Below are 113,787 nucleotides of genomic sequence, written 5' to 3'. Positions count from 1 at the left end.
CTCCGCCACAAGTGCCGCGATCTCGCTCGGCTGCGGCTTCAAAACGTTCAGATCCAGCAGCACCGGCCGCCCGGCAAAATAGCCCGGCGAGTTGCCGATCCAGTGATCCAGCCCCTGCAGCCACTCCACCATGGGCGCTTCCGGGGTCAATGTGAAAGCGACGAAAGAACGGGCACGAAAGCGGATGGATTTGGCCTCGAGGGGGGCGGCAAAGGTCACGGCTGGCGAATCCTTACTGAGAGGTAAACGCTAGCGAGGGAATGGTTAATGAATGGTTAACGGAGGGGTGGGCAACTTGGCAGTCTTCGAGGAATTGGAAGGTCGGGCCAAACGCCAGTTGCGGCCGCTACCCCAACACCCTGAATGTCTTGATAGGGCCGTTTGCGGACTGACGGTTTTTTGGCGCACGAAGTGCAGAAGCGGACTTAAGCTTCGCATTTGGATAGCTCGACTGGTCGGAAGTGGTCCGCCTCAACGCCAACCTTTAAGTCAGTCGTTTGCCCGCGTCTCATTATTCAGGAGGACGGTTCGCTTCGGCTGATTCTCCAGGATCAGCCCCACCGACGGCTGTTGGTTGCCCAGCAAAAGCCGCGAATAATTTTCCGAATTGGGGATGCTCGCGGATCGGGTCGAAGTCGGGCTCGTTTTCAAACCAGCTCCGCTGATACCAGGTACTGTGCGGGAGGATTTTCCCAAGAAGACCCAGTGCTTTGTCGGGATCCCCCATGACGGAATACGCGCACGCGATGTTGAAGTGGGCGACAAGGTCATCCGGATCGATCGCCAGTGCGCGGGCGGCCCACTCCCTTGCCCGCTCGCGTTCGCCCAGATACGCCAGTAAAAGCGCTCCGCGGTGCGCAGGCCCGGCATTTTCCGGATGCAGTTCAAGCATACCTTCAGCCAACGCGATCCCCGCGCGCGCCCATTTCTCGGCATCCGCGAAGCGCCGGAGTCGGCGAAATATACCCGCCAGGAACATCGCCGAGACATAGTCATCGGGACGAATCTCCGCAGCGCGTTCGAAATATTTGGCTGACGCCTCGAAGTCGCCTTTCACGTAAAAATGCCTGGCGTAGAAGAAGTTCGCCTCATAGGAATTAGGGTCTAGGACGAGTGCACGCTGAAAGGCCACATTAGCCTCCTCGGGGCGCCTGTCATGCAGAAGTGCCAACCCGAGTGAGGCATGGGCCTCCGCTAGACCCGGATCGAGCGTGAGCGCCTTGGCACTCATTTCCATGATTGCTTCAGGTGATATCTGCTCGGAATGCCACACGAACAGTGCCGAGTCGCAATCAGCGATGCCGGCATATGCACGCGCATAATTGGGATCCAGTTCCACTGCCATGGCAAACATCCGGCGTGCCAGAAGCAGGTACGATTTAGTCCATTCGCGGAAAAACTCCCGCCCCCTGAGATAATAGGTGTAGGCTTCGACACTCACGGTTGGCGGCTGCTCGATCGCCTTCTTCTCCTCAGGCAAAAGCCTGACCCTGAGTTGCTCGACAATGGTGTGGGTTATCTCGTCCTGAATCGCAAAGATGTCGGTCAGGTCGCGGTCGTAGCGGTCCGCCCAGATGTGTGTGCCATCTTTCCCGTCAATGAGCTGACCAGTGACGCGCACGCGTTGGCCCACTTTGCGGACGCTGCCCTCAAGGACGTATCGGACGCCGAGTTCCCGCGCTGTCTGCTGAACCTTGATAGGCTTGCTCTTGTAGGTGAATACGGTATTGCGGGCGACGACGTGAAGTCCTGACACTTTAGACAGATCGGTGATGATGTCCTCGGTTATGCCATCGGAGAAATATTCCTGCTCCGGGTCGCCGCTCATGTTGTTGAAGGGCAGCACGGCAATCCGCGGCCTGTCCTTCTCGCGCCCGTCCTCGGAGGCGACCGCGCCACGGTCCACGCTTCCGGACGAAGCGCCAAGGGAGATGTTGTAGACGCGCACGGGCCGGTCGATGTTCTTCAGCAACTGCTCGCCCATGTCCTCGAATGTGAGGTCGAGCCGGGCTCCGACGTGATCCCGTACGGAACTAGAAACGGAAATCCCGCCCGGCTCGGCGAATGTCTCGAGCCGGGCGGCCAAATTGACACCGTCGCCGAAGATATCGCCATCCTCGACTATAATGTCGCCGAGGTTGATACCTATGCGGAAGTCAACGCGATTGGGGGCGGACACATTTGCATTTCTTTGTCGCATGCCGCGTTGGATCGCTACAGCGCAGGCGACCGCATTTACGACGCTTGGAAACTCGACAAGGAAGCCGTCGCCTGTCTGTTTGACGACGCGTCCCCGGTGGTCCGAGACGGTGGAATTGAACAACTCCTCGCGAATGCGGTTCAAAGCGGCCAGCGCACCTTCTTCATCCAGGCCCATAAGGCGGCTGTAGCCCACGACGTCAGCTGCGAGGATAGCGGTCAGTCTGCGTTCCAACTTTCCCTCTGAAGTTCAGCCGAAGCTGCGGGGCAATCTACCCTCTTGTTGACCGCAAGTCTCCTGTCTTCCGAGGGACTTGCCGATCGGGCGTGAAAATACGCCGGTCATTCCGATTCAGATACTTAGGCGCCGCATCTGGTCGGCAGCTGACATGCGAGCCCTCGCGTGAGCGTGCGGATAGCCTGCAGACGTGACTTAACCACATCCGCGATATCTGCTTTTGCGTAGAGGCAAACGCGCCCTCTACGGCCGATATCAGGCGCAAAGCTGCCGTGTGCTTAGCGGAATTAAGAGTAAACCGGTCACGCAAGCTTGCAGCGTATCGCCATCACGGTAGCCAGAGGTACGCACCGAACAGCCCTCCCTCAATGCCGCTTGAAATACTGCACCTCCCGCTCATGCTTCTCAGCCGCCTCACACGTCTCGAACGTCCCCCCGGTTCCGTCGCTTGCCGGTCTTCTCATCCTTCTTGCGTGAATAAAGCCGGTATTTGCCGTCCTTGAGTTTGCGGATCATCTCGCTCTCCCTGATCAGGATTTAGCGCCCGTCCTGGCCTTCAGTCCGAGCGCTGCCTGCTCCGTCGGGATCAACGCTGCGCCGGCCCGAACGTGGGAACGACAAAACCCCACGATCGGTTATCCCGCCGCGTGGAGTTCTTGAACGCAGCCATGCTAGCCTCCATCGAGCCGGCTGAAGCTCAGGGGCAAGTCATGTTGGATCAATGGACTGATTTCTTCGTCATGGTGGGCGGCGGCGCGGCGGGGCTTGCCGGGTTGATCTTCGTCGCGATCTCGATCAATCCCGAACGCATTGTCCGCAACGCGACGCATAAGAACCGGGCAATCAACATGCTGTCGGGCTTCAGCGCGATTTTCATGGCATGCAGCCTTGCGCTTCTGGGAGGTCAATATCTTCCGGCACTCGGCCTCGAATGGCTTTTGCTCTGGGGCATAGCAACATTCATCTTCGTCAGAGGATATGTCGTGGCCATCAAGGCGGGGATGAGTTCCATCGGGTTGACCGGGCCGCGGCTGGCGGGCGGCACGATGTGTTACCTGGCCGAGGTTGCAGGCGCGATTTTCCTCATTCTCGGGCGCGGCGTGGGCCTTTACATCGCGGCGCTTGGAACCATCGTCTTGTTGGCCTTCCTGATTTCAGGCGCATGGCTCCTCATCATCGGCATCTACGAAGAGCCGGCCAAGGGATGAGGTGGACGCCCGGCGCTGCAGACGCAAGCATCAATGCCGCTTGAAATACTGCACCTCCTTCTCATGCTTCTCCGCCGCCTCGCGCGTATCGAACGTCCCCAGGTTCCGCCGCTTCCCGGTCTTCTCGTCCTTCTTGCGCGAATAAAGCCGGTATCTGCCGTCCTTGAGTTTGCGGATCATCTCAGCTCTCCCTGATCAGGATTTGGCGCCCTTCCTGGCCTTGAGGCTGCGCGCTGCCTGCTCGATCGCGGCGCGGTCGGAGCCGAGTCGGTCGAGCAGCGCTTGTGCCTCATCGCCGGATATGCCGGTGCGCATGGCCAGTTCCTCGACCTCCAGCACGTCGGTGCTGGCGATCTCGCGCGGCAGCGCGTCGTCGGCCGTCAGCGGCAGGGCCGCTTCCCTGTCGATCTCGGCCTCGGCCCGGTGCCAATGATGCTCGGGATCGCCGCCGCCTTCACGCTCCCAGATCTGGTATGCGCGCTTCTGGATCTTCTCGTGCCGTTCGTCGCCCATTGTCGTTCTCCTTCGTGTCAGGGAGGAACGCCGCATCTATCCGAATGATCCAAAAAATTTGCGTGATCGCAGGTCCGAGCGGAATTGCCGGATGGGTGGGAGGGCGCGTGGCGCCTATTCGCACTGGCGCCTCGGCCCACCGGAATAGGGCTGGTAGCTGTTGTCCTCGGGACGGTAGGAGCGGTAGCGGCTGAAGCAGGATTGGACGTGGTCGTCCGAAAGGCCCGCTATCGCCACCAGCGGCGCGGCGCCGCCCTCGACATAGCTGACTTCGTCGGGCTGCTGCGCGGCCTGGCCGGCGTCGGGTTCGAGATAGGGCGAGACGCAGGGGCGCTGCTGTCCGCTGTAGGACATGTAGCTGTTGTCGTCTGGATTGTAGGAGCGGTAGCGGTCCGCGCACCAGCTGAGATGAGCAGCCGGCAGCCTGACCTGCTCCTCGCCCGCATCGGGCGCCACCGCGCTGGTAATGGTCGCGTCGACCGCCCTGGCGGCGACATCGGGCGCGGGAGGCTGCGCGGCGGCAACGCGCTCCAAGCCCGGCGCGGCCTTGTCCACGGGCTGTGCGTCCTTGGTCCACAGCTGCGAGACACTGTCGGCGGGCCTGGCCTGATGCACCGGCTTGGCCAGTATCAGCCAGGCGGCGAAAGCCAGCCCGCTGGCAAAGACCGCAAGGGTGAGGACGAAGCCTGCGACCAGTGCCAGAACCGCTTTCATCACACACTCCTTGAGCCTCAGCTAATAGAATGCGGGGGATCAGGACTGGTTCCAGCGAGCGCAATACTGACGGCCTTGCTGCCTCACACCGGCAGGTGCACATCCGCGGAGAACTGGTTCTCCACGGCCAGCAAGGCCCTGACCATTTCCTTGTCGCGCTGGCGCTTTTGCAGATACCCGGCCAGCAGCCAGTCCAGCGAGAACCGGCCGGCGCCGACGGCGGCCAGCACGAACATGCCGCCGGATATGGCCAGGTCCTTTTCGAAATGCAGCAGCTCGTTCTGGCTGGCGAAGTTGACGTGGAACAGCAAGGCCGTGGCCAGGCAGAACAGGCCGAGCCCGATGCCGCCCAGCCGCGTCAGCAGGCCTGAAGCCACCGAGAGCCCTGCCCCCAGTTGCAGCGCGATGGTGGCGACGAACAGCGGCAGCCCGACGCCAAGTGCTGCCATCGCCTTGGCGGCGCCGTCGAAATGGCTGGCCAGCGTCACGCCCTCATGCAGGAAGATGAAGGACATGAGCAGGCGGCCGGCAAGCAGGGTCACGTCCCTGATGTGGTATTTCGCGGCGGGGCCGGTGAGCTTCGCGGCGATTTCGTTCGGTGTCATGGTCAGCCTCCAATTTTTGAGCGCAGGCAAGCGCCGCCCGCCGTGGGACGCGCGCAAGCACGGCGCCTGACGGGTCTGATCTTCGAAAGGGCCGGAGCCGGCTCGAGGGAGAGGCGCCGGCTCCGGCAATGGGCGCCAGCCACGAGCGCCCAAACTGGTGGTGGGGGACTGGATCGGTCAGTACCAGTCCCCAACGCGGGCCGCTTGGCGGCCACCTCTGCCCCAGTCCGCGACTGACCAGCTCGAGGCTTGATTGCCACGTGGTTCCCCCAATCCGTCGCTGCTTCGCAGCGCCACCTTTCCCCCTCCGGAGGGAAAGGAAGGGAGCATTGCCGGACGAGCCTTGCCGGCAAAAAGCCTGCGCCTTTCCTCTACCCCGTCGATCGGGGGGTCCGAAGGACGGGCGAGACCCGTGGCTCGCCCCGGCAGTGGCTCGGCGAAGCCGAGACGGAGTGGGGGTCGACCGACGCAGCATAAGACAATGCATGGCCAAGCTCATGGCCACGTCCGTGGGGGAGTTGGAACGGGTCACCGCTTACTGCATCACCTTGGTGTCGATGGCCTTCTGCAGGTCGGAAAGCTCCTCGCAGCCGGCGGGGCAGAGTTTCTGCAGCGAGGCCAGCTGCTCCTTGGCCTTGTTCATGTCGCCGGTCTCGACATAGAGCTCGCCCAGATATTCTCGGGCGGCCTTGTGGTCGGGCTTCAGCTCCAGCGCCTTGTTGTAATAGGTCAGCGCGGTGGTGACGTCGCCGGTCTTGCGCAGCGTGAAGCCGAGCAGATTGTAGACGTCGGCCTGCTGGTTGTCCTGTGCGAGGTCGCGCAGATCGGCCAGCGCGCCCTTGTAGTCCTTGGCGGCGATCTTGGCCTGGACAGCGGTGAGATCGGGCGCATCGGCCCCCTCGATATCATCCACCGCATAGGCCGGCATGATGGTTGCAACGGGAACGATGGTCAGCACGGCGATGGCGCCGAGCAGGCCGAACAGGGCGTTTCTGCCCAAAAGAAGCTCTTTCATTGTCTTTCTCGCTTTGGTTTGTGCGTTAGCGTTGAGAGACCGTTTCGAAATTCGCTTTGGCGAGTCATATGATGGTGGTTTCGAGAACCGGAGCGGAGCGGACGTTCGGGTCCGTGAGCACCGGAAGCGCAGAAAACGCCTTCAGATGGCCGCCAGAGTAGAGTTTCCAAACGGTCTCAAATCTGAACGGCAGAGAAGCCATAGGCACTCCCGTCCTTGACGAAGACGCCGGTGCCGGGGAACGGGAAATGCGACCCGGAAATGCGGATATTGTCCGCGATCACCCGGTCGATGATCTTGTGGCGCGTGGCAATCGCGGTCGGCCCATCCTGGTCGTAGGCGCCCTGCCATTCCGGATGCGGCGCCAGCAGGGCCGGCACATACATGGTGTCGGCCGAGATCATCAGCTGCTCCTTGCCGGAATTGGCGAGGTACACCGAATGTCCCGGCGTGTGGCCGGGCGCGGCGACGATCTGGATGCCCGGCGCCACTTCCGCGCCGTCCTGAACCAGCTTCCAGTTCTTCCATTTCGGGAAGTTTTCGGCGATGCGCTTGCCCGCCGGCTTGCGGCCCTCCGGCAGCTTGGCCAGCCGGCTCGGGTCGGTCCACCAACTGTATTCGGTGGCGCTGACGATCAGCTCGGCATTGGGGAACACCGGCGTGTTGGTGCCCTTCTCCATCAGGCCCCAGACATGGTCGGGGTGGAAATGCGAGATCATGATGGTGTCGATCGCCTTGTAGTCGATGCCGGCGGCGGCCATGTTGGCCGGCAGGTGCGTGGCATTGGCCTGCCACTGGCCGACGCCCGAGCCCGCATCCATCATGATCAGCTTGCCGCCCATCTTGAGCACGACGACGGTGAGCGGGATGGGCATGAAGTCGGTGGTCAGCCCCGCCTTGGCGAGCGCCGCCTTGGTGTCTTCGACCGAGACATCCTTGATGAAGGCCGGGTCGTGCGGCTTCTTCCAGATGCCGTCGTACATGGCGGTGACCTCGATGTCGCCGACCGTGTATTTGTAGAAGCCGACGGTCGGCTCGACCGGCGTCTGCGCGAAAGCGGGGTGGGTGAATTCGAGCTTGCCGGCAAGGCCGAAAGCGGCAGCGGCGGCGGCGGATTGAAGCACTGTGCGGCGTGTCATGGTGAACATGGTGGTCTCCTGGGTTGTTGTGGCGGAAGGGCGACGGAGGGCCACGCCACATGGCCCTCCGTCCTGATCGCGGGCTGGGTCAGGACCCTCGAGAGCGGTCCGGACCCAGAACTCAGTTGCCCCAGATGCCCTGGCCTGGTTCGTCCGCGTCAGATTTCGTTGTCGCCTGGACACCGTGCCGGACCATGTCGGCCTTGCGGATCGAGGCGGTGTGGGTGTTATCGACCATGGCGGCCGTCTGGTTGGCGGTGCGGTCGCCAAAATGGTCGCTGCCGGCAAAGGCGCCGGTGGTGGCCACGAGGATGGCGGCGGCGGTGAGAGCGAGGGTTTTCATGTCGGTGCTTCCTGTTTGTGAGGTTTGAGAAGGAGTTCGAAGGTCGGGGGCGCTCAGCGGCCCCAGAGACCGTCGTCGTTGTGCCGGTTGATGATGTCCTGGACCGAACCTTGGCTCGGCCCGGTCGTCACCTTGGTGTCGACGCCGGCCGGGTGCGCGGTGTAGGGGATCGAGGCGGTGGCATTGGTGTCGACGGAAGCGACAGGCTGATTGACAGTGTCGGCGCCGAAATGGTCGCTGCCGGCAAAGGCGGCACTCGAGGCAAGCAACATCGCGGCCACGCTGAGAGCGAGCTTGGTCATGTTCGTAAATCCTTGTTTCGTTTCTTCGCGTCGCGGACCGGATTGGCCCCGCTGAAGGGAAGACCCGGCAAGGCGGTGCTTTATTCCCGGGGGTGGTGAGATTTTTTTGAGAGGCGGGGATTCAAGGGGCGCGGCCAGACAGGATCTGGGTGAAAGGCGGCGGCATCACCTCCGGAAAAGACCTTCAAGGGCAAGGCAGGAGGAGCGCTCAGACACAATTCAGAAACAAGTTTCAACAATTCGGAAAAACTGGCGAAAAGATCGGATGGCATAACCATCCTGCGGGGGACTGTGGGGACTTCCTTTTCGGAACTTTCGGTCCGCCATCGACAAGGGTCAAATTGCAGCAGCGGCACTGCCGAAAATGCCTGCTCGAACGGCGGCATGAACAGCCGGGCGATGCGCGGCCAGGACGAGAAAGTATGGAAATGGATTACGGTGTCGACTTTGCCAGCCTGGACAGGGACACGGCACGACCGGGCGCGGAGCCCGAAACCGGGCTGGCCCAAAATGGCCTGGCGGGCGTCGATACCGCGGGCGTCGATACCCTTGTAAGGGCCGCTCAGCGGGCCGCGCATGCCCAGATTCTGACCGGCGCCGATTTCGCCCGCGCAGGCCAGCCCGACGAGCGGCTCGACGCGTTCTTCGAAGAGCTCGCCGCAACATTCGCCACCTTGCCGGCGGTGATCTCGGACGGAAATGTCTGGACGTATCAGGAGCTGGACAGCCGCGCCAACCAGTTCGCCCGTGTGCTGATCAAGCGCGGCGTGCGGCCGGGCCACCGGGTCGGGCTCATTCTCGACCGGTCGGCGGAGACCTATGTCGCCTTGCTTGCCGTCGTGAAGGCGGGGGCCGCCTTCGTGCCGCTGGCCACCGCCTTTCCGCAAGAGCGCATGGCGCTCATCATCGAAGACGCCAGCGTCAGCCTGATCGTCACCATCGCCACCTATGCGTCGCGGGCCGACCAGCTGCCGGTTCCCCATGTGCTGATCGACAGCGCCGCCGCCGAGATCGCCAGACAGTCCAGCGCGCCGCTGAAGCCGCAAAAGGCGCCGGCGGAAGACATTTGCTACATCCTGTACACGTCGGGAACGACCGGCAGGCCGAAGGGCGTGGCCATCCGGCACCAGAGCTTCGTCAACTTCATCCGGGTCGCCGCCGCATCCTACGGCTACAGGCCGGGCGATCGCGTCTACCAGGGCATGACGATTGCCTTCGACTTTTCCTCCGAGGAGATCTGGGTGCCGTTCGTCGCCGGCGCGACCGTGGTGCCCGCGCCCGGCCAGATGCCGCTCGTCGGCGAGGAACTGGCGGATTTCCTGCGGTATCATGAAATCACCTGCATGGCCTGCAGCCCGACGCTGCTGTCGTCGATGACATCGGATGTGCCCAGCCTGCGCACACTGCTGGTCGGCGGCGAGGCCTGCCCGCACAATCTGGTGGTGCGCTGGTCGACGCCGGGCCGGCAGATCCTCAACACCTATGGCCCGACCGAGGCGACCGTCACGGCTACGATGGGCGCGCTGACGCCGGACAAGCCCGTCACCATCGGCGCGCCGCTGCCCACCTATTCCATCGTCATCCTCGACCCGTCGCTGCCGGAACTGGCCGAGCCTGGCGAACTGGGCGAGATCGGCATTGCCGGCATCGGGCTCGCGGTCGGCTACCTCAACAGGCAAGACCTGACGGAACAGAAGTTCATCGCCGATTTCATCGGCCTGCCGAACAACCCGTCGCAGCGCATCTACCGCACGGGCGACCTTGGCCGGATCAATGGCGATGGCGAGATCGAATATGCCGGGCGCATCGACACCCAGGTCAAGATCCGCGGCTATCGCATCGAGCTCGGCGAGATCGAGGCGGTGCTGCTGGACCAGCCGGAGATCGCGCAGGCGGCCGTCACCACCTGGGAGATCGAGCCCGGCCGCGTCGAACTCGTCGCCTACTACGCGCCCAAGGCCGGCCAGCCGGCGCTCTCGCGCGCGGATCTCGCCCAGACGATGAAGCGTCGCCTGCCGGACTACATGGTGCCTTCCTATCTCGAGGAACTGCCCGCGATCCCGATGACGGTCTCCAACAAGGTGGACCTTCGCCAGCTGCCGAAGCCGACAAGCGTGCGGCTTTCCGCCGACCGGGAGATGGTTGCCCCCGGCAATGACGACGAACGTTTCCTGGCTGACGCGCTGGCCGCGGTGCTGAAATTCGACGAAGTGTCGGTCGAGGACAATTTCTTCGACGATCTCGGCGCCAACTCTCTGCTGATGGCGCATTTCTGCGCCCGCGTGCGCACTCGCAAGGAATGGGCGACGACGTCCATGCGCGACATCTATCTCCATCCGACGGTGGCGCGCCTGGCCAAGCACCTGAGCGTCTCGGAAGAGGTGACGACCGCCGCCAACGAGCCTGTTCTCACCCGCCGGGCATCGAATCTTGCCTACTGGACCTGTGGAATGGCGCAGTTGCTGTTCTACGCGGTCTACAGCTATGCGGGCCTGTGGGCGCTCAACATCGGCCTCAACTGGATGTATGACACGCTCGACGATCCGCTGCAGCTCTATATCAGGTGCGTGGCGCTATCGGCCGGCGTGTTCTTCGGCATGACGGGCTTTGCCGTCCTGGCGAAATGGGTACTCGTCGGCCGCTGGAAGGCGGAAGCCTTCCCCATCTGGGGCCTGCGCTACTACCGCTTCTGGGTGGTCAAGACCTTGATCCGCACCGCCCCTGTCGTGCTGTTCCGCGGCAGCCCGCTCTACAGCTTCTATCTGCAGATGCTGGGAACCAGGATCGGGAAGAACGCCGTCATCGAATCCAAATCCGTGCCTGTCTGTACGGATCTGATCTCGATTGGCGCCAACACCATCCTGCGCAAGGAATCGCTGATCCTCGGCTTTCGCGCGCAGTCCGGCTACATCCACATGGGACCGCTGACCATCGGCCGCGATGCCTTCGTCGGCGTCGGCTCGACGCTCGACATCGACACATCCATCGGCGACGGCGCCCAGCTCGGCCATTCGTCCTCGCTGCAGCGCGGGCAAAGCATCCCCGATGGCGAACACTGGCATGGCTCGCCGGCCGTGCCGACCACGGCGGACTATTGCAAGGTACGCAACGAAAACCCTTCCGACATCCGGCGCTTCCTCTTCGAGGCGGTCCAGCTGATCGGGCTGTTTGCCATTGTCATCCCGCTGCCGCTGCTGTTCCACAGCTATTGGGAAAATGTCGGCGACGACTACCAGGAGACGATCGGCGTGGTCGCCGTCGGCACCACGGTCACGCTTTTCGGCTATATCGCCACGGCTTTTATCGCCGCGACGGTGCTGCCGCGCCTGCTCAGCGTGATCCTGAAACCCGGCCGCACCTACACGCTTTACGGCTTCCGCTACTGGCTGCAGGCCGCCACCGAGTTCACCAGCAATTCCCGCGTGCTGGGGCTGCTGTTCGGCGACAGTTCGGCAATCGTCTATTACATGCGCGCCATCGGCTGGAACCTCAACAAGGTGGTGCAGACCGGCTCCAATTTCGGCTCCAACCAGCAGCACGAAAACCCGCTTCTGTGCGAGATCGGCACCGAGACCATGGTGTCGGACGGCCTGTTCATGATCAACATGCACAAATCCGCCTCCGCGTTCCGGCTCGAGCGGACGCGCATCGGCGAACGCAACTATCTTGGCAACAACATCTACTACCCGCCGGATGGACGCACGGGCGACAACGTCCTGCTTGGCACCAAGGTGATGATCCCCATCGATGGGCCGGTGCGCGAGAATGTCGGGCTGCTGGGTTCGCCTGCCTTTGAAATCCCGCGCATGGTCAATCGCGACAAGGAACTCATCGCCGGCGTCGACGAGGCGGACCGACGCCAGCGCATCCCGCACAAGAACCTGCACAACGCGGTGACGATCCTCCTGTTCATGGCCACGCAATGGGTCATGCTGTTCGCCACGCTGGCGATCTGGGACCGGGCGCTGAACTACTACACCGAATGGGCTGAAGTCGCTCTCTTCGCCGCCGTGCTCTTGACCTCGGCGATCACCATTCCGTTCTACATCTTTGTCGAGCGGGCAAGCCTTGGCTTCGGCAGGCTGAAGCCGCAGATGACGACGATCTACGACGTTGCCTTCTGGCGCCACGAACGCCATTGGAAGCTTGCCGATTCTCCGATCGTGCGCCTGTTCTCCGGCACGCCTTTCCGGCCGATGATCCTGCGCATGCTGGGCGTCAAGGTCGGTAGCCGCGTCTATGATGGCGGAGCCAACCTCACCGAGCGCTCGCTGGTCGAGATCGGCGATGACGTCACGCTCAACGAGGGCTGCGTCATCCAGGCTCACTCGCTGGAGGAAGGCGCGTTCAAGTCCGACTATATCCGCATCGGCAAAGGCTGCACGCTCGGACCGTCCGCCTTTGTCCATTACGGCGTCGTGATGGGCGAAGGCTCGGTGGCCGACACCGATTCCTTCGTGATGAAGGGCGAGGAGCTTGAGCCCTACTCGATCTGGCGCGGCAACCCGGCCAAGCTGCATCGCTTCGTGATCCCGGTCGCGGACGACGGCGCCAAGGCGTCGGCTTGAAGGCCGGAGACATCCGTCTCGCCCCGGTGACTAAAGCCAATCGGGCCTTGGTCGCGTCGCTGGAACTGGCGCCGGAGCAGATGGATTTTGTCGCCGGCAACGCAGAGTCGCTGGAGGAGTCCCAATCCGACGAGGACGCGCGGCCCCGCGCAATCATGGCCGGGGATCGCCTCGTCGGTTTCCTGATGTACGACGCGCCGGAAGATGACGACGAGGCGCGCATCTACCGCTTCATGATCGACCGCGCCTGGCAGGGCAGAGGCTACGGCAAGGCCGCGTTGCGCGCGGTGCTGCACGAGATCGGCGGGCTCGGTCACGTCAGGCACGTCTCGATCTGCTACGAACCGGAGAATGAAGCGGCACGCCAGCTCTATCGCACCGCCGGTTTCGTGGAAGAAGGGCTCGACGAGGACGGAGAAATGATCGCCGACCTCGTGCTGGCGAAGGGATGACCATTGACGCGGCCGCCCTCCCCTGAAGCCGCGCTGGCCGAGGCGATGGCGGCAATCGCGCCCCGGAATGTCCTGACCGGATGCCGGGTGATAGGCCATGCGGACGAGACCCATCTGCTGCCCGAGGAAGCGCGCTCCATCCCCGCGCGCCGGCCGGCCATGCGGCGCGCCAGCGGCGCCGCCCGCTGGATCGCGCACCGGCTGCTGGCCGATGCCGGCATCAGCGACCTCGCCATCCCACGCGCGCCATCCGGTGCTCCGGTCTGGCCGGACGGGATAATTGGCTCGCTCGCCCATGACGACGACATGGCCGTCGCGGCGGTCGCGCCTGTCGGCGGTATCGTCTCTCTCGGCATTGACGTCGAGCCCGCCGAACCCTTGCCCGACGACATTTTCGCGATCGTTGCAACCGGCGCGGATCGCACCGGAGCGGCGGATCCGCGGCTTGCCGGCCGCATCCTGTTTGCCGCCAAGGAGGCGGTCTACAAGGCAGCCTTTCCGCTCGATCGCCAGGTGCTGGGCTACGAGGATATCGCCGTGGACCTCGATGCCGGCCGCGCGACGACGAAGACCGGCCGCATGGTCAGCCTCGCCTACTGCGTCGCCCCGCGCGTGGTGGTGTTGGCGTTTGCCGGGCAATAGCGCGGATCTATTCGCCCACGATCTCCCGATAGGTCCTCGCCGCGCCGTCCTGACCGCGTATCCGCCAGCTCTCCCCTTCGCGGCCCTCGATAGGACATGGCCCGAGCGGCACCTTGCCCCCGCCTTCCGGCAGGTCGAGCACATAGACGGGATTGCAGATGCCCGACAGGCGTGCCCTCAGCGCTTCCACCAGCGCCTGGCCCTGCGCGATCGTGGTGCGCCGGTGCGCCATGCCGCGCGCCAGGTCGCCATGGTGCAGGTAGTAGGGTTTTACGCCCAGCCGGTACATCAGCTCGCGGCAGAGCTCCTCCAGCACTTCGACACTGTCGTTGACGCCCTTGAGCAGAACGCTCTGGTTGAGCAGCACGAAGCCCGCCTGCCGCATGATCCGGCATGCCACCTCGGTCGCGGGCGTGATCTCCCGCGCGTGGTTGAAATGCGTGACGACCGTGACCATCAGCCGGCCCTGCAGCACAGCGACCAGCCCGGATGTGATGCGCGACGGCAGCGCCACCGGCACGCGCGTGTGGATGCGGAGCAGCCGCACATGCGGGATCGCCTCGATGCGCGCGAAGATTTCGGCCAGGGCCTTGTCGGGCAGCGACAGCGGGTCGCCGCCGGTCAGGATCACCTCGCGGATCTCGGGATGATCCGCGATATAGGCCAGCGCCGGCTCGAGCGCCTCGCGCGTATAGCCGCGGCCGATCGAGGTCAGCGATTCCTTGCGGAAGCAGAACCGGCAGTAGACCGCGCATTGATAGGTCGGGAACAGCAGCACCCGGTCGGCATGGCGGTGCGTCAATCGCGGCACCGGACTGAACTCATGGTCGGCGATCGGATCGCCAAGCTCGCCCTCCACCTCCTCCAGTTCGCCCAGTGACGGGATGACTTGCGCTCGGATCGGATCGGCCGGGTCATTCCAGTCGATCAGGTCGAGATAGGCTTTTGGCGCACGCACCTTGTGCAGCGCGGCCGCCGCCTGAGCGGCTGCGCGCTCGGCCGGCGACAGCGGCAGGCGGTCGAGGTCGCGCACATGGCGCACGCCCTGGCGGACATCGTCCTGCCAGTCGGGGGCGCGGGTTGCATCTTTGAGGTCGGTCATTGCAGGTCTCGGAGTGGTCGCGCGGACCTATCGGCCGGATGAGCGACGCGGTCAACCATCGTCGCAGAGCCAATTGTGCCCGCCGCGCCCCTGCGGCGCCCCCCTCTGTCGTGCCGGCCGTTCAGCGAGCCTTCACCCAGCCCTTTCACCCCTCTCGGCCAGCGCTACGAAAGCACTTTCGACCGTCTCGAACCTCAGCTCCGGATAAAGCGCACCCGCCTCCGGAGTGTCCGTTTCAAGCGCGGTCTCGCCACGGATCCAGAAGGCCCGCAGCAGACCGAGGCCGGGGACTGCGGCGATCAACGCCTCCAGCTCCTGCGCGCTCATCTTCACGACGCGCGGCGAGCGGCCGCTGACCCGATGCCACAGATCGATCATCGCGCCCTGCGTGATCCTGTTTCGCGCGATGCGGATCTCGCAGCGGACGGCATCGGGATCCTCCAGCGCGCGCATGGTGACGGCGGCGATGTCCTTCTCGCTGACGAAGGTCGCCGGCACATTGCCATCGCCATAGAGCGTCACCTCATCCGGCGGCAGCACGGCCGAACCGAAGCGCGTCAGGTCGCCCAGCGTCGCCACCCAGGTGGAGAAGAAGCCGTTGGTGTAGATCACCGTATAGGGCAGATCCGCCTCCCTGACCGCGTCGAACACGGCCCTCTTGATGTCGAGCGGCGCGATCGTGCCGGGGGCGGCGGCGGCAAAGTCGAGGCCGAAGCCGGCGGAGGGCACGAAGCGGGAGACGCCGACATCCCTGACGGCGCGCACCAGCGTCATCTCGCTGGCCGAACCGACATGCACCGAACTGATGACGCGGTCGACCTTGCCGACGGCTCGCACAAGGCTGTCATAATCGTCGAGATCGCCGACATGCACCGTCGCGCCCAATTCCCTGAGCGGCCGCATCCGCTCTTCATTGCCTGAAGTGGCTGGCCGAACCAGGACATGCAGGCTGTCGCCATTGCGCGCGCTGGCCTTGGCCATTTCGCCGCCCAGAAGCCCCGTCGCGCCGATGATCAGGGTGCTGGTCATATTCCCCTCCCATTGGGCAAGATCGAACCGTCCCAGTCGCGCTCCAGGCCGATGTCCTGCAGGCGGCGGTCGGAAAACCGGGAAATCCGGCGCAGCACGCGGCGGCGCTCGAATGCCGCCATGCTGCGCGTGGCAAGGCCGCTCATCGCGGAGCCGATGGGTCCAAGGGTCAAGGTCATTGTCTGTCTCCTATATTCGTCAGGGCGCAAGCGTGCCGGTGCCGCCCATCGGGCGAGCATGAAGATCGCTCACACATGTCGTTGGTCTTTCAACGCATCGAAGAACCGGAAAGGTTGATATAGATGCGCGGTACGCCCTGATATTGGGCATTTCCGGGCTGGACGACAAACGACTCTTTGTGCAGGATTTGTGAGCAACACTCACAGGTCGAGATCATGCCGCGACGATTGCCGCCCCTCACCGCCCTGCCCGCCTTCGACGCCGCCGCCCGGCATCTGAGCTTCTCCAGGGCGGCCGACGAGCTCAACCTCACCCATGGCGCGGTCAGCCGCGCCATCCGCAACATCGAGGACAGGCTCGGCATCCAGCTGTTCGATCGGGGAACGCGATCCGTGCGCCTGACCGCCGTGGGCGCGGCCTATGCGGTCGAGGTCGGCAAGGCGCTGGACCGGATCGCCGCCGCCACCATCGCCGCCACGCCCGACCGCTCGACGCGCATCCTGAGCGTCTCGACGTCGGACGGCTTCGCCGGCCGCTGGCTGGTGCCGAGGCTGCATCGCTTCCACCGCGCCAACGCCGATATCGACGTGCGGCTGGCGACCTCGGGCGTGCTGGCCGATTTCGTCAGCGACGGCATCGACATCGCCATCCGCTACGGCAAGGGCGGATACACCGGCGTGACGGCGGAATTTCTCGCTGACGAGGAGGTCTTCCCGGTCTGCAGCCCGGAACTGCTGCAAGGCGAACATCCGCTGCGCCGGCCCGGGGACCTCAGGCACTACAAATTGATCCATGACGCCTTTCGCATCGACTGGGCGACATGGCTGCAACTGGCCGGTGTCGATGGCATCGACCCCAAGCGCGGCGTGCGCTTCGATTCCGCCACCTTCGCCGTCGAGGCCGCCGTGCATGGCGAAGGCGTGCTGCTCGGCCGCAGCGCGCTGGTCTCGGCCGACCTCGCGGCAGGGCGGCTGGTGCGGCCCTTCGACCTCGCGCTGAAATCGGCGGCCAGCTACTATCTCGTCTATCCCGACGGCGCGCTGCGGCAGAAGAAGATCAGGGCGTTCCGCGACTGGCTGTTTGCCGAGGTGGCGGCTGACTGGGTCGGAATGTCCAGGAGGGATTGAGGATGATCTCGCCCCTTCTTGGGTGAGGAACCCAAGTCTTCCAAGGGTAGCGCCAGCACCCGGACCTTCGGTCCAGTGGGGCGAGCCGCGGGTCTCGCCCGTCCTTCGGCCCCCCACAAGGGGGAGGTAGAAAGCCCGCCTTTTGCCACATCTCCAGAAGAGCACTATCGCATGGGCGGACGAGGCGCTTCCTCACCCTCCCCCTTGTGGGGAGGGTCGCTGCGAAGCAGCGGGGTGGGGGCAGCGCGCGCGCCTACTCTTTGGCGCGATAGGCTTCCGGTATGACGAACACCTCGTCGGCCCGGCCATAGCCGCCGTCGGCGACCTCCTCGACCAGCACCATGGTGGTGGGCCGCACGCCTTCGCCGAAAAAGTCGACGAACATGGCCGTGGTCCGATGGATGAGGTCTTCCTTCTGCGCCTTGGAGAGTGCCGCCTGCGGCAGCTTGATATTGGCGAATGGCATGATCGTTTCCTTTCTGTAGGGATTGGGTTTTCAGGCTTTGGGATGGAGCAGGTCGGCAAGGCCGATCCGTTCCAGGAGTTGCGCGCACGCGGTGATCAGGATTGTCCGTTGCATGTCGGCCTCCTCAGATCGCGCCGCCATTGGCACGGATGATTTGTCCGTTGACCCAGCCACTGTCCGGCCCGGCCAGGAAGGAAACCACGCCGGCAATGTCATCGGGCTGGCCGAGCCGGCCGAGCGGGATCATCTTGGCCGTAGCCTCGATCTGCGCCGGGCTCTTGCCGTCCATGAACAGCGCCGTCTCGACCGGGCCGGGCGCCACGGCATTGACCGTGACGCGGCGCCCGCCAAGCTCCTTGGCCAGGATATGCGTCATCGCCTCGACGGCCGCCTTGGTGGCGGCGTAGACGCCGTAGCCCGGCTGCAGGAAGCCGACGACGCTGCTGGAGAAATTGACGATGCGGCCACCGTCGCGAAGGCGTTTCGCGCCCTCGCGCATGCCCCGGAACACGCCGCCGAGATTGACCGCGATCTGCGCGTCGAAGGACGCATCGTCGGTCTGCGCGATCGGCGACAGCTTCATGATGCCGGCATTGTTGACCAGCATGTCGACGCCGCCGAACGCCTTTTCGCCGGCATCGAAAAGGGTGGCGATGCCGGTGGGGTCGGCGATGTCGGCCTGCACGGCGATCGCCTTGCCGCCTTCGGCTTCGATCGCGCCGACGACCGCTTCGGCCTCGGTGCGGCCCCGTGCATAGTTGACGACGACGGCGAAGCCGTCGCGGGCGAGCCGCTGCGCGATCGCCGCACCGATGCCCTTGGAAGCGCCGGTCACGATCGCGGTTCTGATTGGGTCGCCCGTCTTTGTCTGCTGGTTTGTCATGGGAGTCTCTCCGTGTTGCTGGTGACACGGATATAGATGCAGCCATCTTTTGGATAATCAGCCGTCACTTGACATCACTATTCGGAAACTGCGAACAAAGGCCATGGATCGCCTGGACACGATGCGGCTCTTCGTTCGCGTGCTCGAGCGGCGCAGTTTCACCGCTGCCGCCGCCGATCTCGGCCTGCCGCGCTCAACCGCGACGGAAGCGATCCGCCGGCTCGAGGAACATCTCGGCGCACGTCTGCTGGAGCGGACGACGCGGCAGGTGAACGCCACGCAGGACGGCGAGGCCTATTACCGGCGCTGCCTGTCGATCCTGGCCGAGATCGAGGACGCGGAAGCCGCCTTCCGCAAGGCCGAGCCCTTCGGCCTGCTGCGCATCGACGCCAGCACGCTGCTCACCCGCACCTTCCTGCTGCCGCGCCTGCCGGAGTTTCTTGCGCGCTACCCCCGCATCGACCTGCAGATCGGCCAGAGCGACCGGCTGGTCGACCTCGTGCGTGAGGGCGTCGATTGCGTCATCCGCGTCGGCGAGCCGCCCGACAGCGGCATGATCATGCGCCGGCTGGGGATGATCCGCGAGATGACCTGCGCCAGCCCCGCCTACCTCGAACGTTACGGCGTGCCCGCCTCCCCCGACGCGCTCGACGGCCATCAGGCCGTGGGCTTCGTCTCGTCGCGCACCGGCGAGGTGCTGCCCTTCGAATTCACCGTCAACGGCAAGACCCGCGAGATCAGGCTGCCGGGCCGCGTCGCCGCCAACAATTCCGACACCGCCGCCGATCTGGCGCGGCTCGGCCTCGGCCTCATCCAGGCGCCGCGCTATCGCTTCGAGAAGGACCTTGCCCAGGGCACGCTGGTCGAAGTGCTGGCCGACTGCCCGCCCTCGCCGACGCCGCTATCGGCGCTCTACCCGCAGAACCGCCAGCTCTCGCCGCGCCTGCGCGTCTTCCTCGATTGGGCCGCGCACATCTTCGCCGAGGCCAATCTGTAGGGATGCGGCCATCGGTCCGTGCCCATCATGGGTCTCTCGCCGCCATCGACCCCATCTCCGACGAAACCATAGGTCTTGAAGCAAAATAGCGGTATTCTGCGCGGGGTCTTGGGATAAGCGGATGGATTTCAGCACGGGTCATGGCTACCTCCTCATTGGCGGCCTCATCCTGGTCGGCACCGGGCTGCTGATCCTGTCGCTGATCGTCAATCTTGGCGTCGCCCACAGCGTGCGCAACGACGTGCGCCATCGCGAAAAGCTGCTCGAATATTATCGCAACATCTTCTCACAGCTGGGCGTGATCCTGATCGGCATCGGCGTGTCGCTGTTCATCTTCTTCTTCCAGCAAAACTATCAGGACCAGCGCCGGCGCGAGACCGAGCTGCAGCAGGTTCTCGCCAAACTCGCCGCGCGCATTGCCCGCGGCGCGCCGGTGATGCAGTCGCTGGAAGAATTCGACGAGTTGCTGGATGAAGGCGGACCCTATCTCAGCCCCCAGCTCGGCGGCAAGAACACCGCCGTCAGCCTCCACGGGACAGAGCTCGGCAAACAGGCGGCCAGGATCCTGCTGGTCGAGCGCGACGTCGATCTCGCGGACTTCGAGGTGCTGAACCTGTCGCGCGATTTCGAATCCTCTTTCGTCGTCAACGAGCTGGATTCCAGGCTGTGGTTCGACATCGTGCGCGACGAGAGCGAGATCAAATACGCCACCACCCAGCTCGCCCTCGACTACAAGGACCTGCGGGACACGATCGGCGGCGATCCGCCGGAGGCAGCGGTCGCCGACCCGGAAAAGGAGAGCCGGGTCAAGCGGGAGGTGCTCGACATCTTCTACGATGCCGATCTGCTGCGCCAGCGCTCCAGGCAGCATCTGGCCCGCGCCTGCTGGCTGTTCAGCCAAGGGCGCGGCTTCGTCGGCGCGGCCCCGGTCAATGCGATCGAGGCCGATGCCAGGTCGCATCAGGAATGGCTCGACGGGTCAAAACCGGTGTTGTCGCAGGCGAAGTCGGGCAGCGGCGACTGCTTCAAACTGCTCCGGTACGGCCAGGGGTCATGAGCCGGGAACGAGCGGCAAGGCCCGCTGCTCTGGTGACAAAGCCAATCACTTTCAAAGACCGCGCCGGATGCGGACTGTCCGTTCCGACGCCGCCAGTTACCCCAGTTCGTCGCTGAGCGCGCGCTCGTTGGGATCGATCGAACCCAAATTCTTGACGACCCGGAACCGACCGCCCTGCGCCTGCGCAATGTACATGTTCATGCGAACATGGTGCTGGCCGGGGACCATTTCGGCCGGGCCACCCGGTCCCTCGCTGATGCGGGCGTGATCGAGCGCCCGGATGACGGCGTCCCGCTCGGCACTGCCCGCTTCCTTCACCGCCGCTTCCCACATCTTGATCGCCCGGTAGTGCCCGGTGCATCCGCTGCCCGCGGTCAGGGTAGCGCCACCGGGGAACCGTTCACCGTAGCGGCGCAACAGCGCGCGACCGAACGGTTCGTCGAGTTCCTGGTAGTAGTCGAGGCAGCTGTAGAGGCCCTCGATCTGATCGGACGGCACCAGATTGAAGAAGTTCTCGTCGAAGTAGGTGCAGACGATCTTGCCGCCGCGTTTGCCGAAACCCGCCTTGTGCAACTCTTCGAGGAACGGCGTCAGGCCCGGCGGGACGATGGTGTTGAAAACCACGTCGGTGCCGCTCGCCATGATCTGCTGCACCGTCCGCCGGAAATCGACGGTGTCCAGCGGAAAATACTCCTCGCCGACGATCTCGCCGCCATTGGCGCGCACCGCCCGGCTCGCCGCCTTGTTCAGCAGATGGGGCCAGATGTAATCGGCCGACGGCAAATAGAACCGCTTCGCGCCGGTGCTGTTCATGAGCCATGGTATCAGCGGCTCGACCTGCTGGGCGGGCACGGGCCCGGTGCAGAAGATCAGGGGATCGTTTTCCTGTCCCTCATACTGCTCGGTGTAGATGTAGAGCGTCCTGCCCCGGGTGACCGCCTCGCTCTTGATGGCCAGGCGGGTCGAACTGTAGATGCCGCCGACGACCACGTCGACCTTGTCGACGTCGACCAGTTTCGCGGCCCTTGCCTTGGCAACGCTGTCCGTGGTCTCGCCATCCTCGATGACGAGTTCCACCGGCCGGCCGAGCAAGCCGCCTTTGGCGTTGATGTCGTCGACAAGCATGGTGGTGAGGTTCGCATTTGCGACGCCCATGAAAGACAATGGGCCGGTGAGTTCGGCGACAAGGCCGATCTTGATGGGTTTCGGATCCATTTGATTTCTCCAAATCTTGGGGTTCGTCGGGGGCGCGCCGCCTGGCGGCAGGCGGCGCCCGGTGCGGGACATCAGGCCTCGTAGTGGCCGAGCAGCAGTGCCGCCTGCGGCTTGCCGACATGGCCGGCTTCCTGCAGGATCGCTGGCACCTCCGGATCGGACACGAAATTCTTCCAGCCCTCGGCGTCCCAGTCGAAGATCGCCCAGACGCGGTCGGGCTCGCTGGGGTCGCGGAAGACGGTCGCGCCGTTCGAGCCGTGCAGCCGGCGCTTGTCGGCGCCCTTGGTCGAAAAGATACGGATGAAGTGATCGATATCAGCCACTTTGGTCGTTGCGAGCAGCATCTGATTTCCTCCTGTCGGTTGCGGCCGTCATTGGCCTGTCGACGGGATCACGATGCGCGCCCTGGAGTGGGCGCGCATGGGGTGGATTCCCTATGCCTGCGTTTCGCCTGGCCGGACAAGGCCGTGCTCGACCGCGTAGAGCGCGGCCGCGGCACGGGTGGTCACGCCGATCTTGGCATAGACGCTCTGGATATGGTGGTCCGCGGTCTTGGGCGAGATGTCGAGCTTTCGGGCCACTTCCTTCGCCGTAAGTCCGGCGGCGATCACGCGCAGCACCTCGACCTCGCGCGGCGTCATTCCGGCCAGCGCTCGCGGCACGGCCCGCCGCGATGGCTGCCCGGCAAAGGACAATACGGCCTCGGCGGCGTCGGGGCAGATACAGCCGTCACGCACGGCGGCGCGCAGCTGCGCCGCCGCCGCCTCGCTGGACAGCGCCTTGCGGTGCGGACGTTCCTCTCGCGACGTCTGGAAGGCTTCGGCGGCGGCCAGGATCCTTGCCGCCGGGGACAGGTCCGAGCCGCCGACCTTGCGGTGATAGCCCGAGCCGTCCAGGCGCTCGTGATGGCAAAGCACCAGCGCGGCCATCGCCTCGCCCTCGCGACCGAACGAGGCCAGGGCCCGCTCGCCGTAATAGGCGTGCAGCTGTGCCGCGTCGCGTTCGCGCACCGACAGCGGACCGTTGCGCATCCAGGTCGCCACCGGCACCACCAGTTCGCCAATGTCATGGATGCAGCCCGACCAGCGCAGCGCGCGAACATCAGGGTCGGGCAGCCCGATCCGCTTACCCGCACCCGCGGCCAGTTCCGACACCATCCTCGAATGGCCCTGCGTAAACGGCATGCGCATGTCGATCATGTCGGCTATGGCCAGGAACGCCTCGTCGCAAGCCCCCTCATCCAGCGTCACCGGCGGATCCGGCTCGAGCGCCAGGATGGTCTCGCGGTCGACCGTCGCGCCGATGCCCGCCATCAGGACCGCCGCGTTGGCCGAGACGAGCCGAGCCAGATCCGCTTCGTACGGACCGTCGCCGCGGCTGGCGACGGTTTCGGCCATCCCGTCGATGCCGACGGCATCGCTGAGCGCAATCGCATCCTGCGCCAATGTGATCAGGCGCACGGCGGGCAGGACATCCTCGCCACTCAGCCCGCGCGGCAGGCCCTTGCCGTCCCAGCGTTCGTAGATCTGCCCGAGATTGCGCCGGATCTCGTCGGACAGGCCGAGCCGCTCGCCGATCCGCTGCGCGACCTCGCAATGCGCGGTGAGCACCGGGCGCGCCACCGCGAGCGCCTGCGACATCGCGGCCTCGATCGCCCTGCCCTGCGCGTCAGGCTCGAGATCGTAGTAGAATCGCTTGAAGGCCTGCACGAAGACCCTGCCCAGTTCCGCTCGATTGCCCATGTCGAGACCGACAAGATCCTGGCGGAGCGCGATCTCGTCGCCGAACGTGGCCGACAGAAGGTCCGTGTCGGCATTGCAGCCGACATAGCGCAGCATCGACTGATGGTAGGCGCTGCGCCGAACCTCATCGGAAACACCTGCAAGCTCGGCGATCCGCATTGCAAGCACGCAGGATTTCAGCGCGAAGTCGCGAGAATGGCCCGTGGCGAGGTCCGAGGCATAGGCCAGGACCATCATGAAGTCCGCCCGGCGTATCGAGACAGCTGTCATCGCACACCCCCAGTGATCCCCATGCTAGCCCCCTGCACCGTCGATACCTAGGGGAAAAATCTCGAGCCGGATGCAGATCCTGCGAGAAACAGGGCGTCCTGTTTTGGGGGCCGCAAGCTGAACGTCCGCTTTTGGCTGTCGCGCTGCCCTTAAAGCTCCGAATATACATGCTTTGCCCCTGCACATGCTGCAGGGCCAGTAAGAACAGCAATGCGGACGACCGAGCATGAGGTCGACAGATTCCCGAATCCGGCTAGCCACCGTGGTGAAACGCGCTAGGCTGCTCCGATTAACGAAGCCAGGCTTGTTCTATGGAGCGCCGCCTTACCGCTATCCTTGCCGCCGACGTGGTCGGCTATTCTAGGCTGATGGGCGTCGACGAGGTCGGCACCCTGGCGGCGCTTAACGCCCATCGCAAGGAATTCCTCGACGGCAGCATTGCCGAGCATCGGGGGCGCGTCGTCAAGCTGATGGGCGACGGGATGCTTGTAGAATTCCCCAGCGTAGTCAATGCGGTGGCCTGCTCGGCAGCGATCCAACGCGGCATGGCCAGCCGCAACGAGGGCGAGCCGGGCGATCGCCGGATCGACTTCCGGATCGGGATCAACCTCGGCGACGTGATCGTCGAGGACGACGATATCTTCGGCGATGGAGTTAACGTCGCCGCTCGGCTTGAGAGCATGGCGGAGCCCGGCGGAATCGTAGTCTCGTCTTCGGTGCGCCATGAAGTCGGTGACCGTTTGGGTCTTGCGTTCGAGGATCTCGGCGAGCGGAAATTGAAAAACATCAAGCACCCGGTACGCGTGTTTCAGGTTAGATTGGAAGGGTCACTTCGCATCGAGCCGCGGGCGCTTGCCAGCCAGCGCGACCAGGCATCAGTTGCGGTCTTGCCATTTCAGAACATGAGCGGCGATGCGGAGCAGGAATATTTTGCAGATGGTGTCGTTGAAGACATAGTCACAGCGCTCGCTCACTTTCGCCACTTGCTGGTCATCGCCCGCAATTCGAGCTTTGCGTACAAAGGCCGCGCCGTTGACGTGAAGAAGGTTGGGCGCGAGCTGGGTGTTCGGTATGTGGTTGAGGGCAGCGTGCGCCGATCTGGCGAACGGCTGCGCATTTCAGCCCAGCTCATCGATTCCTCGACAGGGGCACATTTGTGGGCCGACCGTTTCGATGGCGCGCTGGCGGAGGTGTTCGATCTGCAGGACCAGATCACATCGAGCATCGTCGGGGCAATCGCGCCGAAAATGGAGCAGGCCGAGATCGAGCGCGCCAGACGCAAGCCGACGGAGAGCCTTGAAGCCTATGACTACTATCTACGCGGGCTTGCTACCTTCGACCGGACGATCACCAAGGCCGCTGGCGAGGAGGCGCTGCGGCTTTTCAATCAAGCGATCGCCCGCGACCCAGAGTTCGCACTCGCCCACGCCAGAGCCGCGCGATGCTATTCCACTCGGAAGAGCAATGGCTGGATGGTCGATCGCACGCAGGAAGTCGAGGAGGCGCTTGGATTTGCTTCTAGAGCGATCGACCTCGGTCGCGACGATGCCATTGCGCTTTCGTTTGGCGGCTACGTGCTTGGCTATGTCGGTGGCGACATTGAAGAGGCCGCGGCCCGCCTCGACGAAGCGCTTGCGCTCAACCCAAACCTGGCTCTGGCGTGGGGCTACAGCAGCTGGGTCAAGACGTGTTTGGGCCAACCGGACAAGGGAATTGAGCACGCCGCGCGCGCAATGCGCCTCAGTCCGCTCGATCTGCGAATTTACTCTTGGCAGTTCTGCACCGCGCTGGCCCACTTCTGTGCCGGCCACTACGACGACGCGTTGCTGTGGGCGGAGCGGGCGCTTCGACAGCAACCCAACTACGCAAGCGCGTTACGCGTTGCTGCCGCCAGCCACGCCCTAGCCGGGCGATCAGGTCAAGCGAAGGAGACGATCGAGCGCCATGCGAAGGTCGCTCCTGCGCTGCGGCTTGTAAATATTGCTGACGTGCTGCCGCCGTTCCGACGACCCGAAGACCGGAAAAAGTATGTCGAGGCTCTGAAGATGGCGGGAATGCCGCACTAGTAACTTCGTGCATTGCGCCTTTGAAGCCGAGAGCAGACGGTTCGGTTCTGGAAGAACGAGCAAGGCACCACTCCCTTGGTGACGCCATCTTGGCCGCGACGGCTGCTCGTTCAAACTTTTGTCCAGGAGCCTACTGTCGGGGGGCATCAGCGATGTCTGCTCACGGGCACCGGCAGAGTAGTCCTCTGTGGCTGACATCAGGCCCAAAGCGGATGTCGTTTTCGTAAAGTTCACCTCAGTAATGCGTCGTGAGAAAAATCCGATCGCTTGTCAGGCTGCTTCCAGCGCCGGCACTATCGCCCATCGCGATCGCCTTGCGGCGCAGTGAACCATCGCATCGTCCTTTGCGGCGATCCGACATCGGGCATCTGGAGCTGCGGCACAAGATCTGCGTCCCGGCGCGGCTTGTTGCCCCGTCCGCCCCTAGTCGCCCACGCGCCGCAGCGTGCCGAGATGATTGTCGTCGAGGAAGCCCATGGTCATGGCCGACGCCTTGCCGTCGGGGCCGACGACGAAGCTCACGCCGGTTGGCCTGTCCGGTGTCTCGGCATCGGGGAAGGTCAGGAAAAGATCGCCGTCGTAATGCGCCAGGGAATAGGACCGGGCGCCGGCCGGGCCGACCTTGAGCACGAGGTCGTCTCCCGCACTCGCCACGACAGCATCGCCGAAGAAGTCGTTGGCGTAGCGGCCTTCATAGGCACTCGCCGGCCGGGCCGGCCTTGCCGGAGATGGCGGCGCGGCATAGGTGGCCTTGGCCGCCGCGACCGCCGGGCCGAACATTCCGGCATAGATGCCGTCCCATGCCTTGACCCAGTCCTTCTGCACCGAACCGTCGAAGACGAGGTCGGCGAAACTGTCGGACAGCCCTTCCGGCACGCCGGTCGGAAAGGCGTTGGCGATGATGACGATGCCAAGCTTCTCCCGCGGGAAGATCGTCACCAGCGTGCGTGCGCCGACGCTGAAGGCACCGGCATGGCCCCAGCTCAGGCCATGCCGGCCGAATTCGACATTCCAGCCGAGGCCGTAGAAGGACGCGCCGCCGGAGACAGGGTTCTTGCCCCGCGTCATCAGCGGCACATGCGTCTGGTCCAGCGCGTCTGCTTCTATCAGCGTCTTGCCGGCATAGACCCCGTTGCCGAGGACAAGACGCACCCATTGCGAGAGATCGCGTGCGGTGGAGCTGACGCCGCCCGCGGGCGCCTGCGCATCGGGATTGCGCTCTAGCTTGGCGGCCCAGGCGCCATCGACCTTGATGTGCAGCGCGGCACGATCGGCGTGCTTGACGAAGTCCGAATGACGGGAACTGGTCGAGGCCATGCCAAGCGGACGGTAGAGCTTCTCCTCGGCGACCTCCTCCCAGGGCTTGCCTGTCGGCAGGGCGACCGCGACGGCGCCCTCGGTCAGTCCGAAATTGCTGTAGGAGTAGCCGGCACGGAAGCTGGACGACGGCGGCACGAACCGCAGGCGATGCAGGATCTCGGCCCGGTCGTAGCCTATGTCCTCGAGGTCGTCTCCGGCGGTGCCGGGCAGTCCGCTGCGGTGCGAAAACAGGTCACGGACGGTGAGTTGGCTGGTCGGATAGGGATCGGCCAGCCGGAAGGCCGGATCGAGGTCGGCGATCTTCGAATCCCAGGACACGATCCCGTCGCTGACCAGCGCCGCCACGACGGTTGCGGAGACCGGCTTGGAGAGGAGGCGATCTGGAACACCGTGTCGGCGTCGACCGCCTCCGGCTTGCCGGCCTCGCGGTGGCCGAAACCCTTCAGGAAGATCACCTCATCGTCGTGCACCACGCCGATGGCGAGACCGGGCACCCCACCGTCCGCGACGGCGCCTTGGGCGAGCGCTTCGAGCTTCGACAGGGCGACAGCGATGCGCTCCGGCGCAATGGTGTCGGCCGACGCGGCACGCGGCCAAAGCGCCAGTACGGCGATGCAGACCCAGATTCGCCAGAGGTTCCGTCCCAGCCGCACGTCCGACCCTCCTCTCCTGCATTCACCTGGCTATGATACAGGCCGGTGCAAACGAGGCCAATGCCTGCCGCCCCACGGTCCGCCTTCGTCGCAATCGACCATCACCACGATTTCAGGCAATCTGACGGATGAAGGCGCCATGGGGAGATGGAGCGCCGCCAGGGAGGACTGACATGACCGGCTTGCCACGCTACGAGGACGCCGTTGCGGCCTTTCGCATCGAGGATGAAATCGCCAGGCTTGACGGCGACCCGGCGACCGGCATCAACGCCTATGTCGAATGCTGCGGCCGCCATGCCGGTGAGAACCGGCTGGCGCTGCGCGCCATCTCGGCCGGCGGCGAACTGCGGCAGTTCAGTTTCGACGACCTCGCGGACATGTCGGGCCGCGTCGCCAACCTGCTCAAGGATGCAGGCGTCGGCCCCGGCGATGTCGTCGCCGGCATGCTGCCGCGCATTCCCGAACTCATCGCGCTCATCCTCGGCACCTGGCGCATCGGCGCCGTCTACCAGCCATTGTTCACCGCCTTCGGCCCGAAGGCCATCGAGCACCGCCTCGGCTACAGCGGCGCCAAGCTGGTGGTGACCAATCCGGCCAATCGCGGCAAGCTCGACGAGATCGAGACCTGCCCGCCGATCGCCACCCTTCTTGGTCCCGGCGATGCCTTGCCTCAAGGCGACATCGATTTCCGCGCCGCCCTTGCCTCTGCCTCCCCCGATTGCGAACCCGTCATGCGCAAGGGCGACGACCTGTTCATGATGATGTCGACCTCGGGCACGACGGGCCTGCCCAAGGGCGTGCCGGTGCCGCTCAGCGCGCTGCTGGCCTTCGGCGCCTATATGCGCGACGCGATTGGACTGCGCCCCGATGACGTCTTCTGGAACATCGCCGATCCCGGCTGGGCCTATGGCCTCTATTACGCCATCACAGGCCCGCTGCTGCTCGGCATCGCCACCACCTTCAACGAGGGCGCGTTCAACGTCAGGAACACCTATGATGTCATCGAGCGGCTCGGCGTCACCAGCCTTGCCGGCTCGCCCACCGCCTTCCGCCTGCTGCTCGCCGAAGGCCCTGAAGCCGCCGCCCGCATCAAGGGCCGGCTGCGCGTGGTGAGCAGCGCCGGCGAGCCGCTGAACCCGGAAGTGATCCGCTGGTTCGACGCCCATCTCGCCGTGCCCATCCATGACCATTACGGCCAGACCGAAAACGGCATGATGGTCAACAACCACCATGGGCTTTCGCATTCCGTGCGCGCGGGCTCGGCCGGCTTTGCCATGCCGGGCTATTGCATGGTGGTGCTGGACGACGAAGGCAACGAGCTCGGCCCCAACCAGCCCGGCATCCTCGCCGTCGACATCGCCAACTCGCCGCTGCGCTGGTTCGACGGCTACCACCAGGCCGAGACGCCGGCGATCGCGGGCGGCTACTACCGCACCGGCGACACGGTGGAATATGAGCCGGACGGCTCGGTGTCCTTCATCGGCCGCGCCGACGATGTCATCACCTCGTCGGGCTACCGCATCGGCCCGTTCGATGTCGAAAGCGCGCTCATCGAACATCCCGCGGTCAACGAGGCGGCGGTGGTCGGCGTGCCCGACCCGCAGCGTACCGAGATCGTCAAGGCCTTCGTCATCCTGGCGCCCGCCTACCAGGCCAGCCCTGACTTGGCCGAGGAACTGGCGCAACACGTCCGCAAGCGGCTCTCGGCCCACGCCTATCCGCGCGAGATCGATTTCGTTGCCGAATTGCCGAAGACGCCGAGCGGCAAGATCCAGCGGTTCCTGCTGCGGAAGGCAGAGGTGGAGAAGCGGAAGGGGTGAAGGGCCGCCTATGCCGGCTCAACTCGGGCGACGCCGGCGCAGCGGCGCGTGCCCTGTTGCAGATCGGTTCTACATTATCGCTATGACCCTGCCCGCCGCATCGAGGCGACAACCGACTTGCGCTTGCCGGACTTCGATGCCACCGCGTCCCGCATAGTCTATTCGCACCTGGATCGGCGCCGTCAGTGCACTTCCACGTCGACGCAAGGCACCTGCGCTCACCGCGCGGACCCGCACGGCGCCAAGCGGCCTGGCGGCGGACAGGATCGCCGCGCGGCAGGCTTGCACGACCGCGACCGGCGTGCCGGGTTTCGCTTTCAGTGCTTCCAGGGGTGCAAAGGGATATCCCCTGGCGAGGTCGCCCTGACCGGCTTTGGAAGGCCTGAGGACGGGCGGCAGGGCGATCGATGGCCTGGCGGTCTTGGCAATGACGGCGTTGGCAGTGGCGGTCTTGGCAGTGGCGGCCTTGGCAGCGGCCGTCGCGGCGGACCCAGTGCCTGTCGCGGCAGAACCACTGGCTGCCGTGGCGGCCGAACCACTGGAAGCGGACGCCGATCCGTTTCCGGCTGACGGATCGGCGCCCAGGCCGACACCTGTCGAGAGGCCCCCGCCTGTGGAGCCAACGTTGCCGCCGGCACTGACGCCTGCGCTGACTGATCCGCCGCCTGTGCCGACCGAAGCGCCGACATTTGCTCCACCGACACCACCGACGCTCGCGCCCACCCCTGCGGATGCGCCTTGCGAACCGGCGCTCACTCCAGCACCGAGCCCGAGACCGCCGACCTGACCGCCTAAACCTGCATCGAGGGCCGAGGCAGGCCCGATCGCGATGCCGATCGTCAACGCGGCCGCGACATATTTTTTCACTGTCATCCTCCCTGCGCCGTGCATTTCGCTCACCTGTCTTTCACTGCGAGAGTGGGCGGGTTGGCAGCAATGCGGGGGGAAGAGCCATCGTTGCCAGCAGGACAGCTTGTGCTGACCTTCGACCCTTCACCTTCCATTTTTTCGGCAAGCCCGGTTGATGGGCTGCGACCGGAGGCGAACTCGCGAGCGCGCTCTTGGAAACACCTGCCTTGGGCGCGCGCACCACTGCCGCGGTCCGACGTTTCTCCCTGATACTGTCGATTTTGGCGCTGTCGATTTCGTCGCGCGCGGCACTGAGGCTGCGGGCCAGGCCGTTGGCTCTTTCGCGCTCCTGGTCCAGCGCCGCGCTCAAATCCATCGAGCTCTGCTTCAAGGCGTCGCTTTGCTTGCGAGCAATGTCGAGGGCACGCATGGCTGAATCTGCTCGTTGACGTTCCAGTTCGAGCGCTTTGCGAGCCTGCTTCGCGGCGTCGTCGGCCTGTTGCCGGTCCTTCACCGCCTTGGCCTGCTCCGCGGCGGCCAGATTTGCGCCTGTCTTGAGCGCATCGATGGTGTGACGGGCCGTGGCGAGTTCCTGCTCTAGCAGCCCGACCTTATGGCGCTCCTCATCCAGCGCCTGCTTCGCGGCGTCGTCGGCCTGTTGCCGGCCCTTCACCGCCTTGGCCTGCTCCGCTACAGACAGATTTTCGCCTGCCTTGAGCGCATCGATGGTCTGACGGGCCGTGGCGAGTTCCTGTTCCAGCAGCCCGACCTTATGGCGCTCCTCATCCAGCGCCTGCGTCGCGGCGACCTGGGAGCCATCCACGGAGGGCGGCGCTTCAGGCATCGCGGCTTTCTTGCTATCCCAGAGACTGGCTTCCGCCCTGAAATTTTCGATGGCACGCTGCGCCGTCTCCAGATTGAGCGTGAGCGCTTCGTCCGTCCGCTGCTGCGCTTTCAGGGCCTGCGCTTGCCTGGCCAATTCAGCCCGTGCCGCGGCCAGTTCGCGGCGCAAGGCCGCCTGCTCATCATCGCCTTTGGCGATATCGGTGCGCTCCGAAACCGCGACCGGCGACCCGCCATTGGCTGCGGCGGTCGCGGACGCATCGGGCGCCAGCTGGCTATTTGCCGGAGATGCCAACAGCAGGATGAGGATTGACGAAACGACCGGCAGCATGGCGTTGCACCCGCTGCCAAATATCCCGTGAAGCACGATCGAAGGCCATCGTTCGGTAAAGGTGAAGTCAAAGCGCAGACATTTGGACCTGGTACCCTGCAAATGATTCATCACTTGACCTCACCTGGCGCGACCCTCACCGCGATCGTATTCTCCACTTAATTCGAGCTACGGCTGGATGCCGCGTCACCTGGACGCTACCTCCTATTGCCTTGCTTGTTGTCATTCGAACGAACGAAACCTTTGCCCCGCTCCTTGCTGGGGACGGCTCCGCGGCGCCGAGCATGCGCCGGCAGGCGCGCGGCCAGATTTCCGCGGCAGTGCCAATCTCATCGTTGGCGAACAGTGTCAGATCTTCACAAACCGATAGGCGAAGCGATCGGTCTCGCCCTTGATCGAGGGATCGAACACCTTGATCGAATGCGCATCGTCCTTGTTCGCCAGTATGGTGCTTTCGGCGTCTAGTACGAACCCGGCTGCCTCCACCTCCTCGCGGACGGATGCAGGTTCAATCCGATGCAGCGACTGGGCGTCGCTCGTGCCCGCCCCTGCGGCGGCGGCGTGGTCGACGATAACGTATGACCCACCGGGCTTCAGCCGCTCGTGGACGGCTCGATTGAAGTCGGCCGCCGTCGCGCCCTTCTTCTGAATCAGCGCGGTGTGGAGATCGTGGTAGAACAGGTGCAGCCACAGGACATCCGCGGGTTGCGTGGCCTGCGGCATCGCGACGAGGTCCGCCGAGACGGCTTCGACGTTCTCTCGGCCCGGTTCCTTCGCAAGCGTCCGCATGCGGCCGACCGGATCGTCCTTGAAGTCGGCGACTTCGGCCGGCACGAAGCTGTAGACCCGTCCTTCGGGTCCCACGACGTCGGAGAACAAGCGCGTCCAGTCGCCGTCGCCTGGGTAAACGTCAATGACAGTGGAGCCCGCGTCTATACGTGCGAACCGGATCAATTCGGATAGCTTGGATTGGTCGTACATCGGAGTCTCCTTTAGGTTGAGCATTCGACGAGTGCGAGGGGGCGATCCATGGCTGAGCCACCGTCAAAGCCGATGGCTGCAGCGGGCTTCTCAAGGCTCATGGGAATTTCTCAATTCCGCACGGATCGGATCGTACCCGATCCGTGCATCGTGGCCCTGCCGGTTGGCAGGTCAGTGTTCATCAGTCGAACTTGACCAGGTCCTTGAAGATCAGTTGACCCCAGCTGTTTCCGCGCGCCTGGACGAGCAGCCCACCTTCCGACAGCCCGCCAAGCTTGATCGGCGAGAAACCGAGATTTTCCGCAAGCGCACCAATCTCCGCCGCGGCGTCGTCATGGTCGCTCGCCAGGAACACGACCCTCCTGCCACCATGCACGGCCGGATCCTGATCAAGGACGGCAGCGACCAGATGGTTGAAGCCCTTGACCAGTTTTGCACCGGTGAAGGCCTGTGCGATGAACCTGGAAGAAGGCTGTCCCCCCAGTTTTTCAGGAGGCACGCCGTAAGCATTGGTCACATCGACGATGGTCTTCCCCTGCCAGGTGGCGAGCGCCTTCGCGACCTCAGGGTGCGACTCGAAACGGACAGCCAGAAAGATGATGTCCGCCTTGACCGCGTCGGCCAGCTTCTTGGGAATGATCGTGGGTCCGATCGCGGCCGCATCGGCTGCAAAGCTTTCCGGGTCGCGCGTGGTAGCAACGGACACGTCGATGCCCTTGCGGGCAAACGCCTTGGCCAATGCCTGGCCGATATTGCCGAATCCTATAATTGAATAGCTCATAATGCTTCTCCGATCTTGTTTTAACGCGGGGTCAGACCTGCGCCATGCCTCCGTCGACGGCGAGATCCACGCCGGTGATGAAAGAACTTTCATCGGAGGCGAGGAACGTGACGGCAGCCGCGATTTCCTCTGGTTTGCCCCTGCGACCCATTGGGATCTGTGAGGCAAACTGGGCGGCCGCTTGCTCGGCTTGCTCAGGGGTAAGGCCTGTCGTTGTCTCCAGCGCGGGGGTCTCGATTGCTCCGGGGCTCATCGTATTCACCCGGATCTTGCGGTCTTTCAGCTCCAGTGTCCAAGCGCGCGAGAAGTTGCGCACGGCCGCCTTACTCGCGGCGTATGTGCTAAACCCCGGCAATCCCAACACGTTCGAAACCGAAGAATTCAGGATGATCGAACCGCCGTCTTTGAAGAGGGGAAGGGCCTTCTGCACCGTGAAGAACAGCCCCTTCACGTTCACATCGAAGGTCTGATCGAAGTGGGCCTCAGTAGCGACCGCGAGCGGTGCGATTGTCCCCGCGCCCGCGTTCGCGAAGAGAACGTCGATGTGACCATGTTTCTCTTTCACGGTGGCATAGAGCCGGTCCAGATCCTCCAAGCGAGCCACGTCGCCCGTGACCGTCGTAATGTTACTCTTGATGACGGCTGCGGCCTCCTTCAGCTCTTTCTCTCGTCGCCCGGTGATGACGACGTGTGCACCTTCTTCCACGAAGCGCTTGGCGGTCGCCAAGCCAATCCCGCTGCTTCCGCCTGTGACGACTGCAACCTTGCCTTCGAGTTTTTTCATGATCTTTCACCTTTGGTTGTGTGTTCCGGTTTTTCGTAAAGTTTGAGAAGCGTGGTCCCGCATCGGGTCAGAGTTGTGCCAGGCCGCCGTCGACGGCGACTTCGCTGGCAGTCATGAAGCTGCTGTCCGACGACGCGAGAAAGGCGGCCACGGCCCCGATCTCCGCCGGATCGGCCATGCGCTGGAGCGGAGTCATCGCGCCGTAGGCCTTCTGGCCTTCCTCGCCCAGCGCCTCTCTCGCGAGTTCGGTCGCCGTCGCCCCTGGCGACAGCACGTTGACCCGGATGCCGGTGCCCTTCAGGTCTTCCGCCCAGGTCCGCGCGAGGTTGCGCACTGCCGCCTTGCTCGCGCTGTAGGCGGTGAACCCCGGAGCGCCCGTGGTGCCGGCGCTCGATCCGGTCAGGATGATCGAGCCGCCCTGGCCCATCAGCGGCAACGCCTTCTGGACCGTGAAGATCGTACCCTTCACATTGGTGTCGAAGGTTTCGTCAATGTGCTCGGCGGTGATCTGGCCGAGCGGAAGCGGGCCGCCGGCCCCGGCATTGGCGAAGACGATGTCGAGGCTTCCGCGCTCGGCCTTCACCGCCGCGTAGAGCCGGTCGAGGTCGGCCTCATTCGAGACCGAGCCCTTCACCGCGCGGGCACTGGGCCCGAGGTCGGCCACGGCGGCATCGAGCGCTTCCTGCCGGCGGCCGAAGATGAAGACGAAGGCGCCCTCCTCGATGAATCGCTTTGCCGCGGCGCGACCGATGCCGGTGGCGCCGCCGGTGATGACGGCGGTCTTTCCATTCAGTCTGTTCATGTCATGTATCCTTTGTTTCGCCGTCTCGTGTCTTGGCTGTACGGGGAAGTCCCGCGAGAGCCTCAAGATGGGTTCGCCGAAGTCGGGCGGTGAGTGCGCAATCGCGCACATCGGTGGTGCGAAAACGATCCAGCTGGATGATTGAACGCCGCGACGACCGCGCGAACCACGGCTGAGCGTGTTAGAATGGGCTTTGCAAACCGCACTGCGCGGCGCAGGAATGCACCATGATCGACTGGGATGACGTTCGCTACTTTCTTGCCGCCGCGCGCGGAGGCTCGGTGCGGGCTGCCGCCGCGCACCTCGGAGTGAATCATTCAACCGTGCTGCGACGCATCGCCCAGCTCGAGGAACGTCTCGGGGCGCAGATGTTCGAAAAGCTGCCTTCGGGCTACCGCCTGACGGCTGCGGGCGAGGAGGTCCTCGAACTCGCGGAGCGGATGGAAGCGTCGTCGCACCAGCTGGAGACGCGCGTCTTCGGTCGCGACCAGAGCGCGCGCGGGCTTTTGCGGGTGACGCTTCCACCGTTTCTCGCCACACACCTGCTCATGCCAGATCTCGCCGACTTCGCGCGTAGGCATCGCGACATCGAGATGGAAATCTTGACCACTGGCGAGGTGGCGAATCTGACCAACCGAGAGGCCGACGTCGCGATCCGCATTGTCGCCGACCGCAAGACCCTGCCGCTCAATCTTCACGGACTGAAGGGGCCGGAGTTGTTCAGCGGCGTCTACATGTCTCGCGATCGACTAGCCGCGTTGCGTGCGGGCACGCCTGATCCCATCCGGTGGATCGTCATAGACAATCATGGAATTCCGGACTGGGCGCGCGAGGGAGAATTTCACACCGCGGGAGCTCCGTTCAGGACGCCGGATGCCGAGACGCAGATCATCGCGGCGCAGCAAGGAATCGGGATGACGAAACTGCCGTGCTTCGTCGGAGATACCGACCCCCTGCTGGTCAGGGTGCCGGGCATCAACCCGCCCATGCATGGGACACTCTGGCTTCTCACGCAGGGCGAGACACGCAAGACGAAGCGCGTGCGGCTCTTCACCGACTTCGTATCCCGCAGGCTCGCCGCGTACGCGCCGCTTCTCGCGGGCCTGTCCGTATCGCGCGAGGCGACGGTGCAGCCGTTGCCAGCCAGATGACCGAATGGCGGCTTTTAGCAGCAAAGAAACCTTGGCACGAATGACCGAATGGAGGCGCATTGCCGCCATTCGAAGCCCAGACAACCTGAGCCGATCAAGGACGATTGGCCGAAATCAGTGCGCCACGCCATCCGACGCGTGCAGCAGCCTCCAGGCCGAGCCTACGTGCCCATGGAACTGCGACGCAAACCTCTCAGCGGCGACATCCTCCAGGCCGTCATCGACCAGCGCCTCGATGCTTCGCCGCATCAGGGCGAGTTGCATCTGCCTTGCGTGTTCCTGGTCCGCCTCCCGCATGATTTCCGTCACGTGGTAGGCGACGACGGGTTGGCCGAGGCATGAGAGCAGCGCGTTGGCCTCGGCTGTTACAGCGGTCACTGCGTCTTCGATCTTCATTCTGGCGATCCTCATCAAGAATGATGCTGACGCCTCCCCGCAAAGGCGACGGTGGTCCGTCGCTTCTTCTTTGATTTCAGCCTGCTGCGCCACGGAAAGCGGCGCGCCAGGCTTGCAATTACTGTCTTCTCCGGCCCCTCGAGCTGCCTCGTTTGGCCTGGAAATAGTATCCGTCAAATTTGATTCAAAGGCGAACGGATAGTTAATCGATGGTTAATGGCAGCACTGGCCACGCCTCCCCGATCAGGATATTTCGCCTCGGCGTCTTCTGCCGCGCAATAGCCGCAAAGCTGCCCGATGGCTGCCTGGCCTGTTGATCCGCCACGAAGAAAGGTTCTGTCATGCGGTTGGTCTGGACGGTCATGTTTGCCCTGGCGAGCAGCGCTGCCTTCGCCGCCTCGCCCGAGGATGATTATATCGCCGCGCGCGACAAGGCGATTGCCGACATCGCGGCGATGGAGAGCACGAACACACCCGTGGAGACGCTCGATGCGGCCAATGAAAAGGCCCGCGCCGATCTCGAAAAACGGCTTTCCGCCCTGCTCGGCCCTTTCACGGTCAAGGATTTTCCGGCGGCCGGCACGATCAACATCGAAAGCCTGAGTTCCTCCGATGTCGGCTTCGGCATGCTGGACGGGCTGCGCCACGGCACCGAGGACGGCCCCAGCATCGTGGCCTCGACACGCGGGCTGGTCGAGCGCTGGCTGCAGTCGCGCGCCGCCGAGACGGACGCCGATCTTAAACTGCCCACAAGCTTCGACGCGGCGCTGAAGCTCGATGCCTTCTACACCCAGGCCATCGGCAGCGACGCCGCCTTCACCAGCACGCTCGACTTCGCGCTGAAGAAGCCTGACGGCGCCGACATGGCGATCGCCCGCCTCGGCGGCTGGGCACAGGATATCGGACCGAACTCCGACCAGGAGGTCGTCGTCACGGTCGTCAAGGGCAACAGCGTCCTGATCGCCGAAGCGCCTGCGACTCCGCCAGTCCCCAAGATCGCGGCCTGCGACGCCGCGTGGACCGCCGCCGACGCTGCCGCCCAGAAACTCGCCAAGCAGGCCACCGACGACAGCGACGAAAACACATCCGACGCCGCCAACGCCGCCTGGACGAAAGGCGACAACGACTTCCGCGCCTGCATGGGCAAGAGCCTGCCGGACACCCCGGCCTACCCCGCCCTTCTCGCCCAGGCGCAGGCGCTGGCCGATCACATGGCGGCGAATTAGGCGCGCAAGAGAGTGGCGCGGCGCCGACGCTTCCGATCTCCCCACCTGTGGGGGAGATGGCCGGCAGGCCAGAGGGGGGCGCTGGCCCGCCGACGTCTGATAGCGTTGGATTACCCGTAACCTTGAGAAGAACGCGCCTCGCTGGGCCAATCGGCAAGGCCGAGTTCCTTCACGCCCCCCTCTGCCCTGCCGGGCATCTCCCCCACGAGGGGGGGGAGATTGGCAGTTTCGCCGCCGGCGCCCTCTTGTTACCCCGGCATCCCACCACCATATCGTCGGCGCGCGGCACACTGAACGCAGTTGCCAGCACCGCAAAAAATGGTTGAAAGGAAAGTCCCGAACGCGCCCGGCGCGGCGGGCCGATGAACAGCGTGGGAAAATCTGCATGACGATGGATACGAAAGCGACGGAAACCAGGGCATTCGAGGCGGATGTTTCGCGGCTGCTGCACATGATGGTGCACTCGGTCTATTCCGATAAGGACGTATTCCTGCGCGAACTGATTTCCAACGCCGCCGACGCTTGCGAGAAGCTGCGCTTCGAGGCCATCAGCCGCCCCGAATTGCTGGGCGACGACCCCAAGCCGCGCATCTCGATTTCGGCTGACGCCGACAACAGAGAGATCACCGTCGAGGACAATGGCATCGGCATGAGCCGCGACGACATGGCCGAAGCCCTGGGCACGATCGCCCGCTCGGGCACACGCGCCTTCATCGAGCGCGTCGGCGCGGACACGGAGGACACGCAGCTCATCGGCCAGTTCGGCGTCGGCTTCTACTCCGCCTTCATGGTCGCCGACCGCGTCGACGTCATCAGCCGCCTGGCCGGAAGCGAGGAGGCCTGGCGCTGGTCCTCCGACGGCAAGGGCTCCTACGAGATCGCCCCCGCCCCGCTGGAAGCCGCGCCGAAGCGCGGCACCCGCGTCGTGCTGCACCTGATGGATGACGCCGTCTCCTACACCGGTTCGTACCGGCTGGAGCAGCTGGCCAAGTCGCAGTCCGGTCATGTGCCGGTACCGATCACGCTGGTGGAAAAGCCCGGCGCCGAGGCGCGCGACATCGCCGATGGCACCGCACTCTGGGTGCGGCCGAAGAGCGAGATCAAGCCCGAGGAATACACCGACTTCTACCGCCGCGTCGCCGGCCAGTATGACGAGCCGGCCGCCACCATCCATTTCCGCGCCGAGGGCCGGCAGGAATACTCCGTGCTCGCCTTCGTGCCCGGATCGCGGCCGTTCGATCTGTTCGACCAGGACCGCAAGGGCCGCATGAAGCTTTATGTGCGCCGCGTCTTCATCACCGACGATGCCGATCTTCTGCCGCGCTATCTGCGCTTCGTGCGCGGGCTGGTCGATTCCGCCGACCTGCCGCTCAACGTCTCGCGCGAAATGATCCAGGAAAGCCCGCTGCTGGCCTCGATCCGCAAGGGCCTGACCAACCGCGTGCTCGGCGACCTCGCCAAGCTGGCGGAGAACGAGGCCGAGGCCTATGCCAGGATCTGGGAGAACTTCGGCGTTGTGCTGAAGGAAGGGCTCTATGAGGATTACGAGCGGCGCGAGCAATTGCTGAAGCTCGCCCGCTTCCACTCGACCGCCTCCGGCGAAGGCTGGCGCGGCCTTGCCGACTATGTCGCGGCGATGAAGGAGGGCCAGAAAGCGATCTTCTTCATGGCCGGCGACGACCGCGCCCGGCTCGAAGCCTCGCCGCAGCTCGAAGGCTTCAAGGCGCGCGGCATCGAGGTGCTGCTCTTGACCGACCCGGTCGACAGTTTCTGGGTGACGATGGCGCCGGACTTCGACGGCAAGCCGTTCAAGTCGGTAACGCAAGGCGTGGCCGAACTGTCCGACATCTCGCTGCTCGACGAAGCGAAGAAGCCGGACGCGGCGGCAACGCCTGAGGTCGACGGCTTCCTGGCTTTCATCAAATCAACGCTTGGCGATGCCGTCTCGGATGTGAAGGCCTCCGACCGCCTGACCGAGAGCGCCGTCTGCCTGGTCGCCCCGGAACATGGACCCGACCGGCAGTTCGAGCGGCTGATGAACGCCGCCGGCCGTCTCGACAAGGCGGCCAAGCCCATCCTCGAAATCAACCCGCGCCACGCGCGCGTGCTGGCGCTCGCCGGCCTCGGCGACGAGGACCAGGCGTTCAAGGACGACGCGGCTCATCTTCTCTACGACGAGGCGCGTGTGCTCGACGGCGACAAGCCGGCCGACGCCCGGGCATTCTCGCAGCGCCTGGCGCGGCTGATCGCACGCGGCATCGCGAAGGGCTGAGCGTAGGCCGATTCTGGTAAAATAGACGCCGACTTGCCAGGAAAAGATATGCGAGGGGGAATGTCATGGCAGCAGGCCCCGGCAAAACGCAGTGAGCGTCTTCGAGCCATCGCCCCAGACGCTCCGGTAACGTTTTGCCTCCCGCGAGTGCTAAAAAGCCTGGGTGCCGTCAAGCACCCAGGCCATTCTCGGATGATGCCGGTCTCAGTTCTTGCCGACGCTGGCGGCGGCCTGTTCGATGAGCTTGGCGACCGCAGCCGGATCGGAAACGTAGACAGCGTGGCTGCCGGGCACTTCGACCGTCGTCGCGCCAGCCCGGCTCGCCATCTGGCGCTGTGCCGGCGGCGGTATCATATGATCGTCGGTGGCGACGAGATACCAGCTCGGCTTCACCCTCCAGGCCGGCTTGGTGACCTTGCCTTCGAGTGCGGCCACGCCCCACGGCACCTGCGAGTCCGCCATGAAGGAGGCGAGCGAGGGGCGCACATCTGCGGCGAACGAGGCGGCGAACTTGGCCTTGTCGAGCATCAGGAAGCTGTCGACGGGCGGAAGGATCGGCGGTACCGAAGCGCCGGGAGGCGGGTTGGCGATCAGGGTCGAGACCGACTCGCCGGCATCCGCCGCGAAGGCAGCGATATAGACGACACCAGCCACCTTGGGATCGGTGCCGGCTTCCGACACCACGACGCCACCATAGGAATGGCCGACCAGGATGACATTGCCCGGAGCGGCTGCGATGGCGCGCCTGGTGACAGCAACATCGTCGGCGAGAGAGGTGGTCGGGTTCTGGACGATGGTGACGTCGTAGCCATCCTTCTTGAGCTGGTGGTAGACCCCTTCCCAGCCGGAGCCATCGACGAAGCCGCCATGAACGAGGACGACGGAATTTGCTGCGTTCTTGGACATTTGAGTTCTCCTTTTCAAAGTGTTGTTTGCGTTGGTTGCAGGAGGACTATGCGGCGCAGCCGCAGCGCTCGCTTTGAGGCGGCCTTCAGGACCTCTTGATTTTCCCTTGAGATGGCTTTGATTTTGCGGCCACCACGCGGCTACAGTGTCCAGAATCGCTATTAGCCGGGTTCCGGAGCCAGCAATTTGCCGTATTTTTTCGAGGATTTCGCCCTGGACGGCGACCGGCGCGAATTGCGCCGTGGCAACAACCTGGTCGCCGTCGAGCCACAAGTGTTCGACTTGCTTCAATATCTCATTCGCAATCGCGAGCGGGTGGTGAGCAAGGACGATCTGGTCGATGCGGTCTGGCAGGGACGCATCGTCTCGGACGCCACGCTGGCCAGCCGCGTCAACGCCGCGCGCAGCGCCCTTCAGGACAATGGCGAGCAACAGCGCCTCGTCCGCACCTTTCCACGCAGGGGCTTTCGGTTCGTCGGCAGCGTGCGCGAGGAGGCCGGTGCCGAGGCGACAGCACCGGTCGAGCCGGCGAAGCCTGGCCTTGGCATCCCCGCCCGTCCTTCCATTGCGGTGCTGCCTTTCGTGAACCTGAGCGGCGATCCGGATCAGGACTATTTCGCCGATGGCATGGTCGAGGACATCATCACCGGCCTGTCTCGGATCCGCTGGCTGTTCGTTATCGCGCGGAACTCCTCCTTCACCTACAAGGGCCGGGCGGTGGATATGAAGCGGGTCGGACAAGAGCTTGGCGTGCGCTATGTTCTGGAAGGCAGCGTGCGCAAGGTGGGAAGCCGCGTGCGCATCACCGGCCAGTTGATCGACACCGAGGAAGGCGGCCATCTCTGGGCCGAACGCTACGACCGCGAGCTGACCGACGTGTTCGCGCTGCAGGACGAGATCACCATCAGCGTGGTCGCGGCCATCGAGCCCAATCTGCGCCGGGCCGAGATCGAGCGCGTCAAGCGCCAGCGACCCGACAGTCTCGATGCCTACGATCTTTTCCTGCGCGCGCTGCCCGACGTCTACACCTTCATGCCGCAAGGTGCCGCCAAGGGCCTGCCGCTGCTCGACCAAGCGCTGGCCATTGAGCCGAGCTATGCTCTCGTCCACGGTTTTGCCGCTTGGGCGCATCAAACCCTTTTCATTCGTGGGGGCATGCAGGCGGAGCATAGCGGGAAGGCGTCCCGCCATGCCCATGCGGCGATCGAGCACGGCTCGGGCGACGCCATGGCGCTGGCGCTGGCCGGCTTCACCATCGGCCTGGTCGAGCATGACCGCAAACTCGCCGACGAGGCGTTTTTGCAGGCGCTTTCGCTCAGCGCATCCTGCGCCTTCGTCTATGCCTTCGGCTGCGTGCCGGTGGCCTATGGCGGCGATGCGACACGCGCCATCGACTGGGGCGAGCAGGCGTTGCGGCTGAACCCGCTGGACGCCATGAACTGCGTGCCGCAAGGCATGATCGGCTTCGCCAACTTTCTCGCCGGCAGGCACGAACAGGCCATTGCTGCCGGACGGCGGGCAGTGGAGATGAACCCCGGCTTCAGCATCCTGCACGGATGGCTGGCCGCACCCCTTGCCAGGCTGGGACGGCTCGAGGAAGCAAAGGCTGCGGGATCACGGTTGATGACGCTCGACCCGCATTTCACCATTGGCCGCTGGTCCGCCGCCGTCGGGCTTGCGCCTGCCATCATCGATGACGTCACCGAGGCCATGCGGCTGGCCGGCCTGCCGGCATAGAAGCCGCCGGTAAAATTCTACCAACCCGACCGAACGGCCATGCCGGAGCCGCTGCGATGCCGTCGACATCCATCGCAGCCGGCGACGCGCCCGATGTCCGCTGGCTCAATCGCCTGTTGTAGACATCGGGCCTCCAATCACCCAATCTTGGCCCGGGAACAAAACAGGCGCTTCAAAGAAAGCGCACCGGGTGCTCATGAAACGACGATGGACATTGTATGATCCACGGCTGGCATGGCTGCTGGTCGCGCCGGTGCTCCTGCTGCTGATCTTCTTCCTGGTGTTGCCGATCGCCGTGATGGGCGCCTACACCTTCTTCACCTTTGTCACCGCCGGCGTGGAAACCAGCGCGCTGACGACGGCGAACTGGCACGAATTCCTGACCGACAGCTATTATGCCGGCTTCCTTTTGAAGACGCTGCGGGTCGGCGCCATCACCGCGCTGCTTTGCGGGGTGCTCGGTTATTTCCCGGCCTATTTCATCTGGGCGACGACCTTCAAGCACAAATGGCTGCTGCTTCTCCTGCTCATCGTGCCGTTCTGGATCAGTTTCACCATCCGCACCTTTTCCTGGATCAACATCCTTGGCGAACAGGGCGTCATCAATGTCGCGCTGCTGAAGATGGGCATCATCAGCGAGCCGCTGCCGATGCTCTACAATGAGGGCGCGGTCATCCTGGGCATGCTGCACTTCCTGCTGCCCTACATGATCCTCAACGTCTATGTCAGCCTCGAGGGCATCGACCGCACCCTGATCTCGGCGGCGCGCTCGATGGGCTGCACCAGCGCGCAGGCGTTCCGCGAGGTCACGCTTCCACTTTCGCTGCCCGGCCTGGCGGCAGGCCTGCTGCTCTGCTTCGTGCTGGCCGCCGGCAGCTATGTGACGCCGCAGCTGCTCGGTTCCGGCCGCGACGCGCTGTTCGGCAATCTGATCTACGACACCATCATGGGCGAGCTGAACTGGCCGATGGGCGCCACGCTTTCGATCGTGCTGTTCCTCGTGCTCGGCTCCTTCGCCGCCATCTACACACGCTTCATGGGCATGTCGCAGATCGTCAAGGGATTGGGCGGATGAAGGCGCGGCGCAAAGAGGAAGGCAGATGGGCGTGGCGGCTGACCGGCTTCGTCACGGTCTGCGTCTACATCTTCATGTTCGCGCCGATCGTGACGACAGTGATCCTGTCGTTCAACGCCTCGATGTTCGGCGGCTTCCCGATGACCGGCTTCAGCCTGCAATGGTACGGCAAGCTGATGGCCAACGAACCGGTGCTGGCCGCCTTCCGCACGTCGCTGTGGATCGCGCTGGTCACCGCCGCCGTCACCACGGCCATAGGCGTCGTCACGTCGTTTGCGCTGGTGCGCTTCGAATTTCGCGGCAAGCAGGCGCTGAGCACTCTGGTGATCCTGCCGGCGCTGGTGCCCGAGACCATCCTCGGCGTCGGCCTGCTGGTGCTGATCAAGGCGGTCGACCAGCCGCGCACCATGCTTCTCCTGGTGCTCGGCCACATCCTGCTCGCCGTGCCCTATGTGGTGCTGATCACCCAGGCGCGCATGGTCGGCATCCGCCGCGTCTACGAGGAGGCGGCGCTCTCGCTCGGCGCCTCGCGCTTTTCATCCTTCCGCGAGATCACGCTGCCGCTGCTCATCCCCGCCGTCATCGGCGGCGCGCTGCTCGCCTTCACCATCTCGTTCGACAACACCTCGGCCAGCCTGTTCTGGCGGCCGGCAGGCGTCGAGACCATGCCCACCCAGATCCTTTCGATGCTCAAGATCTCGATCAGCCCGGAGATCAACGCGCTCGGCACCGTGATGATCCTGGTGACCGTCGGCATCCCGCTGCTCGGCGGCCTGATCCTGCAAAGCCTGACCAGATTGAAACGACGCGACGAACCAAAGGAGGAAGCACGATGAAACTGTCCAACGGCAAGCGGCTTGAACGGCTGCACGATAGGTACCAAAACGGCGATCTCAGCCGCCGCACTTTCCTGACGCTGACCGCCGCCGCGGCCGCCGCGGCCGGTCTCGACATGCCCTGGATGCGGCAGGCGCTCGCCGCGGTCGAGGAGGTTCGCTTCGATGGCTGGGGCGGCACGGTGCAGGACGCGATCGACAAATACGCCTTCAAGCCCTACACGGCCAAGACCAAGATCAAGGTGGTCCAGGGCACGTTCGGCGACGAGGACGAGATCATCACCAAGATCAAGACCGCCAAGCCCGGCGACTACCAGGTCATCCATTCCTCCGGGGTCAACTACTACATCAAATACGTGAATGGCGGCCTGACCTCGGAGATCAATGAGGCCAACATCCCCAACATGGCCAATGTGCTGCAGCCGATGATCGACCCGTTCCGCAAGCTGACGCCGAAACTCTCGGCCGTGCCTTACGACTATGGCACGACCGGCATCGCCTACAACACCAAGGTGATCTCGCCCGAGGAAGCCAAGGAAAAGGGCGCGGCCCTTTTGCTCGACAAGAAATATGCCGGCAAGGTCGGCGGCTATTCCGACATGACCACGCGCGTCTGGTACGCCGCGCTCGCCACCGGACAGGATCCCAACAACCTCAAGGACATGGACGCGATCTGGGCCAAGGTGCGCGAAACGCGCGACCTCGCCAAGAAGTTCTGGAGCTCCGGCGCGGAGCTGATGGACCTGCTTTCCAAGGGCGAGATCGTGGTGACCGACGCCTGGTCGGGCCGCGTCGCCGCCTTGCAGGACCAGGGCCATCCGATCGGCTATCTCGACCCCGCCGGTTCCTATGCCTGGATGGAGGATATGCTGATCCTGAAAGGCTCGCCAATGGCCGAGTGCGAGGAGTTGATCAACTTCATGCTCGACCCGGCGACCGCCATTGCGGTGGCCGAGGGCCAGAGCTATCCGCCGTCGCTCGACCCGACAAAGGTCAAGCTCACCGAGAAGATCGAGAAGCTGCCGGCCTTCGACAAGACCGGCACGATGAAGTCGCTGACCTTCGCCGACCCGGTCTACTGGGCGACCAACGAGGATGCCTGGACCAAGCAGTGGAACAGGATCTCGAAAGGTGCCTGACAGAAACGACCTTTCGGAAGTGCCCCGGCCGGAAGCGGCCGGGGCGGCAAGGAGCGCAGCCGCTCTGGGCGGCGGCATCGGGGCCGGCCAGGCGGCGGTCGAGTTCCGCGACATCGACATCGCCTATGGCAAGTTCGTCGCCGTGCGCGATTTCTCGCTGTCCATCGCCAAGGGCAGCTTCGTCACCTTGCTCGGCCCTTCGGGCTGCGGCAAGACGACGATCCTGCGCTCCATCGCCGGCCTCGTCGACATTTCGGGCGGCCAGATCATGATCGACGGGCGACGGGTCGACGACGTGCCGATCTACAAGCGCAACATCGGACTGGTCTTCCAGAGCTATGCGCTGTTTCCGCACAAGAACGTCTTCGACAATGTCGCCTTCGGCCTGAAGTACCGCAACGTGCCGAAGCCCGAGATCGCCCGCAAGGTCGGCCGGGCGCTCGAGATGGTGCGGCTGCCGGGCAGCGAGAAGAAGCTGCCGTCGCAGCTGTCGGGCGGGCAGCAGCAGCGCATCGCGCTCGCCCGCGCCATCGTCTTCGAGCCGCAGGTGCTGCTGCTCGACGAGCCGCTGTCGGCGCTGGACGCCAATATGCGTGAGGAGATGCGCGTCGAGATCAAGAAGATCCAGAAGGAAACCGGCATTACCGCCATCTTCGTCACCCACGACCAGGAGGAAGCGCTCTCCATGTCGGATCGCATCGTGGTGATGAACGCCGGCGCGGTCGAGCAGATCGGAACCCCGCAGGAAGTCTATGAGACGCCCGCCACGGCCTTCGTCGCCGACTTCCTCGGCAAGGCCAACATGCTCGCCGGCACCGTGAGCCGGTCCGGCCAAGCGACGACGGTGACGCTTGCCACCGGCCAGACGGTCGAGGTGGCCTGCCCAAGGCCGCTTGCGCAGGGCAGCAAGGTCACGGTCGTGCTGCGGCCGCAGAAACTGTCGGTCGGCACGGCGGCAAGCATCAACAGGCTGTCCGGCCGTGTCGTCTCGGCCTCGTATCTGGGCGGCAGCGCGATCTACGAGATCGACATCGGCGGCAAGACGATCATCCGCGCCAACGCGCCGATCACCGGCCGCGTCCTTCGCGAAGGCGAGGCGATCGACATCGGATTCGATCCCGAAGGCTGCGTTCTGCTCGACGAGGATGGTCAGCGGATTTCGTGACGCGGGCTAGCTTGCCCTAGGCGCGGCTCCGTCCCGGCGACCAGCCGCTGGATGTTGGCGCGATGGCGCGCGACCACGTAGAGGCCGCCGGCAATCACCAGCAGCCGGTAGGGCAATGGTTGCTCCAGGGCACAGACGAGAGCGATTGCTGTTGACGCGGACAGCATCGAACTCAGGGATACAATTCTGGAAATTGCCAGCACGACGCAGAAGGTCGCCGCGGCACCCAAGCCGATCGGCCAGGCAAGCGCCAACAGTACGCCCAGCCCCGTCGCCGCGGATTTGCCGCCGGTGAAATTCAACCAGATCGAACGGCCATGCCCCAGCAAAACGGCAAGTCCGGCCAGGCAGATGGCCCAGGGCAGAAAGGTTTGCGGGTCAAGCGCTGTCGGTGGCGCGAGCGATGTAAGAAGCCAGGCGTAAAACCACTTTGCAAATACGATTGCCGCCACGCCTTTCAGCACATCGATCAGCAGCACCACAAAGGCGGGCCATTTTCCAAGCGTACGTAACACGTTGGTCGCGCCCGTGGATCGGGAGCCATGCTGCCAGATATATCGATGCCCCCGAGCAGTTTCCCCACCAGATAGCCCGTAGGCGTCGAACCGAGGAGATAGGCGATCGCCAATCCAGCCACGCTTGCCGTCCAGAAAACCATTGGATTTCATCCTGTTTCGGAGCAATCCCTTATAACTTTATATTCCCTCGTCATAAAAGGCAGACTTGGGTTGGCAAGCCAAGTTCTCTCGGTCTCGACGGCGTGGCCTTTGCCTTGGTACGCCCGCGCTCGCCTTTGCGCGGAAGCGAGAGTGGTTCAGGCAACGCCGAAGCGGCGCTACGCGGCCGGCTTCATTGCCCCGCCGAGACGCTCGCCAGGCGGTTGGGATGCCGCAGATGGGTCGGCGTGACGCCTGTCTGCTGGCGGAACACGCGGCTGAAATGGCCGGCATTGGTGAAGCCGCAGCGGTAGGCGATGTCACCGATCTGCAGGTCGCTGCCTTCGAGCAGCGACTTCGCATGATGCACTCTCAGCGCCAGGTATGCCGCCATCGGGCCGATACCCAGCTCCGTCCCGAAAAGCCGTTCGAGCTGGCGCCTCGAGCAGTTGAGCCGGGTTGCGATCTCGCCGACGGACAGCGTCTCCTGCAGGTTGCTCTCCATCAACAGCAAAGCGCGCTTGACCGCGCGGCTTGACGCCGCCGGGAACAGGTCGCCGACAGGCTGCACGTCCCGGCTGCTCCTGATGCGGTCGAGCACCAGGATCTTGGCGGCCTTTTCCGCCGCCTTCTGGCCGATGAACTGCGACACGAAATAGCCGGCAAGGTCGGCCGCCCCCGTGCCGCCGGCGCAGGTCGAGCGGCCCCGGTCGACGGAATACAGGCTGTCGGCATGGGCGTTGACATCGGGGAACTGGCTGCGGAAATCCTTGATGTGGAACCAGCTGACGGCGGCGGCGTAGCCGTCGAGCAGGCCGTAGCGCGCCAGTACGAAGCTTCCCGTGCAGAGCGCCGTCAGCGGCACCCCCTTTTCGGCAGCCCGCAACAGGAAGGCCTCCTTGTCGGAACTCAGGCTGCGGTTGGTGTCGAGCAGGCCGCCGACCACGACGATATTGTCGAAATCCTCCGGATTGCCGATCCCCTTGGTGGGCAGCAATTCGACGCCGCAGCTGGCCCGGATCGGCAGGCCGCGTTCGCCGACGATCTCCCAGTCGAACTCGATCCTGCGGCTGCGGTCGCCCTCATCGCCCGCCAGCCGCAGCGTGTCGATGAACAGCGACAGCGGCGACAGCGTGAAGTCGCGAACCAAAAGAAACGCAAAACGCCTTGCCATTGTACTTCCGCCGCCCGTCCGCCTGCCATAGCTGATGCCGAAACTTGACACCAGTCTGGAAGGGTAAATTTAAGCGTTTTCTACTACAGTCCATCGATGAGCTATAGTTCAGGAAAGGTGTCAGGGTCGAATTGACCATCACTGGATTCAGCCTCGGCCGCCTGAGACGGGCCGTTCTTTCTTCCGCCAACTTGCCGGCGGCGATCGCTTTTGTCGTGCTTCTGATCTGCTCCATCGTTGCCGACCAGCAGAACAGGAGGGTCTCCGACCAACTGGCGCGCGCCGACGTGCTGGCCAAGGTAAACATCATCCGCGCCAAGCTCGAAGGCAACATTAACGGCAATCTTCAGCTTGTTCAGGGTTTGGTCTCGGCCATCGATACCGAACCCTTTATGGGCCAGCAGAGATTTGCCTCGCTTGCCGGAAATCTGTTCCAGCAGAAATCGCAATTGCGCAACATTGCCGGCGCGCCTGACCTGGTGATCTCGCTGATGTACCCCATGGAAGGCAACGAGAAGGCCATCGGGCTCGATTACCGCAAGAACGAAGCGCAGCGCATGGCGGCGCTGCGGGCGCGCGACCAGCGAGTCCTGGTGTTTGCCGGCCCGGTCGACCTCGCCCAAGGCGGGCGCGGCTTCATCGGCCGCATCCCGGTCTTTGTTCCGACCGCGAACGGCGGCGACCGTTTCTGGGGCATCGTCTCGGCGGTGGTCGATGTCGACCGGCTCTACGCGGCGAGTGGGTTGACCGATCCGGATCTCGACATCGATGTCGCGCTCACAGGCAAGGATGCGCTGGGCGGCGGCGGCGAACGCTTTTTCGGCGGCGGCCAGGTCATTGCCGGAAATCCCGTATCGGCCGATGTGCAGCTGCCATCGGGTTCCTGGCAGATTTCGGCCCTCCCCAAGGGCGGCTGGCCGGAGGCTCCGAAAAACGAGTGGGCCTTGCGGTCGCTTATGTTGCTCGCCGGGGCGCTGGTGGTGCTGCCGATCATGGTGGCCGGTCGGCTGTTTGGCGAAAGGCAGAAAAACTACGCCGAGCTGAGGCGCCTGTCCGGGCGCCTGGAGCTGGCGCTGGAAGCCTCTGGCATTGGCGTTTGGGAACACGACCTCACCACCAATGAAATGGTGTGGGATGACCGCGTCAACGAGATCTACGGCAAGTCAGCCGACGGCAAGCCACGCGGCTATGATGACTGGGCGCAGGCGATCCATCCTGAAGATCTGGTACGGGCGAGACAGGACTTCGATCTCGCCGCGGCCAAACAAGGCCCCTATTCCTCACAATACCGGCTCCTACGCCCCGACGGCACCGTCCGCCATGTGCGCACGCGCGCGACCTACTTCCAGGACATTGGCGGAACGCCCAAGCTGATCGGCGCCGAATGGGACGTGACCAGCGACGTGCTGCTCAACGAAAACCTCATTCGTGAACGCCAGTTGACGGAATCGAATAACGCCGAAATCAATCTCGCCAAGGCACATATCGAGTATGCGGCGCTACACGATTCGCTGACCGGCCTGCCCAACCGCCGCTATCTCGATGAACTGCTGGCCGAAAACGGCGAACCGGACCGGCGCACAGCACTGCTGCACCTGGACCTCGACCGCTTCAAGCAGATCAACGACACGCTCGGCCACGCTGCGGGCGATGCCATGCTGGTGCATGCATCCGAGGTTATCCAGGCCAATGCGGGCCATGACGATTTCGTTGCGCGCATCGGCGGCGACGAGTTCGTCGTGGTGAGCCATGGGCTTGACGACGACGGACTGTCGGCACTTGCCCATCGCATCATCGAGGACATGCGCCAACCTGTCGATTACCGCGGTCATCCGTGCCGTTTCGGGGTCAGTATCGGCATTGCCGCCAACAACGGCGTCGACGTGAAACAGTTGCTGGTCAACGCCGATCTGGCGCTCTATCGGGCCAAAAGCCGTGGCCGCAACCGCTACGAGTTCTTCAACGAGGAGTTGCAGAGCGAGATCGTGCGGACCAAGCAGATCGCCGACGAGATCCTGGGCGGGTTGGAGCGGAACGAATTCGTCGCCTACTATCAACCGCAGTTCGACGCCAGCACGCTCGAGATCGTCGGCGTCGAGGCGTTGTCGCGCTGGAAGCACCCGCGACGCGGCATCCTGGCCCCTGACGCTTATCTCAAGGTGGCTGAAGAACTCAACGTCGTGGCGCTGATCGACCGCATCGTCCTCAAACACGCGCTGGAGAATTTCGAGCGTTGGTCGCACAGTCATCTTAACATCCCGCGCGTGTCGGTCAACGTCTCGGCCAGGCGGCTGGAGGACAGGGACCTGATTGAAGGTCTGCGCAAGCTCGCCATCAAGGCTGGAACGGTGTCGTTCGAACTGGTGGAGTCCATTTTCCTCGATGAAAACGACGACCTGGTCACGTGGAATATCGACCACATCAAGGAGCTCGGCATAGACATCGAGATCGACGATTTCGGCACCGGCCACGCCTCGATCGTCTCGCTGCTCAAATTGCGTCCGCGCCGCCTCAAGATCGACCGCCAACTGATCACACCCATCACCGGCTCAATGGCGCAACGGCATTTGGTGGCGTCGATCATCGAGATCGGCAAATCGCTCGGCATCGAAGTGGTCGCCGAGGGCGTCGAGACGATGGAGCATGCGCGCATCCTCAAGGAACTTGGCTGCGATATCCTGCAGGGCTACCTTTTTGGCCGTCCGATGGAGGCCAAGGCCTTCAAGGCCTTCGCCCTATCGCGTAAATGGCTGGCCGCGGGCTAGATTGCCCCTAACCAATGGCGTTGCCCTTGGCCGCCGCCTCACCTGTTGCAGACCAATCGCCACATCGCTATATAGCCCACGTCGGAAAAGGCAGAGTTGGTTTGGTAAGCCCAACTCCTCTCGGTAACGAGAGCTCTGGTCTTTGGCTTCGTGCACGAGATCCCCACGACGAACATCGGACGCTGACCCAGCGCCCTGTCGTTCGTCCGTGTGGTTCTTATCTCGAGGAACGCTCCGGTCGAACATCGACCAAGGAGTAGTTTCATGCACAGCCACCACCCAATTTCCTATGACGTCATCATCTGCGGCGCCGGCCCGGTCGGCTTGTTTCTCGCTTGCGAGCTGCGTTTGGCCGGCCTCTCGGTCCTGGTATTGGAAAAGGCCGACGACCCCAGCTCGCCGCTGAAACGGCTTCCTTTCGGCATGCGCGGTCTGTCAGCCCCGACCATCGAGGCCTTCCATCGTCGCGGCCTGCTGGACGCCATTGTGCCGCCGCCGGCGAAGAATGGCCCGGGCGACGACACATTGGCCGCCGCGCACTGGATGCGGCAACCGCGCCGCCCGGGCGGCCATTTCGCCGGCATCCAGTTCCATCTCGACGCCGTCGACAGCTCGAAATGGCCCTATCGCCTGCCCGGCCCGGCGGGCACCAGCATGGCGGTCGAGATGGAGCATCTGGAAACAATGCTCGCCACCCGCGCAGACGCGATGGGCGTCGAGATCAGGCGCGGGCTCGGCGTCGAAAACTTCGCCCAGTCGCACGAGGATGTGACCATCCGCGCCGGTGGCGAGGTCTTTCGCGCCCGCTGGCTCGTCGGTTGCGATGGCGGCCGCAGCACGGTGCGCAAGCTTGGTGGATTTGCCTTCACCGGCACCGCTGCCGAGTTCACCGGCTATTCCGTCGACGTCGAAATTGCCGATCCGGACACGCTCGGCCTTGGCCGCCACTACACCCCGACGGGCATGTACACCTACTCGCGGCCAGGCACCATCGCGATGGTCGAGTTCGACGGCGCCGCTTTCCATCGGACAGAGCCGGTCACGCTGGAGCACGTGCAGGCGGTGCTGCGCCGCGTGTCCGGCACCGACGTCACCCTGACGGCGCTGCGCCTCGCCACCACCTGGACCGATCGCGCCTACCAGGCGACCACCTACCGCAACGGGCGGGTGCTGCTTGCCGGCGACGCCGCGCACATCCATTCTCCATTGGGCGGCCAGGGCCTCAACCTAGGGATTGGCGACGCCATGAACCTCGGCTGGAAGCTTGCCGCCACCATCCGCTGCGACGCGCCGGCCGGCCTCATCGACAGCTATTTCGACGAGCGGCATCCGGTGGCCGCGCAAATCCTCGACTGGTCGCGCGCCCAGGTCGCGCTGATGCGGCCAAGCCGCAGTTCACGCGCGCTCGAAGCCATCATCCGCGACCTCATCGACACGCGCGACGGCGCCACCTACTTCGCCGAGCGCGTCTGGGGCGTTTCGCTGCGCTACAACCTTGGCGGCAGCCACCCACTGGTGGGCCGCAGCGCGCCCGATTTCGAACTGGCCGACGCAACGCGGCTCGGCGAGCGCTTGCGGAACGGCCAAGGCCTGTTGCTGGACTTCGATTCCCACCCTGCCCTGCAAGCGCTTGCCAGCCACTGGAGCGGGCGGATCGCCTATGTCGCCGGGGATGCCAGGGAGCGCCTGGGCCCGAGCGCCCTGCTCGTGCGCCCCGATGGCTTCGTCGCCTGGGCCGCTGATGGCGAGCCTGACCTTGGCGAAGCGACGCAGGCCGCATCGCGATGGTTTGGCGAAGCGGCAACAGGTGGCTGCGCATGCTAAGGAACTGTTTGAGCCTGATTTCGGTTGTCTGCTGTGCGAAGTGCCGTTCCACGAAGGCACCTGATGAGCGAACATGAAACATGGCAGACAAGAAGCGCGATTCCCTGCGAAAGGTCCTGAGTGGCATCGTCGCGGCAATTGCCGGCGCGCCTGATCGCGAGCAAGGCCTGAGCACCGCCAAAGCGTCAGCAGTCGCCGAGTGGCCGCTGCCGCCATCGGCAACGCTTGGCTCCGCCTTGCGCCTGAAAGGGATCGAACGCGAAATTCGAGCCCGCCTGCCGTGGGCTGTGAGGCGATTTGCCAAGGCCGAGACGGGCCGCATCGTCTTGCGCATGTTGAAAACCGACGCGGATGCCTTCCAGGCGGCCTCGGCAATCATCTCCAGGACACTGGAGGGGATCGAAACCCTGGCCGTGCTTCCGCGCGAGACAGAGGACATTCTCACCATCTCCGCCCGCGAGCGTCACAAATGGCTGAAGGACGGCCGCCTGAAGAGCATCGGCACCCGCACCGTCAAGATGCGCGGGCGATCCAAGGCCGTGACCTTCCATGTCTTCGATCCACGACACATCGAGGATGTTCTCGATCGCGACCTGGCGAGCGCCTGGCGGGAGGAAGATGCGCAGGAAGCGTCCGAAAACAGACGGCGCGGTGCCGGCAAGGCCGCCCTGACGCGCGCGGGAAAACGACAGCGCAAGGCGCGCAGCGCCAGGACTTCGGGAAAGGATGATGCTCCACCGCCGAAGCTGGAGGGCTGGGACACATTCGAGGCGGAAGGCCTGCTGCGCTAGAGCCGAGGACGCTTTTTAGCCGGTCCGAAGCGTTAAATCCCGCGGTCCGGAAAAACCAGGCGGTTGTCGGGAATCGCCCCGGCCGTTCGTCCTTTGGGTGCAACCAAGAACCGAACCAACCACCCGGAGCCTGCCATGATCCCCACCATCACCGCCTTCGAACGATCGCCCGACGGCGGCAAGGGACTGGCGCGCGATACGCGCGTTCGCTGGGCGCTCGAAGAAGTGGGGCAACCCTATGAGGTTCGTCTCGTTTCCTTCGCCGGGATGAAGGCGCCTGGCCATATGGCCATCCATCCGTTCGGCCAGATCCCCACCTATGAGGAAGGATCTCTGTGCCTGTTCGAGACCGGCTCGATCGTCTTTCATCTTGCCGAACGGCATGCGGGCCTGCTGCCCAGGGATCGCGATGCCCGCGCGCGTGCCATCACCTGGATGTTTGCCGCCCTCAATACCGTCGAGCCGCCCATCCTCGAATTGACGACGGCGAGAATATTCGAAGCCGACAGATCCTGGAGCGAGGAGCGCCTGCCATTGGTCAAGGACCGGGTTCGCGCCCGGCTGGACCAGCTCTCGGCCTATCTGGGCGCCGCCGAGTGGCTCGATGGTGCGTTCAGCGCCGGTGACCTTTTGATGGTATCGGTGCTGCTGCGGCTACGCATGTCGGGCATTCTGGACGAATATGAAAACCTGGCTGCCTATGTGGCGCGCGGCGAAGCTCGCCCCGCTTACGCCAGGGCCTTCGCCGCGCAATTTGCGGTCAACGCCGCATCATAAAGCCGACACACCAAAGCGCGGCGCTTCCGGCTTGACCGCTTGCCCAGGCGAAGACGGCTACGGATATTTCGCCTTTGCGCCCGGGTTTAGATCGCCCTGCAACTCTTTCGGCAAAGGCAGACTCGAGCATTGCAGGTGCACGTCGCGGGCGTAACGCTTTCGCTGCTTCTGCTCGGCCTCCTTGGTGGCCGCGATGATGCCCAGGCCGTACGGGCCGAGGACCGCGAATTCCCAGCCCGGATGTTGTTTTTCGCGCGCCGCGTAGTCCGAAGCCGCCGCCCGCGCCTGCTGGCATTCCGGCGACGCCCATTTCGGATCCTGCGGCGAAAGCGACGCGCCATAGTCGACCGGAGAGGTCGCGCATCCGGCCACTGTCGCGGCCAATGCGACGGACACTGCAATTCGCATCTCAACCCTCATCCAAAGCCCTTCTCGCTGGCCGCAAACCTCGCAGGCGCCGCGTCGGCGCCAATCACGTGTACGCGATGTCCCGCCGGAGCGCTTGCCATAGGCCTCGCTTCATGTCGATCTTTCCGCGGCCAGATTCAGGCCGCGTGCCTGGAACCAAATGACGGGCGAGACTGTTCCGTTGTAACTTTAACACAGCGCTGGCGCGCCCGGTCGGTTGGGCAAGCGGCGACTTCGAGGAGCTCTCATCATGAATATTTCGTCCGGATTTCGTAGAATCGCGGTTGCCGCCATCGCCACCGCGGGCATCGGCTTTGCCAGCGCCGCGCATGCCGACAGCGGCACGATCCGCTTTGCCGTCTACAAGGCGGCCTTCTTCGTCGGCGGTTCCGGCGGCGAAGGCACGTTCACCTTCCACGGCAAAACCTATCCCATCTCGATCGGCGGCGTCTCGGGCGGCCTCGCCTTCGGCGTTTCAAAGACCTATTTCCGAGGCACCGTGCGCCACATCAGGCGCGTCCGCGATGTGACGGGGGTCTACGGTGCGGCGGGCGGCGGCGGCACGCTCGGCAAAGGCGCCCAGATGATCGTCATGACGAATGACAGGGGTGCCCAGCTCGAACTCACCGGCAAGCAGGTCGGGCTGCAGGTCAACGCCGATCTCAGCGGCATGGCCATCTCGCTGAGGTAAGGGACCCTCGCCCATTCCTTCGACGGTAAGAGGTCTGACGGAAAAGTCCGGAAGGCGGCGTCGGCTCGACAGCCGCCTTTTCCCTGGCCGAAGACCGACAGGCTGTTGATCCAGACACGAGGTTGGACGCATGGCGCTCAAACGGATGGACAATGTCGGAATCGTCGTCGATGACCTCGAAGAGACGATCGATTTCTTCCGCGAGCTCGGCCTTGACCTCGAAGGGCGGGCCACGATCGAAGGCGAATGGGCGGGACGTGTCACCGGATTGGGCGATCAGCACGTCGAGATTGCCATGATGCGCACGCCGGACGGTCACAGCCGGCTCGAACTATCCCGCTTCCTCACGCCGCCGGTCGTCGCGGATCACCGCGACGCCCCGGTCAACGCGCTGGGCTACCTGCGCGTCATGTTCACCGTGGACGACATCGACGATACGCTTGAAAGGCTTCGCAAGCGCGGTGCGCGGCTCGCAGGCGAGGTCGTTCAGTACAAGGACGTATATCGGCTCTGCTACATTCGCGGACCCGGAGACCTTCTCATCGGCCTCGCCCAGGAACTCGGCTGAGCGCGATGCGATGACAATGGCCAAGAGCGACCAATGCCGGCTGGCGCGTCTCACAAGGCCCCTGGTAGCCTAGAGCGTTTCACCGTTTCATGGAAACGGCGAACCGCTCTAACTCTTTGTTTTGACGCAATTCCGGACGGAAAACCGCTCACACTTTTCCTGGAATTGCTCTAGCTCCGCAGCCCCGGCGCCTCCTGCCCCGTCCTCTCGACATACTCGGTATAGCCGCCGCCATAGGTATGGATGCCTTCCGGCGTCAGTTCCAGCACGCGGTTCGACAGTGCGGCCAGAAAATGCCGGTCGTGCGAGACGAACAGCATGGTGCCCTCATATTGCGACAGCGCCTCGATCAGCATCTGCTTGGTGGCGATGTCGAGGTGGTTGGTCGGCTCGTCCAGCACCAGCAGATTGGGCGGGTCGAACAGCATCAGCGCCATCACCAGCCGCGCCTTCTCGCCGCCTGACAGCACGCGGCACTTCTTCTCGATCTCGTCGCCGGAAAAGCCGAAGCACCCGGCAAGTGCGCGAAGCGGCGCCTGGCCGGCCTGCGGGAAATTGTCTTCCAGCGTCTGGAACACGGTGCGCTCGCCTTCGAGCAGCTCCATGGCGTGCTGGGCGAAATAGCCCATCTTCACGCTTGGCCCGCGCGCCACCGTGCCGGTGTCGGGGTCGGAAGCGCCGGCCACCAGCTTCAGCAGCGTCGACTTGCCGGCACCGTTGACGCCCATGATGCACCAGCGCTCGCGGCGACGGACCTGGAAGTCGAGCCCCTCATAGATGGCGCGGCTGCCATAGGCCTTGTGGACGTTCTTCAAGGTGACGACATCCTCGCCGCAGCGCGGCGCCGGCTGGAACTCGAAATTGACGATCTGGCGGCGCTTGGGCGGCTCGACGCGGTCGATCTTGTCGAGTTTCTTCACCCGGCTCTGCACCTGCGCGGCATGGGAAGCGCGCGCCTTGAAGCGCTCGATGAAGGCGATCTCCTTGGCCAGCATCGCCTGCTGGCGCTCGAACTGCGCCTGCTGCTGCTTGTCGGCGATCGCCCGCTGCTGCTGGTAGAATTCGTAATTGCCCGAGTAGGCGGTGAGCGAGCCGGCATCGATCTCGACGATCTTGTTGACGATGCGGTTCATGAACTCGCGGTCGTGCGAGGTCATCAGCAGCGCACCGTCATAGCCTTTCAGGAACTGCTCCAGCCAGATCAGGCTTTCGAGATCCAGATGGTTGGACGGCTCGTCGAGCAGCATGACATCGGGCCGCATCAGCAGAATGCGCGCCAGTGCCACGCGCATCTTCCAGCCGCCGGAGAGTTTTCCGACATCGCCGTCCATCATCTCCTGGCTGAAGCCGAGGCCATCCAGCACCTCGCGGGCGCGGCCGTCCAGCGCATAGCCGTCGAGCTCCTCGAAGCGATGCTGCGCCTCGCCATATTTCTCGATGATCTCGTCCATCCGGTCGGCCTGGTCGGGGTCGGCCATCGCCGCTTCCAGTTCCGCCATCTCGGCCGCCACGTCGCTCACCGGCCCGGCGCCGTTCATCACTTCGGCGACGGCGCTATTGCCTTGCATGTCGCCGACATCCTGGCTGAAATAGCCGATTGTGACGCCGCGATCGACCTGCACCTGGCCCTCGTCGGGCTGCTCCTGGCCGGTGATCATGCGGAACAAGGTCGTCTTGCCGGCGCCGTTCGGCCCGACAAGGCCAATCTTCTCGCCCTTCTGCAAGGAAGCCGACGCCTCGATGAAGACAAGCTGACGGCCGTTCTGCTTGCTGATGCTTTCAAGTCTGATCATGCGGTTTCCGGGGAATTGGAACTTGGGAGGATTTTCCCCGGGCCATACGCGATGGCGGGCGCCAGAGGAAGAGGCGCAAGCGCCGCAGCGGGCGCGACGCTCTTCCTTCCCCCTTGTGGGGGAAGGTGGATCGGCGCGCAGCGCCGAGACGGTTGAGGGGTGTTCCAGTGGAGTGAGACGTTGGCGTTCCCTGGAGCACCCCTCATCCGACCTCGCTGCGCGAGGCCACCTTCTCCCTCAAGGAGAGAAGGAAAAACCCTGCCAGACATACTTCAGAAACAAGATTCAACATGCGGGAAAAACTGAAGAAAACATCGTCTGCGATAACCATCCTCGTAGCGACCGGACAGTGGCCGCCACACAACGCACAGGGATGGTCCCGACAATGCAACGACGTTCGACCGGATGGATGGGTGCCCTCGCAGGCATTTCGCTCGCCATGCTTGCGGTCGCGCAATCGGCTGCGCAGGCGGCGGTTACCCGGAGCGAATATTGCAGCCGGCTCGGTTCTCAACTCGACGGAGCCATCCGGACCAAAGCCGAACCCGGCGCCAGCGCCAGCCAGATCGCCACGGCAGAGGCACTGCAGGACAAGGCCAACCGGTTTTGTGCCGAGCGCAAGGAGGCGCAAGGCATCCGGACCTACGCCAACGCCCTGAAACTTCTTGGAGTGACACCGGTCGACCTCGACCAGTGACAGCAACCATCAATCCGAAGGAAAGCCTATCATGAACAAGCCCCTCCTCTCCGCCCTCGGTCTCGCCATTTCGCTCGGTCTGGCCATGCCGGTTATCGGCACCAGCACGGCCAACGCGGCCGCCACCGCCGCCGCTGCGCCGACCACGGCTCCGGCTCCCGCGGCGTCGACTATGGCTCCCGCTGCCACGGCCAAGCCGGCCCAGGCTGCCGCGCACAAGCACGTCAAGAAGCATGTTAGGCACAGCAAGAAGCACCATCGGCATGTAAGGAGGCACGGCCACCGGCACGTCGCCAAGAAGCACACCCACAAGAAGCACGGCCACGCCAAGGCGGCTTGATCGCCAGCTTTTTTCTGACTTCCTCCCGGGAAAAGGCCGCCATTCGCTAAAAGCGAGGGCGGCTTTTTCTTGTGTACAAGAAGGCAAGCCGGATCCGCTGAAAGTTAGTCAAAACAGGCGCTTACGGTAACTCCGCGCTTCAGATCGTGAACCGCCTCAAGCCACCCCGACCTGTTCGCTCACCACGGCAGTCTTTTGCCGTCGCGGAAGAAGCCGCCCGTCGGCCCGTCGTCCGGCAAGGTCGCGGCCCAGACGATGCCGGCCGCCCCTTGCGCCACCGGGCGTCCGCCCGGCCCGCCCATGTCGGTGGCGACCCAGCCCGGGCAGATGGCATTGACCAGCACGCCGGAGCCGCGCAATTCCGCCGCCAGCACGCAGGTCAGCGCATTGAGCGTCGCCTTCGATGTCGAGTAGGCCGGCGCGCCCGCTCCCATCGAGGCCAGCGAACCGCCCTCCGACGACACATTGACCAGCCTTCCGTGGCCGCCGGCCTTGAGCAGCGGCGCGAAGGCGGCCGCCACCCGCCAGGCGCCGAAGACATTGGTCTCGAAGGCTTCGCGGATGACAGTCCAGTCCGGTCGCGAGGCGCGCGAGCCGGTGTCGTAGTGGATGGCGGCATTGTTGATCAGCACGTCGAGCCGGCCGAACCGGCGTTCGACCTCATCGGCTGCCCTTGCAGCCGCGTCGGATGCTGCGACATCGAGCGCGATGGCCTCGACATGGCCGTCGAGCGCTTTCGCTGCCGCCTCGCCCTTGGCCAGATCGCGCACGCCGAGCAGCACGGTGAAACCGAGTTTCGCCAGTTGGCGGCCGGTTTCAAGTCCGATGCCGCGATTGGCACCGGTGATGAGGGCGACTTTGTCGGGATGCATGGTCATGGGGAATGCCTCCGTTATCGTCTCGGGAAAAGATGGCACAGCCGTAATTGATTTATTAGGCGGCGGAGATCGCAATCATTGTGCCGCCGAGTGCATGAATTGACCGAGCAGGAATCGGGTGTCGTCCGATGGCGTGCCATGCGATCGTTCGCCGATCACGAGGATCGGCCATGCTCACGCTTCACGATTATCTGCCATCGCAAAATGGCTGGAAAGTCCGGGTTCTGCTCGGCCTGCTGAAGATCCCTTACCAGACCCGCCTCGTCTCGATCTTCGAGGGCGAGAGCCACAGCGATGCCTTCCTTGCCCTCAACCCGGCGGGCGCGGTTCCCGTGCTCCAGCTCGAAGACGGCAGCGCCATCGCCGAATCCAACGCGATCCTCACCTACCTCGCCGAAGGCACGCCCCTGCTGCCGGCGGACCGCTACCGGCGCGCCAAGGTGATGCAGTGGCTGTTCTTCGAACAGTACAATGTCGAGCCCGTGATCGGCTCGCTGCGTTTCTGGACCTTGACCGGACGGCTCGAGCGCAACCATGCCATGGTTGCCGGCAAGCGCGAGGCCGGCGCCCGCGCGCTGGCCGCCCTGGACCGCAGCCTTGCCGAGACGCCGTTCCTCACCGGAAACGACCTCACCATCGCCGACATCGCCATCTACGCCTACAGCCACCGCGCCGGGGATTGCGGCTTCTCTCCAGCGGACTACCCTGCATTCCTCGCCTAGACCGGCCGCGTGGGCGACGCCATCGGCCAGGGCTATCCGGTTCACCCCTACGGCATCGACCCGCATTCGGGCGGCTGAGACTACTTCTTGCCCTGCGGATAGATCGTCTCGCCACGCTTCAGCATCGCGACAAAGGTCTCGATCTTCTTCTTGCGGCCGGCCTCGGTCTTCATGTTGTGGGTGCGGAAGGCGAGCGAGAAGCGGTTCTGGGCGCTGAGTTTTTCCAGCATCGCCTTCGCCGCCGGCTCGGCATCGATGGCCGCCTGCAAATCGTCGGGGATTTTCATCTCCTTGCTGCCGCCATAGGCGCGCGCCCAGCGCCCGTCGGCCTTGGCGGCTTCGACCTGTTTCAGCCCATGCCCGGTCATGCGGCCCTCCTCTACCAGCCGCGCGACATTGTCGATGTTGATCTTGCTCCAGATGCTCTTCTTGCCGCGCGGCGTGTAGCGCTGGAGAAAACTGTTCTCGTCCAGCCCCTTGCGCACCGCATCGATCCAGCCGAAGCACAGCACGACGTCGATGGCCTCCTTCGGCGTGATCGACTTCAGTCCAGACCCGACCTTGTGCACCTTGATCCACACCTCGCTTTCGGTGGCGTGGTGCTGACCGAGCCAGGCATAAAAACTTTCCGCGTCGGGGAATTCCCGCACCTTGTCGGGATCGACCTTGACCGGCGCCATCAGTGCGCCCGCGGGTTCAGAATCGTTGTCGCTGGCGTCCCTGTCATCTTGCCTCCATCATCCTGCGATTTCCGGCATTATGGCATCGCCCACTACCCAATTCCCGTCAGCAGTGAGGCACGGTGCCGCGAAATAGGGAACGCGATATACATCGCCGTGTTGCGGCTGGAGCGCGCCCGACCAGATGGAGGAGCGCGATGCTTCCCCACCGTGCTATAGGATCACAAATGCCAGGCTTGGGGGATGTGCCACAATGAAATCTCTGCTCTTCGGCCTTGCCTTGTTGCTGCCGGGCGTGGCGCTGGCCGAACCGATAGAAACCCGCAAGATCATCACCGCGCTGACCGGCGACTTCAACGGCGACGGCGCTCCCGACCTTGCCATGGTGGTCGAGACCGCGCCGACCGACCCGATGGACATCCACTTCTTCCTCGGGGACAAGGAGCATAATTACCTCAAGCCCGTCGAAATCGTGCGCGAACAGATCGGTGGCGAGTGGAACGGTTACGACCGGCCGGGCTACGAGAACTCCGCCACCGAGCCGGAGCTGACCATGCTGCCCAACGGCTCGATCAAATTCTATCTGCCGGCGCCGGAGATCGGCAGCGAGCGCACCAACCAGACGCTGACCATCGCCTACCGCGACGGCGCCTTCATCGTTGCCGGCTTCGCCTACGATTCCGATGATTACCTGCAGGAGAATGCCGCCAGCGCCTGCGACTACAACGTGCTGACCGGCAAGGGCACCAGTTCGAAGCAGCAACCGGACGGCAGCACCAAGCACAAGACCGTGTCGGCTGAAGGCAGGACCATCGCATTCCGGGACTGGAACTCGGGCGACGCCTTCGCTGCTTGCCAGGAATAAGTGGCGCGCGCTGCGCCTTCGGCCGGCATCAGGCCGGTGGCGGCATCGCCGGTGTCAGGCCGTGACGGCGCATGATCTCCATCATCGCAGCCTTGTCAGGCGGCCCGCCGGCAGCGGCGTTGAGCAGACCGAATGCCTCGCGGAAATAGTCCGGACCAATTGCCGCCGGCGTGATGACGCACAGCGTCTTGGCATCCCGGGTGCCATTATTGTCGAAGCGGTGGACGGCGCCGCGTGGAATGCACAGCGCCTCCCCCGGCCCAACCTCGATCGGCTTGCCGTTCACGGTCCAGGTCAAGACCCCGTCAATGCCGTAGATCGTTTCCTCGTAATGATCGTGGCTGTGCGCCGGCGCGGGCAGGCGCTGAGCGCTAGGCACCATCAGTTCGAAAGCGGCGACACTGCCGTTCGAATTTTCGCCCGACACCAGGAAACGGACCGACAGGCCCTTGGTGCCGATGGTCTCATTGGCTGGGTTGACCTGAAGATCCATGGCTGACATTGCGCAAACCTCTCCGGTAAATTACATTTACTAGCAGTCAGTAAACTCAATTTACCGGATCGTCAATGGCCACCTCCACCGAAGTCCTGCAGACCAAGACCACGGACCTTTTGATCGGCGCCCTGCTGCGCGTGCCGGCGCAGGCCATCCAGCGCCGGCTGATCAAGGAGCTCAACGCCGCCGGTTTCGACGAATTGCGCCTGCCGCATATGGCCGTGCTGCAGTTTCCCGGCCCGGACGGCGCGCGCCCCGGCACCATCGCCGAACGTGCCGGCATGAGCAAACAGGCGATCAACCAGTTGCTCAGCAGCCTCGAAGGCTACGGCTATATTGTCCGCTCCGACGGCGAAGGCAGCGCGCGCGTGGTGCACGCCACCGAACGCGGCCACGCTGCCTTCTGGAAGATGGTCGACATATTGCGCGACATCGAGGAGGAGTGGCGCACCGAGCTCGGGCCGGAGCGCTTCGAACAGCTCAAAGCGCTGCTGTTCGCCGTCTGGGACAGTCCGCTGGTGCGCTGACCGAAACCGCATTCGTGCATCATCATCGGCATTTCCGATGACGCTATCGGTTTCTTCCGTTTCCTTCTCGGCACACCGACCTGCCAATCCCCTGTCCTTGTCCCATCAAAGCAAAGGCAGAGCGAAATGAACCTTTCGAACCAGAAGATCCTGATCGTCGGCGGCGGCTCCGGCATGGGCCTGGCGCTGGCCAGGCGCTGCGTCGAGGCCGGCGCCACGGTCATCATCGCCGGGCGCAGCGAAGACAGGCTGCAAGAGGCGCGCGAGGCGCTTGGCAATCCCGCCGGCCTCGACGTTGCCGTCGTAGACATCGCCCGGGAAGGCCAGGTTGCGGCGCTGTTCGCCGAGATCGGTGGGCTCGACCACATTGTCAGCACGGCGGCCGACATCGACGGCGCCTACAGGCTGCTGCCGGAGCTTGACCTGAAGGCGGCGCAACGCATGGTCGACAGCAAGCTGTTCGGCCCGCTGCTGCTTGCCAAGCACGGCGCGCCACGGCTTGCCGCGGGCGGCTCGATGACCTTCATCTCCGGCATCGCCGCCTACCGGCCGGCCGCGCGCGGCTCGGTCGTCGCCGCCGTCAACGCCGCGCTCGAAGGGCTGGTGCGGGCGCTGGCCGTCGAACTTGCGCCGACCCGCGTCAACGCCGTTTCGCCCGGCTGGGTCGACACCACGATCTGGGCTCAGGTCGCCGGCGACCGCAAGGCCGAGATGCTGGCGGCGATGGCCGAGCGGCTGCCGGTCGGCAGGGTCGGCCAGCCCGAAGACATCGCCGACGCCATTTTCTTCCTCATCGGCAACGGATTTGCCACCGGCACGACGCTGCATGTCGAAGGCGGGCACCGGCTGGTTTAGCCGGTGGCGGTCTTCGCCAGGGAGTTGTTTGGAAACAATGCTTTGGAGCCATCTGCCGATTCAAGTCCTGAGCCCGTCTCAAGACGTTCCGGCACCAGCGCGTCGCGCGCGGCGGCGAGCAATTGCCTGAGCGCCGGCGGCTGGATGCGCCGGCGTCGCCAGATCATCGTCAGTGGTGCCGTCCGCATTCGGCCGGGCCATGGCAATTCCCTGAGCTCGCCACGCGCCAGCGCATCGCTGACGGCGAGACGGGGAAGGAGGCCGAGCCCGGCACCCGTCGCCACCAGCCGGGCAATGGCGCCGATGCTGCCGACTTCGGCCGCGGGTTGGGGCGGAACCATATCCGCCTCGGCAAAAGCGGTGTCGAACATGTGCCGGTAGACGCATCCGGGCTCCGTCGCCACGAAGCGCAGAGCGGCCAGGTCTGCCAGGTCGCGCGGCGCGGCGGCTTGCCCGGGAGCCGCGACCAGCACCAGCGGTTCGGCCCCTATCGTGCGCCTGGCCAGGCGTCCGTCGGCGGCGCGCTTCGCACCGTCCTGACGCTCGAAGCAGAAGGCGACGTCGATGTCGCCGTCCTCCAGCAGGCGCCGCAGCGTGCCGCTGTCGGCCACCTTCATCCGCACGGTGATGTCGGGATGGCCAGCCTGGAACCCCGGAAGCCAGGGCGCCAGCCGGGCCGAGGCGATCGTTTCCAGCGCGCCGATGGTCAGTGCCCCGCTGCTGCGCCCGGCAGCCGCCAGCACCGCGGCGCGCGCCTCGCCGTCGAGCCGCAGCAGCTCTTCGGCGATCGGCTTCAGCGCCAGCCCGGCCGGCGTCAGATCAAGGCCGGACTTCGAACGCGTGAACAGGGCAGCACCCAGTTCGGCCTCGAGAGACTGGATCTGGTCGCTGACGCTCGATTGCGCGAGGTGAACCGCCTCGGCGGCACGCGTGATGTTGCGGCTGCGCGCCACCGCGAGGAAGGTCTTGAGCAGTCTGGGGTGCATTGCCGGGCCGACACCAGGCCTATTGCAGTTGCGGCTTCTTCAAGAAACTGCCGCGGTCTGCGGATTTGACGCGCAGCCAGGTCTCGCGGCCGTCGCGCACCACCCGCATCGGGATCTCGGCGCCGGCCGAGCCGCTGTCCCACAGCTTGCGATAGAAATCCGCGAGCCCGTCGACGGCGCCGTCGCGCACCTCTGAGATGACGTCACCCTGGCGCAGGCCGGCTTTTGCCGCCGGGCCGCCCTCGGTCACGCTCATCACCACCACCTTGCCGTCGCTTTCGGCCGACAGGGCGCCGAGCCACGGGCGCGGCGGCTTGGCCACCTGGCCGCGCGTCAGCAGATCGTCGAGGATCGGCGGCAACAGGTCGATCGGCACCACCATGTTGATATCGGCGACCTCGCCGGCGCGGCTCATCTGCAGGCGCAGCGAACCGATGCCGAGCAGCGCCCCGTCGGCGCTGAACAGCGGCGCCCCGCCCCAGGACGGATGCGCTGGCGCGATGAAGATCGCCTCGTCGAGCAGATACTCCCAATAGCCGGCGAATTCCTGCTTGGTGACGATCTTGGCCTCGACCGCCCGGCCGACGCCGTCGGCAAGCACCACCGCGTCGCCGATCCTGGCCTTGCCGGCATCGCCCAGCGCCACGGCCGGCAGGCCGGTCGGCGCCAGCGCCTGGACAAGGCCGAAACCCGATTCCTGATCATAGGCCAGCGCGTGCGCCGGGATGACACGGCCGTCATGCGCGGTCAGCCAGACCTCTTCGGCCTCGGTGATGAGATAGCCGATGGTCAGCACCAGCCCGTCATTGCGGATGACGACGCCGCTGCCTTCCCTGAGCGTGCCCAGCGCGCCGGCTGTGAAGGCATCCTCGGGAACAGTGGCGCGCACGGCAACGACGGAGCGCGGATTGGGATTGATGGCCATGATTTTGTCCTGCGATGCAAATGCTTGGCGGCTTCTCCTATAGGTATGGCTCGGAGGGGATGCTGCAAGGGGTGAGAAGCGGTGGCCGCAGGCCACGAAAAGCCAATTGCTTGGCTTTCGAGTTTCGAACGGTGAAGGCCCGGTCCGCCTTCAGGCAGATCAAAAGTTCCAGTGGGCGTTTTGAAGGGCTGGGGCGCGGCGCCCGCATAAACAATAGTTCAACGCAAGTTGAACTTTCGCCTCCGCGGCCCTAGCTGTAGATGCATCCGCTCAATCACATCCTTCCCATCCCCACCCGAGGCCCGACATGACAGACTACACCCCGCCGAAAGTATGGACCTGGAACAAGGCAAATGGCGGCGCCTTTGCCAGCATCAACCGGCCGATCGCCGGGCCGACGCATGACAAGGAATTGCCCGTCGGCAAGCATCCGCTGCAGCTCTATTCGCTGGCGACGCCGAATGGCGTCAAGGTCACCGTCATGCTGGAGGAGCTTCTGGCGCGCGGCCACAAGGGCGCCGAATACGATGCCTGGCTCATCCGGATCAACGATGGCGACCAGTTCGGCAGCGGCTTCGTCGAGGTCAACCCCAACTCCAAGATCCCGGCCCTGATGGATCGCAGCGGCGCCCCGCCGGTGCGCATCTTCGAATCCGGCTCGATCCTGGTCTATCTCGCCGAAAAGTTCGGCGAATTCCTGCCCACCGAGCAGCCGGCGCGCGCGGAAGTCCTGTCCTGGCTGTTCTGGCAGATGGGTTCGGCACCGTATCTGGGCGGCGGCTTCGGCCATTTCTATGCCTACGCGCCGCAGAAATTCGAATATGCCATCGACCGTTTCGCCATGGAAACCAAGCGGCAGCTCGATGTGCTCGACCGCCGGCTGGCGGAGACGGAATATCTCGGCGGCGAGGATTACACGATCGCCGACATGGCGGTGTGGCCCTGGTATGGCGGGCTGGCGCTCGGACGCATGTACAATGATTCCGGCGAGTTCCTGTCGGTGCAGGAATACAAGCACGTCCAGCGCTGGGCCAAGGCCATCGACGCCCGGCCGGCGGTCAAGCGCGGCCGCATGGTCAACCGCGCCTTCGGCGAGCCGGCCCTGCAACTGCATGAGCGCCACGACGCCAGCGACTTCGACACCAAGACGCAGGACAAGCTGGCCGCCGAATAGGCGGCGGCAAAAGCTGGCAAGAAAAACCCGCCACCAGATTGGTAGCGGGTTTTTTCAAATGCCTGATGCTGAACCAGTCAGTGCAGCACTTCTACGATCTGACGGGTGTCCGGGTCGACCAGGACAGTCTGGTCGTTGATCACGGCGACGCGATACTTGACGTTGGGCACTTCGCGCAGTTCGACCTTATCGGGCACCGGCGAGCCGAGCTTGAGCTCAAGGCCCAGCAGATTGACCGACGCCAGCGGCTGCTTCTTGACGTATTCGCGAACCACAGTTTCCTGCTCCGGCTGAACGACGATGGTATCCGCCAGGGCCGCACCGATGCCGCCCATCAGGACGATCGCGGCTGCCGCACTCGAAAGATAATGTTTCATAACAACCTCCATATCCATTATCCGGGCTTCCGGCCCTGTGGGAGAACTCGGCCACCGTCACGAGGTTCCATTTCGATTTGTGGAATAAATGCGACACGCCCAACAAATGCCTATTTTCTATTTTTTTCGAAATCGAGCGAAAGCGCGCAATCTATGCTTTTGACAATCCGCGATTAATTACCGGATTTGAGGAATGTCTCGGAATGCACTTGACTCGGAGGATGCATCCGAGGTGCTCTTTCCAGATAGAACGCGAACTGTCGATTGCCTTGGCGACAGCTAACGTAGAGCGCACGCTGTCGTTCCACATGCCGTCATGGAAGACATTAAAAGGCTCGCCGGCCGGAAACAGGGGCTGGTAGTCGGTCGTCCCACTGGCGATCTATCCCCGGTATCCGGCCTCACAAGTGATCGGCCTCACAGCGAAACACCGTCGCGATGCAGCGGCGGAACACCGTCGACCTCACCCTCGCTCACCGCCTTGCGTGCGCGACTGTAGATCAGCCGCATGACGAGCGCGAAATAGCCGACTTGGAGGACCACCAGCACGGCTATCGTCCAGCCCAGCGCCTTCCAGAAAGAACCGGTGGCCATGTAAGCCCAGACCGCCACGATGATGGTCGTGGCTGACATCCCCACGAGAAATTGTCCAAAATACATCGATCCCGCATCGCCGAAACCACCCGGTTTCGCACGACTCCCTGCCCGAATTCCCAATGCCCGCCTATAAAGTTTCATTATTTTAGCAACTACGCAACTATGTGATCGTCCGACCTTAGCCCAGCCTCGAAATTTGTTGCGCGTTGACCTGGTCGGGAGCAATTTGATGCTCACGGACTGCGGGTGGCGCAGAAAATAAGTCCGGGGGATGGGGAAATGACGCTCAAACTGATCGGAGCCGGTTTCGGCCGCACCGGCACGTGGTCGACTTTTGCCGCGCTGAACAGGCTCGGTCTGCCCTGCTATCACATGCAGGAAGTGATCATGAACAAGGCCAACAAGGGCCATCTCGATTTCTGGCGCAAGGTGGCCAACAGCCCACCCGGCAGCCAGCACGACTGGAACCGCGTCTTCGCCAACTATACGGCGACAGTCGACAATCCCGGTTGTTGTGTGTGGAAGGAATTGCTGGCCGCCTTCCCCGACGCCAAGGTGCTTTTGACCTTGCATCCGCGCGGCGCCGAGGCGTGGTACGAAAGCACGATCGACACGATCTACTTCACCGAGAATGTCTGGCAGTTCAGGATCCTGGAATGGCTGACGCCCTTCGGCTGGAAATTCGGCGACATGTCGCGCAAGCTGATATGGGGCCGCACGCTGGATGGCGTGATGAACGACCGCGCCAAGGCGGTGGCGCGCTACAACGCCTATGTCGAGGAAGTGAAGGCGGCCGTGCCCCCGGACAGACTGCTGGTCTACAAGGTGACCGAAGGCTGGGCGCCGCTCTGCGATTTCCTTGGCGTGGCGCTGCCCAACGAACCCTTCCCCAACCTCAATGACCGCGAGACGATCAAGAAGATCATCCGCGACATCATCAAGGGCTCCTACATCATGCTGGGTCTGGCGCTTGCCGCCGTTGCGGTGGTGGTTGCGGCGCTGTGGTGGTGGCTGTGGTAGTTGCACCCGCAAGCTCAAGTCCGAAGGGCATCCGAACCCCTTGCCACGGGGACCGGGAACCAACCACCGCACCTCGAGTTTCGCTTTCAGTCTTTTCAAGGATTGGAGGCCAGCATGGCACCGCGCAGCAAACCACGCACCGGCGATGACGAAAGCCCTGAGGTCGAGGGTCCGACCATCGAGCAGCAGGACTGGGACGCGATCAAGGGTGCCCAGATCCTGCCCGATACCGTGTCGGAAAACGGCGACATGCGGTACGCCGTCGAAAAGGACGGCGACCTGCCGGAGGAGGACGATGACAACGCTCTCCAGCACAGCGACGACGCCTTGCCCGACGACGAGGAAGAAGCCGCGATCAAGCGGCACCCGACACGCGAGGGGCGGTTCGACGAGACATGAGGGCCAACGCCCTTTCAGAGCTGCAAGCGCTCCCTCCCCGCAATTGCGGCAATCCAGGGTTCCCGGGCCCGCTTGGCCTGCGAGCCGGTGAGCTTCCTCAAATGGTTCCGCTTCTCGGCAACGACCTGTTTGCCGCGACATCCGGACTGAACCAAGTTCCACTTCACCTGCCTTCTGGGGCGCATTTTCTCCAATGAATGTGAAAGTTGGCACACCGCTATCAGATGCCGGGCGGCCGATATCTGCTCTGCTCGACGCCCGAATTGGCCCTCGACAGGGCAAAGCCTTCATATCCGAGTTGGCTAAAATAGCGGAACATCCGATGGACATTGCCGGAACCGAACAGGACCCGTCGGACCTTTGCATACCTCACCTAAGACCTTGGTCCCAAAAGGAAACGCAAAAGGCCGATGTCGCCCGTCACCGGGAACATCCCGCCTCCGCCGTCGTTTGCCGCAAGATCTGCTGACCGGACGGGATTTCGGAGGAAGAGCCATGCACCATCGGTCCATCATCACCAGAACAGGCCACGGCCCGGGCACGGCGGTCGCCGTGTTGATGGTCGGACTTGTGGCGGTTGGGATCGTTTTCCTTGTCCTGGGCGGCTTGCTCTATTTCGGCCAGCAGCCGCCTGATCAACGCGCGCTGTCCTCCGTGCCAGCCCGATCGGCCCAGGCGGTCGATTGATGTGTGCGCAATCCGCGACGCCGCCCTCTGCCGGCAGCGCGTGTCAGCGCGCCAGCACCTTGCCATCTCTGGCGACGGCCTTGCCCCGCCGATAGACCGTGCGGTCCTTCGGCACCGCCACCACCGCTTCGGGCACGTGCTGCGCCGGATGGCGACGAAGTCGGCCTTGGCGCCGACGGCAATGCCATAGTCCGCCAGCCCCAGTGCCCTGGCGCCGGCATGGGTCACCACATCGAAGGCCGCCGCGAGCTCGCGGTCCTCGTAGAAGCCGGAGCGGTAGCCGATCATGTTGGCCCGGTTCAGCATGTCGCCATCGCCATAGGGCCACCAGGAATCCCGGATGTTGTCGGAACCGCTGAACACGGTGACGCCGGCCTGCCGCAGGGCCGCCACCGGCGGGAAGGCATGGTTGCCGGGCGCGTTGGTCATGATCGCGACGCCGGCGGCCGCCAGCATCGCGCCGGCCCTCGCCAGCGCGTCGGGCGGGATGTCGCCAAGGCCATAGGCATGGCTGACGGCGACATGGCCCGCCATGCCGAGCGTCTTTGTCCGCGCGGCGATCTCCTCGACCTGGAATAGGCCGAGCGCGCCGCCGTCATGCAGGTGGATGTCGACGCCGGCGCCATGCTTCCGCGCCAGGGCGAACACCACATCGAGATGGCCCTTCACATCGCGGTCGAAGCTGGCGGGGTCGAGCCCGCCGACAAGGTCGCAGCCGAGCCTCAGCGCCTCGTCGAGCATCTCCGCCGTGCCGGGCGAGGACAGGATGCCGCTTTGCGGGAAGGCGACGAGCTGGATGTCGATGAGGTCGCGGTATTCTTCGCGCACGGCCAGGATGGTCTCGACATGGCTGAGCCCGACCGATGCGTCGACCATGACATGGCTGCGCATGGCTAGGCTGCCATTGCCGACGCAGAGCTCGAGCTGGTTCTTCGCGCGCTCCGCCATCGGCGCGGCGGCGGCAAGGTTTCGCGCCTGGAAGGCGACGCGCTCGCGCACGTCGAACCCGTTGGTGCAGGGAATGTGCGGGCGCCAGGCATCGCCATAGAACGAGGTGTCGAGATGGATGTGCCCCTCGACGAAGGCCGGCACGACAAGCTGGCCATCAAGGTCGATGATGGCGGGGTCGACGATGCCGGGGGTGCCGATGGCGGGGGCGACGGCGGCGAAATCAGCCGGCGGCGCCGTGCCGGCCGGCACGATGGCGCTGAAGCGGCCGCCGGTGACGAAGAAATCCGCCAGCGACCCGTCGGCCAGTTTCGCGTTGCGGAAAATCGTCTGTTCGCTCATCGTCTGCTCGCTCATGGGCGCCATCGCTGCTGAAGCGCCAGTCCTCGCCGCCCGCCTGCCGTGGGTCAATGCGGCAGCCAAGGAAACTGTTTCGCGCAATTGCCGCTGGTGCCGGCGAGACAGAGCGCGAATCCGCGCCGCGGCTCTTGCCTATTCCGCTTTCGCGGAAGTTTCGGCGGCCCCGCAATGTGCCATTGTGTTATCGCGGCGGTACGAGCCGCCCTGGTTGACGCGGGCGCCCAGCCATCCCCAACAATGCGCCGCCCCGTCCGCGTCGACCATGGCAGGAGCCGGTGTTGTGATCCGGTCCGGCCGGCCGGGCTGTCATGATCGTCGTTGCCGCTTCAACCGCCAACCAGCGCCTTTGTCGTCACCAGATTGACGCCGGCCTCGGCGAATTCGTCATTGTGCCTGGCGATGATCTGCTCAGCGCTCTTGCTGGCGCTGTCCAGCGTGCTGTGGGCGTCGGAAACCACGGTGACGCCGAGCCCTCTGGCGATTGCGGCCCTGACGGTTGCCGCGACACAAAAATCAGTCTGCGCACCGACGATCACAATTCCGCCGGCCCCCTGCCCAACCACCCAGTCGCCGAAGGCTGAATTGCTGAAAGCATCGCGCACGGACTTGGCGAAAGTCGGCTCGTCCTCCGCCTGACCAAGGGCGGGCCATATCGGCCAACCCGGCTCGCCCGGCGCCAGCGGATCGCCTTCGGGTCCATCATGCCTGACGAAAGCGACCTTGCGTCCATCCCGTCTTGCCCAGTCGATCACCGCCCGGGCACGCTCCGCAATGCCGGGCGCGTCGTGGATCGGCGGCTCGTGCAGGCCGTCGAACATTCCGGTCTGGAGGTCGATGACGATGAGCGGCGCGTTGGCCATGAGACTGGGTGCTGGCATGATTTTTACATAGCATGGCGGGGAAGGCGATCAAGAATTTCGGAGTGCCTAACAAGAAGACGGAACCTCACCAGGCTCTCACTCCGGCGCGCCGGCAAACAGCACCACGCCATCCCCTCCAGCCGCCGGCCAGTCCCTGATGGTGCGGTCGTAGCCGCCGGTCAACACTGTGCCGTCCGGAGCGAAAGCCACGGCGTAGATCGGGCCGGTCTGGCTGTCGAACATGGCGATCTGGTTGCCGGTTTCCATGTCCCACAGCCGCGCCGTGCCGTCGAGCGAGCCCGACAGCAAGCGCTTGCCGTCGGCCGACAGCGCCAGTGTATAGATCGTGCCTTCATGGCCCTCGAAGCGCTTTACCTCGCGGCCGCTGTCGAGATCCCAGACCTTGATCGTCAGGTCGCCGCTGCCGGTGATCAGATGATGCCCGTTGGCGGTGAAGACGGCGCCATATGTGCCCTGCTCGTGGCCGTGCCAGCTGCGCAATTGCCTGCCGCTTTCGATGTCCCAGAGTTTCAGCGTGCCGTCGATGCTGCCGCTGAGCGCCTGCTTGCCGTCGGGCGAGACGGCGACCGCGCTGATCGACCAGTCGTGCCCGCTCAGCACATGCAGCACGGAATTGTCGACCAGGTCCCAGACGATGACGTTGCCGGTGTCATGCCCGCTGACGGCGCGCCTGCCGTCCGGGCTGATGGCCAGCTTGTTGACGCCGCCATTCTGGCCGGCCTGGAAGACATGCAGCACGGCGCCGTCGGCAAGTTTGCGCAGCACGATCTCGCCATCGTCGCCGCCCGTCAGGGCGCTGACGCCGTCGGGCATATAGAGCGCGGTGCGCGCCATGTCCTTGTGGACGCCGAGGTTGCGGATGAGGTGCTTGCCGCCAATGTCCCACAGCTTGATCACACGATCGGTGCTGGCGCTCATGATCGATCGGCCGTCCGGCGCCACCGCAAGCCAGACGACCGCCTCGCGATGGCCGTCGGGCTGCGTCGGCGCCGCCGGTGGCGGTGGCGGCAACGGCGCCACGGTCGGCGGTGGAATGACCGCGACCTCCGGCGGAGCGGCCGGCGCCTGCGGCGCGGGTGCCGGCGGCGGGTTGGCGGCTGTCGGTGGCGGAACTGGTTGCGGGGCCGGCGCAGGACCCGGCTCAGGTGCCGGTGGTGCGCTGGCGACATCCTGGTCCTTCGGCTCGGCGGGTTTGGGTTCGGCCACCTTCGGTTCATTCGGCTGGGCGGTCACCTCGCCGCCGCCCCACGGGCCGAACCGGTGGATGGCCAGTGCCGCCAGCACGATCAACGGCAAGGCGAAGAAGATCGCGCGCAGGCCGGGCCTGCCGGTCTCCTGCACGTCGGCCGCGCGGCCGAACAGCGGTGTCCCGGCTAGACGTGCCGGCCGCCCCGGCAACAGCCCGGCCCAGAACAGCACCGCGCCGACGAGGCAGGCGAGTGCCAGCAGCGAGAAGACCGCCATCTGCGTCGCCCAAGGCTCATGCATGGCCGTCAGGCCGAAATCCTTGCTGCCCGGCAAGAGATAGAGATGGACAAGGCAAGCCGCGGCCAGCGCCATCAGCAGCACCGCCATCAACCTGTCGGCAACCCTGGTCATGGCGCAAGGCTCATGATGCCGCCGATGACGGCATCGGCCTCGATATTGGCAGGCTGTGGTCGCATCGAATTCCCTCGCCGCGACCGATCTTACGCAAGGCCGCGGCGGAGTCGAGTGGCCGCCGGTGCGAATGCCGCGTGGGCGCGAACGCACGGAAATGGCTGGACATTCCTTGCTTCGTTGGGCGCAACCTACTTCAACTCCACCCAGACCGGCGCATGGTCGCTGGCGCCGTCCTCGCCGCGCACGTCGCGGTCGATGCCCGCCCCCTTCAGCCGGCGAGCGAGCGTCTTCGACAGCAGGATGTGGTCGAGCCGCAGACCCGCATCGCGCGGCCAGCGGTTTCGGCGATAATCCCAGAAGGTGTAGAGCGTCTCTTTCGGATAGACCTTGCGCAGCGCGTCAAGCCAGCCCTGCTCGATGAGGGCAGCGAATGCGGCGCGGCTTTCCGGCTGCACCAGCGCGTTGTCGTCATAGGAACGCGTGGCATAGATGTCGCGCGGCTCGGGCACGATGTTGTAGTCGCCGGCCAGCACGACCGGCAGGCCGGTGTCGAGAAGCTGCGCCGCATGCGCCTCCAGCCGCCTGTGCCAGGCCAGCTTGTACTGAAATTTCGGCCCCGGCTGCGGATTGCCATTCGGCGCATAGAGGCAAGCGATGACGATGCCGTCGACCGCCGCCTCGATGTAGCGGCTCTGGCGGTCGGCACCGTCGCCGGGCAAGGCATCGCGGGTCAGCACCGGCTCCGCGCCACGCGCCAGTATGGCGACGCCGTTCCAGGTCGGCTCGCCCTTCCACACCGCGCCATAGCCGGCATCGGCAAGCGCGGTGCGCGGAAACTGCATGTCGCGCGCCTTGAGTTCCTGCAGGCAGACGACATCGGGTTTCGCAACCGCCAGCCAGGTCAGAAGGTTTTCCAGCCGGCTGTTGATGTTGTTGATGTTGAAGGTGGCGAGTTTCATGGACGGGTCAGGACGCGAACCGCCCCGCCCAACCCTTCACCGTCTCCGCCAGCGTCTTCAGATGATCCGCCGTCGAGAATCCCGACACACTCTTGCGCGGCTTCAAATCATGGTCGCCATCTTCCAGCCAGATCACCTCGATCGCATCAGACAGCCCATAACCCGCCACTTCGTCGCGCGTGCCGAACTCGTCGCGCGTGCCCTGAAAAATCAGCGTCGGCGTCTTCAGCCCGGTCAGATGCTTTGTCCGCAACTGGTCGGGCTTTCCAGGCGGATGGAAGGGATAGCCGAGGCAGACCAGCCCGGCAATTTCGCCCTTGGCGAACATCTCGTCCGCGACCATCGAAGCGACGCGCCCGCCCATCGACTTGCCGCCTATGACGAGCTTGCCGGTCACGCCCCTGGCCCTGAGATCAGCGATCGCCTTGATATATTCCGGGTTGACCGTCTCGGCACGCGGCGGCGGCTTGCGGTGGCCGTAGCGGCGGGCGGCCATGTAGTGGAATTCGAAGCGGGCAACCTGGAAGCCGGCCGCAGCCAGAGCCTTGGCGGTTGCGGTCATCGAGGGCGAATCCATCGACGCGCCGGCGCCATGCGCGAGCAGGATGGTGACGGGTGCGGTGTCGAAGCCGTCGAAGAGGAAGCTGGTCATGGGGCGTCTCGCGCCGCAGTGACGTTGCCAATCTCCCCCCTCGTGGGGGAGATGCCCGGCAGGGCAGAGGGGGGCGCCAAGGAATGCCGGCCTTCAGTCAAATCTCTCCCGGGCAAGACGGTCTCAAATGAGCCGATCCGTTGGCGGGACAGCGCCCCCCTCTGTCCTGCCGGAGATCTGCTGTCATCGCGACCTTCGCCAATCATGGTCACCCCGCCGTCCGTGCCAGCTGCATATCCACGAACTGCACGCCCCTGGCGGCCACCCCGGCCCATTCGGACTCCGCATCAAGCTCCAGATACCGCACCCAGAGCCGCCGCGCCTCGGGCAGATTGCCGGCGTCGAATTCCAGCCTGGCCAGGTTGAACACCGGATCGGCATAGCTCCTGTCGAGCGCGATCGCCTTGTGCAAATGCCGCCGCGCGGAGGCGTCGCGGCCCTGCTCGCTCATCAGCCCGGCGAGGTTGAACCAGGCTTCGACGAAGGCCGGGTCGAGCTTGATCGCCCTGGCATAATCATGCGCGGCATCCGCCGCGTGGCCGCCGGCGCGCAGGCAGTTGGCGCGGTTGAAGGCGGCGATGGCGTCGCTGGGGTCGATGGCGAGGCAGCGCTGGTAGAGCACGGCGGCGCCATCATGGTCGCCGCCCTCCTCGGCCGCTTCGGCCTCGGCGAACAAGTCTTCCAGCGTGTCGTCGCCTTGTGCCGCGGCGCCCAGGTCGAACAGCAATTGCCCGTCGAGTTCGCTCTGGCCGCCTTCGAGATAGATCGCGTCGGGGCGGCCATGCTGCGAGCCGACATTGAGCGATTTGGCGGTGAGCGAGGCGACCGGGCCGGAGCGGTGCACGGAGCGGGCGATCGCGCCCCAGGTGGCGCCGCCGGCCACCAGCCCGGCATATTTGCGCGCCAGGATCAGGTCGCGGAAGGAATAGGGTTCGCAGTCATGCTCGAAGGCATCGAACAGGCTGAGCAGGTCGAGGTCGGCGCCCGACAGCCTGGATTGCTCGATCAACGATTGCCGCGACAATGACGACGCCTCCGGCGCCTTCATCAGGCCGAGCAGGCGCAAAAAGCCGTTCTCGCTGATCAGCGTGCGCCCGGCCGCGCGCTCGGCGGCGACGCGGCGCTCGATCCCGGCATCACCGCTTTTCGTCAATCCGGCCTTGGCCAACACCGTCCTGCCGAACACGACATGCGTCGTGCGCCTGGTGATGCCGCGCCTGAGCTGGCCGTGCTGGCGCTCGATCTCACGCGCGGCGAGACGCAAGGGGAACGCCGCCAGCGCGCCGATGGTCCCGAAGACGGCGCCCGGAACCGAAACGGCCGGTGCCGTCATTTCTTGCTCTTGCCGACCGCCTTGAGCAGACTGGCCTTCAGCGGATTTTCAGGCGCGCCGCCCGCTGCCGCCTTCTTGGCGGCGGGCTTGGCCGCCACTTCATCGGCCTTGCTCTTCGACTTGGCCGGCGGCTTCGACTGCGACAGGCTGGCCTTCAGCGCATCCATCAGGTTGATGACGTTGCCGCGCTCGGGCGCGGCCGCGATGATCGGCTTGTGACCCTTGAGCTTCTCGCGGATCATCGCCATCAGCGCGATCTCGTAGCGGTCCTCGTAATCCTTCGGATCGAAGGTGGTTTCCTTCTGCTTGATCAGCGCTTCGGCGAGCTGGAGCATTTCCGGGTCGGGTTTGCCTGCCGGGATGTTGCCGAAATATTCAGCCGTGCCACGCACTTCGTTCGGGTTCCTCAACGTGCACACGAACATGCCGTTCTCGCGCGCGCCGATCGTCACCACCCGCTCGCGGCTGGACAGCACCAGCCGCGCGATCGCCAGCTTGCCGGATTTGCGCATGGCTTCGCGCAGCACGGCGAAGGTTTCCTCCGCCATTGCCCCGTCCGGCGCCAGGTAATAGGGCGCGTCCTGATAGATGACATCGACCTCGCCCTCGTCGACGAAGGCCTCGATGTTCATCGTGTGGTTGGATTCGATGCGCACCGCGTCGAGGTCGGCTTCATCGATGATGATGTACTGCTTGTCCTCGTACTCGTAGCCCTTGACCAGGTCCGAGCGCTCGACGAGCCCGAGTTCGGGATCGACCGGCTTCATGTTGATGCGGTTATGGGTCTTCTTGTGCAGTTGATTGAACGAGATGCGCTCGCTGGTCGTCGTCGCCGGATAGAGCCGGACCGGACAGCTGACGAGGCTGAGCTTGAGATAACCCTTCCAACTTGCCCTGGGCGCCATGATACACTCCTACGCGGCCATGCACTGTCACACTGGTGCAGCGCTTTTCGTCCGCAGGACGAACGAGGCTGCGCAAATCCTACACCGACCCCGCACAATACCGGCAAATCCCTGACGAAATCTTCCGCTGCGTCCTTGAGGTCGTTGGGGAGAGAATAATTCAAATTGTCGGAAGCGTCGATGGTGGGCGAGGCGCTGGTGATTGGCCGAATGCCTCTAAGCTTCGTCATCCTAGGGTCTGCGCGCGTCGCTTCGCTCCTTGCTCCGCCCTAGGATGACGAAAGATGGGTCGGCAGATCCCGCGCAAAATCCTCGATATCCGCCCAGGGATCGCCCGATGTCTCCAGCAGCCCCGGCAGCGAGGAATAATTCAGGTCCTGCGGCGCGTCGATCGCCTCCAGGTCGCTCCAGCTCACCGGTGTCGAGGCCGGCAAATTGGTGCGGGCGCGCAGTGAATAAGGCGCCGCGGAAGTGTGGCCGCGGGCGTTGCGGTGATAGTCGATGAAGATGCGCTTCTTACGGTTTTCCTTGCCCATGGTGGTGGTGAATGTGTCGGGCGCGGTGGCCGCCAGATGCGTCGAGATGGCGCTGGTCGCCTGGTGCAGCTTCTTCCAGTTCTGCTTGGGTGTCACCGGCACGGTGATGTGGATGCCGTTGCCGCCGGACGTCTTGGCGAACGGCACCAGCCCCAGCCCCTCGAGCTCGCCCTTGATGTGGACGGCGGCTTCCACCACTTCGCGCCAGGAAATTCCCTCGCCCGGGTCGAGGTCGAAGACGATCTGGTCGGGCTTGTCGAGGCTCAAGCGGTGCGTGCCCCAGGTGTGGAATTCGACGACGCCGAACTGCGCCAGCGCCAGATAGCCTTTTGCCCCCTCGACCGAGAGGTAGGATTTGGTCTCGCCCTCGGAATTGGTCGCCTGGAACGTCACCACCGAGGGTGGCATGCCGGTGAAGGCGTGGCGCTGGAAGAAACAATCCTTTGGCAGGCCGGTCGGGCAGCGCACCAGCGACACCGGGCGGCCGAGGATGTGCGGCAGCATGAAGTCGCCGACCAGCGCGTAATAGACGGCGATGTCGAGCTTGGTCGGCCCGGTCTTGCCGAACAGCCGCCGCTCCGGATTGGTCACCCAGATGGTGGCGAGATCCGCCTCCGAGATCAGCCGCTTGCGCTTGGCCGAGACCGGCGTCGACAGGCCGACATCCCTGAGACCGCGAAACACGCCATGGCGCAACGCATTGTCCGCCGTGCGGTTGGCGTAATGGATGCGCGCCGAAAACAGCGGCTTCACCCAGTGCATCTCGCGCATGATCTCGCGCGGCACGCCTTCCGGCGCCGTGGCGCCGGAAGTCAGCGGCTCCAGCCGGGCGAGCAGGTCGGCTGCCGTCTCGGCATCGAAGCCGGTGCCGACCTTGCCGCGATAGTGCAGTTCGCCTTCCTCCCACTCGGCCATGCCGAGTGCCGCCAGCCCTTCCGCCGCGTCCGAAATCGTGTAACCCGCGATGACGAAATCGTCCTTCTGCAGCGCCTTGCACTTGGTCCAGCTCTTGGTGCGGCCGCTCTGGTAGATCGCGGAGGCGCGCTTGGAAATGACGCCTTCGAGCCCGAGCTCCGTCGCCTGGTCATAGAGCCCCTGCCCGGAGCCCTCGACATGGTCGGAGAACTGGATGGCGGAATTCGCCCCGAGCCCGCCAAGCAGCTCGGCCAGCAGCGCCTTGCGCCGGATGAGCGGTGCTTTCAGCAAGTCCCAGCCGTCGAGATGCAGGAGGTCGAAGGCATAGAAATGCAGCTTGCTGCCGGCGCCCTCGGCCAGCGCGTCCTGCAGCAGCGCGAAGCGGCTGATGCCCTTGGCGTCGAGCACGACGATCTCGCCATCGACGATCGCCTCGCGGCACGGCAGTTTGGCGAAGGCATGCGGCAGGTCGCCATAGCGCTTCGTCCAGTCGATGCCGCCGCGGGTGATCAGCCGCACCTGCCCGTCGGACAGATGCGCCATGGTGCGGTAGCCGTCGAATTTGATCTCGTGCAGCCAGAGTTCGTTGGTGTTCTCGGCAGGGCCTTCGCCGCCCGGCGGCCTAAGCGCCTGCGTCGCCAGCTGCGGCTCGATGCGGCTGAGCGCCGGCGCCTTCACCGCGCCGGGCAGTTCGCCGGGTTTCAGGGAACCCGGCTTTGGCGCGGACTTGGCCGCCGGTTTCGCGGCGGCCGCCAGTTCCTCGATGCGCAGGCCGGATTTCACGCTTTCCGGCCGCGCCTCCAGAATATTCAGCGCCGTGTCGGCGGCGAGGTCGCGCTCCTTGAACAGCAGCCAGTTCTTCTTGTTCTCGTCCTCGCCGGGCTTGGGCTTCAGGCGGGTCAGCATCCAGCCGCCCTTGAGCTTTTCGCCGCTCAGCCGGAACTTGAAAGCGCCGGTGCGCAGGCTCTTCTCGACATCGTCCATCGGCGCCCAGGTGCCGGTGTCCCAGACGATCATCGGCCCGCCGCCATATTCCCCCTCGGGAATGACGCCCTCGAAATCGATATATTCGAGTGGATGGTCCTCGGTCTCGACCGCCAGCCGCTTGTCGGCCGGGTTGAGCGAGGGCCCACGCGGCACCGCCCAGCTCTTCAGCACGTCGCCGACCTGCAGGCGCAGATCATAATGGTCCGCGGTGGCGTGATGCTTGTGGACGACGAAGCCGTTGCCCTCGCCGGTGATCGGCCCGCCGGCCGGTTCCGGCGTTTTGGAGAATTCGCGCTTGGCGCGATAGGTTTTGAGTTTGGCGGGAGCGGGCATGGTCAAGGCCCGAAGCGCTTGGCAAGCAGGAGCAACCGCCGCGTTCCGGAACGGATGGAAGTCACGCTCTCAATCGTCGGCAGCCGGGGTCAGCTCGAGCTCGGCCGGCGACAGGCCCTGCTGCAGCTGGGCGAGCCGGAACTCATCCACCCAATAGGCCTCGCCGTCGACCAGCACGCGTGCGCGATAGGCCCCGTCCGAAAAGCTTTGCGCGGTGATGTAGACCTTGTGGGCGTCGAGCGCCTTGCGCACCGCGGCGCGCTTGGCATTCTGGCCGGTGACGGGACTGAACATGACGCTGCCCTCGGTCGCCCTGACACATCAGGCGACTGGGCTCAAGGATGACGGAGACACGCCTTCCTGTCAATTTCGGGCATGAACACGGCGCGGACCGGCAAAATCTTGCAGGCAGTCCGGACCGGAGCTGTTTTCAGCTTGCCGGCCCGGAACCACCCACCGCCTTGTGTCCTTCCCAAGACAGTGGACCAGATAAAAGCGTCGACGACGATCCGCTTTGACATGGATCAACTGCATCGCCGTGCGGGCACCGGCCGGCGGTCGAGATGGCGATGCGCGGAATATCTTCTGGCGCCGGCCCCATGCCGTTGGTCTCGCGAAAACCCGCATCCCTGTCGAAATACGCTCCCGGCGAACGACATTGGTGCGGCGCCGACGCGGCGCGGTCACCTCAAACAGGGAGCACCACCATGGCCAAGATGCTTGTCATCTACAAAACCCCCGCCGATCCGGCGGCCTTCGAGCGCCATTACCACGACATTCACGTGCCGCTGGCCAAGCAATTGCCCGGACTGCGGCGCTACGAGATCAGCCGGCAGCCGATCATGAATGTCCTGCCTGGCGAGACACCTTTCAGGGTCGCGACGCTCTATTTCGACAGCCTGGAGGCCATTCGCACGGCCTTTGACAGCGAGATCGGCCGGGCCTGCGCGGTGGACCGGCGCAAACTTGCCGGGGATGACGATCTGGTGACGATGCTGCTCTTCGACACCGAGGCGCTGTGAGCGGTCACCTCGTCGCGCGCGATTGCTGCTCCCGAAGCCACCTCGGGAGCAGCAATTTCTTCAATTCTTCAATTCTTCAATTCTTCAATTCTTCAATTCTTCAATTCTTCAATTCTTCAGTCGCCGAAACCGCCGCATCACGCCCTGCACGGCCTTGTACAGCCCGGGCTTGGAGCGCACGAAAAGTTCGGTCTTCCCGCGCAGTTGGATATAGGTCGTCGAGCCCCGGCCGCGCAGTGTCACCGCCTCGCACAATTCTGCCAGCACCGCGCTCGAAGCGCCGATGTGCTGCTTGTAGCCCTGGCTTCCGACCGACAGGTCGAAACAGTCGAGCCCCTGCGTCACTCCCCACATCATCAGCTTGCCAATCGTCGTCAGGCCTGGCGCGGCGTTGGCCACCGCGTCCTGATCGATCCCGAGCAGAAGCGCGTGCAAGGTGCCCTTCATGACAAGCACGTACATGACGGCGAGATAGGCTTCACCGACGCGCAGCCCAAACAGCCGCACGGAGCCGTCGGACAGGCCTTGCAGGGCGGCGTTGCGGTAGAAATCGACGACCGGCGCCTGCGTCAGGAGGTCGAAGCGCCCGAGCTCACGGAAGCGGTTGAGCCTGAGCTCGAGCAGGGTCGCGAAATGCGCCTCCACCATGTCGGGCGTCTCGGCTTCGACCAGATCGAGCTTGCCCATCTGTTCGAAGCGGCGGCAGTGCTTGTGGAAATTCTTGGCGAAGGACGATTTGCAGATGCGCTTGATCAGCGTCTGCGGATCGCCACTCAGGGCCAGGCTCGAAGCGATCTGGATGGAATCGCGCGCCTGTGAAAGCAGCGCCAGCGGATTGGCGACGCCGTGAATCTCCCGCGGAATCCCCGCTATGTGGAAGCGGTCCGTCGGCGGCAGCACGGCGCGCACCGCCGCCCAGGCGGCGTCGGCGCTCTGCGTGGTCCAGGGTCTCGCATCGGCCAGCAGCGGCGCGGAATAATCGCACACGCCGCAGCTCAGCCATTCGATCACATAATGGCCCATGGCCCGGCGGCGCATCAGCGGCAACAGCATGACCGGCGCGCCCGTATCGGCGTCGTTGACCTCGACGACCAGCAGTTCCGCGCTTTTGGGCATCAGCCGGGTTGCGATCCCTTCCACCCAGGCAAGGCCTTGATGGCCCGTGCACACGCCGGTCGCCTCGAGGCGCAGCCACAGCGGCCTTACGGAATCGAAGCTGGTGTGCAGCCGCGCGGCAAAGCGCGCGGCGGCGCCCCAACCGGCGATAATTGGGGAAAGAGGTTGGTCCGGTGCATCCCCCACCGCGACTATTCGTACTGCCTGGCCTGCCACGTACTTCTCCCGTCCGTTCAGGCCTGCTCTCAACGTCCTCCACGCGAACGCCGCAAACCTCGCATCAGTCTCTGGGCCACGTTGAGCAGCCGTGGTTTGGATCGCACGAAGGCTTCGGTCCGGTTGCGTAGATCGATGGCGTTGCTCGCCGCCCTGCCCCGCATCGTGTACCCATGGCAGAGTTCCACAAGAACCGAACCCTTGGCGCCCATATGTTCCTTGTAGCTCTGGTTGCCGACCGACAGGTCGAAATAACCAAGGTCTTGCTCGCGTGCCCACCTCATCAACCTGCCAATGATCGCCATTCCAGGCGAGACATTGGGAACGACGCTCTGGTCCATAGCTATCAGGAGAGCATGAACAGTCCCTTGATGGACAAGCAGATATTGAACCGCGATCAGGGAGCCGCCGACGCGCAGCCCGAAGAGCCGCACCGAACCGTCCGACAAGCCCTGAATGGCCGCGTCACGGTAGAAATCGACAACCGCCTCCTGCGTCAGCAGGTCGAAGCGGCCAAGTTCGCGGAACCGGCTGAGCCGCATCCGGACCAGTTCGCCGAAGATTTCCTCCACCTGGTCCGGCGAAACGGCCTGGACGAGTTCCACATCGCCGAGCCTTTCGAGCCGGCGCCAGTCCTTGCCGAATTCCTTGACGAAAGATGGCCTGCAGAGACGCTTGAGCACGGTTTCCGGGTCGCCGTCGATGGCAAGGCCAAAGGTGGTCTGCACGGAATCGCGCGTGGTCGTCAGCAAGGCCAGGGGATTGGCGACGCCGCTGACCTGCTGCGGTATTCCCGTGATATGGAAGCGATCCGCCGACGGCAGCACGGAACGCACCGCCGCCCACGCCGCCTGCGCCGATTGGGCGGTCCACGCACCCGCATCGGCCAGCAGCGGTGCCGAATAGTCGCACACGCCACAGCTCAGCCACTCGATCACCCGATGCTGGAAGGCCGAGCGCAGCATCAGCGGCACCAGCATCAAGGGCGCGCCCGTCACCGCGTCGTTCACTTCAACGATCAGCGGCTCCGCGCCTGCCGGCATCAGCCGCGCCACGATCCCCTCGACCCAGGCAAAATGCTGGTGGGCGGTGCAGACACCGTCCATTTGGAAGCGCAGCCAGAGCGGCCTGACCGCTTCAAGGCTTGTGTGCAATCGCGCCGTGTAGGCATCGTTTGCGGGGACGGTCACGGGACGGGAGGCTTCCGCCACGGGCAAGCCGTCATCCACCGCAGCAATTTGCATCGCCTGGCCAGGCACATCCATCTCCTATCGCTTTACCGCGGCGAACGTGAGCGCCCGCCGCCAGGAGCCCAAACGGCTGTTACGCTGCTGGTCCGGATGCTCGATGTTCCACATGCGGTGGTGCGCGAAATACCATGATGCCGCGAGCACGAAGGTCTCGGAGACCGCGGAACCCAGCAGCGCCCATGGTGGGGACGCAACGGCCAGCAGGATGGCTATCAGCGCCAGCCCGACGATGGCGCCGCCCATGGTGATGAAGGCGACGATGCGGAAATCACCGAATATCTCCAGGACGATGCGGGGCATGATGTAGAGCATGATCGGGATAAAATTCGCCGTCACGAAAAGCCCGATGAACCCGACCGAGGCATCCTGCAGAGCCTGGGACTTTATCATCGGCAGGACGAACAGGATGGCGCATCCATAGGCCAGGCCGCCGAGCCCCATGACCACCGACCAGATCTTCGCCTGAGACCAGACGCGGCGCGTTTCATTGCGCCGCATCAGCTTGGCGAGCTCCGGCTGGGTCATGTTGACGAAAGCAAGACTGATGATGCGCAGCGGCGCGAACAGCACGATCACCGCCGCCAGCGGCGCGTAAGCCGCGGGTCCGGCAATGCCGGCGACCAGCAGTGCCAGGCATTGCCCCTGGATGTTGGTGGTGGTCGCGCTGAAGGCCGACCAGCACAGCTGACGCCAGAGTCTGGTGTAGCGCCGCCGTGTCGGCATGCGGAAGCTGATGCGAAGCGTGCGCGGCGCCAGCCGGGCCAGGACGAGGATGCCGATCACATTGGCAGCGGCAAGGGCATAGAACACGGTCTGCAGCGCGGCCTCGGCAAACCAGATCGCCAGGCCGGCGAACACGGTGCCTGCGATTGTGAAGGCCGCGTCGCTGACGGAGACGATCACCTGCTGGCGGCGCGCGAAGAATGCCGTGCGCATATGGCTGCGCAGCGACCAGGCACCGACGAAGCAGCCGGCCGCAATGCCGCTCGGGTCGCCAAGGAGGCGCATCAGGACAGCCGTGCCGATGGCCATCAGCAGCGACACCACCAGCGCCGCGGATCCGAAGGCCACGTCATGGGCATCGACGCCGGCGCTGTTGCTGCTCTTGCCCATCCATATCGAGGCCGGAACCGCGGTGAGCGACCTGATGTAGGACAGGCCGACGCCGCCCATCACCATGGCGATGGCGAAAAGGCCGTAGCCTTGCGCCGACAGCATGTGCAGCAGCGCGATGTTGAGGGCGAAATGAAAGCCGCTCTGCATCGCCTCGCCACCGATCATCAGCACGAGGCGCCGCACCAGATGGAGGGGGAACTTCACGGCCTTGTCTCCACCTGGCGGGTGCTGGCCGTCCGGCCCGGCCTTGCGATGGCAGCCTTCAGCTTGTCGGCGGCGATCGCCGCGATCGCGGCCGCGGCGACCGGTTCGCTGAACACCGTCTCGTAGCGCTTGCGCCCGGCGGCGACGAAACCGCACCACGTTTCAGGGGCGAGGATGATCTCCTGCAACTTCGCGGCCAACGCCGCTGCATTGCCTGGCGGAACATGCCAGCCGGTCTCGCCGTCGGCAACCACTTCGACCAGCCCGCCGATCGCCGACACCAGTGGCGGCCGGCCGTAGGCCATCGCCTCGATGGCGACACGGCCGAGCGATTCCGGACGCCGCGACGGCACGGTGACGATGTCGGCCCAGCGATAATGCTCCGAAGGGTCAGGGATGAAGGGCAAGGCGCTGACCTGTCCGGCCAACCCCATGGTTTCGACCAGTTCCGCCAGGGCACGTTCGCGCTCGACGCTTTCGAAGGCGCCGCCAACCAGCCGCACCTCGATCCTTGACCTGAGTTCAGCCGGCAGCGAGGCGATCGCCTGCAGAAGCACTTCCTGGCCCTTGATCCGGTTGACGCGGCCGAGCAGCAGCACCCGCAGTGGGCGCTTGCCGTCATAGGTCATCGCCTCCGCCGCCGCCGGACCGGCAACGCCGTTATAGACGACATAGGAGCGCGCCGATCGCGGCTCGCCGAACGTGTCGCGCGTCGCTTTCGAGTTGAAGATGAGATCGGCATGGCTCCAGTGCATGAGCCCGACGAGGATCCGGCGCAGCACGCCTTCGGGAATTTCATGGATGTGCAGCAGAGCCTTGGAAGGCAGCAGGCGCGAGGCCAGCGCATAATCGGCGACGATCGAGGTGTTGACATAGACGAGGTCGCAAACGCTGAGGCGCCGCCATGCCCGCCACAGCGCGACCGGCAGCCGCGCCATCTCGATGGTCGCCAGCCTCAGCATCGCCTGGCGCCTGAGCACCCAGAGCGGCTCGAAGACGATGCGGCTGGCATGGGGCTGAAGGATTTCGACGATCGGTCCGCTGCGCGGCAGGACCACTTCGATGTCGGCCGACGGAAACGCGGCGCGCAGCGCCGCCACGCTCTCCGCGAAGCTGCGGTCGGAGCCGTAGAGTTCGTAGCCCTGATGGATGCAGGCAATCCGCATCTTCACGCGCATCTTTCTGCCAGGGGTGGTGTGACGATTCCGCCGCCTGACCATACCGGCGACCGGAAACGTCAAGCCCAACACCCCTTTGGACTTCACTGGTTTTAGTGCGGTCATGAAACGGATCTGGATCCGGTTCACCACACCAACGCTGCACGCCTTCCGCCGATTCCGGCGCGCAGAAGTCCATCAGCAAGGTTCATGCCGGGCTAATATATCCATTCGCGGGCCGACTGGCCCCGGCATCGCCTCGTTTCGGTACACATACGTTCGGAAAGTTGACCGATAGTGAAACAACGCCGGCGGCTGGAACAAATATTTTACAACCCGAATGCGACAATGGCTGGAATCGGGCCTGGCAGGCATTTTGCAGGGCCGGGTTTTGAGACGGGACAAGCCTTCCACAGCGGGTCGGACGGATTTGAAAGCGCCAGCAGCCATGAAACCGGAACAGCCTTCCATCCTGATCCTGGGAACGCGCGGCATCCCCGCGGCCCATGGCGGCTTCGAGACCTTCGCCGAGAGGCTGGCGCTTTTTCTGGTCGCACGCGGCTGGAAGGTCGGCGTCTACTGCCAGGAAGAGGTCGAGCGGGTCGACCAGAGGGTGCGCCTCGACAGCTGGCGCGGCATCGACCTCATCCACGTCCAGGTCGCGTCGAAAGGCCCGCGCGCGACGCTGGAATTCGACTGGCAATGCGTGCTCGACGCCGCGCGCCGGCCCGGCGTCTGCCTGGTGCTCGGCTATAATGGCGCGGTCTTCCTGAGCTGGCTCAGGCTGATGCGGCGCAAGGTCATCACCAATATGGACGGCATCGAGTGGCGCCGCCCCAAATGGGGGCGCGCGGCGCGCACCTGGTTCTGGCTCAATGAGTGGATCGGCGCCTGGGCTTCGCACAGGCTGGTCGCCGACCATCCGGTCATTGCCGATCACCTGGCGACGCGCCGGCCGCGCAGCGCAATTTCCACCATCGCCTATGGCGCCGATCCGGTGACATCGGCACCCGAGGCGCCGGTGCGCGCGCTCGGCCTCGAGCCTGGAAAATACCTGATCTCGATCGCGCGCATCGAGCCCGACAACAGCATCCTGCCGATCGTCGAAGCCTTCTGCAGCCGCAAGCGCGACATGAAGCTGGTGGTGCTGGGCACGCTGTCCGACCAGATCCCCTATCACGTCGCGGTCCGCAAGGCAGCGAACGCCTCCGTGGTGCTACCCGGCGCCATCTACGACCAGGCGGCGGTGAAGGCGCTGCGATACCATGCGCGCGGCTATATGCATGGCCACACGGTCGGCGGCACCAACCCGTCGCTGGTCGAGGCGCTGGCCGCCGGCAACATGGTGATCGCGCACGATAATCCCTACAACAGATGGGTCGCCGGAGCCGCCGCCATCTATTTCACCGACACGCAAGGCTGCGCCGAGCGGATGCAGCAGGCGATGGAGGACGACGCGCTGGTCAAGGCCTGCGGCGAAGCCGCCAGGACACGCGCCCGCGAAGCGTTCCGCTGGGAGGATGTGTTGCTGGCCTACGAGAATGAGGCCTACCGGCTTCTCGGCGTGAGCGCCGCGAGAACGGCCGCGATCGAACGCCCCTCGCCCGGCGCGGTATGACGGGCTGGTCGCGCCGGCGGCTTCTCACCACCGCGCTGTCGACGGCGCTGGTGCCTGCCGCCGCATCGCTGGCGCCACTTTCCGCCTCGTCCGCCCTTGCCGCCAATGGCGCATGGCGTTTCCGCCGTGGCGTCAACGCCTGGCCCTGGTTCTCGCTGACACGCGAATTTCCCGCGCCGCGCACCGATTATGACTGGCCGCCCTTCCAGTCGCAGCGGCCGGTGCCGACCCCGGACGACCTTGGTCGGCTACGCCAAACCGGGCTCGATTTCATCCGCCTGCCGGTCGATCCCGGCCCGTTCCTGGCCGCCGACACCGCCACGCGCGGCAAGCTGCTGGACATGCTGGATGCTGCCGTCGCCGCCACGCTCGACGCCGGTCTCGGCATCATCGTCAACGTCCAGGCCAATGGCGCCACCCATTACTGGAACCCCGACCGTATGACCTCCGGCACCGAGGCACCGGCCTTCGAGCTCTACCGGGCGCTGGTCGGCGAGCTTGCCGGCAGGCTGGCGCGGTTCACACCGGGCATGGTGGCGCTGGAACCAGTCAACGAACCGGCGCAATCCTGCGATTCCAACGTCTGGTCGCAGGTCCAGGCATCCCTGCTGACCGCGGCCCGGGCGTCATCCCGGACCTTGCCGCTGGTCGTCACCGGCGGCTGCGGCTCGATGGTGAGCGGGCTGGCGGCACTCGATCCGGCGCCGCTGGCGGCCTTCGAGCCGATCCTGTTCACCTTCCACTTCTACGAGCCCTATCTGTTCAGCCACCAGGGCGCGCCCTGGATGCGCGAGCCGGTCTACCGTTCGCTGAACAATGTGCCGTGGCCGGCCTCCGCCGGTTCGCTCGAACAGACGCTCGCCTCCGTCAGGGCGCGCATGGCGCAGGATGCCGAGACCCCGGAAGCGGACAAGCAGGCCGCCTATGCCGAAACCGAGCGCGTGCTGAAAGTCTATTTCGACGCCCGGCCCGACCGCTGGTTCATCGACAAATATCTCAGCCAGGCGCGCGACTGGGCCGACAGGAACGGCATCGCCCCGGAGCGCGTCATCATGGGCGAATTCGGCGCCCTGCGCACCGACGCCCGCTACACCGCCGCCCCCAACCCCGACCGCGCCCGCTACATTTCCGACGTCCGCCAGAGCGCCGAGGCGGCCGGCTTCCCCTGGGCCTTCTGGGACCTCTTCGACGGCATGGGCATGATGGACGACACCACGCGGGCGCTGGATCCGGCGATGGTCGAGGCGCTGGGGTTGAGGATGCCGCAGTAGACATCACGTTCTACACAGGCAATCGTCGCGTTCTGTCGTAGAGCGCTACCTTGGCGCCCTTTGCGCCGTTCGCGGCATCACCGCCGGCCGGTACAGCACCAGCGCGATCACCACGAATTTGGTCATCAGCGTCGTCTTCGACGCCAGGCTTTCGGAGGTGTTGAGCAGGATCAGCCAGCCCAGCATCAGCAGCCAGATGCCGGCATGGCAGCGGCGCGCCACTTCGTGCATGAACAGCGCGAAGCCGACAAACAACAGCAAGGTGAAGAAGGCGCCCTGGTAGAGCACCATGCGGATGACCGGGTTCTCGATGCCCTGTTCGAGGCCGCTGATGCGGCGCAGGCTTTCGATGAGGTCGATATCGGGCCCCACGATCAGGTCGCGCAGTTCGAAATGTTTGAACAGTTCGAACATCTCGACCCGGGCATTGGCACTGCCGGAGTCCGACACGAAGCGCTCGAGCAGCGCATCGAAAAAGCCGTATGCCGCCGCGACCGCGATAACCACCGGCACCAGCGCGGCAAGGATCAGGCCGAGCGCCGCGCCAAGCAGGTTGACGCGCCCCGAGCGCAAGCCGCGCAGCCCCTGGATGAGCAGGTAGCAGCCGCCGAGCACGATGGTCAGCACCATCGCGGAGCGGCCGCCAAAGGCGACGAGTGCCGCAAATTGCAGGCCGATCAGTCCGAGCCGCAGCGGCATGGACAGGGATCTCGAACCGGAGAGCAGCGCCAGCACATAGATCGAGGTGACCGTGGCATTGGACAGCGGATGACCCTGAAGCGCCGTCGAGCGCAGGTCGCTCATGAACACCTCGCCGTCGAGGCGATAGGGGAAGAGCAGCGTCTTGGTGGCGAACTCGAACAGAGCGAGCAGCGCGTTCACGGTCATGATGGCGTGAACGACGGTCTGCATCCGAGCAAATGTCTTCTCGTCGTCCTCGGCCAGCATCATCACCAGCAGCGCCGGCGCCACGAAAGTGTCGATCATGCCGGCCATGCCGGGGCGCTGCCTGACGACGACAACCACCAGCAGCACGATCGAGATGACCGCCATCAGCGTGCTGGCCGGCCGCCGGTCGGCGACCGCCACCATATAGCCGACCGGGTTGCCGAAGGTGCAGGCGCGCCAGGCAAACACCAGCACGAGCAGATAGGTCGACGGATGGATCTTGGTCGCCGGGTTGCCGGTCAGGCCATCGTAATTGTAGCCCACCAGCCACAGCATGCCGCCGGAGATGGCGAACAGCAACGCCACCGTCATGACCAGGCCGAAGCGCGTCACCCAGTCGACGGTATCGCCGGCGCGGGCGGGGGCTTGGCCCGAACCGGCCCAGCCGACTGCCGGGTTGGCCGTCCGGGTGGCGGTCCCGGTCGCGGCCATGTCAGGCCGCCTCGTCGACCAGCAAGGCGCCGGTCGGCAGCCGCCCCATGACGGAAATGGCCTGCGAGGCTGCCGTGACGTCGCGCATCGGTGTCGAGTTCAGCGTCGCGACCATCACGATCTCGTCGACCATGGCGACCAGCGGCGAGGCGTTGAGATTGTCGGCCAGCGCGCCACCGTCGACGACGACGAGGTCGAAGTTGCGGCCCGCCTGGGCCAGCATGTGCTGCGTGAAATAGACGCCCTGCGCCTCGGAGAAGACGGCCTTTTGCCGGCCCCTGCCCAGCACCGCGACATTGCTGCCCGGGGTGTGCTGGCTAAGCGCCTCGAAGGCATATTCGCCGCGCAGCACGTCGAGCAGGCCGGGCTGCGGCTCCTTCTTGCCGCTGCCGGCATTGGTGTCGATGAACAGGACGCGGCTGCCCCTGGCGGCCGCGGCATTGGCGAGCAGCCGCGCCACCCGGCCGCGATGCGCGGCGTCTTCCGGCGGCGACGTCAGCAGGATGGACGGCACCAGCGGCCAGTTCGGCGGGCGCCGGCTGGAGGCGAACAGCCGCCTCAGCGCCAGGCCCGCGACCGCATCCGTCTTCTGGCCGGCCGCGGCGGCGCCGCCGCCGAAAGGCCACCAGCGGCGGCCACTGCCCGCCTTTGCCGGCAGCACGCCGAACACCGGCGCGTCGATGGCCGATTGCATCTGTGCGCTGGAAAGCACGGTCGGCGAGGAATATTCCGCGATCAGCGCCAGCGCGGTGCCCAGCCCCAGCCCGCCGAAGAGGGCGCCGAGAACCAGCAGCGGCAAGGGCGGCCAGCTCTTCTTCAAGGCGGGCATGGCGTTGGAGATGATGCGCGCATTGGTGCTGTCGACATTGATCTGCTCGCGCGTTTCCTGCGCCCGCTGCAGATAGGTGGCGTAGACCGAGCGCACCGCCTCGAGGTCGCGTTGCAATTCGCGCAGCTTGACCGAGGCCTGGTCGGTGTCGAGCGACTTGCTCTTCATGCCCGCGACCTTGGCCTCCAGTGCCTGCTGGTTGGCCAGCGCCCGCTCGTAGTCGGTTTCGGCGGCAGCGCTGATGCGGCCGAGTTCGCGCGCGATGAGGGCGCGCGTGTCGCGCAGCTGCTGCTGGGCGGCGATCATCGAGGGGTGGCGCGGCCCAAGTTCCGTGCCGAGCTGCGAGACCTGGTCGACAAGCGTCGCCTCCTGCGCCCGCAGGCTCGAGATGACCGACGAGCGCATGGCTTCCGAAGTGGCGTCCGGCGCACCGCCGGAGCGGCGCAACTGGTCGACCTGCGCCTTCAGCGCCGCGGTGCGGCTCTGCGCCGCCGAAAGCTGCGTGTTGATCTCGGTCAGTTCCTGGTCGCTGACCAGATTGCCCGCCGCCATCACCATGTTGTGGGCGGATTTGTAGGCCTCGACGGCGTTCTCGGCCTGCTGCACGCGCTTGCGCTGCTCCTCCAGCCGCGCGGTGATGGAATCGGAAGCGTCCGTGGCCATCTTCGCGCGCGCGCTCGCCTGGTCGGCCAGGTAGGCCTGCGCGATGGCGTTGGCGAGCTTCGCCGCCTTGTCGGCGCTCTTGGCGGTGACGATCACGTCGAGCACCAGCACCTTGTCGGCACGCTTCACCGCCAGCCGCCGGCGCAGCGCGTCGAGCGTCTTGCCCGTACTGTCGGTTTCGGCCGACCCCGAGCCCAGCACGCCGCCGAGCAGGCGGCCCAGCAATCCGCCCTGCCCGTTGAATTCCGGATCCTCGGTCAGGTTGGTCGCCTCGATGGCCCGCAGCAGCACGCCCGTCGACTGGACGACGCTGACCTGGCTTTCCACCATGGTGATGCCGCCATCGGGCGGAACGCGGCTCGGATTGACGTCGTTGGTGACCACCTGCAGGTCTTGCGGATCGATGAGGATTTCCGCCACCGAGCTGTAGAGCGCCGGCGTCATCAATCCATAGACCAGCGCCCCGAGTGTCAGCAGCGCGGCGGTCAGCAAGATGAGGAAACGGCGGCGCACCAATATGCGCTTCACGTCACCCAGCTCGACGGTCGAGGATGCATAGGGCGCCGTCGGCACTGGCTCCGGCGCATATTGCATCGCCTCCGGAGCGGGTTGTTGCGGCAACGAGAGCAGGGATGATTGCAAAGGTCGCTCCGACAACACTCCGTGTGCCTGCAAGTGTAAATTGCAGCTTCGACCTAGCTATTCCTCCAACTGTTAAAACACTGTTAATTATGTTGAGAGCTCTTCTGATTTTTGGCACGGAGTTTGCCTAATAAAGGCACGTGCATGTCGACACGGGCGCTGGTGAGCAGGAGACGGATGGAAATGGGGCAGCAGATCAGTCCAGACCATCCGCGCGGCCATCTCTCCTGCCCTATTTTCGAACATCGGCCAGACACCGATGAAGATTCTAGGGGTGCGACATGCAAGTGAGCCTGCGCCTGGACAGCGAATGCGTCCGTGCTTTTCATCTGCTGCTGGCGCAGCGCCTGGCGGCACTGGCCCAGGTCGAGGTGTCCGTCGATGCCAGGCCGGCCGGAAGCGGCATTCCAGGCAGCGCCGCGGCATTGTTCCAGCTTGAGACAGCCATCCATGGCCTGCCGGCGGACGGGCTGGCCAAGCGCCAGCCGCTGTCGGCGCTGGCACCCTATCGGACGCAGCCGCCCGCCTCTGCCGATCTGGTGATCGACCTCTGCGGCGACGTGAAGCTGGAAGGAACGCGGGTCTGGCGCGTCACCTATGACGGCGCCGCCGGCGAAGCAGCCTTGCTGGCGCTGATCCTGGACGGACGTACGCCGATTGCCCGCATCGAGGAGAGCGGCGCCACCGTCGCCGAAGGACGCCTGGGCACCGAATATGGCGGCATCGCGTTGGCCTCTTTCCAGGACATGCTGGCGCGCACCGCAAGCCTGATCCTCGCGGCAATGCCCCCCTCGGCAGTGAATGGTGCGGCGCGGGCCGCCCTGCCGGTGCTGCCCGAACCGGCGCAGACCGGTGGCCCGCCACCGATACCCTCCACCACCAAGCTCGGCATCAGGGCGGGCAAGGCGCTGGCGCGGCGCATCGTCCAGAAGATCTACCATCTCTGCTACAACGCCCCCCACTGGAAGGTCGGCTGGCGCGAGACCAAGGGGCAGGATCTGTTCGATCTGCGCGCGCATCCGGCAACCGGCTGGCAGGTGCTGCCCGACGACGGCAGCCGCTTCTACGCCGATCCGTTCCCGATCCTGTACCAGGGACAAGTGACCCTGTTCGTCGAGGACTATATCCATCGTCTCGGCCGGGCCATCATCTCCGCCGTGCCGTTCGGTCCGTCGGGGCCGATCGGGCATCCCGAGCCTGTGCTCGACCTGCCCTACCACCTCTCCTACCCCTTCGTCTTCGAGCGCGACGGCGAGGTCTGGATGGTGCCGGAAAGCTGCGCAAACCGCACCGTCGATCTCTACCGCGCCACCGCCTTCCCCGGCGGATGGGTCAAGGAAGCGACGCTCTTGTCCGACGTCGTCGCCAGCGACGCCACTCTGGTCGAGCATGGCGGGCGCTGGTGGCTGTTCGCCACTGTCCGGGACGGCGGCGGCGGCGCCTTCTCCGATGCGCTGCATCTGTGGTCGGCGCCCGACTTCCGCGGCCCCTGGACACCACATCCCAAAAACCCCGTGCTGGTCGACATCGCCTCGGCGCGGCCGGCCGGCCGCATGGTCAGGCGCGGCAACGACCTGCTGCGTCCGGTGCAGGATTGCCGCAGGAGCTACGGCGCCGCCCTTGGCATCGCACGCGTCGCTCACCTTGATTTGAACGGCATGGAGCAAGTCGTCGAGACCATCTTAACTCCTGGCGCGCTATGGAATGGGCGCAAGCTGCACACGCTCAACGAAGCGGGCGGCCTGGAGTTCATCGATGGCTCGGCGATCGCGCCGCGCTGGAAACAGAAGCGTTCGCCGTTAACGTAAACAATCGTTACTACCAGCCACCCGCGCTGGTTGCTTGAGGTTGATATGGGGCCGGAAGATATTTCCACTGCGGACTATGACAGGCGCTAGATGACCAGCAGAAAGGCAAAGACATGACCACCGCCGCGGCTGGCCCGACCGAAGTCGACGTAGCGATCATCGGCGCCGGAATGGCCGGCACCACCCTGGCAACGCTGTTGGCAAACGCCGGCCGCAAGGTGGCGCTGATCGATCCGCACCGCGTTCATCATGACGAGTTCCGGGCCGAGAAGATCGGCGCGGACCAAATGCAGCTGTTCGAGAAGCTCGGGCTCGACAAGATGGTCATGCCGCTCGTCACCCCGTTTACCGGCGTCGATGTCTTCCGCCTCGGCCAATTCTTCGCCCGCGAAAAGAAGTGGGAGTACGCATTTTCCTATGGCAGGTTGATCAACGGCCTGCGCGACGCACTGCCGCCGCAAGTGCCGATCACCGTCGGCAAGGTGGCCGAGGTCTCGACCGGACCTGACCGGCAGCGGCTTGTGCTGGCCGACGGCGCCGTCATCGATGCCCGCCTGCTGGTGGTGGCCACCGGCCACAGCGAATCGGTGCGGCGCACCATCGGCGTCGAGCGCATCGAATTGTCGAAGGCGCATTCGCTGTCGATGGGATTCGACCTCGCTCTTGCGCGGCGTGACTGCGCCTTTGGGGCGATCACCTGCTACGGCAAGCGAGCCTCTGACCGTGTCGCCTATCTCACCGTCTTTCCCATCGGCGACAAGATGCGCGCCAACATGTTCGTCTATCGCACCGTCGCCGAACAATGGACGCGGGACTTCCGTGCCGATCCGCAGACAATGCTCCGCGAGCTCATGCCCGAGATCGCGGCGCAATGCGGTAACTTCGAGGTGGCGAGCCCGGTCGAGGTCAGGCAGGTCAGTCTGACCACGACACAAGGCCATCGCCGCGACGGGGTCGTCTTCATCGGCGACGCATTCAGCACGACATGCCCGACGCCCGGCGTCGGCATCGGGCGGGTCATGATCGATGTCGATCAGCTCCATTCCGTTCACATTCCGCGCTGGCTGGAGACACCGGGCATGGCGGCCGACAAGATCGGCGCTTTCTATGACGACCCGGTCAAGGTGGCCTCCGATAAGGCAGGCATGCGGGTAAGCTTCTACGCCAAGCAGATCACCACCGAGACCGGACTGGAATGGCGCGTGCGGCGCCTGCGCAACAACACGGCGCGTCAGCTGATGATCATCGGCCGCAAGATGCGCCATTTGGGACCGCGGCGGGAGCCCGGAATGGCGTGAGGGTCCTCCGCTTTCTCCCGCCATCGAAGGCAGAGGCGTCTTGCCTTCTGCTTTCCCTCGGGAGAAAGGGAAGCGCGCCGGCCTTGTGATCGCGGGCGCAGCAACTGGTAGCAAACGAGCGCTAAGAGGCCGAAGGGGGCTGTCCCGCCAGCCTCAAAGGCCTACAACGCGCGAACGCTTTGATGCCGTTGCTTGCATCCGCCGCCCTACGCGGCGGGCCACATAATCCGAGGAAACCCTCACCCCAATTGCAGCCCAGCCTTCCTCGCCGCCTCGCGCAGGAACGGCAGGCCGACACCGATCACATCGTCCGGGTTCTCCGCCACCGGCCGCCAGACGGCGAGCCCGCCGGCGATGTCGACATCGACATGATTCATGCTTTCGAGCGTGATAGCGCCGGAGTAGCCGATGTCAGCGATAGCCTTCATGCAGGCCGCCCAGTCGAGCATGCCCCGTCCCGGCACGCCGCGATTGGCTTCCGAGACGTGGACATAGCCGAGATAGGGCGCCGCGGCCCTGAAGCCGGCCTCGAAACTCTCCTCCTCGATATGCATGTGATAGGTGTCGAGATGGATGAAGATGTTGTCGGCGCCGACGCGTTCGATGATGCGCGCGGCGTCGATGCCGCGGTTGATCAGATGCGTCTCGTAGCGGTTGCAGGGCTCGATGCCGAGCCTGAGCCCATGCGCCTTGGCGGCCTTGGCCGCGCGCACCAGGAACCGGCACATGCCGTCGATCTCGCCTTCGGTTGGCGCCCGTCCCGACGTCTTGCCAATCGTGCCATAGGTGACGCCGCCAAGGGCGCTGCTGCCCACCGCCTGGCAGACGCCGAAGGCCGGTTCGAGAAAGGCCAAAGCCTCGTCCGGCCGTGCCACAACGTCAAGTGAAGCCGGCAGGCCAAGCGATGGAATAAGCTCGACATTCCAGCGTTCGGCAAACGCGCGGGTGCGTCTGGTGTCGATCTCTTCGGGACGCAGCAACGGGATTTCGAGCAGGCCGATGCCGAGGCCCTTCAGCCGCTCCATCCGCGGCTCGATCAGGTCGATGTCCCAGACCGGGGCGATGGCGAAAGTGTGCAGTCCAAAAGTGTTCATCTCAGCCTCTGTGATCGTGCGCGGTCGCGATGCTGTTGTCGCCGAACGGCTATTGCGGGTTTGCGGAATGCGGGCCGTTGGCTGGCGAGCCAACGGATTCCCGCATCAGAACCTTGCAAGGTTCGAGCCGCGCCGTCGGCGGCCCCTCCTCGCCTTCGATCCGGGCAAACAGCGCCTCGATGGCATGGCCGGCGATCTGGCGCACCGGCTGCACCACGGCGGCGATGGCCGGCCATGTCACCTGCATCCATTCGGCATCGTCGAAGCCGACCAGCGAAATGTCGTTGGGGCAGTGCCAGCCGCGCCGCCGGAACTCCGACAGCGCCACCAGCGTGCCCTTGAGGAACAGCGAATAGACGGCCGTCGGCCGCTTGCCCCGGCCTTCGCCCCTGTCGAATTCGCCCTTGTCGAAATAGTCACGCAGCTGCGCCCTGAGCGGCTCGACATCGGTTTCGGCAAGCACGACATCGATGCGCACATCCGGCGCCAGGTGCAGCGCGGTGGTGCGAAATCCGTCGAGACGGGCGCGCACCGTCGCCGCCTGCTCGCCGAGGCCGACGACAAGGATGTGACGGTGGCCCTTGCCGATCAGTTCGCGCGCCACTTCGGCGCTGGCCGCGGCGCTGTCGGCCGACACCGTGTCGAAGGCATCGTCGCAGAGCACCCGGTCGATCAGCACGCCGGTCATGCCGTTGGCCTTCATGAAGGCGGCGGCCGGGCCGTGCTCGTTGCGCACCGGCGCCAGCACCACGCCGGCGACCCGCCAGTCATGCATGCGGGCGAGGATTTCCGTTTCGCGCGCTTCGGATTCGCGGCTCGACGCCGCCACCAGCGTGTAGCCGCGCTGCTCGGCGAGGCTTTCGAGCTGGGTGACCATCTGGCCGAAGAACTCGCTTTCGAATTCCGGCATGATGGCGCCGATGATGCGGCGCTTGGCCCGGCGCATGTCGGAGGCCAGCGGATCGACGCGGTAACCAAGCTGTTCGATGGCGTCGAAGACGCGCTGCGCATTCTCGGGCTTCACCGTGGTGACGCCGGCCATGACCTTGGAGACGGTCGCCGCCGACACGCCGGCGCGGCTGGCCACGTCGTGGATCGACGCACGCCGTTGCTGGTCCTGCCTGTGCGCCATTGCTCCTCCTCCCGAGGCGCGGACAGAGGCATTTCTGTCCGCTGGAGAAACGAGTAAATCGATTTTTCTCGGTTGTAAATCGGTTCATCGGCGGTATTTTAGCGGCAGAGCCACATGTCGCCCAAAATGTAATACGGCTTTGGGACAATGACTTGGGCAAAGCAAGAATGCGCGGCGTCGGGATCGCGTCGGGAGGAATCGTCGTGCCAAACAAGGATTTGCCGCTGGTGATCAGCGCGCCGGAACCGCGCTCGCTGGAGCTGATCTTCACGCCGCCGCAGCTGGCGCGCTTTCGGGCGAAATACCGCATCGTCGAAACCACGGCCGAAGACGTCGCCAAACTGCCGGTCGACGTGCTGGCGCGGGCCCGCTATATCGTCGGCCAGCCGCCGATCTCTTCCGAGACGCTGGGGCGGATGACGGCGCTGCGCTGCGTCTTCAATGTCGAATCCAACCTCCTCGACAACATGCCTTACGAGACGCTGTTCATGCGCGGCATCCATGTCGTCACCACCGGTCTGGTCTTCGCCGAGCCGGTGGCCGAGCTTGGCCTTGCCATGGCGCTCAACCTTGCCCGCGACATCGTCGATGCCGACCTCGCCTTCCGCCGGGGCGAGGAGTTGTGGGGCGGCGACGGCAATCAGACGGCGCGGCTGCTCTCCGGCGCCAATATCGGCATCATCGGCTTCGGCGATCTCGGCCGCGCGCTGAACCGGCTGCTGACGGGTTTCCGCACCCGCACCAAAGTCTTCGATCCCTGGCTGCCGCCGTCGATCCTGATCGACAATGGCGTCGAGCCGGCCTCGCTGGACGAGGTGCTGACATCGAGCGACTTCGTCTTCGTCGTTGCCTCGGTGACCTCCGAGAACCAGGGCTTTCTCGGCGCGGACGCTTTCGCCAGCATGCGCAAGGGCGCCGCCTTCATCCTGCTCAGCCGCGCCGGCGTCGTCGATTTCCCCGCCTTGATGGCGGCGGTGAAGAGCGGCCACATCGTCGCCGCCAGCGACGTCTTCCCGGAAGAGCCGCTGGCGAGCGACCATCCGGTCCGCACCCTGCCCGGCTTCCTGCGCTCGGCCCACCGCGCCGGCGCGCTCGACGTCGCCTTCAAGCGCATGGGCGACATGGTGCTGGAGGACATGGACCTGATCGACCGCGGCCTGCCGCCGCTGCGCTCCAAGCGCGCCGAGCGCGAAACGGTCTCGCGCATGCGCTCCAAGCCGGTGGACCGGAACTGACGGGGCGGGCGCCACCAGCTTGGTGGCGGGAGATTTGACTGATCCGGAAAGCCCACAAGCCGACGCGCGTCTCGTCGTGATGGAACAATCGTCCCCCTGACAGGTTTTGCAATAGGCCGGGCGGTGGGACGCCCGACCTACTCCAGAAGGCCCGTCACGATTCGCGTCGGTGGCGGGCCTTTTCGTTTTGCTGCGCACTCCATGGCATGAGGAACCTTCGCAACAAAGCGACGTTGGTCCTCACCGGTCAGGCAGACAATTCGCAAAAAGGAACATTCCATGGGAAGCACAAGTGACAAGGCCTCTGGTCTCGCCAATCAGGCCGTAGGCAAGGCCAAGGAAGGCGTCGGCAAGGCCGTCGGCAATGACCGCCTGCGCGCCGAAGGCGCCGCACAGGAGGCCAAGGGTAAAGTCCAAAAGGCTGTCGGCGACGCCAAGTCCGCCGTCAAGGACGCGACCAACAAGACGGCCGCCGCCATCAACAAGAACCTCTAAGGTTCTTCGCTTTTCCAAAGACAATTGGAGGCCGCCGTTCGAACCGGCGGCCTATTCATTTGCGGCCGGATATCGCGCCCTACCACAATCGCCAGGTCGTGGTTCTTCAGCCCGCGGACTGGGCGGCCTGGATCAACCTGGCAAAGCCGGAGGCCGAACTGTTGCGTCCACTTCCGGCTGGAGCGCTTCTGGTGGAGACCGTGCGCTCCGAAAGTGCGTAACCGCCCGCAAAGCGAAGGCCGGCAAAGTCTACTTGCGTACGATCCAGTCCAGAATGTCCGGATCGATATCGTCAAGCCCGGTCAATTCGCGCGCCAGCAGCTTGGCGTGCATGCGCCATTCGCGTTCCGCGATGCGATTTTCCGCGACCGATTTTCGGAAGGCGCCGCGAAGGATCTCGCAGTCCAAGGCGGTTACCCTACTGTCTGAGTGGACCTCAGCCATTTCAGTCTCCGCGTCGAGGGCGGGAGCACCTGAGTTGGCTACCAAGCATCCGTATGCCGTGTAGAACGGACGACGCCGTAAGCCTACGCTTTCCTATGGAAATAGCGAGTCGAATCGCGGCGCGCCTGGCTTGGCCACCCCTTCACATTTGATGTTGAAAACGGCTTCGGACGAGCGTTATAAAAATCGACGTTCCCCATTGCTTTCTAGGGAGGTTGCGATGGATAACGCAATGCCGAACGGCAAGGTTTGCCCTTGCGTGGAAGTGGTCGAGGCCTGCGGCGAATGGTTCGTCCGCGTGGTCGAGGAAGACCAGGACCTAACCCGATCTTTTGAGATTGAATCCTCTGCCTTGGCCTTCGCGGAAGGCCAGAGGATGCGCTTGGGCCTTGCCGACTTCATCCGGCTTTAGGACCCTTCGGCTTCAATATCCGCGCTTCGCGCAACAGCGATGTCCAATTGTTCGGCCCGAGAAAGGCGACAAGCTCGCGGGCCTGTGCGTCGGTGATTCCGGTTTTGTCGACCAAACGGCGAACAACCTCGTCCGTCGCGGCCGGTGGTTTCTCTTGCTTGTCAGTCATTTTCGGATGTCCCTTCCGTGCGCCCCCAACGGCCTGCCGCACGCAATGGTTCCTGACCTGAATAAGGATTATCCCGTTGCTCCGCGCCGCCGCGCACTATTGGCCGAAGGTCCCATTCGCGGCGCCGCGATGTTGTGCGAGATTGTCGCAATATAAGCGATTGCTTGAATAATGGTTCGAACGGCTGTCGAGGGGCGGTGTCGTGCCAATTCGCAGGAATCTTGCCGCGAATCTGCGACGGCTGGTCAGCAGCCATGCGTCGGTGGCAGCGGTATGTCGCGGATTGAACATGAACCGCACGCAGTTCGAGCGCTATCTGCAAGGCAAGAGCGTGCCCAACCGGGCCACGGCTAGGCTGATCTGCGCCTATTTCCGCATCGACGAGGATGAATTGTACCGCGCACCGGAAGTCCTCGCGCCTGGACACAAAGCCCTGTTGCCAATCCACCAGGCGCTCTACGAGAACATGGTGCGCGGCCCGGCTCCGGCCATCGCCGGCGGCACCTACTTCACCTACTTCATGGTTCCGGACCGTCCCGATCTTGTCATGCGGTCGGTCACCTTCGTGCGGCGCGAGGCCGAGCTGGTGACCTTCAGGCGCGTCACCCGCTGGGCCGAGGGCCTCCGCCGGAGCGGAGCGCGGGCGCCGGGCTGGCACTATGGCGTGGCGATCTCGCAGCTGAACTGGATCTATTTCGCCGGCATCAACCGCCGCCAGACCGGCGAGCCATCCATCGTTGCCGTGCAGTGGGCGCCGTTCTCGGAGCCGGTCCTGGTCGGCAACGCCTTCGTCCTGACCGGAACGAGGCCGGTCTGCGTAAAGGTCATCATGCGCCGGGAGGTCGGCAGGATCGGCCTGAGGCAGACGTTGCGGATGACCGGGCTCGTCAGCCTCGATGACCCGCGCCTCGACCAGCTTGTGGCCAGCCTTGCGCGCGAAGGCTAGAGTGCCGTCCGAACCAACGGACGTTGACCCGGGTCAACGGACGTTGACCCGGGCTAACAGGGATTCGCGATGCTCAACAGCTTCGACTATGGCGGCAAGGAAGCCGATACCGTGCATGCGCTGGAGGAGGACATCATCTTCGGCCGGCTGGCGCCCGGCACGCGCCTTGTCGAGGATGTCCTTTTGGCCCGCTTCCCGGTCTCGCGCCACACCATCCGCCAGGCGCTGTACCAGCTGGAAAAGCTCGGCATCGTCACGCGCGAGCGCAACAAGGGGGCCATGGTGCGCCGGCTCTCGCCGGAGGAAGTGCGGCAGATCTACGAAGTGCGCGAAATGCTGCAGCGCCAGGCGGCGCTGATGATCCCCTTGCCGGTCACCGAGGTGCTGATCGCGCAATTGGAGGAGATCCACCGCATCTACAGCGGCCATGTCGATGCAGGCTATCTCAGGGGCATCCACGAGGCCAATGACCGCTTCCACCTGACCATGTTCTCGGCCTGCGGCAACGCCTATCTCGTCGCCTCGATCGAACACTATATGCGCCTCAGCCTGCCGGTGCGGGCCAATTCGCTGGCCGACAGGGAAAAGCTCGACATCTCGCGCCAGCACCACGCGATGATGATCCAGGCGCTGAAGCGTCGGGACAATTGGGTGCTGGCGCAGCTGTGCGTCGACCATCTTCAGCCGAGCAAGGTGTTTTATCTCCAGGAGATCGAGACGGCGCCGGCTGGCTGAAGCAACGACCGTCCATCCGTAATGGCGCAAAAGAACAAGGAGATAGTCGCCGAACGCTGTCTCTACCTGATCTTGACGACGACCTTGCCCTTGGCACGCCCCGCTTCGACATAGGCCAATGCCTCGTTGGTCTTCTCGAACGGAAAGGTCCGATCGATGACGGGGCGTATGATGCCGGATTCGATGAGCGACGTGATCTTGCCCAGTTGATCGCCTTGCGCCCACATCAACAGGAAAGAATAGCCGACACCGGCGCGTCTGGCCTTGCTGCGTATGCCGCGGCTCAGCAGGCGCAGGATCAGCTTCAGGAACATGTTCAGCTTCTGCTTTCCCGCAAATTCGGGATCCGGCGGGCCGGAAATGGAGATGAGTTTCCCGCCCGGCTTCAGCACATGCAGGGATTTCTCCAGCGTTTTGGCGTCCTGGCTGTTCAGGACGACGTCGTAGCCTTGCAGGATTTTCTCGAAATCGTCTTTCTTGTAGTCGATGACGATATCGGCTCCCAGACCTTTCACCAGATCGGCATTCGCCGCGCTCGCCGTCGTCGCGACGGTCGCGCCGAGATGCTTCGCCAGTTGGATGGCGAAGGTCCCCACTCCGCCCGAGCCGGCCTGGATGAACACCTTCTGGCCCTTCTTCAGCCCGGCTGTCTCGACCAGCACCTGCCAGGCGGTCAGGCCCACCAGCGGAATCGAGGCGGCTTCTTCCATGCTGAGGTTTTTTGGCTTCAGCGCCACATCGGCTTCATCCATGGCGATGGATTGGGCGAACGTGCCGATCCGCCCGTCGCGCGACCGCGCATAGACTTCGTCACCGAGCCTGAATTTGCGGACTTTCGATCCGGCCCGCACGACGATCCCCGCCACGTCATGGCCCAGGATGAACGGCGGGCGATAGGGCAATATCAGCTTGAACTCCCCGTCCCGAAGCTTGGAATCGAGAAGGTTCACCCCGGCGGCGTGAATTTCGACCAGGACATCATTGTCCCGCAACTCGGGTTCCGGCATCTCGGCGAGCCGCAGGGCGCCCTTCTTTTGATACTTGTCGACAACAAAGGCTTTCATCATGGTCGCTTTCTAAAAATGATTTTCTGTGGCCGGCACGAACGGCCAAGCCGCAAGGTGTGGTCGGTCGCCGGACAAGATCGGCGATGTTGCTGTTAAATCCGCGGCTTCGTTCAGACAGGCAGGCGAAATTGCTTGCGCAAGATTTTGTCGAACATCGCTGTCGGCGCGAACCGGCGCAGCATGCTTACCTGCCGCGCTGCCTTGCCGGCGGTGTAGCGCCGCAGCGGATTCCGGTCGGTCGCAGCCCGCAGAACCACCTTCGCCACCACCTCCGGCAGATCGGCCTTGGGCATCACGTCGCGAAGCAATGCCTCGACACCGGCCCGCGCCTCATCATATTCCTTCTTGACGGAATCGGGCTCGAATCCGTTCTGGTCAAAGACGGTGCGCACGAATGCCGGTTCGATGACCGAGACGCGAATATTGAAAGCGCGAACCTCATGGTCGAGCGATTCCGAATAGCCTTCAAGCGCGTGCTTGACGGCTGAATAATGGGCCGAATACGGCGCCGGGACCAGCCCTAGGATCGAGCCTATATTGACGATGCGCCCCTCGCCCAGCCGGCGCATCCAGGGCAGCACCGCGTGGGTCATCCGCATGACGCCAAACAGGTTGATGTCGAACAGGGCCTGCGACTGCGAGACCGAGGACTCTTCCGCCCCTCCCAGCAGCCCGATACCGGCATTGTTGACCAACAGGTCTATCCGGCCGGTCTTGCCGAGGACAGTTGAGACAAGGGACGCGACGGACGCGTCGTCGGTCACGTCGCAAACCAGCATCGATATCCCGTTCGAAGCCTGATGCCTTGCGGCTGGTGCCGAAGACAGTGAAGCCGGCGCGTGCCAAGATCTCCGCACTGGCCCGACCAATGCCCGACGAGGCGCCGGTCACGATCGCGGTCTTTCCCGAATTCCGGTTCATTCTGAAGGCTCCAAACGTAAGAGGTCTTGCCTGTGGTCGGTGATTACATTATGGTTGTAATATCACATTATGATCATAATGCAATAGTGAAATGAGAAGGAACCATCATGCGCTATGACAAGGGCCGGAAGGACGCATCACGCAGCCGGATCATGGAGGTCGCCGCCAACCGTTTTCGCGGTGACGGCATCGCTGCGTCCGGATTGGCAACCATCATGAAAGACGCCGGGCTGACCAACGGGGCTTTCTATCCGCACTTCCAGTCAAAGGCCGACCTCGTCCGCGAGAGCATGGCATCGGCACTGGAAACCCAGTCGCAGCAATTGCAGCAGGCACTGGCCTCAGGCGGCCTGGAACTGGCGATGGCGATGTATCTGTCGCCCGAGCACCGGGATCATCCGCAGACCGGCTGTGCGTCCGCCGCGCTGTTGCCGGAAATCGCGCGTCAATCGCCCGAGACGCGCGCCCTCTACACCGAAAAGCTGCTGACCCTGGTGCACCAGTTGGCCAAGGACCTGCCGCCGCGCACCCGCGATCGCGAAGGCGTGGCGTTGGGCGTATTCGCCGCGCTTATCGGCGCCCTTCAATTGGCCCGCGCGGTGGAAGGAACGGAATTGTCGGACCGCATCTTGGCCGCGGGCGCGGATGCGGCGCGTGCGCTGATCCAGCCGAGGCAGAAGCATGAAGCATCCTAAAGCCATCGACGATCAGCTATTGCCTCGAAATGTCGAGGGCGGAAGGTCAGAACCGGCCGGCGGCGAAAGGCGCAAGTCTTTCGCTGTTGGGTCGCCGGCCGACGATGAGATCGCCAACCAGCCGCGCGGTGACGGCCGAGAGCGTCAGCCCGAGATGGCCATGGCCGAAGGCGTAGATCACGTTCGCATTGCCGGGCGACGGGCCGATGACGGGCCTGGAGTCCGGCAGCGAAGGACGGAAGCCCAGCCATTTTGACGAAGGCTGGCCGAGCGCGGGAAAGAATTGGCGCGCGCCGCGATCGAGCAGCGCCAGCCGGCGCGGATTGGGTGGCGAGGCCAGCCGGCCGAGTTCGACGGTGCCGGCGACACGGAGCCGGCCGGCCATCGGCGTCATGTAGAAGCCGAGATCGACCGGACACACCGGACGCGTCAGCAGTGGCATTTCGGTCGGAAATTCCAGGTGATAGCCGCGCTCCGTTTCCAGCGGGATACGGTCGCCGGCCTGTGCCGCCAGCGGGCGCGAGAAGGCACCGGCGGCGATCACCACCTTGTGGGCGCGCAGCCGCAGCCCGGGACCGCTGAGGTCGACACCATTGGCATCGGCTCGCAGCCCTGTCACCTCGCCCCGCAGCAAGGTGGTGCCCCGGTCCGTCGCCGCCTTGAGCAGCCGCGCCATCATCGTCTGGGGATCGGTCAGGTTCATCGATTGCGGAAAAAACAGCCCGCCGCCCTGCACCGCCGGCAGGTTCGGTTCCAGCGCCGCCACTTCTTGGGGGCTCAGCACCGTCTGGTCGATGCCGAATTCGGAGCGCAACGCCCGGCTCGACGCGCCGCCGGCAAGATCGCCCGGGCGACGATAGAGATAGAGGCAGCCATTGCGGCGCAGCAGATCGGCGGCATCGGCCTCGTCAGCCATCTCCTCCCAGGCCGGCAGGGAATCGGCCAGCAGCCCGGCCATCGCGACCGCATTGGCATGAGTCGCGGCCGGCAGCGATTGCCTGACGAACCGCAGTAGCCACGGCGCCAGATGCATGAGCGCGCTCCAGCGCAGTGAGAAGGGACTGTCGGCGTCAAGAAGCAGTTTCGGCAGCGCGCGCAGCACAGCGGGATTGCCTACCGGCATGCAGGCATATTCGGCCAGCGTGCCGGCATTGCCAAACGAGGCGCCCGAGCCCGGTTCGTTGCGATCGATGAGCAGGACTTCGCGGCCGTCGCTGGCCAGCCGCAGCGCCGTCGCCAGCCCGACCACGCCGACGCCGATCACGGCGATCTCGACACTCTTCGAAACTGTCACTTGTTGTTCCCCCATGCCTGTCCTTGTTCCAAAACCGCAGCGCGCTTTCAGGCGGCGGGCATCAGACAAAGCCCGGCAATTGCAGATGCCCGGCCGACAGCAGCTCGGCCATGATGGTCAGCGCGGTGCGCAGATCGTCCTGTGAGCGCGCCGCCCCGACATTAATGCGCACGCCGTGCTGGACCGGCTCGCGGCCGACGGCGAAGGCATCGCCCGGCAGCAAGGCGACGCCGCGTTCCAGGCAGGTGCGGGCAAAGCCGGCGCCGCGCCACGGCTCGGGCAGGCGCAGCCAGGCATGGGTGGCGCTCGGCTGGCTCTGCACATCGTAGCGGCCGAGGATTTCGCTCAGGATCGCCTGGCGCTGGCGCAGTTCCTGTTTCTGCACCTCGATGATGCGCAATGCTGCCCCGTCCTCGATCATGCGCGCACCGATCAGCGCGGTCAGCGGGCTGATGCTCCAGCAATTGATGCGCAAAGCCGCCGCCACCTGGCCGGCAATGGCGCGCGGCGCGACGACGAAGCCGAGCCGCAAGCCGGGCGCCAGGCATTTCGACAGCGCGCCGATATGCACCGTCAGCTCCGGCTCCAGGCTGGCGAAGGAAGGCAAGGCCTCGTCGGCCAGCGGCCGGTAGACGTCATCCTCGATGATCAGCACATTGTGGCGGCGCGCCACGGCCGCAAGCTCGTGGCGGCGCGCTTCGCTGAGCGTAATCGTCGTCGGATTGTGCAGCGTCGGCACCAGGAATACCGCGCGGGGGCGCAGCTGCGCGCAGGCGGCGTCGAAAGCATCCGGCCGCATGCCGCCGCGATCCATGGCGACGCCCCTGAGATCGAGCCCATGCACCCGGCAGAGCGCGTTGATGCCCTGATAGGTCACCTCGTCTGCAAGCATCACCTCGCCCTGCCGCGTCACCGCGCCAAGCAGGCAGTCGAGCCCATGCTGGGCACCGGCCGCCAGCACCACCCGGCCGGGATCGCCGTCGCCGGCAACGGGCTTCAGCCAGTCGGCGATCGCCGCGCGTGCCCAGAGCGGCCCTTCCGGCGGATGGTAATCCTGCAGCGAGGCATAGTGCGGATCCCTGGGCAGACGCGGCAAGAGAGCCGCCAGCGCGTCAAGATAGGCCGAGGTGGCCGGCCGGTTGACCGAGAGGTCGATGATGCCGCTTTCGTCGCTCGGCGCCGAGACGAAGCCGGGCCGTTCGCCGGCCTGCCTGGCGGCGACCGTGGTGCCCCGCCCCGGCCGCGCTTCCAGCAGGCCGCGCTGCTGCAGCGTCGCCAGCGCCCGCGTCACCGTGGTGACGTTGATGCCGAGCGCCCGTGCTATGTCGCGCTGCGGCGGCAGCCGGTCGCCAACCGCGAGCGTGCCGGCGGCAATGCGCTCGGCGATCGCGTCGGCGAGACGGCGATAGACCGGATTTTCATCCTCGGTAAGGCGGAGATCGCTGAGCATGCTGGATGGATTCGGGCCTTCGGCTTTGTCGAGGGATTAGCATAAGACAATTCGCCGGACAATAGCACTTGTGTGACATCAATCCGGCTTTGTCGGTTAGGAAATATCACACAATCGCAACAAATATCGGCTTGACGCCCAAAGTTGTATGCATCTATGCTCGAATTCAGATTGATTGTGTGAGCATACAAGTTTGGACGACCCGCCGAGATGCGGGCTTCCAATGGGACGGAAACATGCATCACAAGCCGCATAGTGCTTCAGCAGCCACGTTTCGGAATCGCGCACGATGAGCGCCGCCCGTCAGGCCGCTTTGCCCTCATCGCCAGCCTCGGCCTTCGTCGATTTCGTCGATGTCGAGAAATCCTATGACGGCCGCGCCTTCGCGGTGACCAGACTGAACCTCGGCGTGGCGCGCGGCGAATTCCTGACGCTGCTTGGCCCTTCGGGTTCGGGCAAGACGACGACGCTCAACATGCTGGCCGGCTTCGAACGGCCGACCAGCGGCACCATCACGCTGGAAGGCAGGCCGGTCGACCGGCTGCCGCCCTACCAGCGCAACATCGGCATGGTGTTCCAGAACTACGCGCTGTTCCCGCATATGAGTGTAGAGGAGAACGTCGCCTTCCCGCTCTCCGTCCGCCAGGTGAGCAAGGCCGACATTGCCGGCCGCGTCGGCCGCGCGCTGGACATGGTGCGGCTGAAGCAATTCGGCGACCGCAAGCCGGCGCAGCTTTCCGGCGGCCAGCAACAGCGCGTGGCGCTGGCACGCGCGCTGGTGTTCGAGCCGAGCCTGGTGCTGATGGACGAGCCGCTCGGCGCGCTCGACAAGAAATTGCGCGAGCACATGCAGCTCGAAATCAAGCGGATCCACACCATGCTCGGTGTCACCATCGTCTACGTCACCCATGACCAGAGCGAGGCGCTGACCATGTCGGACCGTGTCGCCGTCTTCAACAATGGCGCCATCGCCCAGCTCGGTTCGCCCGACGATCTCTACAACGCCCCGCAAAGCTCCTTCGTGGCGAGCTTCATCGGCGAGAACAACACGCTGGAAGGCGTCGTCGACCGCGTTTCGGGCAAGGAATGCCGTGTGCGGCTCACCGGCGGCGGCGAGCTGACCGCGCTCGCCATCGGCGTGGCGCAGGGAGCCGCCTGCCATGTCGCCATCCGCCCCGAGCGGCTGAGCCTTATGCCGACGGGCGCCAACGCCCTGCCCGCGACGGTCGACGGCCGCATCTATCTCGGCGACCACCTGCGGCTTCTGGCCAGGCTCGGCAACGACCAGGTGCTGACCGTCAAGGTTGGCCCCGAGGCGACCATGGCCAATGGCGAGGCCGTCACGGTCTCCTGCGCGCCCCAGGACTGCCGCGCCTTTCCCACCGATGCCGGAACGGGCGCCGCCAGGATAGGTCCATCCTGAACCAAGCCAAGAACAGATCCATCTCAAAAACAGGGGAAGAAAAATGAAAATCGCAAAGACCCGGATGCTCGCTTTCGCCGCGGCCACCGCACTGTTCAGCATCGGCCACGCGGCACTCGCCGATGAATTGTCGATCATGGCCAGCGGCGGCGCCTGGCAGGATGCCCAGCGCAAGGCCTGGTTCGAGCCGTTCAGCAAGGAAACTGGCGCCAAGATCCTCGAGCAGGAATATCTCGGCGATCTCGGCAAGGTCAAAGCCATGGTCGACACCGGCAACGTGCCGATCGACCTGGTGACGGTCGAAACCGCGACCGTGCTGCAGGGCTGCGACGCCGGCATTCTGGAGCGTCTCGACTATTCCAAGATCGGTCCGCGCGACAAATTCATCGAGGGTTCGGCGCTCGATTGTGGTGTCGGCCTCGATGCTTACGGCGACATCCTCGCCTATGACCCGACCGTGCTGAAGGAGGCGCCGACCTCGGTGCTCGACCTCTTCGACACCAAGAAGTTTCCGGGAAAACGCGCCATGCGCAAATTCCCGGCGCAGAACCTGGAATGGGCATTGATGGCCGACGGCGTGGCGCCCGCCGACGTCTACAAGGTGCTGGCGACGCCCGAAGGCGTCGACCGCGCCTTCAAGAAGCTCGACACCATCAAGAAGGACATCGTCTGGTGGGATGCCGGCGCGCAGCCGTCGCAGTTGCTCGCCTCCAAGGAAGTGGTGATGACCACCGCCTGGAACGGCCGCATCCAGAACGCCATCGACACCGACAAGAAGCCCTTCAAGATCGTCTGGAACAACCAGATCCTCGAATATGACATGATCGCCATTCCGAAGGGCGCCAAGAACCCGGATCTCGCCTACAAATACCTGGCCTATATCTCCAAGCCGGAAAACAATGCCAAGCTCGCCAGCTACATCACCTATGGGCCGGTGCGCACCGACGCGGCCTCCTTCGTGGCGGCCGACGCCTTGCCGAAACTGCCCAACGCGCCCGACCATCTGGCCGGCGCCTACCTCGTCGCCGACACCGAGTTCTGGGGCGACTATGGCGAGGACCTGGTCAAGCGCTTCAACGCCTGGCTGGCGCAGTAAGCATGTCGGCGCTGCAGCCCAGCGAACTCGACCGGCCCGCGCTGGCCCGCGGCCGGCCGGCCGCCGGCGCGGATCCCGGAACCGCGTCGGCGGCGCTGCACCGCGCCGAATTCGGCGACCGGCTGCGTTCGCTGGCGCTGGCAGCGCCCCTGCTCCTGCTGCTAGCCCTGAGCTTCGGCATCCCGATCGTGCTGCTGCTGTCGCGCGCCGTCTACGACCCGACCATCGCCGACGCACTGCCGCGCACTAGCGTGGCCCTCGCCGGCTGGAACGGCCAGGGCCTGCCTGCGGACGCCGCCTTCACAGCACTCGCCGCCGATCTCAGTGAAAGCCAGGCCAAGGGCACCGCCTATGAACTGGCCAAGGCGCTGAACGCCCGGCTGCCCGGCGCCCGCAGCCAGGCGCTGAAGACCGTGCGCCAGCTCGAAGGCGCCGCCGGAAAGTCGCCGCTCGAGATCATGAAAGCCGTGCCTTTCTGGTCGGCGCCCGCCACATGGCCGACCATTGCCAACGGCACCCACGCCATCACCTCGTTTTACCTGTTGAGCGCCCTCGACCTCCGATGGAACGCCGATGGCGGCATTGAGCGGGTGCCGCCCGAACAGGCGATCTTCCTGCAGGTGTTCCTGCGCACCTTTTTCGTCGCCGCCGCCGTCACGATTGCCACTCTGCTGCTCGGCTTTCCTCTCGCCTATCTCATTGCGAGCGTGCCGAAGGGGCTGGCGGCGATCCTTATCGTGGCGGTGCTGTTGCCGTTCTGGACCTCGATCCTGGTGCGCACGGCCGCCTGGACGGTGCTCTTGCAGAAATTCGGCCTGGTCAACGACCTGCTCCTATGGCTCGGCTTCGCCTCCGAGCGGCTCGATTTGATGTACAGCCGCATCGGCCTGATCATCGCCATGACGCATATCCAGCTGCCGTTCACGCTGCTGCCGATCTACTCCGTCATGCGCACCATCGCGCCCTCGCAGATGAAGGCCGCCTATTCGCTCGGCGCCAAACCCTTCACCGCCTTCCGCCGCGTCTACCTCCCGCAGGTCTTTCCCGGCGTCATGGCCGGCTGCCTGCTCACCTTCATCCTGTGCCTCGGCTACTACATCACCCCAGCGCTGATCGGCGGCGCCAGCGACCAGCTGATCAGCAATTTCATCGCCAATTACGTCAATGTCGAACTGAACTGGGAGATGGCGGCGGCGCTCTCCTTCATCCTCTTGGTCTTCACCCTGGCCCTGTTCGGCATCTTCGCCCGCATCCTCGGCCTCGAGCGCCTGAAGATGGTGTAGCCATGCTGCTCTCGCCCTACCCCACTCCTGGTGAACGCATCCGCGTGGCGCTGCTCTGGCTATGGTGCGGGCTGGTCATCCTGTTCCTGCTGGTGCCGATCCTCATCCCCGTGCCGCTCTCGTTCAACAGCGGCGCCTTCTTCGTCTTCCCGCTCGAGGGCCTGTCGACGCGCTGGTATGAGGTGGTGTTGGGCACGCAGCGCTGGCAATCGGCGATCGGCAACAGCCTGATCGTCGCCTTCGGCACGACGCTGATCGCCACCACGCTGGGCACGCTGACGGCGATTGCGCTGTCGAACGAAAAATTTCCCGGCCGCCGCATCGTCATGCCGCTGCTTCTGTCACCATTGATCGTGCCCGTGGTGATCACCGCCGTCGGCTCGTACCTGTTCTACGCCCGCATTGGGCTGGCCAGCACCTATACCGGCATTATCCTGGCGCATACCGCGCTTGCCAGTCCCTTCGTCGTCGTCACCGTCGGCGCCAGCCTCACCGGCTTCGACCGCAATCTGATGCGCGCCGCGGCCATTTCCGGCGCGAAACCGCTGGCCGCCTTCTTCCGCGTGATGCTGCCGCTGATCCTGCCCGGCGTGCTTTCGGGCGCCGCCTTCGCCTTCGTCACCTCCTTCGACGAGGTGGTGGTGGTGCAGTTCCTGGCCAGCGCCGGCCAGCGCACCATGCCGCTCGAAATGTTCATCGGCCTGCGCGAAAAACTCTCGCCCGCCATCACTGCCGCCGCGACGCTGATGATGGCGCTGTCGATCGTGCTTTTGGTGGTGGCGAACCTTCTGGCCCGGCGCGGCCAGGGCCGCCGGGCAGCAAGCGGCTGAGACCCGCCATCGGCGACAGCCGGCGCACGGAACGGTGAAACTTTTCGCATGCCCCTCCCGTTGCTTTAGGGATCGCCTCGCGGGCGATCGCAGACCTCCGATCAATGCCCCGCCGGTCCTGCCGGTGGGGCCTTTTTGGGGCTGACGGCGCGGAACAATCCCAGAGCCGGGAAGTTTTGAAATCGCTGGACGCTGCGACGTCCGACCGACCTTCGACGCCGGCCACGGTCCACGGGGGGGGGGGGGGGGGGGGG

104 protein-coding genes and 6 pseudogenes (1 of these 110 only partly in view) are annotated in these 113,787 nt (G+C 64.7%); 49 read left to right on the top strand and 61 right to left on the bottom strand.

The annotated features are described in order from the left end of the window. Window positions 1-219 carry the beginning of a septum site-determining protein MinC gene (gene minC / locus CK227_RS27740; protein ID WP_095775145.1) on the bottom strand. The gene continues 603 nt to the left of window position 1, outside the view, so only the first 219 of its 822 coding nucleotides appear in the window; its start codon is at window positions 217-219; its stop codon lies beyond the left edge, outside the window. Window positions 220-511: 292 nt separating this feature from the next. Next, entirely contained in the window at window positions 512-2,434 is a 1,923-nt protein-coding gene (locus tag CK227_RS27735; protein ID WP_095775144.1) for an adenylate/guanylate cyclase domain-containing protein, read from the bottom strand. Window positions 2,435-3,093: 659 nt separating this feature from the next. On the opposite strand from CK227_RS27735, the gene CK227_RS27725 reads away from it, so the two are divergent. After that, window positions 3,094-3,645 (top strand): hypothetical protein, encoded by a 552-nt coding sequence (locus tag CK227_RS27725; protein ID WP_143750539.1) that lies wholly within the window; start codon window positions 3,094-3,096, stop codon window positions 3,643-3,645. Window positions 3,646-3,675: 30 nt separating this feature from the next. Here the strand turns inward: CK227_RS27725 and CK227_RS27720 are convergent, their stop codons facing one another. The 8 genes from CK227_RS27720 to CK227_RS27685 all read right to left on the bottom strand — a co-directional run bounded on the left by CK227_RS27720 (window position 3,676) and on the right by CK227_RS27685 (window position 8,276). Next, window positions 3,676-3,825: a hypothetical protein gene (locus tag CK227_RS27720; RefSeq protein WP_095775142.1), complete on the bottom strand. Its 150-nt coding sequence runs from the start codon at window positions 3,823-3,825 to the stop codon at window positions 3,676-3,678. 15 nt (window positions 3,826-3,840) lie between these two features. Further along, window positions 3,841-4,158: a DUF2934 domain-containing protein gene (locus CK227_RS27715; RefSeq protein ID WP_095775141.1), complete on the bottom strand. Its 318-nt coding sequence runs from the start codon at window positions 4,156-4,158 to the stop codon at window positions 3,841-3,843. Window positions 4,159-4,272: 114 nt separating this feature from the next. After that, on the bottom strand, window positions 4,273-4,872 hold the full coding sequence (locus CK227_RS27710; protein WP_245318290.1) for a BA14K family protein: 600 nt from the start codon (window positions 4,870-4,872) through the stop codon (window positions 4,273-4,275). A gap of 83 nt (window positions 4,873-4,955) precedes the next feature. Continuing rightward, window positions 4,956-5,477: a DoxX family protein gene (locus tag CK227_RS27705; protein WP_095775139.1), complete on the bottom strand. Its 522-nt coding sequence runs from the start codon at window positions 5,475-5,477 to the stop codon at window positions 4,956-4,958. Window positions 5,478-6,012: 535 nt separating this feature from the next. Next, window positions 6,013-6,492 carry a tetratricopeptide repeat protein gene (locus CK227_RS27700; RefSeq protein ID WP_095775138.1) on the bottom strand — a complete coding sequence of 160 codons (480 nt, stop codon included), beginning with the start codon at window positions 6,490-6,492 and terminating at the stop codon, window positions 6,013-6,015. Between the two features lie 176 nt (window positions 6,493-6,668). Beyond that, window positions 6,669-7,640, bottom strand: coding sequence for an MBL fold metallo-hydrolase (locus tag CK227_RS27695; RefSeq protein WP_095775137.1), 972 nt, complete (start codon window positions 7,638-7,640; stop codon window positions 6,669-6,671). Between the two features lie 112 nt (window positions 7,641-7,752). Then, window positions 7,753-7,974: a DUF680 domain-containing protein gene (locus CK227_RS27690; RefSeq protein ID WP_095775136.1), complete on the bottom strand. Its 222-nt coding sequence runs from the start codon at window positions 7,972-7,974 to the stop codon at window positions 7,753-7,755. Between the two features lie 53 nt (window positions 7,975-8,027). Next, window positions 8,028-8,276, bottom strand: a complete 249-nt coding sequence (locus CK227_RS27685) for a DUF680 domain-containing protein (protein WP_095775135.1) — start codon at window positions 8,274-8,276, stop codon at window positions 8,028-8,030. Window positions 8,277-8,698: 422 nt separating this feature from the next. On the opposite strand from CK227_RS27685, the gene CK227_RS27680 reads away from it, so the two are divergent. Genes CK227_RS27680 through CK227_RS27670 form a run of 3 tightly spaced genes read left to right on the top strand, consistent with a single transcriptional unit; the run spans window position 8,699 to window position 13,938 of the window. Continuing rightward, entirely contained in the window at window positions 8,699-12,844 is a 4,146-nt protein-coding gene (locus tag CK227_RS27680) for a Pls/PosA family non-ribosomal peptide synthetase (protein WP_095775134.1), read from the top strand. Next, complete coding sequence (locus CK227_RS27675; protein WP_245318289.1) at window positions 12,841-13,296, top strand: GNAT family N-acetyltransferase; 456 nt, start codon at window positions 12,841-12,843, stop codon at window positions 13,294-13,296. The genes CK227_RS27680 and CK227_RS27675 overlap by 4 nt, the downstream gene beginning before the upstream one ends. A gap of 3 nt (window positions 13,297-13,299) precedes the next feature. Next, window positions 13,300-13,938: a 4'-phosphopantetheinyl transferase superfamily protein gene (locus CK227_RS27670; protein WP_095775132.1), complete on the top strand. Its 639-nt coding sequence runs from the start codon at window positions 13,300-13,302 to the stop codon at window positions 13,936-13,938. A 7-nt stretch (window positions 13,939-13,945) separates the two neighbouring features. On the opposite strand, the gene CK227_RS27665 is transcribed toward CK227_RS27670, so the two are convergent. From CK227_RS27665 to CK227_RS27655, 3 genes are all read right to left on the bottom strand, one after another. After that, a complete protein-coding gene (locus CK227_RS27665) occupies window positions 13,946-15,040 on the bottom strand; it encodes a KamA family radical SAM protein (protein ID WP_095775131.1) in 1,095 nt (364 codons plus the stop codon). 132 nt (window positions 15,041-15,172) lie between these two features. Next, window positions 15,173-16,069, bottom strand: a complete 897-nt coding sequence (locus tag CK227_RS27660) for an NmrA family NAD(P)-binding protein (protein WP_095775130.1) — start codon at window positions 16,067-16,069, stop codon at window positions 15,173-15,175. Next, a complete protein-coding gene (locus CK227_RS27655; protein WP_095775129.1) occupies window positions 16,066-16,248 on the bottom strand; it encodes a DUF1127 domain-containing protein in 183 nt (60 codons plus the stop codon). The genes CK227_RS27660 and CK227_RS27655 overlap by 4 nt, the downstream gene beginning before the upstream one ends. Window positions 16,249-16,464: 216 nt before the next feature. On the opposite strand from CK227_RS27655, the gene gcvA reads away from it, so the two are divergent. Then, window positions 16,465-17,376, top strand: coding sequence for a transcriptional regulator GcvA (gene gcvA, locus CK227_RS27650; protein ID WP_095775128.1), 912 nt, complete (start codon window positions 16,465-16,467; stop codon window positions 17,374-17,376). 253 nt (window positions 17,377-17,629) lie between these two features. On the opposite strand, the gene CK227_RS27645 is transcribed toward gcvA, so the two are convergent. Further along, window positions 17,630-17,842 carry a 4-oxalocrotonate tautomerase family protein gene (locus CK227_RS27645; protein WP_010910572.1) on the bottom strand — a complete coding sequence of 71 codons (213 nt, stop codon included), beginning with the start codon at window positions 17,840-17,842 and terminating at the stop codon, window positions 17,630-17,632. A 124-nt stretch (window positions 17,843-17,966) separates the two neighbouring features. Beyond that, a complete protein-coding gene (locus CK227_RS27640) occupies window positions 17,967-18,725 on the bottom strand; it encodes an SDR family oxidoreductase (protein ID WP_095775127.1) in 759 nt (252 codons plus the stop codon). 103 nt (window positions 18,726-18,828) lie between these two features. On the opposite strand from CK227_RS27640, the gene CK227_RS27635 reads away from it, so the two are divergent. Both CK227_RS27635 and CK227_RS27630 read left to right on the top strand, forming a co-directional pair. Next, window positions 18,829-19,722, top strand: coding sequence for a LysR family transcriptional regulator (locus tag CK227_RS27635; RefSeq protein ID WP_095775126.1), 894 nt, complete (start codon window positions 18,829-18,831; stop codon window positions 19,720-19,722). A 121-nt stretch (window positions 19,723-19,843) separates the two neighbouring features. Continuing rightward, window positions 19,844-20,779 (top strand): hypothetical protein, encoded by a 936-nt coding sequence (locus CK227_RS27630; RefSeq protein WP_095775125.1) that lies wholly within the window; start codon window positions 19,844-19,846, stop codon window positions 20,777-20,779. A 96-nt stretch (window positions 20,780-20,875) separates the two neighbouring features. Here CK227_RS27630 and CK227_RS27625 read toward each other — a convergent pair whose 3' ends face one another. From CK227_RS27625 to CK227_RS27615, 3 genes are all read right to left on the bottom strand, one after another. After that, a complete protein-coding gene (locus CK227_RS27625; protein WP_095775124.1) occupies window positions 20,876-21,994 on the bottom strand; it encodes a substrate-binding protein in 1,119 nt (372 codons plus the stop codon). Window positions 21,995-22,065: 71 nt separating this feature from the next. Next, window positions 22,066-22,338, bottom strand: coding sequence for a hypothetical protein (locus CK227_RS27620; protein ID WP_010910579.1), 273 nt, complete (start codon window positions 22,336-22,338; stop codon window positions 22,066-22,068). A gap of 90 nt (window positions 22,339-22,428) precedes the next feature. After that, a complete protein-coding gene (locus CK227_RS27615) occupies window positions 22,429-24,006 on the bottom strand; it encodes an HD domain-containing phosphohydrolase (RefSeq protein WP_095775123.1) in 1,578 nt (525 codons plus the stop codon). 311 nt (window positions 24,007-24,317) lie between these two features. On the opposite strand from CK227_RS27615, the gene CK227_RS27610 reads away from it, so the two are divergent. Further along, window positions 24,318-26,072, top strand: a complete 1,755-nt coding sequence (locus tag CK227_RS27610; RefSeq protein WP_095775122.1) for an adenylate/guanylate cyclase domain-containing protein — start codon at window positions 24,318-24,320, stop codon at window positions 26,070-26,072. Window positions 26,073-26,495: 423 nt separating this feature from the next. Here CK227_RS27610 and CK227_RS27605 read toward each other — a convergent pair. Continuing rightward, window positions 26,496-28,045: pseudogene (locus CK227_RS27605) on the bottom strand (serine hydrolase). Between the two features lie 173 nt (window positions 28,046-28,218). Here CK227_RS27605 and CK227_RS27600 point away from each other — a divergent pair. After that, the gene (locus CK227_RS27600) at window positions 28,219-29,865 is read left to right on the top strand and encodes an acyl-CoA synthetase (RefSeq protein WP_095775121.1); all 1,647 of its coding nucleotides are present in this window, start codon (window positions 28,219-28,221) and stop codon (window positions 29,863-29,865) included. Between the two features lie 69 nt (window positions 29,866-29,934). On the opposite strand, the gene CK227_RS27595 is transcribed toward CK227_RS27600, so the two are convergent. The 6 genes from CK227_RS27595 to CK227_RS27570 all read right to left on the bottom strand — a co-directional run bounded on the left by CK227_RS27595 (window position 29,935) and on the right by CK227_RS27570 (window position 35,236). Next, a complete protein-coding gene (locus CK227_RS27595) occupies window positions 29,935-30,732 on the bottom strand; it encodes a hypothetical protein (protein WP_245318288.1) in 798 nt (265 codons plus the stop codon). Between the two features lie 40 nt (window positions 30,733-30,772). Next, window positions 30,773-31,999 carry a hypothetical protein gene (locus CK227_RS27590; RefSeq protein WP_143750538.1) on the bottom strand — a complete coding sequence of 409 codons (1,227 nt, stop codon included), beginning with the start codon at window positions 31,997-31,999 and terminating at the stop codon, window positions 30,773-30,775. Between the two features lie 237 nt (window positions 32,000-32,236). Next, on the bottom strand, window positions 32,237-32,869 hold the full coding sequence (locus CK227_RS27585; RefSeq protein WP_095775119.1) for a class I SAM-dependent methyltransferase: 633 nt from the start codon (window positions 32,867-32,869) through the stop codon (window positions 32,237-32,239). A 181-nt stretch (window positions 32,870-33,050) separates the two neighbouring features. Then, window positions 33,051-33,743, bottom strand: coding sequence for an NADPH-dependent F420 reductase (locus tag CK227_RS27580; protein ID WP_280951249.1), 693 nt, complete (start codon window positions 33,741-33,743; stop codon window positions 33,051-33,053). Continuing rightward, complete coding sequence (locus CK227_RS27575) at window positions 33,682-34,434, bottom strand: glucose 1-dehydrogenase (RefSeq protein WP_095775117.1); 753 nt, start codon at window positions 34,432-34,434, stop codon at window positions 33,682-33,684. Before CK227_RS27575 ends, CK227_RS27580 begins: the two co-directional genes overlap by 62 nt. A 67-nt stretch (window positions 34,435-34,501) precedes the next feature. Then, window positions 34,502-35,236, bottom strand: coding sequence for an SDR family oxidoreductase (locus tag CK227_RS27570; RefSeq protein WP_095775116.1), 735 nt, complete (start codon window positions 35,234-35,236; stop codon window positions 34,502-34,504). Between the two features lie 227 nt (window positions 35,237-35,463). Here CK227_RS27570 and CK227_RS27565 point away from each other — a divergent pair, with 227 nt between their 5' ends. After that, window positions 35,464-36,387, top strand: a complete 924-nt coding sequence (locus CK227_RS27565; RefSeq protein WP_095775115.1) for a LysR family transcriptional regulator — start codon at window positions 35,464-35,466, stop codon at window positions 36,385-36,387. Window positions 36,388-36,501: 114 nt separating this feature from the next. On the opposite strand, the gene CK227_RS27560 is transcribed toward CK227_RS27565, so the two are convergent. Beyond that, a complete protein-coding gene (locus CK227_RS27560) occupies window positions 36,502-36,783 on the bottom strand; it encodes a hypothetical protein (protein ID WP_245318287.1) in 282 nt (93 codons plus the stop codon). A gap of 341 nt (window positions 36,784-37,124) precedes the next feature. On the opposite strand from CK227_RS27560, the gene CK227_RS27555 reads away from it, so the two are divergent. Then, window positions 37,125-38,009: a hypothetical protein gene (locus CK227_RS27555; RefSeq protein ID WP_095775114.1), complete on the top strand. Its 885-nt coding sequence runs from the start codon at window positions 37,125-37,127 to the stop codon at window positions 38,007-38,009. 385 nt (window positions 38,010-38,394) lie between these two features. Next, entirely contained in the window at window positions 38,395-40,281 is a 1,887-nt protein-coding gene (gene htpG / locus CK227_RS27550) for a molecular chaperone HtpG (RefSeq protein WP_095775113.1), read from the top strand. A gap of 204 nt (window positions 40,282-40,485) precedes the next feature. On the opposite strand, the gene CK227_RS27545 is transcribed toward htpG, so the two are convergent. After that, entirely contained in the window at window positions 40,486-41,187 is a 702-nt protein-coding gene (locus CK227_RS27545; RefSeq protein ID WP_095775112.1) for an alpha/beta hydrolase, read from the bottom strand. A 186-nt stretch (window positions 41,188-41,373) separates the two neighbouring features. Between CK227_RS27545 and CK227_RS27540 the strand changes: the two genes are divergently transcribed. From CK227_RS27540 to CK227_RS27520, 5 genes are all read left to right on the top strand, one after another. Continuing rightward, window positions 41,374-42,924, top strand: a complete 1,551-nt coding sequence (locus CK227_RS27540; protein WP_095775111.1) for a winged helix-turn-helix domain-containing tetratricopeptide repeat protein — start codon at window positions 41,374-41,376, stop codon at window positions 42,922-42,924. A gap of 214 nt (window positions 42,925-43,138) precedes the next feature. Then, complete coding sequence (locus tag CK227_RS27535) at window positions 43,139-43,999, top strand: ABC transporter permease (RefSeq protein ID WP_245318286.1); 861 nt, start codon at window positions 43,139-43,141, stop codon at window positions 43,997-43,999. Beyond that, the gene (locus tag CK227_RS27530; RefSeq protein ID WP_095775109.1) at window positions 43,996-44,835 is read left to right on the top strand and encodes an ABC transporter permease; all 840 of its coding nucleotides are present in this window, start codon (window positions 43,996-43,998) and stop codon (window positions 44,833-44,835) included. The genes CK227_RS27535 and CK227_RS27530 overlap by 4 nt, the downstream gene beginning before the upstream one ends. Continuing rightward, entirely contained in the window at window positions 44,832-45,974 is a 1,143-nt protein-coding gene (locus tag CK227_RS27525) for an ABC transporter substrate-binding protein (RefSeq protein WP_095775108.1), read from the top strand. Before CK227_RS27530 ends, CK227_RS27525 begins: the two co-directional genes overlap by 4 nt. Further along, a complete protein-coding gene (locus CK227_RS27520; protein ID WP_095775107.1) occupies window positions 45,967-47,139 on the top strand; it encodes an ABC transporter ATP-binding protein in 1,173 nt (390 codons plus the stop codon). The genes CK227_RS27525 and CK227_RS27520 overlap by 8 nt, the downstream gene beginning before the upstream one ends. Here CK227_RS27520 and plsY read toward each other — a convergent pair. Then, window positions 47,124-47,797: pseudogene (plsY, locus tag CK227_RS27515) on the bottom strand (glycerol-3-phosphate 1-O-acyltransferase PlsY). The gene CK227_RS27520 and the pseudogene plsY sit on opposite strands and share 16 nt — an antisense overlap. A gap of 191 nt (window positions 47,798-47,988) precedes the next feature. Next, window positions 47,989-48,969 (bottom strand): GlxA family transcriptional regulator, encoded by a 981-nt coding sequence (locus CK227_RS27510; protein WP_095775106.1) that lies wholly within the window; start codon window positions 48,967-48,969, stop codon window positions 47,989-47,991. A gap of 161 nt (window positions 48,970-49,130) precedes the next feature. On the opposite strand from CK227_RS27510, the gene CK227_RS27505 reads away from it, so the two are divergent. The 4 genes from CK227_RS27505 (at window position 49,131) to CK227_RS27485 (ending at window position 55,126) form a co-directional block, all read left to right on the top strand. After that, window positions 49,131-51,734 carry an EAL domain-containing protein gene (locus CK227_RS27505; protein ID WP_179296536.1) on the top strand — a complete coding sequence of 868 codons (2,604 nt, stop codon included), beginning with the start codon at window positions 49,131-49,133 and terminating at the stop codon, window positions 51,732-51,734. Window positions 51,735-51,998: 264 nt separating this feature from the next. Beyond that, on the top strand, window positions 51,999-53,558 hold the full coding sequence (locus tag CK227_RS27495) for an FAD-dependent monooxygenase (RefSeq protein WP_095775103.1): 1,560 nt from the start codon (window positions 51,999-52,001) through the stop codon (window positions 53,556-53,558). 80 nt (window positions 53,559-53,638) lie between these two features. Then, window positions 53,639-54,349 (top strand): hypothetical protein, encoded by a 711-nt coding sequence (locus CK227_RS27490; RefSeq protein WP_095775102.1) that lies wholly within the window; start codon window positions 53,639-53,641, stop codon window positions 54,347-54,349. A gap of 135 nt (window positions 54,350-54,484) precedes the next feature. Further along, a complete protein-coding gene (locus tag CK227_RS27485; protein ID WP_095775200.1) occupies window positions 54,485-55,126 on the top strand; it encodes a glutathione S-transferase family protein in 642 nt (213 codons plus the stop codon). 57 nt (window positions 55,127-55,183) lie between these two features. Here CK227_RS27485 and CK227_RS27480 read toward each other — a convergent pair whose 3' ends face one another. Continuing rightward, a complete protein-coding gene (locus tag CK227_RS27480; protein WP_095775101.1) occupies window positions 55,184-55,534 on the bottom strand; it encodes a hypothetical protein in 351 nt (116 codons plus the stop codon). 250 nt (window positions 55,535-55,784) lie between these two features. Here CK227_RS27480 and CK227_RS27475 point away from each other — a divergent pair, with 250 nt between their 5' ends. Further along, window positions 55,785-56,225, top strand: coding sequence for a hypothetical protein (locus CK227_RS27475; protein WP_095775100.1), 441 nt, complete (start codon window positions 55,785-55,787; stop codon window positions 56,223-56,225). 130 nt (window positions 56,226-56,355) lie between these two features. Next, the gene (locus tag CK227_RS27470) at window positions 56,356-56,793 is read left to right on the top strand and encodes a VOC family protein (protein ID WP_095775099.1); all 438 of its coding nucleotides are present in this window, start codon (window positions 56,356-56,358) and stop codon (window positions 56,791-56,793) included. Window positions 56,794-56,963: 170 nt separating this feature from the next. Here CK227_RS27470 and CK227_RS27465 read toward each other — a convergent pair whose 3' ends face one another. Next, a complete protein-coding gene (locus CK227_RS27465) occupies window positions 56,964-58,586 on the bottom strand; it encodes an ABC-F family ATP-binding cassette domain-containing protein (protein ID WP_095775098.1) in 1,623 nt (540 codons plus the stop codon). A 385-nt stretch (window positions 58,587-58,971) separates the two neighbouring features. Here CK227_RS27465 and CK227_RS27460 point away from each other — a divergent pair, with 385 nt between their 5' ends. Together CK227_RS27460 and CK227_RS27455 are read left to right on the top strand one after the other, a co-directional pair. After that, complete coding sequence (locus tag CK227_RS27460) at window positions 58,972-59,283, top strand: hypothetical protein (RefSeq protein WP_179296013.1); 312 nt, start codon at window positions 58,972-58,974, stop codon at window positions 59,281-59,283. A gap of 31 nt (window positions 59,284-59,314) precedes the next feature. Then, on the top strand, window positions 59,315-59,623 hold the full coding sequence (locus CK227_RS27455) for a hypothetical protein (RefSeq protein WP_095775096.1): 309 nt from the start codon (window positions 59,315-59,317) through the stop codon (window positions 59,621-59,623). Between the two features lie 179 nt (window positions 59,624-59,802). Here the strand turns inward: CK227_RS27455 and CK227_RS27450 are convergent, their stop codons facing one another. After that, complete coding sequence (locus CK227_RS27450; protein ID WP_095775095.1) at window positions 59,803-60,501, bottom strand: SDR family NAD(P)-dependent oxidoreductase; 699 nt, start codon at window positions 60,499-60,501, stop codon at window positions 59,803-59,805. Between the two features lie 170 nt (window positions 60,502-60,671). Between CK227_RS27450 and CK227_RS27445 the strand changes: the two are divergent. Further along, window positions 60,672-61,301: pseudogene (locus tag CK227_RS27445) on the top strand (glutathione S-transferase family protein). Between the two features lie 2 nt (window positions 61,302-61,303). Here CK227_RS27445 and CK227_RS27440 read toward each other — a convergent pair. Continuing rightward, the gene (locus tag CK227_RS27440) at window positions 61,304-61,903 is read right to left on the bottom strand and encodes a YdeI family protein (RefSeq protein ID WP_095775094.1); all 600 of its coding nucleotides are present in this window, start codon (window positions 61,901-61,903) and stop codon (window positions 61,304-61,306) included. 253 nt (window positions 61,904-62,156) lie between these two features. On the opposite strand from CK227_RS27440, the gene CK227_RS27435 reads away from it, so the two are divergent. After that, the gene (locus tag CK227_RS27435) at window positions 62,157-62,768 is read left to right on the top strand and encodes a hypothetical protein (RefSeq protein ID WP_095775093.1); all 612 of its coding nucleotides are present in this window, start codon (window positions 62,157-62,159) and stop codon (window positions 62,766-62,768) included. 28 nt (window positions 62,769-62,796) lie between these two features. On the opposite strand, the gene CK227_RS27430 is transcribed toward CK227_RS27435, so the two are convergent. After that, the gene (locus CK227_RS27430) at window positions 62,797-63,270 is read right to left on the bottom strand and encodes a cupin domain-containing protein (RefSeq protein WP_095775092.1); all 474 of its coding nucleotides are present in this window, start codon (window positions 63,268-63,270) and stop codon (window positions 62,797-62,799) included. A gap of 65 nt (window positions 63,271-63,335) precedes the next feature. Between CK227_RS27430 and CK227_RS27425 the strand changes: the two genes are divergently transcribed. Beyond that, window positions 63,336-63,791, top strand: a complete 456-nt coding sequence (locus tag CK227_RS27425; protein WP_095775091.1) for a MarR family winged helix-turn-helix transcriptional regulator — start codon at window positions 63,336-63,338, stop codon at window positions 63,789-63,791. A gap of 126 nt (window positions 63,792-63,917) precedes the next feature. Further along, a complete protein-coding gene (locus CK227_RS27420; protein WP_095775090.1) occupies window positions 63,918-64,646 on the top strand; it encodes an SDR family oxidoreductase in 729 nt (242 codons plus the stop codon). On the opposite strand, the gene CK227_RS27415 is transcribed toward CK227_RS27420, so the two are convergent. Next, entirely contained in the window at window positions 64,643-65,632 is a 990-nt protein-coding gene (locus tag CK227_RS27415) for a LysR family transcriptional regulator (RefSeq protein WP_095775089.1), read from the bottom strand. The genes CK227_RS27420 and CK227_RS27415 overlap by 4 nt on opposite strands. 19 nt (window positions 65,633-65,651) lie before the next feature. Further along, the gene (locus CK227_RS27410) at window positions 65,652-66,557 is read right to left on the bottom strand and encodes a S1C family serine protease (RefSeq protein ID WP_095200613.1); all 906 of its coding nucleotides are present in this window, start codon (window positions 66,555-66,557) and stop codon (window positions 65,652-65,654) included. A gap of 307 nt (window positions 66,558-66,864) precedes the next feature. Here CK227_RS27410 and yghU point away from each other — a divergent pair, with 307 nt between their 5' ends. Next, window positions 66,865-67,731, top strand: coding sequence for a glutathione-dependent disulfide-bond oxidoreductase (yghU, locus tag CK227_RS27405; protein WP_095775088.1), 867 nt, complete (start codon window positions 66,865-66,867; stop codon window positions 67,729-67,731). 77 nt (window positions 67,732-67,808) lie between these two features. On the opposite strand, the gene CK227_RS27400 is transcribed toward yghU, so the two are convergent. Both CK227_RS27400 and CK227_RS27395 read right to left on the bottom strand, forming a co-directional pair. After that, on the bottom strand, window positions 67,809-68,108 hold the full coding sequence (locus CK227_RS27400) for a DUF1236 domain-containing protein (protein ID WP_095775199.1): 300 nt from the start codon (window positions 68,106-68,108) through the stop codon (window positions 67,809-67,811). 417 nt (window positions 68,109-68,525) lie between these two features. Further along, the gene (locus CK227_RS27395) at window positions 68,526-68,741 is read right to left on the bottom strand and encodes an exopolysaccharide production repressor protein (RefSeq protein ID WP_348628976.1); all 216 of its coding nucleotides are present in this window, start codon (window positions 68,739-68,741) and stop codon (window positions 68,526-68,528) included. 243 nt (window positions 68,742-68,984) lie between these two features. On the opposite strand from CK227_RS27395, the gene CK227_RS27390 reads away from it, so the two are divergent. The 3 genes from CK227_RS27390 (at window position 68,985) to CK227_RS27380 (ending at window position 70,811) form a co-directional block, all read left to right on the top strand. Then, on the top strand, window positions 68,985-69,725 hold the full coding sequence (locus tag CK227_RS27390) for a sulfotransferase family protein (RefSeq protein WP_095775086.1): 741 nt from the start codon (window positions 68,985-68,987) through the stop codon (window positions 69,723-69,725). Window positions 69,726-69,839: 114 nt separating this feature from the next. Further along, a complete protein-coding gene (locus CK227_RS27385) occupies window positions 69,840-70,124 on the top strand; it encodes a hypothetical protein (RefSeq protein WP_095775085.1) in 285 nt (94 codons plus the stop codon). A gap of 495 nt (window positions 70,125-70,619) precedes the next feature. Next, window positions 70,620-70,811, top strand: coding sequence for a hypothetical protein (locus tag CK227_RS27380; RefSeq protein WP_095775084.1), 192 nt, complete (start codon window positions 70,620-70,622; stop codon window positions 70,809-70,811). 43 nt (window positions 70,812-70,854) lie between these two features. Here the strand turns inward: CK227_RS27380 and CK227_RS27375 are convergent. The 9 genes and pseudogenes from CK227_RS27375 to CK227_RS27335 form a co-directional block, all read right to left on the bottom strand. Continuing rightward, window positions 70,855-72,101: pseudogene (locus tag CK227_RS27375) on the bottom strand (amidohydrolase family protein). 344 nt (window positions 72,102-72,445) lie between these two features. Further along, a complete protein-coding gene (locus tag CK227_RS27370; protein WP_095775083.1) occupies window positions 72,446-72,997 on the bottom strand; it encodes a cysteine hydrolase family protein in 552 nt (183 codons plus the stop codon). A gap of 78 nt (window positions 72,998-73,075) precedes the next feature. Then, window positions 73,076-74,599, bottom strand: coding sequence for a WD40 repeat domain-containing protein (locus tag CK227_RS27365; RefSeq protein WP_095775082.1), 1,524 nt, complete (start codon window positions 74,597-74,599; stop codon window positions 73,076-73,078). A 191-nt stretch (window positions 74,600-74,790) separates the two neighbouring features. Next, window positions 74,791-75,561 (bottom strand): exodeoxyribonuclease III, encoded by a 771-nt coding sequence (locus CK227_RS27360; RefSeq protein ID WP_095775081.1) that lies wholly within the window; start codon window positions 75,559-75,561, stop codon window positions 74,791-74,793. A 7-nt stretch (window positions 75,562-75,568) separates the two neighbouring features. Continuing rightward, complete coding sequence (locus CK227_RS27355) at window positions 75,569-76,213, bottom strand: alpha/beta fold hydrolase (protein WP_095775080.1); 645 nt, start codon at window positions 76,211-76,213, stop codon at window positions 75,569-75,571. A gap of 208 nt (window positions 76,214-76,421) precedes the next feature. Then, window positions 76,422-77,546 (bottom strand): tetratricopeptide repeat protein, encoded by a 1,125-nt coding sequence (locus CK227_RS27350; RefSeq protein ID WP_095775079.1) that lies wholly within the window; start codon window positions 77,544-77,546, stop codon window positions 76,422-76,424. Then, the gene (locus CK227_RS27345) at window positions 77,543-78,451 is read right to left on the bottom strand and encodes a Ku protein (RefSeq protein ID WP_095775078.1); all 909 of its coding nucleotides are present in this window, start codon (window positions 78,449-78,451) and stop codon (window positions 77,543-77,545) included. The genes CK227_RS27350 and CK227_RS27345 overlap by 4 nt, the downstream gene beginning before the upstream one ends. 269 nt (window positions 78,452-78,720) lie before the next feature. Beyond that, window positions 78,721-81,222: a DNA ligase D gene (gene ligD, locus CK227_RS27340; protein WP_095775077.1), complete on the bottom strand. Its 2,502-nt coding sequence runs from the start codon at window positions 81,220-81,222 to the stop codon at window positions 78,721-78,723. Window positions 81,223-81,291: 69 nt separating this feature from the next. Then, complete coding sequence (locus CK227_RS27335; RefSeq protein WP_095775076.1) at window positions 81,292-81,516, bottom strand: hypothetical protein; 225 nt, start codon at window positions 81,514-81,516, stop codon at window positions 81,292-81,294. 413 nt (window positions 81,517-81,929) lie between these two features. On the opposite strand from CK227_RS27335, the gene CK227_RS27330 reads away from it, so the two are divergent. After that, window positions 81,930-82,244 carry an EthD family reductase gene (locus CK227_RS27330; RefSeq protein ID WP_095775075.1) on the top strand — a complete coding sequence of 105 codons (315 nt, stop codon included), beginning with the start codon at window positions 81,930-81,932 and terminating at the stop codon, window positions 82,242-82,244. 108 nt (window positions 82,245-82,352) lie between these two features. Here the strand turns inward: CK227_RS27330 and CK227_RS27325 are convergent, their stop codons facing one another. From CK227_RS27325 to CK227_RS27310, 4 genes are read right to left on the bottom strand one after another with little or no spacing between them, the layout of a single operon-like run. Continuing rightward, window positions 82,353-83,576 (bottom strand): GNAT family N-acetyltransferase, encoded by a 1,224-nt coding sequence (locus tag CK227_RS27325; RefSeq protein WP_095775198.1) that lies wholly within the window; start codon window positions 83,574-83,576, stop codon window positions 82,353-82,355. A gap of 29 nt (window positions 83,577-83,605) precedes the next feature. Further along, window positions 83,606-84,841 carry a GNAT family N-acetyltransferase gene (locus tag CK227_RS27320; RefSeq protein WP_179296533.1) on the bottom strand — a complete coding sequence of 412 codons (1,236 nt, stop codon included), beginning with the start codon at window positions 84,839-84,841 and terminating at the stop codon, window positions 83,606-83,608. 3 nt (window positions 84,842-84,844) lie between these two features. Further along, window positions 84,845-86,146: a hypothetical protein gene (locus CK227_RS27315; protein WP_179296010.1), complete on the bottom strand. Its 1,302-nt coding sequence runs from the start codon at window positions 86,144-86,146 to the stop codon at window positions 84,845-84,847. Continuing rightward, complete coding sequence (locus CK227_RS27310) at window positions 86,143-87,312, bottom strand: glycosyltransferase family 4 protein (protein ID WP_095775195.1); 1,170 nt, start codon at window positions 87,310-87,312, stop codon at window positions 86,143-86,145. Before CK227_RS27310 ends, CK227_RS27315 begins: the two co-directional genes overlap by 4 nt. 439 nt (window positions 87,313-87,751) lie before the next feature. Here CK227_RS27310 and CK227_RS27305 point away from each other — a divergent pair, with 439 nt between their 5' ends. After that, the gene (locus CK227_RS27305; protein WP_095804211.1) at window positions 87,752-88,921 is read left to right on the top strand and encodes a DUF1972 domain-containing protein; all 1,170 of its coding nucleotides are present in this window, start codon (window positions 87,752-87,754) and stop codon (window positions 88,919-88,921) included. Next, the gene (locus CK227_RS27300) at window positions 88,918-90,192 is read left to right on the top strand and encodes a cellulase family glycosylhydrolase (protein ID WP_095775073.1); all 1,275 of its coding nucleotides are present in this window, start codon (window positions 88,918-88,920) and stop codon (window positions 90,190-90,192) included. Before CK227_RS27305 ends, CK227_RS27300 begins: the two co-directional genes overlap by 4 nt. A 45-nt stretch (window positions 90,193-90,237) precedes the next feature. Here the strand turns inward: CK227_RS27300 and CK227_RS27295 are convergent, their stop codons facing one another. Next, the gene (locus CK227_RS27295; RefSeq protein ID WP_095775072.1) at window positions 90,238-91,572 is read right to left on the bottom strand and encodes a VpsF family polysaccharide biosynthesis protein; all 1,335 of its coding nucleotides are present in this window, start codon (window positions 91,570-91,572) and stop codon (window positions 90,238-90,240) included. A 1-nt stretch (window position 91,573) separates the two neighbouring features. Next, window positions 91,574-93,658 (bottom strand): Wzz/FepE/Etk N-terminal domain-containing protein, encoded by a 2,085-nt coding sequence (locus tag CK227_RS27290; protein ID WP_095775071.1) that lies wholly within the window; start codon window positions 93,656-93,658, stop codon window positions 91,574-91,576. A gap of 329 nt (window positions 93,659-93,987) precedes the next feature. Here CK227_RS27290 and CK227_RS27285 point away from each other — a divergent pair, with 329 nt between their 5' ends. Beyond that, on the top strand, window positions 93,988-95,514 hold the full coding sequence (locus tag CK227_RS27285) for a formyl transferase (RefSeq protein ID WP_095775070.1): 1,527 nt from the start codon (window positions 93,988-93,990) through the stop codon (window positions 95,512-95,514). A 113-nt stretch (window positions 95,515-95,627) separates the two neighbouring features. Next, a complete protein-coding gene (locus tag CK227_RS27280) occupies window positions 95,628-96,812 on the top strand; it encodes an NAD(P)/FAD-dependent oxidoreductase (protein ID WP_095775069.1) in 1,185 nt (394 codons plus the stop codon). Between the two features lie 239 nt (window positions 96,813-97,051). Here CK227_RS27280 and CK227_RS27275 read toward each other — a convergent pair whose 3' ends face one another. Together CK227_RS27275 and CK227_RS27270 are read right to left on the bottom strand one after the other, a co-directional pair. Beyond that, window positions 97,052-97,906, bottom strand: a complete 855-nt coding sequence (locus CK227_RS27275) for a sugar phosphate isomerase/epimerase family protein (RefSeq protein WP_095775068.1) — start codon at window positions 97,904-97,906, stop codon at window positions 97,052-97,054. Between the two features lie 49 nt (window positions 97,907-97,955). Next, entirely contained in the window at window positions 97,956-99,038 is a 1,083-nt protein-coding gene (locus CK227_RS27270; RefSeq protein ID WP_095775067.1) for a LacI family DNA-binding transcriptional regulator, read from the bottom strand. A gap of 203 nt (window positions 99,039-99,241) precedes the next feature. On the opposite strand from CK227_RS27270, the gene CK227_RS27265 reads away from it, so the two are divergent. The 3 genes and pseudogenes from CK227_RS27265 to CK227_RS37465 all read left to right on the top strand — a co-directional run. Then, window positions 99,242-100,273, top strand: a complete 1,032-nt coding sequence (locus tag CK227_RS27265) for a hydroxyacid dehydrogenase (protein WP_095775194.1) — start codon at window positions 99,242-99,244, stop codon at window positions 100,271-100,273. Window positions 100,274-100,552: 279 nt separating this feature from the next. Further along, on the top strand, window positions 100,553-100,768 hold the full coding sequence (locus CK227_RS27260) for a CsbD family protein (protein ID WP_019859538.1): 216 nt from the start codon (window positions 100,553-100,555) through the stop codon (window positions 100,766-100,768). Window positions 100,769-100,833: 65 nt separating this feature from the next. Beyond that, window positions 100,834-100,989, top strand: a pseudogene (locus tag CK227_RS37465) (SOS response-associated peptidase); the annotation flags it as partial. A 28-nt stretch (window positions 100,990-101,017) separates the two neighbouring features. Here the strand turns inward: CK227_RS37465 and CK227_RS36380 are convergent. Continuing rightward, window positions 101,018-101,212 carry a hypothetical protein gene (locus CK227_RS36380; RefSeq protein WP_142878311.1) on the bottom strand — a complete coding sequence of 65 codons (195 nt, stop codon included), beginning with the start codon at window positions 101,210-101,212 and terminating at the stop codon, window positions 101,018-101,020. 232 nt (window positions 101,213-101,444) lie between these two features. Between CK227_RS36380 and CK227_RS27250 the strand changes: the two genes are divergently transcribed. Next, the gene (locus tag CK227_RS27250; protein WP_095775193.1) at window positions 101,445-101,624 is read left to right on the top strand and encodes a hypothetical protein; all 180 of its coding nucleotides are present in this window, start codon (window positions 101,445-101,447) and stop codon (window positions 101,622-101,624) included. Here CK227_RS27250 and CK227_RS27245 read toward each other — a convergent pair. Beyond that, the gene (locus CK227_RS27245) at window positions 101,611-101,835 is read right to left on the bottom strand and encodes a hypothetical protein (RefSeq protein WP_143750537.1); all 225 of its coding nucleotides are present in this window, start codon (window positions 101,833-101,835) and stop codon (window positions 101,611-101,613) included. The two genes, CK227_RS27250 and CK227_RS27245, sit on opposite strands and share 14 nt — an antisense overlap. A 160-nt stretch (window positions 101,836-101,995) precedes the next feature. Here CK227_RS27245 and CK227_RS27240 point away from each other — a divergent pair, with 160 nt between their 5' ends. Together CK227_RS27240 and CK227_RS27235 are read left to right on the top strand one after the other, a co-directional pair. Beyond that, window positions 101,996-102,739: a helix-turn-helix transcriptional regulator gene (locus CK227_RS27240; protein ID WP_095775065.1), complete on the top strand. Its 744-nt coding sequence runs from the start codon at window positions 101,996-101,998 to the stop codon at window positions 102,737-102,739. Between the two features lie 69 nt (window positions 102,740-102,808). Then, window positions 102,809-103,474: a GntR family transcriptional regulator gene (locus tag CK227_RS27235; protein ID WP_095775064.1), complete on the top strand. Its 666-nt coding sequence runs from the start codon at window positions 102,809-102,811 to the stop codon at window positions 103,472-103,474. Between the two features lie 62 nt (window positions 103,475-103,536). On the opposite strand, the gene CK227_RS27230 is transcribed toward CK227_RS27235, so the two are convergent. Then, the gene (locus CK227_RS27230; protein ID WP_095775192.1) at window positions 103,537-104,538 is read right to left on the bottom strand and encodes an NADP-dependent oxidoreductase; all 1,002 of its coding nucleotides are present in this window, start codon (window positions 104,536-104,538) and stop codon (window positions 103,537-103,539) included. A gap of 113 nt (window positions 104,539-104,651) precedes the next feature. Then, a pseudogene (locus CK227_RS27225) lies at window positions 104,652-105,462 on the bottom strand (oxidoreductase). 107 nt (window positions 105,463-105,569) lie between these two features. On the opposite strand from CK227_RS27225, the gene CK227_RS27220 reads away from it, so the two are divergent. Next, window positions 105,570-106,157, top strand: a complete 588-nt coding sequence (locus CK227_RS27220) for a TetR/AcrR family transcriptional regulator (RefSeq protein WP_095775063.1) — start codon at window positions 105,570-105,572, stop codon at window positions 106,155-106,157. Window positions 106,158-106,203: 46 nt separating this feature from the next. Here the strand turns inward: CK227_RS27220 and CK227_RS27215 are convergent, their stop codons facing one another. Together CK227_RS27215 and CK227_RS27210 are read right to left on the bottom strand one after the other, a co-directional pair. Then, window positions 106,204-107,451 carry an FAD-dependent oxidoreductase gene (locus CK227_RS27215; protein ID WP_095775062.1) on the bottom strand — a complete coding sequence of 416 codons (1,248 nt, stop codon included), beginning with the start codon at window positions 107,449-107,451 and terminating at the stop codon, window positions 106,204-106,206. A 61-nt stretch (window positions 107,452-107,512) separates the two neighbouring features. Further along, the gene (locus CK227_RS27210; protein WP_095775061.1) at window positions 107,513-108,901 is read right to left on the bottom strand and encodes a PLP-dependent aminotransferase family protein; all 1,389 of its coding nucleotides are present in this window, start codon (window positions 108,899-108,901) and stop codon (window positions 107,513-107,515) included. Window positions 108,902-109,190: 289 nt separating this feature from the next. On the opposite strand from CK227_RS27210, the gene CK227_RS27205 reads away from it, so the two are divergent. From CK227_RS27205 to CK227_RS27190, 4 genes are read left to right on the top strand one after another with little or no spacing between them, the layout of a single operon-like run. Continuing rightward, window positions 109,191-110,324, top strand: a complete 1,134-nt coding sequence (locus tag CK227_RS27205; RefSeq protein WP_095775060.1) for an ABC transporter ATP-binding protein — start codon at window positions 109,191-109,193, stop codon at window positions 110,322-110,324. A 43-nt stretch (window positions 110,325-110,367) separates the two neighbouring features. Continuing rightward, window positions 110,368-111,420 (top strand): ABC transporter substrate-binding protein, encoded by a 1,053-nt coding sequence (locus tag CK227_RS27200; RefSeq protein ID WP_095775059.1) that lies wholly within the window; start codon window positions 110,368-110,370, stop codon window positions 111,418-111,420. Window positions 111,421-111,422: 2 nt separating this feature from the next. Further along, window positions 111,423-112,703 (top strand): ABC transporter permease, encoded by a 1,281-nt coding sequence (locus CK227_RS27195; RefSeq protein ID WP_095775058.1) that lies wholly within the window; start codon window positions 111,423-111,425, stop codon window positions 112,701-112,703. 2 nt (window positions 112,704-112,705) lie between these two features. Then, window positions 112,706-113,533 (top strand): ABC transporter permease, encoded by an 828-nt coding sequence (locus CK227_RS27190; RefSeq protein WP_095775057.1) that lies wholly within the window; start codon window positions 112,706-112,708, stop codon window positions 113,531-113,533. Window positions 113,534-113,787 lie beyond the last annotated feature (254 nt).

Origin of the sequence: Mesorhizobium sp. WSM4308, assembly GCF_002294905.1 — a bacterium.
Lineage (GTDB): Bacteria > Pseudomonadota > Alphaproteobacteria > Rhizobiales > Rhizobiaceae > Mesorhizobium.
The sequence above is the reverse complement of the archived record's forward strand: the minus strand, read 5'-3'. Positions and strand labels throughout refer to the sequence as shown.

Coding starts and splice junctions, on each gene's coding strand:
- CK227_RS27560 (WP_245318287.1), bottom strand. CDS start 36,783: ATGAAGATCGAAGACGCAGTGACCGCTGTAACAGCCGAGGCCAACGCG.
- CK227_RS27430 (WP_095775092.1), bottom strand. CDS start 63,270: ATGTCAGCCATGGATCTTCAGGTCAACCCAGCCAATGAGACCATCGGC.
- CK227_RS27395 (WP_348628976.1), bottom strand. CDS start 68,741: ATGTCAGCCACGACCATCATCGTGGCGGTCTGGGCTTACATGGCCACC.
- CK227_RS27440 (WP_095775094.1), bottom strand. CDS start 61,903: ATGGCGCCGGTCAAGGTCGATCCCGACAAGGTGCGGGAATTCCCCGAC.
- CK227_RS27330 (WP_095775075.1), top strand. CDS start 81,930: ATGGCCAAGATGCTTGTCATCTACAAAACCCCCGCCGATCCGGCGGCC.
- CK227_RS27280 (WP_095775069.1), top strand. CDS start 95,628: ATGACCACCGCCGCGGCTGGCCCGACCGAAGTCGACGTAGCGATCATC.
- CK227_RS27390 (WP_095775086.1), top strand. CDS start 68,985: ATGACGCTCAAACTGATCGGAGCCGGTTTCGGCCGCACCGGCACGTGG.
- CK227_RS27525 (WP_095775108.1), top strand. CDS start 44,832: ATGAAACTGTCCAACGGCAAGCGGCTTGAACGGCTGCACGATAGGTAC.
- CK227_RS27475 (WP_095775100.1), top strand. CDS start 55,785: ATGAATATTTCGTCCGGATTTCGTAGAATCGCGGTTGCCGCCATCGCC.
- CK227_RS27575 (WP_095775117.1), bottom strand. CDS start 34,434: ATGAAAAAACTCGAAGGCAAGGTTGCAGTCGTCACAGGCGGAAGCAGC.
- CK227_RS27555 (WP_095775114.1), top strand. CDS start 37,125: ATGCGGTTGGTCTGGACGGTCATGTTTGCCCTGGCGAGCAGCGCTGCC.
- CK227_RS27490 (WP_095775102.1), top strand. CDS start 53,639: ATGGCAGACAAGAAGCGCGATTCCCTGCGAAAGGTCCTGAGTGGCATC.
- CK227_RS27485 (WP_095775200.1), top strand. CDS start 54,485: ATGATCCCCACCATCACCGCCTTCGAACGATCGCCCGACGGCGGCAAG.
- CK227_RS27635 (WP_095775126.1), top strand. CDS start 18,829: ATGGATCGCCTGGACACGATGCGGCTCTTCGTTCGCGTGCTCGAGCGG.
- CK227_RS27610 (WP_095775122.1), top strand. CDS start 24,318: ATGGAGCGCCGCCTTACCGCTATCCTTGCCGCCGACGTGGTCGGCTAT.
- CK227_RS27625 (WP_095775124.1), bottom strand. CDS start 21,994: ATGGATCCGAAACCCATCAAGATCGGCCTTGTCGCCGAACTCACCGGC.
- CK227_RS27270 (WP_095775067.1), bottom strand. CDS start 99,038: ATGGCGCACAGGCAGGACCAGCAACGGCGTGCGTCGATCCACGACGTG.
- CK227_RS27615 (WP_095775123.1), bottom strand. CDS start 24,006: ATGACAGCTGTCTCGATACGCCGGGCGGACTTCATGATGGTCCTGGCC.
- CK227_RS27415 (WP_095775089.1), bottom strand. CDS start 65,632: ATGCACCCCAGACTGCTCAAGACCTTCCTCGCGGTGGCGCGCAGCCGC.
- CK227_RS27660 (WP_095775130.1), bottom strand. CDS start 16,069: ATGACCAGCACCCTGATCATCGGCGCGACGGGGCTTCTGGGCGGCGAA.
- CK227_RS27275 (WP_095775068.1), bottom strand. CDS start 97,906: ATGAACACTTTTGGACTGCACACTTTCGCCATCGCCCCGGTCTGGGAC.
- CK227_RS27655 (WP_095775129.1), bottom strand. CDS start 16,248: ATGACCTTGACCCTTGGACCCATCGGCTCCGCGATGAGCGGCCTTGCC.
- CK227_RS27470 (WP_095775099.1), top strand. CDS start 56,356: ATGGCGCTCAAACGGATGGACAATGTCGGAATCGTCGTCGATGACCTC.
- CK227_RS27220 (WP_095775063.1), top strand. CDS start 105,570: ATGCGCTATGACAAGGGCCGGAAGGACGCATCACGCAGCCGGATCATG.
- CK227_RS27585 (WP_095775119.1), bottom strand. CDS start 32,869: ATGTACGACCAATCCAAGCTATCCGAATTGATCCGGTTCGCACGTATA.
- CK227_RS27365 (WP_095775082.1), bottom strand. CDS start 74,599: ATGACCAGGGTTGCCGACAGGTTGATGGCGGTGCTGCTGATGGCGCTG.
- CK227_RS27320 (WP_179296533.1), bottom strand. CDS start 84,841: ATGGATGTGCCTGGCCAGGCGATGCAAATTGCTGCGGTGGATGACGGC.
- CK227_RS27720 (WP_095775142.1), bottom strand. CDS start 3,825: ATGATCCGCAAACTCAAGGACGGCAGATACCGGCTTTATTCGCGCAAG.
- CK227_RS27495 (WP_095775103.1), top strand. CDS start 51,999: ATGCACAGCCACCACCCAATTTCCTATGACGTCATCATCTGCGGCGCC.
- CK227_RS27420 (WP_095775090.1), top strand. CDS start 63,918: ATGAACCTTTCGAACCAGAAGATCCTGATCGTCGGCGGCGGCTCCGGC.
- CK227_RS27290 (WP_095775071.1), bottom strand. CDS start 93,658: ATGCAATATGCGCCGGAGCCAGTGCCGACGGCGCCCTATGCATCCTCG.
- CK227_RS27705 (WP_095775139.1), bottom strand. CDS start 5,477: ATGACACCGAACGAAATCGCCGCGAAGCTCACCGGCCCCGCCGCGAAA.
- CK227_RS27545 (WP_095775112.1), bottom strand. CDS start 41,187: ATGTCCAAGAACGCAGCAAATTCCGTCGTCCTCGTTCATGGCGGCTTC.
- CK227_RS27685 (WP_095775135.1), bottom strand. CDS start 8,276: ATGACCAAGCTCGCTCTCAGCGTGGCCGCGATGTTGCTTGCCTCGAGT.
- CK227_RS27480 (WP_095775101.1), bottom strand. CDS start 55,534: ATGCGAATTGCAGTGTCCGTCGCATTGGCCGCGACAGTGGCCGGATGC.
- CK227_RS27345 (WP_095775078.1), bottom strand. CDS start 78,451: ATGGCGCCCAGGGCAAGTTGGAAGGGTTATCTCAAGCTCAGCCTCGTC.
- CK227_RS27695 (WP_095775137.1), bottom strand. CDS start 7,640: ATGTTCACCATGACACGCCGCACAGTGCTTCAATCCGCCGCCGCCGCT.
- CK227_RS27710 (WP_245318290.1), bottom strand. CDS start 4,872: ATGAAAGCGGTTCTGGCACTGGTCGCAGGCTTCGTCCTCACCCTTGCG.
- CK227_RS27370 (WP_095775083.1), bottom strand. CDS start 72,997: ATGCCAGCACCCAGTCTCATGGCCAACGCGCCGCTCATCGTCATCGAC.
- CK227_RS27590 (WP_143750538.1), bottom strand. CDS start 31,999: ATGAATCATTTGCAGGGTACCAGGTCCAAATGTCTGCGCTTTGACTTC.
- CK227_RS36380 (WP_142878311.1), bottom strand. CDS start 101,212: ATGGCTGAGGTCCACTCAGACAGTAGGGTAACCGCCTTGGACTGCGAG.
- CK227_RS27565 (WP_095775115.1), top strand. CDS start 35,464: ATGATCGACTGGGATGACGTTCGCTACTTTCTTGCCGCCGCGCGCGGA.
- CK227_RS27455 (WP_095775096.1), top strand. CDS start 59,315: ATGAACAAGCCCCTCCTCTCCGCCCTCGGTCTCGCCATTTCGCTCGGT.
- CK227_RS27355 (WP_095775080.1), bottom strand. CDS start 76,213: ATGACCAGCTTCCTCTTCGACGGCTTCGACACCGCACCCGTCACCATC.
- CK227_RS27460 (WP_179296013.1), top strand. CDS start 58,972: ATGCAACGACGTTCGACCGGATGGATGGGTGCCCTCGCAGGCATTTCG.
- CK227_RS27385 (WP_095775085.1), top strand. CDS start 69,840: ATGGCACCGCGCAGCAAACCACGCACCGGCGATGACGAAAGCCCTGAG.
- CK227_RS27335 (WP_095775076.1), bottom strand. CDS start 81,516: ATGTTCAGTCCCGTCACCGGCCAGAATGCCAAGCGCGCCGCGGTGCGC.
- CK227_RS27570 (WP_095775116.1), bottom strand. CDS start 35,236: ATGAACAGACTGAATGGAAAGACCGCCGTCATCACCGGCGGCGCCACC.
- CK227_RS27260 (WP_019859538.1), top strand. CDS start 100,553: ATGGGAAGCACAAGTGACAAGGCCTCTGGTCTCGCCAATCAGGCCGTA.
- CK227_RS27310 (WP_095775195.1), bottom strand. CDS start 87,312: ATGCGGATTGCCTGCATCCATCAGGGCTACGAACTCTACGGCTCCGAC.
- CK227_RS27350 (WP_095775079.1), bottom strand. CDS start 77,546: ATGACGGCACCGGCCGTTTCGGTTCCGGGCGCCGTCTTCGGGACCATC.
- CK227_RS27250 (WP_095775193.1), top strand. CDS start 101,445: ATGCCGAACGGCAAGGTTTGCCCTTGCGTGGAAGTGGTCGAGGCCTGC.
- gcvA (WP_095775128.1), top strand. CDS start 16,465: ATGCCGCGACGATTGCCGCCCCTCACCGCCCTGCCCGCCTTCGACGCC.
- CK227_RS27380 (WP_095775084.1), top strand. CDS start 70,620: ATGCACCATCGGTCCATCATCACCAGAACAGGCCACGGCCCGGGCACG.
- CK227_RS27690 (WP_095775136.1), bottom strand. CDS start 7,974: ATGAAAACCCTCGCTCTCACCGCCGCCGCCATCCTCGTGGCCACCACC.
- CK227_RS27715 (WP_095775141.1), bottom strand. CDS start 4,158: ATGGGCGACGAACGGCACGAGAAGATCCAGAAGCGCGCATACCAGATC.
- CK227_RS27230 (WP_095775192.1), bottom strand. CDS start 104,538: ATGAAAGCCTTTGTTGTCGACAAGTATCAAAAGAAGGGCGCCCTGCGG.
- CK227_RS27190 (WP_095775057.1), top strand. CDS start 112,706: ATGCTGCTCTCGCCCTACCCCACTCCTGGTGAACGCATCCGCGTGGCG.
- CK227_RS27400 (WP_095775199.1), bottom strand. CDS start 68,108: ATGAAACATTATCTTTCGAGTGCGGCAGCCGCGATCGTCCTGATGGGC.
- CK227_RS27410 (WP_095200613.1), bottom strand. CDS start 66,557: ATGGCCATCAATCCCAATCCGCGCTCCGTCGTTGCCGTGCGCGCCACT.
- htpG (WP_095775113.1), top strand. CDS start 38,395: ATGACGATGGATACGAAAGCGACGGAAACCAGGGCATTCGAGGCGGAT.
- CK227_RS27645 (WP_010910572.1), bottom strand. CDS start 17,842: ATGCCATTCGCCAATATCAAGCTGCCGCAGGCGGCACTCTCCAAGGCG.
- CK227_RS27205 (WP_095775060.1), top strand. CDS start 109,191: ATGAGCGCCGCCCGTCAGGCCGCTTTGCCCTCATCGCCAGCCTCGGCC.
- CK227_RS27435 (WP_095775093.1), top strand. CDS start 62,157: ATGAAATCTCTGCTCTTCGGCCTTGCCTTGTTGCTGCCGGGCGTGGCG.
- CK227_RS27235 (WP_095775064.1), top strand. CDS start 102,809: ATGCTCAACAGCTTCGACTATGGCGGCAAGGAAGCCGATACCGTGCAT.
- CK227_RS27295 (WP_095775072.1), bottom strand. CDS start 91,572: ATGGCCGCGACCGGGACCGCCACCCGGACGGCCAACCCGGCAGTCGGC.
- CK227_RS27640 (WP_095775127.1), bottom strand. CDS start 18,725: ATGACAAACCAGCAGACAAAGACGGGCGACCCAATCAGAACCGCGATC.
- CK227_RS27360 (WP_095775081.1), bottom strand. CDS start 75,561: ATGAAACTCGCCACCTTCAACATCAACAACATCAACAGCCGGCTGGAA.
- CK227_RS27700 (WP_095775138.1), bottom strand. CDS start 6,492: ATGAAAGAGCTTCTTTTGGGCAGAAACGCCCTGTTCGGCCTGCTCGGC.
- CK227_RS27600 (WP_095775121.1), top strand. CDS start 28,219: ATGACCGGCTTGCCACGCTACGAGGACGCCGTTGCGGCCTTTCGCATC.
- CK227_RS27465 (WP_095775098.1), bottom strand. CDS start 58,586: ATGATCAGACTTGAAAGCATCAGCAAGCAGAACGGCCGTCAGCTTGTC.
- ligD (WP_095775077.1), bottom strand. CDS start 81,222: ATGCCCGCTCCCGCCAAACTCAAAACCTATCGCGCCAAGCGCGAATTC.
- CK227_RS27210 (WP_095775061.1), bottom strand. CDS start 108,901: ATGCTCAGCGATCTCCGCCTTACCGAGGATGAAAATCCGGTCTATCGC.
- CK227_RS27530 (WP_095775109.1), top strand. CDS start 43,996: ATGAAGGCGCGGCGCAAAGAGGAAGGCAGATGGGCGTGGCGGCTGACC.
- CK227_RS27285 (WP_095775070.1), top strand. CDS start 93,988: ATGCAAGTGAGCCTGCGCCTGGACAGCGAATGCGTCCGTGCTTTTCAT.
- CK227_RS27620 (WP_010910579.1), bottom strand. CDS start 22,338: ATGCTGCTCGCAACGACCAAAGTGGCTGATATCGATCACTTCATCCGT.
- CK227_RS27195 (WP_095775058.1), top strand. CDS start 111,423: ATGTCGGCGCTGCAGCCCAGCGAACTCGACCGGCCCGCGCTGGCCCGC.
- CK227_RS27300 (WP_095775073.1), top strand. CDS start 88,918: ATGACGGGCTGGTCGCGCCGGCGGCTTCTCACCACCGCGCTGTCGACG.
- CK227_RS27680 (WP_095775134.1), top strand. CDS start 8,699: ATGGAAATGGATTACGGTGTCGACTTTGCCAGCCTGGACAGGGACACG.
- CK227_RS27425 (WP_095775091.1), top strand. CDS start 63,336: ATGGCCACCTCCACCGAAGTCCTGCAGACCAAGACCACGGACCTTTTG.
- CK227_RS27305 (WP_095804211.1), top strand. CDS start 87,752: ATGAAACCGGAACAGCCTTCCATCCTGATCCTGGGAACGCGCGGCATC.
- CK227_RS27200 (WP_095775059.1), top strand. CDS start 110,368: ATGAAAATCGCAAAGACCCGGATGCTCGCTTTCGCCGCGGCCACCGCA.
- CK227_RS27665 (WP_095775131.1), bottom strand. CDS start 15,040: ATGACCGACCTCAAAGATGCAACCCGCGCCCCCGACTGGCAGGACGAT.
- yghU (WP_095775088.1), top strand. CDS start 66,865: ATGACAGACTACACCCCGCCGAAAGTATGGACCTGGAACAAGGCAAAT.
- CK227_RS27450 (WP_095775095.1), bottom strand. CDS start 60,501: ATGACCATGCATCCCGACAAAGTCGCCCTCATCACCGGTGCCAATCGC.
- CK227_RS27510 (WP_095775106.1), bottom strand. CDS start 48,969: ATGGCAAGGCGTTTTGCGTTTCTTTTGGTTCGCGACTTCACGCTGTCG.
- CK227_RS27580 (WP_280951249.1), bottom strand. CDS start 33,743: ATGAAAGTTCTTTCATCACCGGCGTGGATCTCGCCGTCGACGGAGGCA.
- CK227_RS27630 (WP_095775125.1), top strand. CDS start 19,844: ATGGATTTCAGCACGGGTCATGGCTACCTCCTCATTGGCGGCCTCATC.